This window comes from Solwaraspora sp. WMMA2056, from assembly GCF_030345095.1.
In the GTDB taxonomy this organism is placed as follows: Bacteria; Actinomycetota; Actinomycetes; order Mycobacteriales; family Micromonosporaceae; genus Micromonospora_E.
This window is the reverse complement of the sequence record NZ_CP128360.1, coordinates 2,933,560-3,048,094: the sequence shown is the minus strand read 5'-3', so window position 1 is coordinate 3,048,094 and position 114,535 is coordinate 2,933,560. Positions and strand designations below refer to the sequence as shown.

Here is a 114,535-nt window from a genome sequence, read left to right as displayed (position 1 = left end):
CCCCACACCGAAGCTGAGCACCGTCAACAGCGGCAGCAGGAACGACGAGAAGACCGACGACCGCCAGGTCCGCCGGTAGGCGGTCAGGTTGGCTTCCAGGACGCTCGACGCCGGCCCGAACAAGCTCCGGGCCCGCGCCCCGGCCGATGTTGTACCGCCCGGGTACGACATCGTGGAAACGACGCCCCGGAACGACCGCCCGAGACCTACCGGCCCGGCGTACTCTACGGCGACGGCGGGACATCCTCACCGGTATTTCCGTCTCCCGGGTCCGCCGCCCGGGATGGTCGCCAGGTTCTCGACGGTGGTCAGCAACAGCACCCGTTGCAGCGCCTGCCCAGCGGCCAACCACTACCGCTCGGTGTCGCCCGTGGTGGAAGGCACGAGAATGGCGGGGTACGGCTCGAAGCGTGCGGTGGACCGGGTCAGACGCGGCGCCGCCAGGCCGAAGTCACGGATCGGCAGGGCTTCCAGGGCGTCACACGGACCGATCGCCGACCGGGACTCCCGCCGTCAGTGTAGGCGGTTACGCTCGATCGCCGGCGCCGCGGCGCGCTCCGCCCAGTCGATCCGGCGCACCTCGTATTCGACCTCGCCGTGCTCGACGCCCTCGATCGGATCGTCCCACTGCAGGTGGAAGCAGCGGGCCAGGCGCAATCCGGCCGCTTCCATCACCCGCCGCGAGGCGACGTTGACCGCCATCGTCTCGGCGAATACCCGGTCGACGGTCGGGTGATCGAACGCCATCCGCAGCAGTGCTCGGGCACCCTCCGAGGCGTACCCCCGGCCCCAGGAGGCGCGTCGCAGTCGGTACCCGAGCTCCACCTCGGTGATCGCCAGCCGACCACTGCGGCCGTTGACCACACCGTCGGCGGGACCGGTGACAGCCGGACCGGCGACGGCCGGCTTCAGCGCGAACCAGCCGATGAAGGCACCGCTGGAGCGCTCGATGGCGGCCCACTTGCCGAAGCCCGGAAAGCGCAGATAGTCACGCAGGATCGCGGGCAGGACCTCGCGGCGTACGGTTTCGGCCGGGGTCGGTCTGCCTCCGGTAAGGTACCGCATCACCTCGGGGTCACTGTCCAGCTCGACGAGCAGTGGCAGGTCGTCGATGGTGAAGCGGCGTAGTGACAGCCGGTCGGTCTGCGCGATCATGCCCGGCCGATTCTAGTCGATCAGGGTCCGGCCGGTGAGATGCAGGAAGACGTCCTCCAGACTACTGCGCCGGATCAACGCGCTGTTCGGTGCCAGCCCACGGCGGTACACCTCGTTGAGCGCCCCGTCGCCGTCGCCGGTGTAGGTCAGGATCCGGTCCGGCAGCACCTCGGTCCGTTCGGCGATTCCGCCCAGTTTGCCGGCGAAGCTGTCCTGGTCGTCGGTCGGGAACCGGAGTTCGACCACCTCACGGTTGGAGTAGCGGGTGATCAGGTCCCGCGGCGAGCCCTCGGCGACAATCCGACCGCCGTCCATCACCACCAGTCGGTCGCAGAGCTGCTCGGCCTCGTCCATGTAGTGCGTGGTCAGCACCAGCGTGACGCCCCGTTGCTTGAGCTGGAACAGTCGCTCCCACACCAGGTGCCGGGCCTGTGGGTCCAGCCCGGTGGTCGGCTCGTCGAGCAGCACGATGTCCGGCTCGTTGACCAGGGCACGGGCGATGGTGAGTCGGCGTTTCATGCCGCCGGACAGCGGCTCGACCTTGCTACCCGACCGGTCGCGCAACTGCACGAAGTCGAGCAGTTCGTCGGCGCGGCGCCGGGCGACCGGTCGCGGGATCTGGAAGTAGCGGGCGTAACTGACCAGGTTCTCCCGTACCGTCAGTTCCTGGTCGAGGTTGTCCAGCTGCGGGCAGACGCCGAGCCGGGCCCGGATCGCCAGGCCGTCCTGCTGCGGATCCATCCCGAGGATTCGCAAAATGCCGCCGCTGGGCGGGGAGACGCAGCCCACCATCCGCATGGTGGAGCTCTTGCCGGCGCCGTTCGGCCCCAGAAAGCCGAACGCCTCGCCGGGCGCGACGTCGACGTCAATGCCGGCGACTGCGGTGAACGTCCCGAACCGCTTGACCAGACCGCGTGCGTGGATGAGTGGCCCGTTACCCCGTTCAGTCACGGCCACGACGCTACCGCGCGGCCCCGACAGGGACGCCAGCGAGTTTCGCGAGCAAGGCGCCTTTCGTCAGATTGAGGACAAAGTATAGTACGAACGTCTTGAAGATTGCGCTTCAATGCACTAAGTTTGCCATCCTGACTCGCTACTCCCGGGTCAGCGGGCGAGTTCGTCACCTTGCCCGGTCCCTGCCCACGCCGGTCCGCTTCGCCCGCGTGTCCACCGGCCCTCCACGCGGACGACGCCACGTGCCGGACCCAGGTAAAGGACAATGACCAACGTGCTGGGAGTGTGGCCGGAGAACACGCACCAGGCGCAGATCCTGCGCCTGCTCCGCGACGGCCCGTGCTCGCGCGCCGAACTTGGCGACGCGGTCGGCCTGTCCAGGTCGAAGGTGGCCACCGAGCTCGACCGGATGATCGACCGGGGTCTGGTGGAGACCGCCGGTCCGGCCGCGTCCCGGGGCGGTCGTCCGTCGTCGATCGTCCGGATCGCCGCCGCCACCCGCTTCCTCAGCATCGACATCGGCGCGAGCACCCTGGACGTGGCGCTCACCGACGGAGAGCTGCAGGTCGTGACCCGGATGACCGAGCGCACCGAGCTGCACCAGGGGCCGACGACGGTGATCGCGCAGGCTCTCGAACTGGTCACCAAACTGGCCGCCGACTCGGGAACCACGCGGTTCACCGGCGCCGGCATCGGGGTGCCCGGTCCGGTCAGTGTCCACGAAGGCGTGCCGGTCTCGCCACCGTTCATGCCGGGTTGGCACCGCTTCCCGGTACGGGAGATGTTCAGCACCGAACTCGGCTGCCCGGTGCTGGTCGACAACGACGTCAACATCATGGCGCTCGGTGAGAAACACGCCGGCATCGCCCGTTCGTTCGAGGACTTCCTGTTCGTCAAGATCGGCGCCGGGATCGGCGCCGGGATAGTGGTCGACGGAGACGTCTACCGGGGAGCGAACGGTTGCGCCGGCGACATCGGCCACACCGCTGTCGACGAGAACGGGCCGCAGTGCCTCTGCGGCAACGTCGGCTGCCTGGAGGCGTACTTCGGTGGTGCGGCGCTGACCCGCGACGCGGTCGCCGCCGCCCGAGCCGGGCGTTCCGACCAGCTCGCCGAGCAACTCGCCCGGATCGGCACGCTCACCGCGCTGGACGTCACCCGGGCGGCCGCCGCCGGCGACCCGGTCGCGGTCGGCATGGTCCGCGACGGTGGACGACGCGTCGGCCAGGTGCTGGCCCGGCTGGTGAGCTTCTTCAACCCGGGGATGGTGGTGATCGGCGGCGGACTCGCCGGGATGGGCCACGCGTTGCTGGCCGAGATCCGCAGCGTCGTCTACCGCAGCTCACTGCCGCTGGCCACCGGCGACATGCCGATCGTCCTGTCCGAGCTGGGCGACCAGGCCGGTCTGATCGGCGCCACCAGGATGATCAGCGACCACGTCTTCACCGCCGGCTGAGCCGACGTACCGGCCCGGGCGCATCCGCTACCGGACGGCCGCACCGCGGCAGGTGGTCACGGCTGCTGCTCGACCGACGCCCTGGCCGCGGCCACCAGATCGGCGGTCTCGGCGGACAGGGCGTCGGGGTCGGCGCCGGGGTCGTACCGGACGGTCCAGGTCAAACCGTCGACACCAGGCACCCGCCGGGCCACCACCCGCAGCCCGCCACCGTCGAGCCGCTGGTGCGCGGTGTAGCCGACCGAGCGGGTCACCCGGGCGCGCACCTGGTTCGGCACCTCCCCGGGGTCGGGCAGGTCGACGGTGACGGTCGGCTGGTCGGCGACGATCTCGTACCCGTCCCGCTCGCCGGTGACCTCGGCCGGGGTGACGGCCAGGGTCCGCCCCGACCAGGCCGCCTTGTGCACCTGATGCCAACCGAGCCGATGGTCCCGACCCGGCAGCCACATCCCCAGGTTGGTGACCACCAGCGCCCCGTCGTCGGCGGTGGCCGCCCAGGCGACGATCCGCTCGTCGCGGGCCATCGTCGGACGCAGCGCGGCCGGCAGCCGCGCCGACCGGCGGAACATGCCCCAGCCCACTACAGTCCCCCCACCGCTCGTTCGCGCAGCGCCCGCGCCTGCTGCTCCAGGGAGAACAGTTCCCCGGCGAGGCTCAGGTACTCGTCCTTGTTCGCCACCGGGTTGATCCGCTGCACCTTCGACTTCAGCTCCCGGATCCGGGCGGTGACCGCGCCCCACTGCAGCCGGGCGAGGGTCACCGAGACGTAGTGCGGGTCCGGCTCCCGGTCGACGTGCGGCGGCTCGACGGCGAGTTCGCCGACCAGTGCCCGGGCGGCCAGGTCCGGGCAGGCGTCACGGACCTGTTCGATCCAGACCGCGCCGGTCACCGCGACGGCCGCGCCCCCGGCCGTGGCCATCGCCGCGCGGACCCCGGCGTGGACGGGATGCAGGTACACCTCCGGGCCGAGGGTGTCGAACATCGGCCCGGCCAACACCGGCACCTGCAGGCCGAGTTTCAGGGCCTCCCGCTCGACCAGCACCTGCGGGTCGTCGGGTTCGGTGGCCGGCCGGGACGGCGTCGACGCTGCCGACGCCGACCGGTTGCCGGCCGTACGGGGGGGCGGTACCGCGCCGGCGGCGAGCACAGCCCGCTGCACCGGCTCGATCTCCATGCCGAGATCGCCAGCGAGCTTGCGGACGTACTCCGGACGTTTGTCCCGGTCCTTCAGCTTGGCCACCAGCGGCGCCGCCCGGCGCATCGCCTCCACCCGGCCGTCGACGGTGTCCAGGTCGAAACGGCGCAGCACCTGGCGCAGCGCGAAGTCGACCAACGGCTCCCGGCGGGCGACCAGGTCCCGTACGGCGAGGTCGCCCTTTGCCAGCCGCAGGTCACACGGATCCATGTTGTCGGGGCTGACCGCGATGAAGGTCCGCCCGACGAACCGCTGGTCCTCCTCGAATGCACGCAACGCGGCCTTCTGCCCGGCCGCGTCCCCGTCGAAGGTGAAGATGATCTCGCCGGCGACGGCGTCGGTGTCCATCAGCAGCCGACGCAGCACCCCGATGTGATCGGCGCCGAACGCGGTGCCACAGGTCGCCACCGCCGTCGGCACCCCGGCCAGGTGACACGCCATCACGTCGGTGTAGCCCTCGACGATGACCGCCCGACCCTGCCGGGCGATCTCCCGTTTCGCCTGGTCGATGCCGTAGAGGACGTGGGACTTCTTGTAGATCGGGGTTTCCGGGGTGTTCAGGTACTTGGGGCCGTCGTCGTCGTCGAACAACTTGCGGGCACCGAAGCCGATGACGTCGCCGGCGAGGTCGCGGATGGGCCAGAGCAGCCGGCGACGGAACCGGTCGATCAGTGACCCGGACCGGGCCTGGCGGGCCAGCCCGGCGGTGATCAGCTCCTGGGCGGTGTAGCCCTGCTGGCGCAGGTGACGGGTCAGCTCGTCCCAGGCGTCCGGGGCGAAGCCGCAGCCGTACCGTTGCGCGGCGGCCCGGTCGAAGCCGCGGTGGGCGAGAAACTCCCGGGCCGCTCGGGCCCCCGGGCCGGCCAACTGACCGGCGTAGAACTCGGCGGCGGCGGCGTGCGCCGCGATCAGCCGCTGCCGCTGGCCGGACTGCTGGCGGACCGGCGCGGGCCCGGCCTCGATGTAGCGCAGCTGGATGCCGGCGCGGGCCGCCAGGCGCTCCACCGATTCGACGAAGCTGAGGTGTTCGGCCTCCATCAGGAAGGTGATCGCGTCGCCGCCCTTGCCGCACCCGTGGCAGAAGTACACGTTACGGGCCGGTGCGACGGTGAACGACGGGGTCTTCTCGTCGTGGAAGGGGCAGAGCCCTTTGAGGTTGCCGCCGCCGGCCGACTTGAGCGTGACGCTTTCCGAGATGATGTCGGCGATCGACGTCCGCTCGCGTACGAGCGTGATGTCCTCGTCCCGGATCCGACCAGCCATGCCGCCGCGCCACCCCCTTCCCGGTACATCCTGCCCTGCCCCGCCGATCACGGGCCGTGCGGGTGCCCGAGGAGGCACGACGCCCATGCCCGGACCCGCCGTACGCCGACGAACCCCACCCTGACCAGGCAGGCTTCTGTCAATACGCATTTTCCACGCCTCGCCGCAGAACAGACCTTGTCCTTCCCTGTGACCACAGCAATACTGTCTGTGTCGTACCTAGTGGGCCGTTCGCTGGCTTGTTTCTCTTTCTTCACGGTTCACTGTGTCTTGTCTACATTGCCGGTTCCCAGCCCGAAGGAGGAGGCACCCCCATGCCCCAGCTGCTGCCCGAGACGAACGCGCTCGACCACCTGGACGTGATCGCCCTCGACGACGCGCCCCGCCTGTGCGCCCTCTACCGCAGCCGGGACGCCGATCTGGCCCCCGAGGAGGAGCTGCCGCACATCGCCGGGTGGGTGCTCGCCTGGCCGGACGGCTCCGCGCTGACCCTGCTGACCGAGGGCGAACAGCCACGGATCATCTCCGGATCGCTGTCCAACGTCGAGAACTGGTGGTCGGCACTGTTGGCCGCCGACCTCGTCGCGGTCCGGCCGCCGACCGGCAGCTGAGCAGGCCGGCCACGGACCGGCAGCCGGCCGGGCCGACGGGCCGACCGGCCCGGGTGCGTCGCAGCGCTACCCTCCTTGGCCGAGGAGGCGATCCGCATGGCCGACGAGCAGACCCGTCCACCGGAGACCGCGCTGACCATCGCCCTGGCCGAGTACACGCAGTTGCAGGAGGCCAGACGGGCGGTGCACACGGAATCCAACGCCCGCTTCACGTTCTTCCTCGGCGTCGCCTCGGCCGCCACCGCGGTCTCCGCAGGTCTGGTCTCCGCCGGCGGCGCGACGGTGACCACCGGGCGGGCCGCCGCCGCAGGCGCACTCGGCGGCCTCGTCCTGCTGCTCGGGCTGGCGGTCTTCGCCCGGCAGTTGGAGTTCAACGACCGGGCCCGGCGGTACGCGGTCGCCGCCACCGCGATCCGCACCTATCTCGTCCGGCAGGCTCCCGACCTGGCCCCGTACGTCATGATGCCCACCCTTGACGACTCGGGTCCGTTCGCCGCGCAACCGTACCGCCGGGGCTGGCCACGTGACCTGGTCAGCCTCGCGGGCACGGTCGGGCTGCTCAACAGCGCGCTGCTCGCGGCCACCGTCGGACTGCTGGTCGCCCGGGCGGTCCCGGCGTGGGCCGCCGCGACGCTCGGTGCGCTGGTCCTCGTCAGCTGCCTCGCCGCGCACGTGGCGGTGTTCCGCCGCCGGTTGGCGCGCTCGGCCCGCGAGGTGGGTCAGGTCATCGACCGGCGCCCGGCGCTGGCCGCCCGGCCCGCTCCGGTCGACCCGGTCGCCACGCCCGATCCGGTCAGTCCGGTCGTCACGCCCGCTCCGGTCAGTCCGGAGCCGGCCGGCCGGTGAGCCGCCGGTGCCAGGAGACCGCCGCCGGGTCGGTCAACGACGCCACCTGGTCGATGATCACCCGGGCCCGGGCCCGGTCGTCCGGCGCGGCGACCCACAGCGGCGCGAACACCGGGTCCAGCCCGGCCGGTGCCCGGTCGGTCAACGCCTCGACGAGTTCGGCCAGGATCTCCCGCTGCCGGCGGTACCCCGCCTCGGCGCCGGGCCGGCGCATCACGTACCGCAGCGCCAGTCCTTTGAGCAGGGCGCACCGGGCCCGCACCACCCGGGGCACCACCAGGTCCGCCGCGTACCGCCGCACCGGCAGGCCGCCGGCCTGCTGCCGGGTCGCCGACACCGCCGCCGCGACGAACGCTCCGGTGAGAATGCTGGTCATCCCCTTCAACGCCGCCTGCGCCGGATGGCTGCCGTCGTAGCCCGCGATCGGCCGCAGCGCCGGATGGGCCAGCAGCTCGGCGAGGATCCCGGCCAGGTCGTCGACGGATTCGGTGGAGTAGACCGCAGCCACGTCGGCGGCGAGAGCGTGCTGTTCGTCGCGGTCGGCGATGAGCAGGCCGAGGTCGATGTAGCCGCCGTGGATGCCGTCCTCCAGGTCGTGCACCGAGTAGGCGACGTCGTCGGCCCAGTCCATCACCTGGGCCTCCAGGCAGCGCCGCGTCGGCTCCGGGGCACCGGCGCGCAGCCAGGCGAAGACCGGCTCGTCGTCGGCGTACAGTCCGAACTTGCGCTGATCGGCCTGACGCGGCCAGGGGTACTTGCAGGTCGCGTCGAGCGAGGCGCGGGTGAGGTTCAGCCCGGCCGAGGAGCCGTCCGGCCCCAGCACCTTGGCCTCCAGCCGGGTCAGCACCCGCAACGTCTGCGCGTTGCCCTCGAATCCGCCGATGTCGACGGCCAGGTCGTGCAGTGCCCATTCCCCGTTGTGCCCGAACGGCGGGTGGCCGAGGTCGTGGGCGAGGCCGGCGACGTCGACCACGTCGGGCTCGCAACCGAGCCGCGCACCCATCTCGCGGGCGATCTGCGCGACCTCCAGGGAGTGGGTGAGCCGGGTCCGCGGGACGTCGTCGGCACCGCCGGTCTCGGCGGTGTGCACCTGGGTCCGGGCGGCCAGCCGACGAAATCCCGCGCTGTGCAGCACCCGGGCCCGGTCCCGTTCGTACGGGCTGCGTCCGTACCCGGTGTCCTTCACCGGCTCGGGCACCCATCGGTCGGTGTCGTCGAGGCCGCCGGGTGCCGGACGGACGGGTGAGGGGGTCACCTTCCGGAGCCTATCGGCCCGGTACCGACCGGAACGGGCAGGTAAATATTTCCGGATGATTACGTATTTGTGTCGCAATGTTGACGTCGGCCCCTCGGCGCCTACCCCATCGGTTCACAATCGCAGAGTGGTCGACCAGGGGTGGACGGCCCGTACCAGCCGGCTCGTGCACATCACCGAGGTCCCGACGCCGATGCGGTACGCCGTCGAGGAGCACTGCGCCGGTCAGCTCATGGGCGAGCTGGCCGGCGCGAGTGCCTGCTGCCTGACCGCCATCACCGAGCCCGGCGGGTCGACCGGCACGGTACGGCACCGCCTCGACATCCTGCTCGGTCGGCATCTGCTCAGCGCCGGCGACGGCCCGCACCGGGGGTACGCCCGGTCGGCGCGCCTCACCGCGGTGACGCTCGCCGCACCGACGCCGTACGGAGTGCTGATCACCGCCCGCTGGCAGGCCCATGGCCGTGCCGAGTCGTGCTGGCTCGGCTTCGGCGACAGCCCGGACGGCCGGACGTTCCTGCTGCTGCTGCGCACGGCGGTGGAGCGGGCCAGTGGGCAGGTTCCGGCGGGAGCCTGCGGGCGAAGCGCACACCGGACCGGCCGGTTCAGCCGCGTCCGTTGAGTACGCAGAACTCGTTGCCCTCCGGATCGGTCAGCACGATCCAGGAGACGTCACCCTGGTCGATGTCGACCCGTCGGGCCCCCATGTCCACCAGCCGCTCCACTTCGGCCGCCTGATCGGCCGCGCGCAGGTCGATGTGCAACCGGTTCTTCAGTTGCTTGCGCTCCGGCACCGGGACGAACACCACACCGGGCAACTGGTCGGGCGACTGTCGAATCTCCACCTCGTCCGCTGCCTCGTGCACGATCTGGTAGCCGAGTGCCTGCGCCCACCACCGGGCGAGCCGGGGCGGGTCGTCGGCATCGACCACCAGGTTCTCCCACTGACTGACCACCTCGGCCACCTCCTGATCTCGGGCGTCGCGCCGCAGCTCACGCCGTTACGGTACGGCGAGTGACGCGGCCGCACGCGGTGACGGCACAAACACCAGGAGCGAGCCGAAGATCGTTCGCAATGGCCGATCAGGTATCAGTTGCTGTCCGATTGCCGATGGTTATGGGCCTGCGCAGTTACATCGCGTGCGGTAGCGTGCCAGGAGCACAACGTCACCGCCACCTCGACCGGACGATGGGATCACGAACGAGTGTCGATGTTCGACCGACCGAGGTGCACCGGCATCCCGCTGACGAACGTGGCGCGACCCCGCGCCCGCCGTCGCGAGGCACGCGATCGACGCCGACTGCCGTGCCGACCGCGGTCGCTGTCCGCCCGACCCGCCGCGCATCCGCCGGTCCGGGCCCACTCCGGTCAGCGACCAGCCACCCGGACGATCGAGTGAAGGAGACGCCGGTGGATACCGACACCGCCATTCTCGCCGAGCTACGCGGACTGCGCCGCCGGTTGCCGCAGGTCACCGGCTCCGTACTGGCCGGCGCGGACGGCCTGCTGATCACCCGTGACCTCAACGGTGCCGACGCCGACAGCATCGCGGCGCTCGCCGCGGCGACCCTCGGGCTCGGCCGCCGGTTCGCCGACACCGCCGGGCACGGCGACCTGCAGGAAACCCTCATCCACGGTAGTCACGGCCAGGTCGGGCTGTACGCCGTCGGCACCCGGGCACTGCTCGCGGTGCTCGCCGCCGCCCAGGTCGAACGGGACCTGCTGCACCGGCACGCCCGCCAGGTCGCCGACCAGGTCGGCGAGCTGCTGCGCGCCCGCCCGGTGACCAACGTCCCGGACCCGGCCCCCCACTTCCTGGACAACCGGGCCCCCTTGGCGGTACGCACCCCGATGGCGACCCTGCCGTACAACCCCGCGTTGCCGCGCCGCCGGTTCTGACCCGCCTCGCTCGCCCGACGACGACGGAGGCGCAGGCCGGCGCAGAGCGCCAACGCGACGGCCGGGTGCTCCCTGCGGATCGGCGACGACCACCCGGCCACCGTCGTCGGTCAGCGGCTGTCCGAACCGGTCGACTCCACTGTCGCCCGACCGGCCTCCAGCCGGGCGACCGGCACCCGGAACGGTGAGCAGGAGACGTAGTCCAGGCCGGCCGCGTGGAAGAAGTGCACCGAGTCGGGATCCCCGCCGTGCTCGCCGCACACCCCGATCTTCAGTCCGGGCCGGGCCGCCCGACCCTCCTCGACGGCGATCCGTACCAGCCGCCCCACCCCGTCGCGGTCGATCGACTCGAACGGGGAGATACCGAAGATGCCCAGCTCCAGGTAGCGCCAGAAGAAGGCACCCTCGACGTCGTCGCGGGAGAAGCCCCATGCCATCTGGGTCAGGTCGTTGGTGCCGAAGGAGAAGAACTGTGCGGCGCCAGCGAGCTGCCCGGCGGTCAACGCCGCCCGGGGCACCTCGATCATCGTCCCGATCAGGATCTCGACCGACCGCTCCCCCAGTACCTCGGCGATGATCCGGTCGGCCTCCGCCCGTACCGTCTCCAGCTCCTGCACCGCACCGACCAGCGGCACCATGATCTCCGGACGGGGATCGTGCCCGGCGGCGGCCAATTGGGCCGCGGCCTCGGCGATCGCGCGGACCTGCATCGCGAACAGGCCCGGGATGACCAGGCCGAGGCGTACGCCACGCAGACCGAGCATCGGGTTCTGCTCGTGCATCCGCCGGACCGCCGTCAGCAACGCCTCGTCGCGGCCGGCGTCCTGACCCCGCGCGTGCGCCACCGCCACCGATACCGCGAGGTCCTCCAGCGACGGCAGGAACTCGTGCAGCGGCGGATCGATCAGCCGGACGGTCACCGGCAGACCGTCCATCTGGCGGAAGATCTCCGCGAAGTCGGCCCGCTGCCGGGGCAGCAGCTCGGCCAGGGCCGCCGACCGGGCCGCCTCGTCCCGGGCCAGGATCAGCCGTTCCACGAGTTCGCGCCGGTCGCCGAGGAACATGTGTTCGGTGCGGCACAGCCCGATCCCCTCGGCGCCGAACCGCCGGGCGCGGGCCGCGTCGGCACCGGTGTCGGCGTTCGTGCGGACCGCCAGCCGCCGTCGGGTGTCGGCATGCGACAGGATCCGGTGTACGGCGAGCACCAACGGATCGTCGGTGGTCGCCGGGTCGACGGTCCCTTCGAAGTACTGCACCACTTCGGAGGGGCGTACCGGCACCGCACCGAGGTAGAGGCAGCCGCTGGTGCCGTCGATCGACACCAGGTCACCTTCGACCACGGTGTGGTCACCGACGGTGAACCGTCGGGCGGCCTGGTCCACGTCGAGGGTGTCGGCACCACACAGACAGGTCTTGCCCATCCCCCGGGCCACCACGGCGGCGTGGCTGGTCTTGCCGCCCCGGCTGGTCAGAATGCCCTGGGCGGCGATCATGCCGGGCAGGTCGTCCGGGTTGGTCTCCCGCCGCACCAGGATCACCTGCGCACCCTGCCCGGCCAGCTCGACCGCGCGGGCGGAGTCGAAGACGACGGTGCCGACGGCGGCGCCCGGGGAGGCGCCGACCCCGGTGGCGATCGGCTCCGGCGCGCCGGACAGGTCGAAGCAGGGGAACATCAGCTGCGCCAGCTGCGCGCCGTTGACCCGGTGCAGCGCCTCGTCCAGGTCGATGATCCCTTCGTCGACGAGCTGGCTGGCGATGACGAACGCGGCCGCCGCGGTCCGTTTGCCGACCCGGGTCTGCAGCATCCACAGGGTGCCGCGTTCGATGGTGAACTCGATGTCGCACAGGTCCCGGTAGTGGTTCTCCAGCTGGGCCATGATGGCGAGCAGTTCGTCGTACGACCGGGGATCGAGCCGGGCCAGCTCCTGCAGCGGCAGGGTGTTGCGGATGCCGGCGACCACGTCCTCGCCCTGGGCGTTGGCCAGGTAGTCGCCGTAGACGCCCTGGCTGCCGGTGGCCGGGTCCCGGGTGAAGGCCACGCCGGTGCCCGAGTCCGGGCCGAGGTTGCCGAAGACCATCGCCACCACGTTGACGGCGGTGCCCAGATCGGCGGGGATCCGCTCCTGCCGCCGGTAGACGACCGCCCGCTCGGCGTGCCAGGAGTCGAAGACCGCTTGGACCGCCAGGTCGAGCTGCTCGCGCGGGTCCTGCGGGAAGTCACGGCCGGTGTGCGCGAAGAAGATCTTCTGGTACTCGCGGACCAGCCCGCGTAGGTCCTCGGCGGTCAGGCCGAGGTCGTCGTCGGTGCCGACGGCCCGCTTCGCCGCCGACAGCGCCTGGTCGAACTCCTCGGCCGGCACGTGGCAGACCGTACGGCCGAACATCTGGATCAGCCGCCGGTAGGAGTCCCAGGCGAACCGCTCGTCGCCGGCCTGGGCGGCGAGCCCGGCCACGCACGCGTCGTTGAGCCCGACGTTGAGCACCGTCTCCATCATCCCCGGCATGGAGAACTTCGCGCCCGAACGCACCGACACCAGCAGCGGATCGGCCGGGTCACCGAGGCGCTTGCCACGGCGCTGCTCCAGCCGGAGCAGCGCGGCCGAGACCTGCCCCGGCAGGTCCGCCGGGACGGCACCGCGATCGAGGTAGGCCCGGCACGCCTCGGTGGTGATGGTGAACCCGGGCGGGACCGGTAGGCCGAGCCGGGTCATCTCGGCCAGGTTCGCCCCCTTTCCGCCGAGGAGGTCCCGCTGTTGCCGGTCGCCCTCGGTGAAGTCGTAGACGTACCTGGGCTGTGCGGGTGCGCCTGGGCGCGCGCCACCCGTTTCCTCTGCTGCCGCCATCCTGGCCTCCATGAGCCGTTCGACACTGAACGATGGTTCACCAATGGCCATTGGTGGGCGAAGGTTAAGCGACCAGATCGGTTGGCCGACAGTAGTCGGTGACCAGCCGCACAGCACCCGCCAACGGTGCTGCGCGCGGCCCTGCCTGGGAACGTTTCCATGCGCAACACTGCGCACGACGTGGTGTCCCGGGCCACCACAGGTGTGCTCCGGACCACACCTGGCAAGCCCCTCGAACTCGGCGCGGGACGGGCTGCGCGGGAACGGCTGTGCGGGACGGGCGGCTCAGCCGCCGGAGTCAGCCAGCTCCGCGCCGGCCGGCACGGTGTCGTCGTCGCGGCTGGCCAGCCAGCCCGCCGGCAGGAAGACCTTTCCCGGGGAGTTCGTCCGCCCCCTCGGTTGCCCGAGGGCATGGGTCGGAAACGGCTCCGCCGGGTCGAGTTCGCCGAGCAGGTCGTCCAACTCCGCCAGGCCCGACACCATCGCCAGGGCGCGACGCAGCTCACCGCCGACCGGGAAACCCTTCAGATACCAGGCGACGTGCTTGCGGAAATCGGTGCAGCCGTCGCGCTCGGCGACCGCACGGTCGGTCCGCCCGGTGGCGAACCAGTCGACCAGCAGCTCGGCATGCCGACGCATGGTGACGGCCACCGTACCGAGGGTCGGCAGCACCCGGTCGTTCCGGCCGTCGAACGCGGCCGACAGGTCGGCGAACAGCCAGGGCCGGCCCAGGCAGCCGCGACCGACCACGACCCCGTCGGCACCGGTGTGCGCCACCATCCGCAGGGCATCGTCGGCCTCCCAAATGTCGCCGTTGCCCAGCACCGGCACCTGCAGCTCCTGCTTGAGCCGGCCGATCGCGTCCCAGTCGGCGGTGCCCGAGTAGCGCTGTGCGGCGGTCCGCCCGTGCAGCGCCACCGCCGCCACCCCGGCCTCCTGAGCGGCCAGCCCCGCCTCGACGTACGTCAGGTGGTCGTCGTCGATGCCCTTGCGCATCTTGACCGTCACCGGCACCCCGGCCGGGGCCGCCGCCCGCACCGCGCCGGTGACGATCCGGCTGAACAGCCGGTGCCGCCAGGGCAGCGCCGCCCCGCCGCCGCGGCGGGTCACCTTCGGCACCGGGCAGCCGAAGTTCAGGTCGATGTGATCGGCCAGGTCACGCTCCACGACGATCCGTACGGCGGCCGCCGTCACCTGCGGGTCGACCCCGTACAGCTGGATGCTGCGGGGACGCTCCGACGGCGCGAACGCGATCATGCGCAGGGTCTTGGGGTTGCGCTCCACCAGCGCCTGCGTGGTGATCATCTCGCAGACGTACAGCCCGCCGCCCTGCTCGCGGCACAGCCGCCGGAACGCGACGTTGGTGATGCCGGCCATCGGGGCCAGCACCACCGGCGGCCACACCTGGTACGGGCCGAGCGGCAACGGCGCTCGGACGGGGGCGGCGGCCTGCGGCAGGGTGACGGACACGCCGTCCAGGATTCCACGCGGGCCGGGGCAGCACGCCGGCACCCGGCCGGTCGGCACGCCGGTGGACCGACCCGCCCACCGGTCAGCCGGTGGGCAGCCGCTCCAGCAGGTAGCGCTCGACCTGGTCCAACGCGACCCGTTGCTGGGCCATGGTGTCCCGGTCCCGGACGGTCACCGCGTCGTCGGCGAGCGTGCCGAAATCGACGGTGACGCAGTACGGCGTACCGATCTCGTCCTGCCGGCGGTACCGGCGGCCGATCGCCTGCGAGTCGTCGAACTCCACCACCCAACGGCGGCGCAGCGCGACGCTCAGATCACGGGCCTTCGGCGACAGGTCGGAGTTGCGTGACAACGGCAGCACCGCCACCTTCACCGGGGCGAGCCGGGGATCGAAGCGCAACACGGTCCGCTTGTCGACGCCACCCTTCGTGTTCGGTGCCTCGTCCTCGTCGTAGGCCGCCAGTAGGAACGCGAAGACGGCTACCGTCAGGTTGGCCGCCGGTTCGATCGCGTACGGCACCCACCGCTCACCACGGTCCTGATCGAAGTAGGACAGATCCGCCCCGGAGTGCTTGGCGTGGACGGTGAGGTCGTGATCGGCGCGGTTGGTCACGCCTTCCAGCGCGACGAACTCCGGTCCGGCACCGCCGAACCGGTACTCGATCTCCACGAGGCGCTTGGCATGCTGCGGCAGGGCACTCGTCGAGGGTTCGCGGCGGCGCAACCGGTCCGGCGCGAGACCCAGATCGACGTACCAGTCCCAGCGCTGCTGGACCCAGTACTCGAGCCATTCGTCGTCGGCACCCGGCTCGACGAAGTACTCCAGCTCCATCCGTTCCAGCTCGCGGCTGGCCAGCAGGAACTCCCCCGGCCCGGCGAAGTGGCGGAAGGAGCGGCCGGCCTGGGCGATGCCGAACGGCGGCTTCTTGCGCGCGGCGATCATCACGTTGGCGAAGTTGACGAAAGTCCCGGTGGCGGCCTCCGGCCGCAGGTAGTACGGGTACTCGGCGGCGGTCCGACGCGCGTTCGAGGCACCGAGCAGCCCGCTGACCTGATCCGGGTCGGTGAAGCTGCCCCGGCTGGCACAGTTCGGACAGGTGAGTTCGGTCAACGCCGCTGGCGGTCGGCCCGCCTGCCGGGTGTACGCCCCGACCATGCCGTCGAGCGGCTGCGCCGAGTCACAGGACCGGCACCGCGCACTGGTGCGGGTGTGGGCGTCGAGCATTCCGGACGCGGCGATCACCGCACGGGCCTGCAACACCGCCGAGTCGAGCCCGACGACGTCGTCGCGGTGCTGGACCATGGTCCGCCACCACTGCCGACGCAGATGCTCCTTGAGCTCGACGCCGAGTGGCCCGTAGTCCCAGGCGAACGGTTCACCACCGTAGATCTCGCCGGACGGGAAGACGAAGCCCCGCCGGTGGGCGAGACTCACCACGGCGTCGAAACGGTCGGCTGACATGCGCTGCTCCTACGCCGGCTGGCTGCCAGCGGGGACGTGCGGGTGGACGGTCACGGCAGATGTTCGGCAGGCTACTCCTCGATGCCGCAGACCTCTAGCTCACCGGTGCCGGTGTCCTGGTTCAACGACACCCGCAGGGTGTCCGCTCCGCCCTGGCGGTAGGTCACCTCCACCGGTACGACGATCCGGCTGGTGACCGAGACCTGGCCGACCTCGTAGGCGGCGATCTCGGGCTCGGCGGCGAGCCGGTCGGTGAACTCGTCGAGGCTCTCCCGGCGTTGCGCCTCGGCACAGAGCATCCCGTACGCGGCACCGAACTGCTGTTGGCTGACCGCGTCGAAGTAGTCGTCCACCGCGACCTGGGCCTGCTCGTTGATCGCCTCCCCGCCGGTAATGATCAGTCCGACCAGGGCGATCGTGCCACCACCGCAGCAGATCAGTACGGCGAGCGCCGCAACGCTGAGGCCGATCCAGAGTCGGGCGCTGCGGCCCTCCACCGGCGGTGCCGCGAACGGCGGGGCCGCTCCAGGACCGGCGGGCACCTGGTACGGGGCACCCGGGTCAGCCGGCGGGGTCGGGGCCGGCGGGTCGGTGGCGGCCGCCACCGGGGCCTGCACCGGGGCCGGATCGACGCTGACGGTCGGATCGGCGCTGGCGGCCGGGGCCGGGGACACCGGCGACTGGCGGTCCGGCGGCTCCCACGGTGAGGGTGCCGCCCACGGCGACCCAGCGGGTACGGCGGACGGCGGGAGGGGGCGCTCCGGTCCGGGATCGGTCATGCCGACAGGGTAGTTGCCCGGCCAATCACCGACCGGGCTCCATGGCCCGATCGCTGGCGTACGCCACGGGTTCCCCGCCCGGTGCCGCGTCGACCAGCACCTCGAACGCCGACGGCTCGTCGAGCGATTCGGCCAGCAACGGCGTGGCGTCGACCTTCACCGTGAAGCTGCCCAGGGCACGTCGGTAGGCGCCGACCGACTCCCACTCGGTCATCAGGCACCAGCTCTGTGGATCCTCCAGCGCGCAGGTCAACGCGCCGCGCTGGTAGCCGGTGCAGGCCGCCAACGCCCGCAGCGCCACCTGTGCGCGATCGACGAAACTCGTCGCGTCGGTCTGCGGCACGGTGAACCGGTTGACCACCAGCACGCGGGTCTCCTCACTGGCTCGAGTCTGTCGGGAACTGACTACAGTTTGTCGGATGCAGCCTACGCAGTCGTCGGGTTCGGCCCGGCTCGGGCGGATCAACCCGACCGGGGCGTTCCTGGTCGCGCTCGGACTCGTCCTGGTGGGCCTGTTCGCACCTGGGGTGATCGGCGGGGCGGCGCTGCTGGTGCTGGCCGGCGGGCTGGCCTGGCTGCTGCGGTCGACCTGGGCGGCGGTGCCACCGGCGGGGCGGCTGCTGCGGCTGCTGACCGTGACGCTGCTGGTCGCGGTCGCCCTGGCCAAGATCTTCTAGCCGATCGCTGGAGTACGTCGCTCAGGCCGCCGAGCAGGGGCAACCCATGCAACCATGCGTTTTTGACAATCATTGTCACCCTCGCGGAGAGTTGCCTGATGCACAACCACCCCTTGCGCCGTACCCTCGCGCTGTCCGCCGGTGCGTTGCTCGCTCTGGGCGGCACGGTGGCCTGCGCGCAGGGCGATGCCGATACCTCTGCCACCACGACCGGCGACACGGTCGGCGTGGTCGCCGCCTTCTATCCGCTGCAGTTCCTGGCCGAACGCATCGGCGGGGACGCCGTGACGGTCACCGGCCTGGCCCCGCCCGGTGCCGAACCGCACGACCTGGAGCTCAACCCGCAGCAGGTCGGCCAGATCAGCGACGCCGACCTCGTCGTCTACCTGAGCGGTTTCCAACCGGCCGTCGACGCCGCCGTCGAGCAGGAGGCCGGCGACGCCGCGTTCGACGTGGTCACGGTCGAACCGCTGCTCGACGCCACCGACGGCGGGCACAGCCACGAGCACGGCGAGGACGAGCACGCCGAGGACGAGCACGGTCACGAAGAGGAGGAGCCGGGTCACGACGACGAGCCCACGCCGGGCGGCGAAGCCGTCGACGAGCACGCCGACTCCGACGCGGCCAAGGACCCGCACCTGTGGCTGGACCCGACCCGGTTCGCCACGGTCGCCGACGAGCTCGCCGCCCGTCTCGGCAAGGCCGACCCGGACCGGGCGGACGACTTCACCGCCCGCGCCGCCGCCCTGCGCACCGAGCTGGAAGCCCTCGACACCGAGTACGCCGAAGGGCTGGCCACCTGTGAACGTCGGGAGATCATCACCAGCCACGCCGCCTTCGGCTACCTGGCAGTGCGCTACGAGCTGGAGCAGATCGGCATCACCGGGCTGAGCCCCGAGGACGAGCCGGCGCCGCAGCGCCTCGCCGAAGTGATCGAGGAGGCCCGGGAGCACCAGGCCACCACGATCTTCTTCGAGACCCTGGTCAGCCCGGCCGTCGCCGAGACCATCGCCAGCGAGGTCGGTGCCCAGACCGCGGTCCTGGATCCGATCGAGGGGCTGCAGCCGGACGCCGACGGCGACTATTTTTCGGTGATGCGCGACAACCTCGATTCCCTCACCACCGCCCTGGGTTGTTCGTGAGCACACCTGTCGTCCAGGTGGAGCACGGGGTGGCCGGCTACGACGGCCGCCCCGTGCTCCGCGCCATCGACCTCACCGTGAACAGCGGTGAGGTCGTCGCGTTGCTCGGCGCGAACGGCTCCGGCAAGTCCACCCTGATCCGCACCGCGCTCGGTCTGGTGCCGCTGCGCGGCGGTACCGTCCGGCTCTTCGACGTGCCGTTGGGGCGGTTCCGCCAATGGCACCGGGTCGGCTACGTACCGCAACGGCTCGGGGCCGGCAGCGGCGTACCGGCCACCGTCGGGGAGGTCGTCGCCTCCGGCCGGCTCGCCCGTCGCGGCGTACTGCGCCCGGCCGGGGCCGCCGACCGGGCCGCCGTCGCGGCGGCGCTGGCCGCCGTCGGCCTCGCCGACCGGGTACGCGACCCGGTCGCCGCCCTCTCCGGTGGCCAGCAGCAGCGGACGCTGATCGCCCGCGCGCTGGCCGGCGAACCGGAACTGCTGGTCCTCGACGAGCCCACCGCCGGGGTCGACGCCGCCAGCCAGGAGGCGTTCGCCACGGCGCTCGGCACGTTCGTCACCGGCGGCGGTACGGTGCTGCTGGTCGCCCACGAGCTCGGGCCGTTGCAGCCGCTGATCGACCGCGCGGTGGTGCTGCACCACGGCGAGGTGGTCCACGACGGCGCGGTGCCACCACCGGCCGGGCACCACGCCGACCCCGGTCACGACCACGTCCACCCGCACGCGCCGGTCGAACCGTCCCGGATATTGAACGCATGAGCATCTTCCAGTACGAATTCATGATCCGGGCGCTGATCGGCGCCCTGGTCATCGGGCTGGCCGCCCCGGCCCTGGGCATCTACCTGGTGCAGCGGCGGATGTCGTTGATCGGCGACGGGGTGGGCCACGTGGCCCTCACCGGGGTCGGCGTCGGCCTGCTGCTGGACCGCTCCCCCGTGCTCACCGCGGTGATCGTCGCCGCGATCGGCGCGATCGCCATCGAACTGTTGCGCGAACGCGGCCGCACCTCCGGCGACATGGCGCTCGCGCTGCTGTTCTACGGCGGTATCGCCGGCGGGGTGATGCTGGTCGGGCTGGCCGGCGACCGCAGCAACGCCAACCTGATGTCCTACCTGTTCGGGTCGCTGAGCACCACCCGCCCGGAGGACCTGCGGGTGATCGTGGTGCTCGCCGCGGTCGTGCTCGCCGCGATGCTGCTGCTGCGCCCGGCACTGTTCGCCATCTGCCACGACGAGGAGTACGCCAAGGTCTCCGGCCTGCCGGTGCGCACGCTCAACCTGCTGATCGCGGTCACCACCGCGGTGACCGTCACCATCGCCATGCGGGCGGTCGGCCTGCTGCTGGTCAGCGCACTGATGGTGGTGCCGGTGGCGACCGCGCAGCAGCTCACCCGGGGGTTCCGCACCACCATGGCGGCGGCGATGGCGATCGGCCTGGTCTCGGCCGGCGGCGGCGTGTGGCTGGCCGGCACCGTCAACACCGCGCTCGGCGCGACGATCGTCATCCTGGCGATCGGCGCGTTCGCCGCCACCGCGATCGGTGCCGGCCTCTGGCGCCTGCTGCGCCGACGGGGTGCCCGCCTGCGCGTACCGCAGCGGCCGGCCCGCGAGGTGGAGCCACCGGAGGTCGTCCTGGAGTCCTGATCCGGTCCCCCACCCTCCCGGTCCGGCGGTCCGGCGGCTTTCCAGATGCCGCCGGTTCCTCCGCCGGTGGCCGCCTGCCTGCCGGTCCGGCCCCGCTATTGGTTACCGTTGCGGGGTGACGATGGCCAACGGCTACGAGGGGTACGAGAGCGCGGGCGAACTGCTGCGCGCCCTCTCCGCTCCGATCCGGGTCGCCATCGTGACCGAGCTCGCCCAGGGCGAACGCTGCGTCCACGAGCTCGTGGAGAAGCTCGGCGCACCGCAGCCGCTGGTGTCGCAGCACCTTCGTGTGCTGCGTGGGGCCGGTGTGGTGCACGGCTCCCGGCGGGGCCGGGAGATCGCGTACGCGCTGGTCGACGAACACGTCGCGCACATCGTCGCCGACGCGGTCAGCCATGCCCGGGAGGTACGGTGACCCGCCACCGGCAGGATTCGGCAGCAGGACTTTGCCCCGGAGGCCCCAGATGAAGACTGGAGACACCACCACCACCGAGCAGGCGGCGGTCCGCAACACCCGGCAACGCAGCGCGGTGAGCGCCATCCTCGACGAGTTGGCGGGGTTCCACAGCGCCCAGGAACTGCACGCCATGTTGCGGGAACGCGGCGACCGGGTCGGCCTGACCACCGTCTACCGGACGTTGCAGGGGCTCGCCGACTCGGGCGAGGTCGACGTGATGCGTCCGCCCGGCGGCGAGCATCTGTACCGGCGGTGCAGCCAGGGCCACCACCACCATCTCGTCTGCCGATCCTGCGGCAGCACCGTCGAGGTCGAGGGGCCGGCGGTCGAGGCGTGGGCGGAACGGGTCGCGGCCCAGCACGGGTACGTCGGGGTGAGCCACACGATGGAGATCTTCGGCACCTGCCCGCAGTGCGCCAGCCGCAAGACCGGCAAGAAGTCCTAGCGGGATCACCCCAGACCATGCCGGTCGGTCGCGGCCGGCACCGGCCAGGACGGCGTGGTCGACACGGGTACGGCACGCTGTGCGCATGCAGATCTACGCCGACCGTTTCCCCGCCGCCGCCCGGCAGTTCGCCACCGATCTGATCGTCGTCGCCTGGGTCTACCTGTGGATCCGTGCCGCGCTCTGGCTGCACGAGCAGGTCGCTCGGCTCGCCGGCCCCGGCCGGACCCTGCAGGACGCCGGTGCCGGGCTGGCCGACAACCTCGCCGACGTCGGCGGCCGGGTCGGTCGGGTACCGCTCGTCGGTGACGAGTTGACCGCCCCGTTCACCCAGGCCGCCGGTGCCGCCAGATCGGTCGCGCAGGCCGGACGTGAGCAGCAGGACCTGGTCGCCGACCTGGCCGTGGCGCTCGCCGTCACCATGCTGATCTTCCCGGTGGGGCTGGTGCTGTTCGGTTGGCTGCCGCTACGCATCCGGTGGATCCGGCGGGCCAGCGCCGCCGTGGCCCTGCGTGACCTGCCGGCCGGTCAGGACCTGCTGGCGCTGCGGGCGCTGGCCGGTCGTCCGCTGGCCGCGATCACCGCGATCGACCCGGACGTGGCGGCCCGCTGGCGCGACGGTGATCCGCAGGTCACCGCCGCGCTCGCCGCGCTGGAGCTGCGATCCCTCGGGCTACGGGTGCCGCGCTGACGTCTGGTGACCGGCGGCATCGCCGCTGGCCGTCCCCTCGTCGTCGTCCTCGTCGTCGTCGCGCAGCCAGCCGCGGTGCACAAACGGCAGAGCGGCCCAGAAGGTCAGGAACCAGAGCCCGGTGATGCCGCTGAGGACGAACCCGACCGTCCGCGGCAGGATGAAGTCGGTGACCAGCAGAACCGAGCTGACCATCGCCACCAGCATGAAGCCGAGGCCGCCGCTGGCCATCCGGTGGGCGAACCGGACCAGTTCGGGCTTACGGCCCTGGCGGAACAGCACCCGGTGGAACGCCACCGGCGAAATGATCATCGCGGCGGCGGCCGCCGCCGCGAGCAGCGCGACCACGTAGATGTCGCGCTGGAACGCGGTCGTGTCCGGGAAGCCGCTGCTGAACGGCAGCGTCAGCAGGAACGCGAAGAGAATCTGGACGCCGGTCTGGGCGACTCGAAGCTCCTGCAACAGGTCGGCGAAATTCCGTTGCCACCGTTCCCGCTCGGTCTCCCGGCTCATCCGTCTGGTCCCTCCCGCCACGTCCGTCACGTTGAAACGGCGGACGGGAAGATGCCCCGGACCGGCAGAAGTGAAACCTCTACTCGTACTGCTGCGCCGGCGGCTCGATCTCCTGCCAGGATTCGACCCCCAGGTACGGGATGCTCGCCCCGTTCACCGGGTCGGTGCCGATCCGGTCGCTGTACCGGCCGACCACCGCGATCCAGGTGTCCACCGGCAGCCCGGTGGGGGCGCTGCCGTCCATCCCGACCTTGATCGGTCGGCCGTCGGCGGCGCAGCAGGACAGCACGATACGGGCCAGCATCGGCTCGCCGTCCGGCCCTTCGGCGACGAAGCCGGTGAGCCGTACGGTCCGACCGTCCAGTGACCGACCCTCGTCGAAGATCGCCCGGGAGGCGTAGTCGAGGACGCTGATCTGGGCCGGGTCGCCGTCGGGCAGCGGTGGATAGTCCGAGGATGCCTGCTCGGCGCTGAGCGCGGTACCGGCCTGCGCGGCGGCGTACGAACCCAGCGCGGGCGGGGCGACCAGCAGCAGGCCGAGCACCGGCAGGATCAGCAGCCAGCCGACCCGCGGCTCGTGGTGGGCGTGGCCGTGACCGTCGTCGTGGTGGTCGTGGCCGTCGTCGGCCGGGGCGGGTGCGTTGCGCCGCCGCAGGTCGTGCCAGAGCGTCATGATGCCGGCGGCGACCAGCAGCAGGCCCGCGACGATCAGGAACGGCTGCAGCACCTCCTTGACGTAGCGCAGGTACATCTCGGTGACGCTGGCCTTGACGACCGCGCCGCCGAGCAGCAGCAGCACCACACCTTGAGCCTGCTTGTTCACAACAGCACCGTCCCCACCGCGACCGCCACCACTATGGCGATCAGAAAGGTCGCCGGAGCGAACCGGTACGCGAACCGGCGCCCGAACGTACCGGCTTGCATCGAGATCAGCTTCAGGTCGACCATCGGGCCGACGACCAGGAACACCAGTCGCGAGGTGAGCGAGAACTGCGACAGCGACGCGGCGACGAACGCGTCGGCCTCGGAGCAGATCGACAGCAGTACGGCGAGCACCGCCAGGGCCAGGATGGACAGCACCGGGTTGTCGGCGAGGGTCTGCAGCCAGCGCTCCGGCACCAGAACGTTGATGCTGGCGGCGGCCATCGCACCGATCACCAGGAAACCGCCGGCGTGCATGATGTCGTGCCGGACGGCCGCCCAGAAGGCCCGGGCGCGGGACAGGTCGTCCAGATCCGGCCGGTGCGGCAACCGGATCCAGTCGGTGCGGCCCAGCCGCAGCCACAGCCAGCCCATCACCATCGCGACGATCAGGCTGGCGACACCCCGGCCGAGCACCATCTCCGGGTTGTTCGGGAAGGCGACGGCCGTGGCGACCAGCACGATCGGGTTGATCGCCGGCGCGGCCAGCAGGAACGCCAGGGCGGCGGCCGGCGCGACGCCCCGGCGGATCAACGACCCGGCGATCGGCACCGAGCCGCACTCGCAGCCGGGCAGCACCACGCCGGCCGCGCTGGCCACCGGCACCGCCAGCGCCGGATGCTTCGGCAGCGCCTTCGCCCAGAACGACCGGGGCACGAAGACCGCGATGACCGCGGAGAGCACCACGCCGAAGACAAGGAACGGCATGGCCTGGACCATCACCGAGACGAAGACGGTGGTCCAGGTCTGCAGCCGGGGGTCGGAGATCAGGCCGGCCAACGGCTCGCGGAAGATCACCAACCCGATCAGTAGGAAGGCGAGCACCTCGACCGAGCCGACCCGGTCGCCGAACAGTCGCCGCCGGGGCGGCCGCAGGGCACCGGGCGACCCGCCGGAAGCGCCCGAGGCCGACAGGTCGTCGGCGTCCGACGTACCCCAGTCGACCTCGTCACCGGGGCGCGCCCGACGCGTCGCGGTGCGATCGGCAGCGGTCACGGAAGGTCGGTCCCCTCGCTGGACGGGTCGATGCGGGCACCCCACGATAACGCGTCCGGGGGTGCCCGCCGCCACACCCGGACGTCGCCTCTGTTCGCACCGGTCGCCCGGTGCTAGCGTCGACGGAACAACCTCATGTCCGACAGGGGAGCGCAGACAGCGCTGAGAGTGCGGGGAGCCCGCAGACCCTCGAACCTGATCTGGGTAATGCCAGCGCAGGGAGTTGGAGCGACGATGACGCTACGCAGTACCTCCGTCGACCGCCGTTGGCGGACCGTCGACATCGTGGTCGCCTCGGTGATCGCGGTCGCCTTCGGGGTGATCTTCTGGGCGTGGGGGCTGGTCTGGGCAGCCACCGAGGCCGCGTTCACCTTCTTCCCGCCCGCCCAGGCGGTGCTGTACGGGGTGTGGCTGGTGCCGGCTGTGCTCGGTGCCCTGGTGATCCGCAAGCCGGGGGCCGCGCTCTTCTGCGAACTGGTCGCCGCGTTGGTGTCGGCGGCGCTGGGCAGCCAGTGGGGCGCCGTGGTGGTGCTCCAGGGCCTGGCCCAGGGCGTCGGCGCCGAGCTGGTGTTCCTCGCGGTGGCGTACCGCTCGTTCCGGCTGCCGGTGGTGCTGGCCGCCGGGGCGGCCGCCGGGCTCGGCGCGGCGATCTTCGACCAGGTCCGGTACTACGCGCCGTACGATCTGGTCACCTTCCGGATCCCGATCTTCGTCGTGACCGTGGTCAGCGCGATCGTGCTGGCCGGTGCCGGCAGCGTCGCGCTGACCCGGGCACTGGCCCGGACCGGGGTGCTCGACCGGTTCCCGGCCGGCCGCGACCGCACCATGGTGTGAGCCGGGCCGAGCCGGGCCGTCGGCTGAGCCGGGCCGCGCGGTGAGCCGGCTGGAGCTGCGGGGCTTCGGCTGGCGGCACGCCGGCCGCCGGGCCTGGGCGGTGCGCGACGTCGACCTGCGGATCGGCGCCGGCGAACGGGTCCTGCTGCTCGGGCCGTCCGGCGCGGGCAAGAGCACCCTGCTGGCGGCGATGGCCGGGCTGCTGCCGGCCGACTCGGGCGAACAGGCCGGCACGGTCGGCGTCGACGGGCTCGACCCGCGCAAGGCCCGCGACCGGGTCGGCATCGTCTTCCAGGATCCGCAGACCCAGCTGGTGATGGCGCGCAGCGGTGACGACGTGGCGTTCGGGCTGGAGAACCGGGGCGTACCGGCTCCGGAGATCTGGCCACGGGTCGACGCCGCGCTGGCCCGGGTCGGTTTCCGGTACGGCCGGGACCGGCCGACCGCCGCGTTGTCCGGTGGCGAGCAGCAGCGACTCGCCCTGGCCGGGGCGCTCGCGCTGCGCCCGGACCTGCTGCTGCTCGACGAGCCGACCGCGAACCTGGATCCGGCCGGCGCCGACCTGGTCCGCGACGCGATCGCCGGCGCGCTGGCCGACGATGACGACACCACCCTGGTGATCGTCGAGCACCGGGTGGCGCAGGCGCTGCCGCTGGTCGACCGGGTGGTGGTGCTGGAACCCGGTGGCGGGGTGCGGGCCGACGGCCCGCCGACGGAGGTCTTCGACCGGTACGGCGGACAACTGGCCGCCGACGGTGTGTGGGTGCCCGACCAGCCACTTCCGGTACGGCGGTCCGGTCGACCCGCCGGTGCGCCGCTGCTGCACGCCGACCGGGTCGGGTTGCCGCCCCGGCTGGCCGTGCGCGCCGACGAGGTGCCGGTGCACGCCGGGGAGGCGCTGGCCGTACTCGGGCCCAACGGGGCCGGCAAGACCACCCTGGCGTTGCTGCTCGGCGGGCTGGTCGCCCCCGGTGCGGGCGCGGTACGGGCGACCGCAGCGCTGACCGGTGGGCGGGTCGGGGCGGTGCCGCACCGCTGGCGGGCGCCGGAGCTGGTCCGCCGGATCGGTTCGGTGTTCCAGAACCCGGAGCACCAGTTCGTCACCACGACCGTGGCCGACGAGTTGGCGCTCGGCCCGCGCCGCTGCGGTCTGCCGGAGCCGGCGGTCGGTCGGGTCGTCGACGAGCTGCTCACCCGGTTGCGGCTGGACCGGCTGGCGCGGGCGAACCCGTACACGTTGTCCGGTGGTGAGGCGCGGCGGCTGAGTGTGGCGACCGCTCTGGCCACCGCGCCGCAGCTGCTGGTGCTCGACGAACCGACCTTCGGCCAGGACCGCCGGACCTGGATCGAGCTGGTGGAGCTGCTGGCCGGGTTACGCGACGAGGGGCACGCCGTCGTCGCGGTCACCCATGACGCGGATTTCGTCGACGCGCTGGCCGACCGGCGGCTGGCCCTGTGACCGGCACCGTGGACGTGACGGCGGGCGCGGTGACCGGTGCGGCGCGGCCGGCGGTGCTGGCCCGGCGCAACCCGGTGGCGAAGCTCGTCGCGGCGTTGATCTTCTCGGTGGCGCTGCTGGCCACTCTGGATCCGCTCACCCCGGCGATCGCGCTCGCCGTCGAGGTCGCGGTGATCCCGCTGTTCGGCCTGCGCTACCGCACCGTGGCCCGGCGGATGCTGCCGGTGCTGATCAGCGCGGCCGGTCTGCTGGTGACCCTGCTGCTGTTCGCCGCCGAGCGGTCCGGGACCGTACTGCTGGCCGCCGGGCCGCTACTGCTGACCACCGGAGTCCTGATCACCGCGCTCGGCCTGGCATTGCGGCTGCTCGCCGTCGCGCTGCCCGGGGTGCTGGTCTTCGCCACCACCGACCCCACCGATCTGGCCGACGCGCTGATCCAGAATGCCAAGGCACCGCCCCGGTTCGCCATCGGTGCGCTCGCCGCCTTCCGGATGGTGCCGATGCTCAGCGCCGAGTGGCAGCTGCTGACGATGGCCCGGCGGGCACGTGGGGTGGACCCGGGCCGCAACCCGCTGCGCCGGTTGCGGCTGTTCGCCGCCACCGGCTTCGGCCTGCTGGTGCTGGCGATCCGCCGGGGAACGCGGCTGGCCACCGCGATGGACGCGCGGGGTTTCGACTCCGAGGTCGCGCGCACGAGCGCCCGTCGGCAGCGGTTCGGCGTGGCCGACGTCGGCCTGGTCGTCGGCGCGGCCGCTGTGGCCGCGTTGTCGTTGGCGACCGGGTTGGCCGCAGCGGCCGGCTGACCGGGCTGCCCGGCCGATGTCCGTGACGGCCGATGTCCGTGACGGCCGGACCGCACGGCCGGGTCCGTTCGGTGGATCCGCAGGTCACTACCGGTCGAACTGATGCACACATGGCAACGCTTTCACGCCCCGTGTGCCGCCGGGTCGACAACGTGTCGCCTGCTGTTTCCCCACCTGCATGAGATTGACCGCGACAACGTTGATCGACGAGGCGGAGCAGGAATGGGACACCACCACCACGATCACAGCCACGATCACGCCGCGACCGGTGCCGACGTACCGGCCGCTCTCGACCTGTCGGTGCCGGACGCCGAGCTCTCCGGACCCGAGGCGTCCCGGCGCAGTTTCCTGCGCAACGCCGGCCTGCTCGGCGCCGGTGCCGCCGCGTCGGTGCTCGCCGGTGGGCACGCCGCGCACGCCGCCCCGGCCGCCGACGACGAGACCTCGGCCGGCGGCGCGTCGACCGGCGACGGCGAGTTCGTCTGGCTGGCCGGCGACCACCACATCCACACCCAGTACAGCTCCGACGCCATGTACCGGGTGGTCGACCAGGCCAAGCACGCCCGCGCGTACGGTCTGGACTGGATCGTCATCACCGACCACGGCGGCGCGACCCACGCCCGCATCGGGGTGGAGAAGGTGAACCCGGACATCGTCGCCACCCGGCAGGAGATCAAGGACCTGCTGGTCTACCAGGGCCTGGAGTGGAACATCCCGTCCGCCGAGCACGGCACGGTGTTCGTCCAGCCCGGGCCGAACGAGGTCGCCGTACTCAAGCAGTTCGAGACCGACTACGACGGCTCGGTGACCGGCACCAGCGGCCCGAGCCCGGCCAACGAGGCGCTCGCCATCGCCGGCATCAAGTTCCTCGGCGACGAGGTCCGTAACCGCCGGATCGGTGGCGCCCTGTTCCTGGCCAACCACCCGTCGCGGCGCGGCGTGGACTCGCCGCACGAGATCCGCGCCTGGCGCGACGCCGACCCGACGGTGGCCGTCGGCATGGAGGGCGCGCCCGGACACCAGGCGTCCAGCCTGCCCGCGCCCGCCGGACCGGGTCGCGGTCGCGGCTACTACGAGGGCAGCCCGTCGGCGGCGTCGTTCCCCGGTTACCCGCTGGAGAGCTACCGCACCTGGGGCGGGTTCGACTGGATGACCGCCACCGTGGGCGGGCTCTGGGACAGCCTGCTCGCCGAGGGCAAGCCGTGGTGGATCAGCGCCAACTCCGACTCGCACGTCAACTACCTGGGTACGTCGATGCGCGGGCCGAACAGCGACTTCAACGCCAACGGCAGGTACGACGACCCGGTGTACGGACCGCTGATCACCACCGCCGGCGACTTCTGGCCGGGCCAGTACAGCCGTACCCACGTCGGCGCCAAGGCGTTCGGCTACCGGGCGGTGATGGACGCCATCCGGGCCGGCCGGGTCTGGGTCGACCACGGTGGTCTGATCCGGGGCCTGGACATGCGGGTCCGCCGCACCAACGACCAGCGGCCGGGCGCCGGTGCCACGCTGGGCGGAACGTTGAAGGTCAAGAGCGGTACCTCGGTCACGGTGACGCTCGACATCGACCTGGCCACCACACCGAACTGGGCGCAGTTCCTGCCGCAACTGGCCCGGGTGGACCTGATCGTCGGCGACGTGACCGGCCCGGTGACCGACGCGGACACCTTCACCGCGCCGACCGCCCGGGTGGCCGCCTCGTTCGAGGTGCAGCCCGGCCGTAAGCGGGTGTCGTTCAGCTACCCGCTGGGACGGGTGGACCGGCCGATGTACATCCGGGTACGGGGTACCGACGGCAACCGCGGCGCGCCCGGTCTGATGGGGGCGGCGGTCGACCCGCACGGCCCGGCGATGGACGTGATGGGAGACGCCGACCCGTGGCTGGACCTGTGGTTCTACGGCAACCCGATCTGGGTCCTGCCGTCCTGACCGCCACCGCCATGATCGTCACTGGAGTGAGCCTCGGGCACGCCGACGACCGCGCCGCCGAACACTGGCTGCACGAGGTGGTCGGCCCGGCCGGCGTACCCGGGCTCGTCGCCTGCACCCATCTGGTCCGTACGCCGCGCCCGCACGTGGCGGTCAGCCTGGCCGCCCCGGACGGACTGCCGGACGGTCTGCCCGCTTCCGTCGCCGGGTTCGACTCGGCGGCGGAGGTGGCGGCGGCCGAGCACCGGGAGCGTCGTTCGGGCCGGGCGGTCCTCTACCCCGGCGTCGAGTCGCTGGTCGGCGAGCTGAGTGTCGCCGAGGTGCTGGAGCGCAGCGCGATCGAGCAGGTCACCCTGCTCGGCGGCGCGCAACCGGACGGCGACACCCGGCTGGTGACCCGGGACTTCGTCCGACCGGTGTGGATCAACGGCGTACTGACGTTGATCGCCGCGCCGGTCGGGGCCGGTCGGATCGCCCCGTTCGAGTTGCCCGATCCGACCCCGTGCTGCGCCGACAAGCACTGACCGCGCACCTGCCTGTCCAGCCTCCGGTGCTGGTCACATCCAGTGGCCGGCACCGGAGGCACCCGTTGGCGGGCAGTTCCCGGTCAGCGACGGCCGGTGACGATGTACTGCAGTTTGAGCTCGTGGTCGGGTGCCACGCCGAACTGTCGGTCCAGTTCGTAGACCGAGTTCAGCGGTGCGGCCGTGACATCGCGTAGGCCGGCCTGTTCCAGCACCGCCACGGTCTGGTCAATGGTTTTCGCGGTGGCCAGCGGCAGCGCGGCGCGCACCGCGTCGTCGTAGTGGTCGGCGAAGTTCTCCGAGGCGTTGTCGAGTCCGTCGGGGAACCAGGTGCTGTCGACCACGGCGACCGTGCCGCCGGGGCGCAGCAGGCGCACCCAGTTGGCCACGGCGACCTGCGGCTCGCGCAGGGTCCACATCAGGTAGCGGCTGGTCACCGCGTCGAAGCTGGCGGCCGGGAAGTCCGGGGCGACGGCGTCGCCGTACGCGATGACGGGTCCGTCGGTCATCGCGGCCGCGTGCCGGCGGGCCTGCTCCAACATCCCCTCGGACAGGTCGATGCCGGTGACCCGGTGGCCGAGCCCGGCCAGCACGATGGCCGCCTGCCCGGTGCCGGTGCCGACGTCGAGCACGTCCAGCGGGGCCGGCGGCAGCGCCGCCGCCCAGACCTGCGACCAGGCCTGCTGGTCGGCGGCGAACCGCTCCGGGCGCTGCACGTACGCGTCGTAGCCGGGTGCCCGGCCGGTCCAGTACTCATTGATGCGATCCTGTACGGCCGTCATGCCGCGATCCTCTCCTCGGTGGCGGTGGTCTGGTCGAACGGCTGGAACAGCAGGTGGATGGCACCGTCGATGTCCAGACGCTGGATGCCGATGCCGTAGACCGGTTCGAGCACGGCCGGGTCGAGCACCTCGTCGGTGGTGCCGGCGGCCGCCACCCCGCCCTGGCCGAGCAGCACCAGGTCGTCGCAGTAGCGGGCGGCCAGGTTGAGGTCGTGCAGCACGACGATCGAACAGGTGCCGAGATTGCGGACCAGTTGCAGGATCTCGTGCTGGTAGCGGATGTCCAGATGGTTGGTCGGCTCGTCGAGCAGCAGGTGGGTGGCCTGTTGGGCCAACGCGCGGGCGATCAGCACCCGCTGGCGTTCACCGCCGGACAGGCCGGCGACGGCGCGGGCCGCCAGGTGCGCGGCACCGACCCGGGCCAGACACGCCGCCGCGATCTCATGGTCGGCGCGACTCGTGCGCTGGAACGTCGACAGGTGCGGCCCCCGGCCCAGCAGCACCAGTTCGGCGACGGTCAGGGCGATCTCGCTGCCACCGGCCTCCTGCACCACCACCGCCAGCCGACGGGCGACCTCCCGGGCCGGCAGGGCGGACAGTTCGTCGCCGTCGACCAGGACCTGACCCGAGTCGCCACTGGCGCCGCGCCCGCCACCGACGGTACGTAGGCCGCCACCGCTGCGCAGCGCGCCGTAGAGCAGCCGCAGCAGCGTGGTCTTGCCGCTGCCGTTCGGGCCGATCAGGCCCAGCACCCGGCCCGGCCCGGCGGTCACGCTCACCCCGTCGATGACCGGATGGGCTCCGTAACGCCAGGAGACCCCGGTCGCGGTGATCATGTGCCGTCCCCGAAGCGCTGCACGATGCGCTCCAACCCGTCGATCGACAGCGGGCTCGGCGGTTCGGTGAAGTTGAACAGCTGGGTCATCACCTCGCCGGTGCGGACCGCCGTCAGGTTCTCGGCGCCGGGCAGCCCGGTCAGGCCCTGCTCCACCGCCGCCGGGTCACCGTCGGAGTAGAGCAGGATCAGTACGTCGGGGTCGCGTCCGAGCAGTTCCTCCACGGTGACCTCGAAGACCCGCTCCGGTACGTCGTCGAAGACGTTACGGAAGCCGGCCGCCTCCAGCTGCGGGTGCGCCATGCTGGCCGTGCCGTAGGCGTAGGTCACCCCACCGCCGACGGTCGGATAGAGCACCGCCGCCGTCCGCCCGGACGCCACGCCGGCCTGCTGCTGGACCTGGGCCATCCGCTCCTGCAACGCGGTGACCGCCTCCTGCGCCTGCGGCTGGCGGTCGAACACCTCGCCGTACGTCCGCATCTGGGCGTAGATGTCGTCGAAGCTCGGCACCGCCGTGCTGTCGGGGCACATCGCCGGCTCCTCCAACAGTGGGATGTCCACCGCCGACAAGGTGTCGCGGGAGAGGTTGTCGACCTCACCGAGCACCAGGTCCGGCTGCTGGCTGATCACCACCTCCTTGGAGATCTGCAGGTGGCCGCTGGTGTCGGTCTTGTCGGTCAGCAACGGGATGGCGTCGAGCTCGGCCAGGGTCGCCGCGTCGTAGTACTCGGCCGGGTACTGGCCGGCGCGGGCGGTCACCCGGTCGAGCACCCCGAGCGCGTGCAGGTACGGCACGGCCGCGCTCTTGAGCAGCACGACCCGGGTCGGCGCGGCGTCGAAGGTGACGTCGACGCCGCAGTTGGTGACGGTCACCGGGTAGCCCTCGCCGGCGGCCGTGGTGGCGTTGTCGCCGGCTGCGCCAGCACCGCCGCAGCCGGCGACGAGCAGCGCTGTCGCGGACACCACCGCGAGGGCGGCGGTACGGGTCGTCTTCACGGGCTTCTCCTCGAACGTTCGTGCAGGTGGTCAGGCGGCGGTGGCGTGCAGACGGCGGATGAGTACGAGCAGGAACGGCGCACCGAGCAGGGCGGTGATGATCCCGATCGGGATCTCCTGCGGGGCGAGCAGGACCCGGGCGAGGACGTCGGCCCAGACCAGCAGGATCGCGCCGAGCAGCGCGGCGACCGGGACGACGCGGACATGCGGTGCGCCGACGATCCGGCGGGCCAGGTGCGGTACGACGAGCCCGACGAAGCCGATGCTGCCGGCGGCGGAGACCAGCACGCCGACACTGAGCGAGACGAGGACCAGCAGGCGCAGCCGGAACCGGTCCGGCGATACCCCGAGGGTCTGCGCGGTCTCGTCGCCGATGGCCAGTACGTCGAGCCGCCGCCCGACGATCGTCAGGTAGCCGGTCGTGCCGATCAGCACCACCGCGGCCACCGCCAGCAGGGCGTCCCAGCGGGCCAGGCCCAGCGAGCCGAGCAGCCAGAACATCACCGACCGGGCGCCTTCGGCCGAGCCGGAGGCGAAGATCAGGAAGCTGGTGGTGGCGTAGAGCGCGTAGCCGACGGCGACGCCGGACAGCAGCAGCCGCAGCGAGGTCACCCGGCCGCCGCTGCGGGCGATCAGGAACACCAGCAACGACGCGGCGAGCGCGCCCAGGAAAGCGCTGCCGGAGAGGGCGTACTGGCCGAAGCCGGCGCCCACGCCGAACAGGATCGCCGCGGCGGCGCCGCTGGAGGCGCCGGAGTTGATGCCGAGCAGGTACGGGTCGGCCAGTACGTTGCGGACCATCGCCTGCAACGCCACGCCGCACACCGCCAGTCCGGCACCGACGAGCATGCCGAGCAGCACCCGGGGCAGCCGTACCTGCCAGACGATGGACTGCTCCGGGAGGCTCCAGGTCACCTCGGCGGGCAGCCCGACGAGCTGGTGTCCGATGATCCTGGCGACGGTCGTCGGGGCGATCCCGATGGCACCGGAGCCGACCGCGACCAGCGCGGTGGCCACCAGCCCGACGGTCAGGACGGCCAGCCAGAGCCCGGTCCGGCGTCGCTGGGCGGCGACGCCGAGCAGATCCGCCCGGGTCGCCAGCAGGGTGGCTGCCACCGTCGGACCCCCAAGCGCCTCAAACTTGCTGTTGCAAACATCTGGCAAAAAGCTAGCAGCAAGATCAAGCGATCGGAAGGCGGTGAGTCACTGTTCACCTCGACGTCGGCCGGTGCCGACACCCGTTCACCGGGGCTCCTCCCCGGCGGACTCCCCCGGCGGGCGGCGTACCCGCCGGGGAAGCACCTCCGCCGCTGGTCGGCAGAAGGGTCCGATCCAGCTGGTCAGCTGCGCCGGAACTGGTAGTTGCGTCCCTTGCCGGAGCGCTGACCCCGACCGGAGAGCCGGGCCGGGCGGGCGTCCCTGGCCTGCGGGCCGGAGCCCGGGGCGGCGGGCCGTCGAACGTCGACGGGCAACTCGACCTCGGGCAGCGGGACCTCAGGCAGGGCGACCTCGGGCAGGGCGAGTTCGCCCGCCGAGGCCTCGGGCACGGTGAACCCGGGCATCGTCGTGTCTCGTTCTGGTCGTTGCGCCATATGAGAAGACCTCCTGGCTGCGAACCGCCACGCGAACCCGCGGCGGTGACGGGTTAGATGCGGTGGGCGGGCGCCGCAGCCACCGACGAGGTCCACGACGGCGGGACCAGACAGCCGGAGAACACCGTGACGCCCGCAGTGCCGATCGGCGGCGGGAGCCCGCACGGCACGGATCGACGGCGACCGCCGAGCGGTCGCGGCACTGCGAAAAATGGGCGTCAGAAGCGCATGACCGTCACGCTAACCGGTGTGTTCCCCCGGCGCACCCGGTTTTCCCCGACGGCAGGGTCACTCAGCCCTGGGGCGCGACCGGGTTGGGCAGCGCTCCGCCGAACCGGCGGTCCCGCTGTGCGTACAGCTCGCAGGCGTACCACAGGTGCCGGCGGTCGAAGTCCGGCCAGAGCGTGTCCAGGAAGACCAGCTCGGCGTAGGCCGACTGCCAGAGCATGAAGTTCGATGTCCGCTGCTCCCCCGACGGCCGCAGGAACAGATCCACCTCCGGCACCTCAGGGTGGTAGAGGTAGCGGGCCAGCATCTTCTCGTTGACCCGGTCCGGGTCGACCTTGCCGGCCGCCACGTCCCGGGCGATCGCGGCGGCCGCGTCGGCGATCTCGGCCTGCCCGCCGTAGTTCACGCAGAACTGCAGCGTGAGCGTGCTGTTGTGGCGGGACATCTCCTCGGCGGTCTGCAGCTCGGAGATCACGCTCTTCCACAACCGGCCGGCCCGGCCCGACCACACCACCCGTACGCCCAGGTCGACCAGCTGGTCGCGGCGACGGCGGATGACGTCACGGTTGAAGCCCATCAGGAAACGGACCTCGTCCGGCGAGCGCCGCCAGTTCTCCGTCGAGAAGGCGTACGCCGACAGGTACGGGATCCCCAGCTCGATCGCGCCCTCGACGGTGTCGAACAGCGAGAACTCGCCCTGCTCATGACCCTTGGTCCGGGGCAGACCCCGGTCCTTGGCCCACCGGCCGTTGCCGTCCATGACGATCGCCACGTGGTCGGGCAGCGCCTGCTTCGGCAGCGTCGGCGGCCGGGCACCGGACGGGTGCGGAGTGGGTGCCACCGGCGGGCGCAGGCCCCTGCCCTTGGTCATGATCAGTCTCCTGGGGAACGGTCGACCAGCGGCAGCGAGCGTAACCCGCGCTCCAGATGCCACTGCAGGTGCGCCGCCACCAGCCCGCTGCACTCCCGGCGGGCGGCCGGCTCCGAAGCGTCGGCCACCTGCCAGTCGCCGGTGGCCAGGGCCGCCATCAGGTCGATGGTGGCCGGCGCCGGATGGGCCGCGCCGGGTGGTCGGCAGTCCGGGCAGACACACCCCCCGGCCGGTACGGAGAACGCCCGGTGCCGCCCCCGGTTGCCGCACACGGCGCACTCGACCAGCGCCGGCGCCCAACCGGCGAACGCCATCCCGCGCAGCAGGTACGCGTCGAGCACCAGGGTGCCGGCGTGGCTGCCGTCGGCGAGGGCCCGCAGCGCGCCGAGGGTCAGCTGGAACAGTTGCAGGGACGGTTCGCGTTCCACCGGGGTGAGCCGCTCGGCGGTCTCGGCGATCGCGCTGGCCGCCGTGTAGCGCGGATAGTCGCCGAGGAACCGCTTGCCGTACAGGTGCAGTCCCTCGACCTGGCTGACCGTGTGCAGCGAACTGCCGCCGCCGTCCGGGTTGCCGGCGATCTGCAGGTCGACGTGACCGAACGGCTCCAGCCGGGCGCCGAACCGGGAGGTGGTCCGGCGTACCCCCCGGGCCACTGCCCGCAGTCGGCCGTGCCGGCGGGTCAGCAGGGTGATGATCCGGTCGGACTCGCCCAGTTTCTGCACTCGCAGCACCACCGCGTCGTCGCGGTAGAGCTGGCGGCGGTATCCGGGCACCGGACGATTCTCCCGGACCGGCGACCCTGACCCGATCTCAGGGTCGGGATCCGGGGCCGGTCGGTGACCATGCCGGATGTGTTCGGCGCGACGGCGGCCGTACCGTCTGGCGCATGGTTCGCCCTCGTAACGCCCGCAGTCGTACCGCCGCCGCCGTGTTCGCGGCGACGCTGATCGTCGCCGTGGCCGGCTGCGCCCCGGTCGGCGAGCGGCGGCTGGACTTCCGCCACACGGAAACCGCCGAGATCGCCGAGATCGCCATCGTCTCCGCCGGCGCCGGCGACGTGGTCGTGCGGACCCGGCCCGGGGACACCGTGGAGATTCGTCGGACGGTGCGCTACCAGCGCACCGAGCCGGAGACGACCTACCGGATCAACGGCACCGTGTTGGAGCTCGACACCGGCTGCGGCTGGCGGTGCGGGGTCTCGTACGACATCGACGCCCCACCCGGCGTGTCGGTGCGCGGCGAGAACGGCTCCGGCCAGGTGATGCTCTTCGACGTGGCGTCGGTGTCGGTGTCGGTGGGCTCCGGTGCGGTCACGGTCGACGGAGCCACCGGTGACGTGACCGCGCAGAGCGGCTCCGGTGGCATCACGGTGAGCCGGGCCGCCGGTCCGGTGACGGTGACCACGGGTTCCGGCTCCGTCGAGGGCCGTGACCTCGGCGGCGGCGGGGTGATGGCGACAGCCGGATCAGGCAGTGTGACCCTGTCGCTGACCGACCCGGGACCGGTCCGGGCCGAGGCCGCCAGTGGGTCGGTGCACGTCACCGTCCCGCCCGGCAGCTACCGGGTGCGCACCGAGACCGGCTCCGGCACCGCCAACGTGGAGATCCCGGACACCGCCGACGGCGAACATCTGATCGACGCCCGCACCGGCAGCGGAAGCATCACCATCGACCAACGGTGACCTGGTCAGAATCCCAGCTTGCGCAGCTGCCGGGGGTCGCGCTGCCAGTCTTTGGCGACCCGTACGTGCAGGTCGAGGTAGACCCGGCTGTCGAGCAGCTGCTCGATCTCCCGCCGTGACCGGGTGCCGACGTCACGTAGCCGGCTACCTCCGGCACCGATCACGATGGCCTTCTGACTCGGTCGTTCGACGTAGATGTCGGCGAAGATCCGGATCAGTGACTCCTCGGGGATCATCTCCTCGACGATGACGGCGATCGAGTGCGGCAGCTCGTCGCGGACCCCTTCCAGGGCCGCCTCCCGGATCAGCTCACCGATCAGCACCTGCTCGGGCTCGTCGGTGAGCATGTCGTCCGGGTAGAGCCGGGGCGACGGCGGCAGGTAGCGGGTCATCACGTCGACCAACGTCTGCACCTGGTGGCCGGTGGCGGCGCTGACCGGCACCACCTCGGCGAAGTCGCCCAGCTCGCTGACGGCCAGCAGTTGCTCGGCGAGCCGGCCCCGGTCGACCAGGTCGGTCTTGGTCACCACGGCCAGCACGGTCGCCTTGAGCTCGGCGATCTCGGCGGTGATGAACCGGTCGCCCCGACCGGGCACCTCGTCGGCGGGAATGCACAGGCCGATCACGTCGACCTCGCTCCAGGTCTGCCGGACCAGGTCGTTGAGCCGCTCGCCGAGCAGCGTGCGGGGCCGGTGCAGGCCGGGCGTGTCCACCAGGACCAGTTGGGACTGCGGCTGGTGCAGCACACCCCGGATCACGTGCCGGGTGGTCTGCGGCTTGTTGGACGTGATCGCGATCTTCTGGCCGACGATCGCGTTGGTCAGTGTCGATTTGCCGGCGTTGGGCCGGCCGACGAAACAGGCGAAGCCGGCCCGGAACGCCGCTGCCGGATCAGCGGACGCCGACCGACGGGAGGTCACTGCAGCACCGTACCGAGCAGCGACCCGTCCGGTGCGGCGACATGCACAGGGGCGTCGGTGGCCAGGTCACGCACGACCGCGTGCCCGGCACCGTCCAACGTCGACGCCTCGGTGACCACGGCGGCGGCCTCCAACCGGGTCGCGCCGGACGCCACCGCCGAGGCGACCGCCAGCTGCAACGCGGTGAGGGTCAACGACGGCAGCGCGACGTTCGCCCCGGCGTACGTCCGACCGTCCTGGTCGCGTACCGCCGCGCCTTCGGCGGCGCCGATCCGGGCCCGCGCACTGCGGGCCAGGACGACGAGCTTGGCGTCCTCGTCGCTGATCGGCGGCGCGGCCTGCGACCCGTTCGGGGCGCTCGGCGACTCAGGCATCGGCATGCTGCCTCTCCTCGGTACGGATCGATTCGTCGGTACGGTGGTCGTCGCGCCCGGCCGCCGGCTCGCCGCCGGCCCGCCGGCCGGCCGGCGGATCGTCGTCGGCGCTGGCGACCCGGGTCACCAGGACCGTGTCGACCCGGTTGCGGCGGCCGGTGGTGCCCTCGGCGATCAGCTGCAGTCCGGCGACGGTGATCTGCGCACCGGGGATCGGCACCCGGCCGAGCACGTGGGCCATCAACCCGCCGACCGTCTCCACCTCGTCGTCGGTGACGTCGGCGTCGAACAGCTCACCGAGATCCTCGACCGGCAGCCGGGCGGTCACCCGGACCCGGCCGTCGTCGAGCCGCTCGACCGGCGGCCGCTCGTCGTCGTACTCGTCGGTGATCTCACCGACGATCTCCTCCAGGATGTCCTCGATGGTCACCAGCCCGCCGGTGCCGCCGTACTCGTCGACCACCACGACCATGTGGGTCCGCGCGGCCTGCATCTCGGAGAGCAGGTCGTCGACGGGTTTCGACTCGGGGACGAAGGTCGCCGGTCGCATCAGCTCGACCACCGGCAGTTCGTCGCCGTCGGGGCCGCCGGACTGGGCCCGACGCACGACGTCCTTGAGATAGATGATGCCGAGTACGTCGTCGACGTTGTCACCGATGACCGGGATCCGGGAGAAGCCGGAGCGAAGGAACAGCGCCAGCGCCTGCCGCAGCGTCTTGTGCCGCTCGATCCACACCATCTCGGTCCGCGGCACCATCACCTCGCGGGCGATGGTGTCGCCGAGCGCGAAGACGGAGTGGATCATCTGCCGCTCGCCGTGCTCGACGACGCCGCGCTGCTCGGCCAGGTCGACCAGCTCCCGCAGCTCGATCTGGGTGGCGAACGGTCCCTCCCGGAAGCCCTTGCCCGGGGTCACCGCGTTGCCGATCAGGATCAGCAGCGACGCCAGCGGGTTCAACGCCCGCCCCAGCCCGCGCACCAGCGGGGCGGTGGCCCGGGCCACCGCGAACGCGTGCTGGCGGCCGATCGTACGCGGGCCGACCCCGACGACGACGAAACTGACCACGGTCATCGCGCCCGCGGTCACCAGTGCGGCCGTCCAGCCGGCGCCGAAGGTGTCGACGGCGACGAGGGCGACCAGGGTGGTGGCGGTCAGCTCACAGAGCAGCCGCAGCAGCAACAGCAGGTTGACGTGACGGACGGCGTCGGCCGCGACCAGTTGCAGGGCGCGGGCGCTGCGGCTGCCGTCCCGGGCCATCTCGGCCGCCCGGGCCGGCGAGACGACGACCAGCGCCGCCTCGGTCATCGCGATGATCCCGGCCAGTACCACCAGGCCGGCAGCGAAGATCAGCAGTTGCAGGTCCGGCAGCCCCGCGGCGCCGGCCGTGGCGGCCAGCGGGGTGCCGGACAGATGGCCTGGGTTCACTTGGCCCGGGCTTCCTTCCAGCTGTAGAGCAGGCGGGCCTGCAGGTCGAACATCTCGCGTTCCTCGTCCGGCTCGGCATGGTCGTAGCCGAGCAGGTGCAGTACGCCGTGCACGGTGAGCAGGTGCAGCTCGGCGGCGGCGGCGTGGCCGGCGGCGGCAGCCTGCTTGGCGGCCACCTCGGGGCAGAGCACGATGTCGCCGAGCAGGCCGGGCTCACCCGGGCTGGACTCGCCCGGCCCATGGTCGACGCTGCCCTCGTCCATCGGGAACGCCAACACGTCGGTCGGCCCGTCGCCACCCATCCAGCGGTGGTTGAGCTCGGCCATGTAGTCGTGGTCGACGAGCAGCAACGACAGCTCCGCGAGCGGGTTGACGCCCATTTCGTCCAGCGCGTGGCGGGCCACGGCGAGCACCGCGTCGGTGTCGACCTCGACCCCGGACTCGTTGGCGATCTCGATGGACATGTCTCTCCCGAAGCTCTATCGGCGCCGGTTCGCCCGGCCGCCGTGGGCGGTCCGGCCCTGGACCGCGTGGACGCCCTGATTCTGCTGTGCCTCGCGGTCGGCGTCCCAGCGGGCGTAGGCGTCCACGATGTCGCTGACCAGGCGGTGGCGTACCACGTCGGTGCTGGACAGCTGGGCGAAGTGCACGTCGTCGAGGCCGGTGAGGATCTCCCGTACCGTCCGCAGCCCGCTGGTCGTGCCGCCGGGCAGGTCGACCTGGGTGATGTCACCGGTGACCACGATCCGGGAGCCGAAGCCGAGCCGGGTCAGGAACATCTTCATCTGCTCGGCGGTGGTGTTCTGCGCCTCGTCGAGAATGATGAAGGCGTCGTTGAGCGTGCGCCCCCGCATGTACGCCAGCGGCGCGACCTCGATGGTGCCGGCCGCCATCAGCTTCGGGATGGAGTCGGGGTCGAGCATGTCGTGCAGCGCGTCGTAGAGCGGACGCAGGTACGGGTCGATTTTCTCGAACAGCGTGCCCGGCAGGAACCCGAGCCGCTCCCCCGCTTCGACCGCCGGCCGGGTCAGGATGATCCGGTTGACCTGCTTGGCCTGCAGTGCCTGCACCGCCTTGGCCATCGCCAGGTAGGTCTTGCCGGTGCCGGCGGGGCCGATGCCGAAGACGATGGTGTGCGCGTCGATCGCGTCGACGTACCGTTTCTGGCCGAGCGTCTTCGGCCGGATGGTCCGGCCGCGACGGGACAGGATGTTGAGGGTGAGGACGTCCGCCGGGCGCTCGGTGCCGCCCTGGGCGAGCATGCCGACGGTACGGCGGACCGCGTCGGTGCTCAACGTCTCGCCCTTGGCGATGAGCTCGAGCAGTTCGCTGAAGAGCCGCTCGGCCACGGCGTTGTCCGCCGGTACGCCCGTGATGGTGATCTCGTTGCCGCGCACGTGCACGTCGCTGGCGACGGACTGCTCGACCAACCGCAGGATCTCGTCGCCTGCACCGAGCAGGTTGACCATGATCTGCGGATCCGGGACGGTGATCCTGGTCTGCACCCGGGCCTGCCCGGGAGGTGGAGTGCCGGTCATGGGTCGGCCTGAGGGCCTTTCGCACCTGCTTCCATCTCAGCGCCCCGGCCCTGAGCGGCCGTGGCGAGCGGATTGTTCCCTATCGTATCCGCTCAACGTCGGACGCACCGTGTCCATTTCCACGCCGTCGTCCTCCACGCTGTCGTCGCCGGGTTCCACGCCGTCGTCGCCGGGTCGGTCACCGCGACACCATCGGGCCCAGCGGGGCACCGCCGAGCACGTGGGCGTGCACGTGGAAGACCTCCTGGCCGGCGTACCGCCCGGTGTTGAAGATCAGCCGGAAGCCGTCCGCGAGCAGCCCTTCGGCCTCGGCCACGGCGGCGGCGGTGGCCAGCACCTCGCCCGCCACCGCCGGGTCGGCGGCCGCCAACGCGGCGACATCCGGGTGGTGCTGCTTCGGGATGACCAGCAGGTGGCTGGGTGCCTGCGGGTGCAGGTCGCGGAACGCGACGGTGTTACGGCCGGCGTACACCAGCGGCGTCGGCAGTTCACCGGCGGCGATCCGACAGAAGACACAGTTGTCACTCACGTCACGGATGGTAGCGGCTCTACCAGCGGCCGAGCCGCGCGGACAGGACGGCCAACGCCGCGACGCCCGCCGTGGAGGTCCGCAGCACCTGCGGGCCCAACCGCACCGCCTCGGCACCGCACGCGGCGAAAGCGGCCAACTCGGCGTCGTCCACCCCGCCCTCGGGACCCACCACGAGCACGACGGTGCCGGTGGCCGGCAGGTCGACCCCGGTCAACGGGCGTCGCGCCGACTCGTGCAGCACGAACGCGGCGTCGGCCCCCGCCAGCCGGTCGACGACCGCGCCGGTGGACTCCGCCGGCCGGTCGTCCGTACCGCCGATGTCGGGCAGCCAGGGCCGACGGGCCTGTTTCGCCGCTTCCCGGGCGGTACTCACCCACCGCTGCCGGGACCGCGCCCCCCGCTCGTCGCGCCAACGGGTCACCGAACGGGCCGCCGCCCACGGGACGACCTCGTCCACCCCGACCTCGGTCATCGCCTGCACCGCCAACTCGCCACGGTCACCCTTGGCGATGCCCTGCACGACCACCAGCCGGGGATCGGCGGGGGGCGTCAGGTCGGTGTCGGTCACCCGCAGGTCCAGGCTGTGCCGGCCGACCGCCGTCACCTCGGCGGACGCGGTGCCGCCGCGCCCGTCGGTGAGCAGCAGCCGCTGCCCGACCTGCAGCCGGGTGACGGTCGCGGCGTGCCGGCCCTCGGCCCCGTCGAGGGTGTACGTCGGGCCGTCCGGCAGCCGGTCGACGAGGAACAGTGGTGCGCTCACCTCGCGCCCGGCCCCGGCCAGCCGTCAGCCGTGGCCGTTGAACGCGTCGCGCATCCGGGAGAAGAAGCCGCCCTGCTTGGTCAGCTCGGCGACCTCCTCGCCCCGCGCCTTGGCGAACTCGCGCAGCGTCCGCTCCTGCTCGGCGTCGAGCTTGGTCGGGGTCCGCACGTCGAGGTGGACGTACAGGTCACCGCGCCCGGTGCCGCGCAGGTGGGGCACCCCCCGACCGCGCAACCGCAGGGTCGCGCCGGGCTGGGTGCCGGGCTTGACGTCCACCGGTTCGTCGCTGTCCAGGGTCCGGATGGTCAGCCGGGTGCCCAGCGCGGCGGCGGTCATCGGTACGGTGACCCGGCAGTGCAGGTCGTCGCCCTTGCGCGAGTAGACGTCGTGCGGCCGCTCGTGGATCTCGACGTAGAGGTCGCCGGCGGTGCCGCCGCCCGGACCGACCTCGCCCTGCTGAGCGAGGCGGATCCGCATGCCGTCCTCCACCCCGGCCGGGATCTTGACGGTGAGCGACCGCCGGGTCCGGACCCGGCCGTCGCCGGCGCAGGTCGGGCAGGGGTGCGGGATCACCGTGCCGTAGCCCTGGCAGGCCACGCAGGGCTTGGAGGAGACCACCTGGCCGAGGAAGGTGCGCTGGACGGACTGGACCTCGCCGCGCCCACCGCAGGCCTCGCAGGTCGCCAGGTGGGTGCCGGCCGCCGTACCGGCCCCGGTGCAGGTGGTGCAGATCACCGCCGTGTCGACGGTGATCGGTGCCTCCACCCCGAAGGCGGTCTCGGTCAGGTCCAGCTCCAGACGCAGGATCGCGTCGGCACCGGGCCGGGTCCGCGAACGCGGCCCCCGGGAGCCGGCGGCGGCCCCGAAGAAGGCGTCCATGATGTCCTGGAAGCCGACGAACGGTCCGGCACCGCCCGGGCCGCCACCAGGGCCGCCGCCGGGCGCGAGCGGGTCACCGCCGAGGTCGACGATCTGCCGTTTCTGGTCGTCGGAGAGCACCTCGTACGCGGCGTTGATGTCCTTGAACTTGTCAGCCGCCGCCGGGTCCGGATTGACGTCCGGGTGGTACTGCCGGGCCAGCTTGCGGTAGGCCCGTTTGATGTCGTCAGCGGAGGCGTCCCGGCTCACGCCGAGAATCCCGTAATAGTCCTTGGCCACTGCGTTCGGTGTCCTCATGTGTCAGTCTCGCGTGTCCAGTTCGCCGGGTCAGTTGTGATCCTGCTCGCCGGTCAGTTCTGCGCCAGCAGATCGCCGACGTAGCGTGCCACGGCGCGGACCGTGGCGATCGTGCCGGGGTAGTCCATCCGGGTCGGGCCGAGTACGCCGAGGCCACCGACGATGGTGGCACCCGGGCCGTAGCCGGTGCTGACCACTGACGCGGCCCGCAGGTTGTCGATCTCGTTCTCGTCACCGATGCGTACCCGAAGCGTGCTCGGCTCGACCTCGCCGATCAGCTTGAGCAGCACGACCTCCTCCTCCAGTGCCTCTAGTATCGGGCGCAGGGAGCCCTGGAAGTCGAGCAGTCCCCCTCTGGTCAGGTTAGCCGTCCCGGCGAGCGCCAGCCGCTCCTCGTGCCGTTCGACCAGCGTCTCCAGCAGCACGGTCGACAGCGTCGTCATCGCCGGTCGCAGCGTCGGGGACGCCTCGTCGACGAGCGCCTGGACCAACGGCGGGGTGTCGGACAGCCGACACCCACCGAGTTTCTCGTTGACCAGCCGACGCAGGTCGGTCACGTCGTCGGCGCTGATCGGCGCCGGCAGCTCGACGAGGCGTTGCTCGACCCGGCCGGTGTCGACGATCAGGACGAGCATCAGCCGGGTCGTCGAGATCGGCACCAGCTCCAGGTGCCGCACGGCGGAGCGGGACAGGCTCGGGTACTGCACCACCGCCACCTGCCGGGTCAACTGGGCCAGCAACCGTACGGTCCGGTGCACGACGTCGTCGAGGTCGACCGCGCCGACCAGGAACCGCTCGATCGCCCGCCGCTCGGCGGGGCTCAGCGGCTTCACCCGGGACAACCGGTCAACGAACAGGCGGTAACCGCGATCGGTCGGCACCCGGCCCGCGCTGGTGTGCGGCTGGCGGATGTAGCCCTCCTCCTCCAGCACGGCCATGTCGTTGCGGACGGTGGCCGGCGACACACCCAGCTGGTGTCGCTCGACGAGGGCCTTGCTGCCGACCGGCTCCTGGGTGGCGACGTAGTCCTCCACGATCGCCCGGAGCACGTCGAGTTTGCGATCGTCCAGACCCATTCCCCACCTCCTGGCGACACGTCGGCGGTACGCCGACCGGGTGTGGTCCCGACCGGGTACCGCACGGGGCGGACCGAATCACCTGTGGTGCTGGCACTCGCCGATTGTGAGTGCCAGCATACGTCCCCGCGGCCGGGGTGGCGACGATCAGTTCGCCGGGCCATAGCGAACGGGGACAGTGTTTCCGATACCCGACATTTCATCGTTGTGGGCGGTCCCACTGCCCCGGGCGGGCAGTCAAGTCGAGCTGTCCGGTGGACAAATTCGTCGGCAGGGCTAGCTGGCATGACTTGATCCGCCCCCCTACCGTGACGGGCATGACTGAACCACCTCGCCCACCAGGAGAGAGCGGCTTCGGCGGCACGCCGCCGGACCCGACCTCTCCGCCACCACCCCCCGCGTCCTACTCGATGCCGGGCGAGGCCTCCTCTCCCGGATACGTCCCGCCGCCCGGCGGCGAGAACCCGCCGGGCGGCTACCCACCTCCGGGCGGCTACCCGCCCGGCGGTCCGGCGTATGGAGGTCCACCCCCGGCTGGCTACGCCAACAACGACGAGAAGACCTGGGCGCTGATCGCCCACTTCGGTGGCGCGCTCGGCGCGTTCATCAGCTTCGGTCCGCTCGGCTTCGTCGGCCCGCTGATCGCCTACCTGGCCAAGGGTCAGCAGTCCCCGGCCGTGCGGGCGCACGCGCTCGCCGCGCTGAACTTCCAGATCCTCTGGTCGGGCATCGCCTTCGTGCTGTTGTTCATCAGCTGGTGCCTGCTGTTCATCCCGAGCATCGTGGCCTTCGCGATCCAGATCATCTTCGGCGTCATCGCCGGGGTGAAGGCCAACGAAGGTGCGCTGTACAAGTACCCGATGTCGGCGAACTTCATCAAGTGACACCGGCGCCCCCGGGTTCCGACGGAATCCGGGGGCGGCCTCTTCCCGACAGGATCCGGGCGCGGCCATTTCCGGTCGGGATCCGGTGCGGGCCGGGGACGCGGTGGAGGCGACCGGGTCGGGGCACCGGAGCTGAACCGCCGGTCAGCCGAGCAGGTCCCGCACGACCCCGTCAGCCAGCAGCCGTCCACGCAGGGTGAGCACCGCCTGCCCGGCAGCGAAGACGACGGGGTCGACCAGCCCGGCGGCGGCGGCCCGCCCGGCCGCGACACGACCGGCCGCCGACAGCCGGGCCAGCGGCAGCCCGTCGGCCAGCCGCAGCCGCAGCATCACCTCTTCCATGTGCCGCTCGGCGTCGGTGAGCAGCTCCCGACCCTGCCCCGGCGACTGACCGTCGGCGAGCCGCCGCGCGTACGCCGTCGGATGCTTGACGTTCCACCAGCGGACCCCGCCCACGTGGCTGTGCGCCCCCGGGCCGAGCCCCCACCAGTCGCCGCCGGTCCAGTAGAGCAGATTGTGCCGGCACCGGGCGTCGGCCGAGTTCGCCCAGTTGGAGACCTCGTACCAGGCGAACCCGGCCGCGTCGAGGGTCTCGTCGGCGGCGAGGTAGCGGTCGGCGGCCACGTCGTCGTCGGGGTAGGGCAGCTCGCCGCGACGCATCCGGGCGGCGAGCCGGGTGCCGTCCTCCACGATCAGCGCGTACGCGCTGACGTGGTCGGCACCGGCGGCCAGCACGGCGGCCAGCGAGTCGGCGAAGTCCTCGGGGCGCTCCCCCGGCGTACCGTAGATCAGATCCAGATTGACCCGGTCGAACCCGGCCGCGCGGGCCTCCTGGGCGGCGGCCACCGCCCGCCCCGGCGCGTGCGTGCGGTCCAGGACGGCGAGGACGGCCGGTGCCGTCGACTGCATCCCGAGGGAGATCCGGGTGTAGCCGGCCCGGCGCAGCGCCCGCAGCGACGCCGGGGTGACCGACTCGGGGTTGGCCTCGGTGGTGACCTCGGCGTCGGCCGCCAGCCCCCAGGTGGTGTCGATCGCGTCGAGCAGCCGGGCCAGGTCGTCGGCGGGCAGCAGGCTGGGCGTACCGCCGCCGACGAAGACCGTGTCGACCTGCCGGGGCGGTCGGTCGGCCAGGACCCGGCCGGCCAGGTCGAGTTCGGCCAGTACGGCGTCGAGGTAGCTGTCGGCCGGTACGCCGCCACCGAGCTCCGTCGGGGTGTAGGTGTTGAAGTCGCAGTAGCCGCACCGGACAGCGCAGAACGGGACGTGCACGTACACCCCGAACCCGTGGTCGCCGGTGGTGGCGAGGGCGGACGCCGGCAGCACGCCGTCGGCGGGCACCGGCTCGCCGGCGGGGAGGGCTCCAGGCATACGGCTAGTCTGCCCGGCATGGACGAGCCCCGACCCACCAGGTCCGCGCAGCCGATGATCCGGACGGCCACCGCCGCCGGGATCGCCACCATCACCCTGGACAGCCCGGCCAACCGCAACGCGTTGTCCACCCCGTTGATGACCCAGCTCCTCGCCGCGCTGGCGGCGGCCGTCGACGATCCACAGGTCCGGGTCGTGGTGCTCAGCCACGAGGGCCCGGTCTTCTGCTCCGGGGCCGACCTGGCCGAGACCCAACGGGCGTACGAGTCCCGCCAGGTCCCGGTGGCGATGCTCGGCGACGTGCTGGCCGCCGTCTGGGAGTGCCCGAAGCCGGTGGTCGCCCGGGTCGGCGGCCCGGCCCGGGCCGGTGGGCTGGGCCTGCTGGCCGCCGCCGACATCGCCGTCTGCGACGCCGCCGCGACCTTCGCATTCACCGAGGTACGCCTCGGGGTGGTGCCTGCGGTGATCTCCGCGAGCGTGCTGCGCAGGCTGGACCGCCGGGCGGCGGCGCAGCTGTACCTGACCGGGGAGGTCTTCGACGGGCGACGGGCGCAGCAGGTCGGCCTGGTCAGCGCAGCGGTCCCCGCCGAGGCGCTGGACGCCACGGTGGCCGCCGTCTGCGCCGACCTGGTGCGGGGCGCGCCGACGGCGCTCGCCGGAACCAAACAGCTGCTACGCCGTACGGCACCGGACGACTTCCGCGACGACGTGGCCGCGTTGCGGGAGATCTCCACCGACTACTTCCTGTCCGACGAGGGCCGCGAGGGCGTCCGGGCCTTCCGGGAAAAGCGTGCCCCGTGGTGGGTACCGGGCGGCGCGACGTGGTAACCGCGTAGTGCCGCCGCCGGCACCGGCTCCGCCGTGGCTGGACGGCACATTGCTCACTGGTGTACCAAAGGTCCCAGCAGTTTCAACTGGGGGTGACGGTGCGGGCTCGGACGTTGCTGGTCGTGGTCGCGGTGCTGGCGGTGGTCGTTCTGCTCGGTGGCGTGGGTCTGGGCCGGTGGATCGGTGACCTGTCGCTTCCCGGGGCGGCGCGGGGTTGCGTCGTCGAACTGCCCGACTCCATGCCCGGGGCCGGCGCGGAGCAGTTGCGCCGGGTGACGCTGGACCCGGAGCAGATGGCGCACGCGGCGACGATCGCGGCGATCGGCGTACAGCGGGGGTTGCCGCCACGGGCGGTGGTCGTCGCACTGGCGACCGGGTTCCAGGAGTCGAAGCTGCGCAACCTGACCGGCGGCGACCGGGATTCGGTGGGGCTGTTCCAGCAGCGCCCCAGCCAGGGCTGGGGCACCGTGGAGCAGATCATGGACACCCGGTACGCCACGAACGCCTTCTACACGGGCCTGGAACGGGTCCGTGGCTGGCAGGACATGCGGGTGACCGATGCGGCGCAGGCGGTCCAGCGGTCGGCGTTTCCCGAGGCGTACGAGAAGTGGGCCGACGAGTCGCAGGTGCTGACCGCCGCGCTGCTGGGTGAGGCGACAGGGGCGGTGTCCTGCTCGGTCGACCGGGATCCGGTGTTGCGCGGCGTCGCGGCCACGGCGGCGCTCACCGACGGCCTGCGGCTGGACTGGGGTGATCTGGAGACCGTCCTGTCCGCGCTGGAGGCCCCCGGGCTGAGTGTCGCGGCGGACGACCAGCAGGCCGGTTGGCGGTACGCCCATTGGCTCGTTTCGCACGCCACAGATCACGGCGTCAAAAGGGTCACCTTCGCTGATCAGGAATGGACTGCCGAAGAGGGTGGTTGGTCGTCGATTTCCGACGGTGACGGGCAGACGGGACAGGTCGTAGCGGAGGTCTTCGCCTGACGGGCCGACCCCCGAACAGGTTGCATTCCTTAACAGACGGTTAGCGCAAAATCCGGCATAAAGCTTGTAAAGCAACAATCTTCAGCATCAAGATGGCGTTAAGTAATCGCCGAATCACAATTGGTGGATGTCCCGCCCGATGATGGGGCGCCTCGGAGATTTGCCAGCAAGCGACGCGCACAGCGCGGAGGTCTGCGGGCTACGATCACCGTTCGCCGGGCCCATTACGGGCTGAATCAACTCGACGGGACGGGACAGCTGTGTTCGATTACGGTGGGCGAACCGGTTACGAAGCAATCAGTGACATCGACCGGAAAGAATTCCGCGAGCAAGGTTTCCTGCTGCTGCGCAACGTGCTCACCGAGGACCACCGGGCGGCGCTCGAGGCGGCGGTGGACCGGGTGTACGCCGAGGAGAAGGCGGCCGGCAACACCACCGCCGACGGCACCCTGCACCTGCTCGGCTTCCTGGAGCGTGACGAGCTCTTCGGCGACCTGCTCACCCACCCGATCGCCTTCCCCTACATGTGGGGGCTGGCCGGCTGGAACATCTACACCCATCACAACCACCTGGACGTCACGCCGCCGGCGCTGGAGCCGGAGAAGCCCTACTGGGGGTGGCACCAGGACGGCTACCGGCAGAACTCGGACCCCGAGACGATGGACCCGAACCTGCCCCGGCCGATGTTCTCGCTGAAGGTGGCCTACGTCCTGTCCGACCTGTCGGAGAACGGCCGGGGCGCGACCAAGGTCATCCCCGGCAGCCACCTGTGGAACTCGCTGCCCCGGCCGGACGACCTGACGGTGCAGAACCCGGACCCGGAAGGGACCGTGGAGATCACCGCGAACCCGGGTGACGCGTTCATCTTCGACCGCCGCCAGTGGCACTCCCGGTCGACGAACCTGTCGACGGTCACCCGCAAGATGCTCTTTATCGGGTACACGTACCGCTGGATCCGGCCGCTGGACGACATGCCGCTGGACAAGGACGGACCCTGGTGGGCCAACCGCACCCCGGTGCAGCGCCAGCTGCTCGGCGAGGGCACGCACACCGCCAACTACTGGGGCATCAACTGGAACGGCTACATCGACGACGAGATCCCGCTGCGCAAGGAGCTCAAGGAGCGCGGCCTGCTCGACCGCAGCATCCCCTGGCTGCGCTGACCGGCACCGCTGACAGCTGACCGGCACCGCTGATCACACCGGACGACCCGGGGCGCTGGTCAGACCGAACGAAGCGGGCCTGTCGGCGGCGACCGTACCGGAAGATCCGGTTCGGGTGCCGCCGACAGGCCCGCTGCCTGTCCGTCGGACGGTTCGTCGGCACGTCTCGGCCGTTACCGCCCGGGTCAGTACCGGCTCACGCTGCGCCGGCCGCTGACGCCGACCACCAGCGCGACACCCACCGCGGCGAGCAGGACCTGGAGGAAGAACTCCCGCCAGTCGAACCCGGCGGTGGTGGCGAACCCGGCGGCCCGGGCGATCACGGTGCCCAGCAGCGCGGCGCCGACACCGATCAGCATGGTCAGCCAGATCGGAATGTTCTGCTTCCCGGGGACCACCAGGCGCCCGAGCGCGCCGATGATCAGGCCGATGATGAGCGCGGAGAGAATGCCGGCAACGGTCATTTTCCTGCCTCCTTGTCGGAGATGTCGTGTTGTCCTTGGTGACCGTCAAGTTCCCAGCCATCCCGACAACCAAACCGGTTCATCGTCCGCAGGTGTGCATCTTCGCGCCCATCCGTGCGCCACCGGCCTCATCGCCGCAGCGACGCCGCCACGTCCCGGACCGCCGCGTCCATGGTGGCGAAGGCCAACGGTGGCGGCGCGTCCAGCGGAAACCAGGCGGTGGCGCTCGCCTCGGCCGCGTCCGGCCGCAGCTGCCCGCCGACGAGCGTGGCGAGGTAGAAACACTCGAGTACGGTCAGCACCTCGTCCTGGAACTCGTACTCGCCGGGGTAGAGCCCGACCAGTTCGCCCAGCTCGACCTCGGCGCCGAGCTCCTCACGGCACTCCCGCACGGCCGCCGCCGCCGGATGCTCCGCGCCGTCGCAGAACCCGCCCGGGGTCTCCCACCAGCCCGCCCGTGGCGGCCGGGCCCGCCGGATGGCCAGGAACCGGGTGCCCGTCGCGTCCAGCACGATCACGTTGGTCGCCGGCCGCGCGTTGTGGAACAGCTGGTACGCGCAGCGCCCACAGCGTGTCGGCGGCGGGCCGGCCAGCCGGTTGCCGCACCGCGGGCAGTACGCGGCGGCCGGACCGTACCCCCGGGCCTCGCCGGAGCCGGTCACCGCCGGCGAGGGCCCCGTCCGGCTCACCGCTTACCGCCGGACTTCCCGTCCGAGGTCGGGCCGTCGGAGGTCGACAGCGCGGCGATGAAGGCCTCCTGCGGCACCTCCACCCGACCGACCATCTTCATCCGCTTCTTGCCTTCCTTCTGCTTCTCCAGCAGCTTGCGCTTGCGGCTGATGTCACCGCCGTAGCACTTGGCGAGCACGTCCTTGCGGATCGCCCGGATCGTCTCGCGGGCGATCACCCGGCTGCCGATCGCCGCCTGGATCGGCACCTCGAACTGCTGGCGCGGGATCAGGCTCCGCAACTTGGCCGCGATGGTCGTGCCGTACCCGTAGGCCTTGTCCTTGTGCACGATGGCGCTGAAGGCGTCCACCGGCTCGCCGTGCAGCAGGATGTCCACCTTGACCAGGTCCGCCGGCTGCTCCCCGGACGGCTCGTAGTCCAGCGAGGCGTAGCCCTTGGTCCGGCTCTTGAGCTGGTCGAAGAAGTCGAAGATGATCTCGGCGAGCGGCAGTGTGTAGCGCAGCTCCACCCGGTCGGCGGAGAGGTAGTCCATGCCCTGCAGCGAGCCACGTCGCCCCTGGCACAGCTCCATCACCGCGCCGACGAAGTCGTTCGGGGTGAGTACGGTGGCCCGGACCACCGGCTCGTGCACCTCGGCGATCTTGCCGACCGGGTACTCGCTGGGGTTGGTGACGGTGATCGTCTCCCCGTCCTCCAGCACCACCCGGTAGACCACGTTCGGTGCGGTGGAGATGAGGTCGAGGTTGAACTCGCGCTCCAGCCGCTCCCGGATGATCTCCAGGTGCAGCAGCCCGAGAAAGCCGCAGCGGAAACCGAAGCCGAGCGCACCGGAGGTCTCCGGCTCGTAGGCCAGTGCCGCGTCGTTGAGCTTGAGCTTGTCCAGCGCCTCCCGCAACGCCGGATAGTCCGACCCGTCGATCGGGTACAGGCCGGAGTAGACCATCGGCTTGGGGTCCTTGTAACCGCCGAGCGCCTCGCTGGCCGGCCGGCTGTTGATGGTGACCGTGTCGCCCACCCGGGACTGCCGGACGTCCTTGACGCCGGTGATGAGGTACCCCACCTCGCCGACGCCGAGGGCCTGCGCCTTGATCATCTCAGGCGAGATGACGCCGATCTCCAGCAGCTCGTGCACCGCTGCGGTGGACATCATCTTGATCCGGTCCCGAGCCTCGATCCGCCCGTCGATCACCCGGACGTAGGTGACCACGCCCCGGTAGACGTCGTACACCGAGTCGAAGATCATCGCGCGGGCCGGCGCGTCCGCGTCGCCGACCGGCGGGGTGAACTGGCGGACGATCTCGTCGAGCAGGTGCGCGACGCCCTCCCCGGTCTTGCCGGAGACCCGGATGCAGTCGGCCGGATCTCCGCCGATCAGGTGGGCCAGCTCCTCGGCGTACTTGTCCGGCTGCGCCGCCGGCAGGTCGATCTTGTTGAGTACCGGGATGACGTGCAGGTCGTTCTCGAGCGCGAGGTAGAGGTTGGCCAGCGTCTGCGCCTCGATGCCCTGCGCCGCGTCAACCAGCAGCACCGCGCCTTCGCAGGCGGCCAACGACCGGGACACCTCGTAGGTGAAGTCCACGTGCCCCGGGGTGTCGATCATGTTCAACACCGCCGACTCGCCCTGGCGCTCACCCTCGCGGATGGTCCAGGGCATCCGTACCGCCTGGCTCTTGATCGTGATGCCGCGTTCCCGCTCGATGTCCATCCGGTCCAGATACTGCGCGCGCATCTGCCGGGGATCGACGACCTCGGTGAGCTGCAACATCCGGTCGGCCAGGGTCGACTTACCGTGGTCGATGTGCGCGATGATGCAGAAGTTGCGGATACGGCCGGGATCGGTGGCGCCAGGGGCGTTCACGCCGGAGTCGGGCGTCGGTGGCACGGTGGTCCGTTCTGCTCGGCTGGAGAGTACGTCGTCTGCACCGACGTCACCGCCGGTCGACTCCTATGTTCCCACGCCCCGATCGACCCGGTGGCGGCCATGCCCACCAGTGGCCCGTGCGCCGCTGCCGGGCAGGCGCCGGGCGAGGAGGCAGGATTGAGGGGTGGCTACAGTGCGGTTGCCCGCGATCAACTACGACGCGACAGCGGTCCGACCCACCTGGGCGGACCTACCCGCCGACCTCCGGGCGGCGATCTCCGGCCGGCTCGGCAGCCCGGTGGCCTGGGCCACCAGCGCCGGCGGCGGATTCACCCGCGGCTTCGCTGCGGTCTGCACCACGGCGGCCGGCGAGCGCGTGTTCGTCAAGGCGGCGTCGCTGGTGCAGCAGCGCCATCTGAGCGACTGGTACGCCCGCGAGGCGGCGCTGACCGCCGAACTGCCGCCGGCCGTACCCGCCGCCCGGCCCCGGTGGACGTTGACCACCGCCGGCCACTTCGTGCTCTGCCTCGACGCGGTCGACGGGCGGATGCCCGCGCTGCCGTGGGTGCCGGAGGAGCTCAACGCCGCGCTGAGCGCCTGGGCGGGTGCCGCTGCGGCGCTGCGGCGCCCGCCGGAGGGACTCGTCCGGGTCGGCCTGCCCCGGCTGGCCGATCTTGCCCGCGCCGACCTGGCCTGGTGGCAGGAGATCGCGGCGGGCCGGGAGGTGGTCCCGTTGCCGGCCGACGGCGGCGACACCCACCGACTGGTCCGGCGGTACCTGGCGGAGCTGGCCGCGATCGAGGCTCGCCTGCCCGATCTGGTCGTCGACGACGCAGTGATCCACGGCGACCTGCGGCTGGACAACATTCTCATCGACCGGGCCGGGACGGCCTGGATCTGTGACTGGACGTGGCTGTGTCACGGCCCGGCCTGGTTCGACACGGCGAGCCTGCTGGTCACCGCGTACGCCAGCGGCCTGGACGCGGACGCGGTCTTCGCCGCGCATCCCACCTCGGCCGACGCGCCACCGGGCGGCCTGGACGCCGCACTGGCCGCGTTGGCCGGCTACTGGCTGACCCGCTCCGCCGCCGGGCCGACCGGTGCGTCGCCGCACGCGCGCACCCATCAACGGTTCAGCGGCGAGACCGCGCTCAGCTGGTTGGCGCACCGGCAGGGCTGGTCGGCACCCTGACCCGTGGGCCGTTTTGGCCGCCGGCCAGGTCAACTGGTAGCCTGGCTTTTCGCGCGTGGCGACACGCGCCGCCAGTATGCATCGCCGTCGTCTGCGGCAGGGCCCAGTCGCCCTCCCCCACGCCAGCGGGTGCGTCGGCGGCGACGTACGCCACAGGCGGATTGTCATTTGGTCGTTTTCGATTTCGGATGAGCAGGGCGAGGCTGTCGCGTGGCGAACATCAAGTCCCAGATCAAGCGCAACCGGCAGAACGAGAAGCGTCGGCTGCGCAACAAGTCGGTCAAGTCGGCGCTGAAGACCGCCGTCCGCAAGTTCAACGAGGCCAGCACGAGCGGTGACTCCGAGCAGGCCGCAGCGCTGATGCGGGAAGCGAGCCGCAAGCTCGACAAGGCGGTCAGCAAGGGCGTGATCCACAAGAACCAGGCGGCGAACCGCAAGTCGGCGATCGCCAAGCGTCTGCAGTCGCTCGCCTCCTGACAGGCGCGGACGCTCCGACGTTTCCGCAGCGCGCGGTGCCGGTCAGCTGACCGGCACCGCGCGCTGTCGTCATGGACGGGCGTGCCGGTCGCCGCCGCCCACGTCGATCCCGGAGCGGCTGTCACGCCACGCGGCTGTGGTCGTGGCCTGACACCACTCGCGGTCAGTCGCCGCCCTGGGTGCCGGACCGTGGCGCACCTGCGGCGCCCGGCACCACGTCGAGCAGGACCGTCGGCCCAGCCAGCGCGGCGCACCCCGCCGGGTCGGTCGTCGGCACCGTCTCCAGGTAGGTCGGCACCGTCTCCAGGTAGACGGTGGGTGCCGCCAACGCGGCGCGGGTCGACGCCGACGTCGCCCCGGTGTGGGCTCCGGCGAGCCGGCGGATCCGGATACCCGGTCCGACGACCGGCCGCACTCCGTCGTCGTGGCCCGGCAGGACAGGCCGGTCGCCGATCACCGGTCGGGGCGTACGGCCGACCGCCGGTGTCATGTCCCAGCGGAACCGTTCCTGCTCCCGCTCGGGGACCAGTTCGGCACTGCGGTGAACGGCGGCGGCGACCACGTCGTTGACCTTGACCATGGCAGCCACCGCCACCGCCAGCACGAACATGCCCCACCACGGGATCAGTTCAGCCAGGGCCAGCAGGCCACCGACGACCAGACTGCCCTCGAAGAACAGCAGGCAGGTCAGGCCGTTGGGGCGAAGGTGGCGCAGCCGCAGCACCCGGGCGTAGAGCGGCGGGAAGTCGTCGACGTCGTCCAGGTCCGCATCGATCCCGGTGAGGTCCGCGTCGACGCCGACGAGATCCGCTTCCACGTCGACGTTGTTGGCCGGCGTCGGGGCGAACGCCGCCGGTCCGGGATGCGCCGACCGCTGCTGGATCCGGGCCGACCTCATCGGCGGTCACCGCCGCGCCGCGCCTGTGCGACCGCGACCACGGCCCGTTCCAGGGCGTACCCGCGGTCGTCGGAGCCGCCCTTGACGTCGGCGTTGCACCGGGCGGCCGCGTGCATCGCGTCGACCAACGCCTCCGGGCTCCACCCTCGACTCTGTCGCTGTGCCCGCTCGATCTTCCAGGCGGGCATGCCGAGGCTGCTCGCCAGTTGGTACGGACTCCCCCGGCCGGCCGAGGCGACCCGGGCGACGGTACGGACACCGTCGGCCAGCGCGTCGGCGATCGGCACCGGATCCACTCCGACGTGCAGCGCCCACCGCAGGGCCTCCAACGCGCCGGGCACATCGCCGATGATCGCCGCGTCCGCGACGGTGAAGCCGCTGACCTCGGCACGCCCCCGGTAGTACCGCCCCACTGTCGACGCGTCGATCCGCCCGGTGGTGTCCGCCATCAGCTGGGCACACGCCGCCGACAGCTCACGCAGGTCGTTGCCGACGGCGGCGAGCAGCGCCTCGGCGGCGTCGTCGGTGCACCGGCCGCCGGCACGCCGGAACTCGTCACGGACGAAGGCGACCCGTTCGCGATGGCCCTTGAGTTTGGCCGCCGGCACCACGGTGGCTCCGGCGGCGCGCAGCCCGTCGGCGAACGCCTTTCCCTTGGCCCCGCCAGCGTGGGTGACCACCAGGGTCACCTCAGGGTCGGGCTGTTTCGCGTATGCCAGCAGGGCGGTGACGAGGTCCTTGCGGGCGTCCTGCCCGCTGCGCAGCACGAGCAGCCGGCGTCCGCCGAACAGCGACGGGCTGAGCATCTCGGCGACTTCGCCGGCGGCGACCGTACCGGCCTCGTACTCGCGCACGTCGGCGTCGGGGTCAGCGGCCCGGGCGACCTGGACGGCGTCGGACACCGCCCGGGTGGACAGCAGTTCCTCGTCGCCCAGCACGAGCAGGACGGCGGGCGGTGCGGCAAGATTCACGCCCGCCATGTTCGCACGGCCCGTAGCGGCCACAACAACCCCCACTTTGGCTCTGCGTAGCGGTTCGATCACTCTTCGATAATAGGGACATTTATTGTCGAGTTACGACCAACCGCCACGGACCGATCGGCGAGTCGGCCATGCTGCCGTCCACGGACGTCGCGGCTAGCGGCCCGGACCGCCGTCGGTGGCGTCCAGGGGGCGGGTCGACACCGCCAGCCGGCCGTCGCGGCGCACCACCGCAAGGTCGCCGTCCAGATCGGTCCGCAGCACCCGCGCGCCGCCGGCCACCAGCCGGGTGAGCACCCCCGGATCCGGATGGCCGTACCGGTTGCCCGCCCCGACCGGCACCACCGCGACGGCCGGATCGACGGCGTCCAGGAATGCCACCTCCTGCAGCGCCGACCCATGATGGGCCACCTTGAGTACGTCGGCCCGCAGCCCCGCCGGACCGAACCGCTCCAGCAACGCGCGCTGCGACTCGTGTTCGGCGTCCCCGGTGAGCAGGATCCGCACCCCACGAACCGTCGCGAGGAGCATCAACGAATTGTTGTTCGGATCGGACCGGGTTCCGACGAACGGCTCGACCGGCCCGAGGACCACCAGCTCGACCGGCCCGTACCGGTAGGTCCAGCCGGCCGGCACCGCACCGACCGCGACCCCGGCACGTGCCGCGGCCAGTCGCACGGCGTCCCGCCCGGCCGCCGGCTCCAACCAGCCGGTCGTGGCCACCGCACCCACCTGCCGGTGCCGCAGCACACCCGCGACGCCGGCCACATGGTCGGCGTGAAAGTGGCTGACGACCAGCAACGACACCGACCGGACACGCAGTCGGCGCAGGCACCGGTCGGCCGCCGCCGGGTTCGGACCGGCGTCGACCACGACGGCGGTACGCGGACCCGCCGGCAGCACCACGACATCGCCCTGACCGACCGCGCAGACCGCCACCACCCAGCCGGCCGGTGGCCAACCCGGCGCGACGAGCCGCACCGGCAGCGCCCCGATCACCGACCCGACGGCGACGACCGCCAGCAACCGACGGGTGAGCCCATGCCGCGCGAGCAGCAGTACGGCGACCGACAACGCCGCCAGTGACAAGGCTCCGGCCACCCCGTCGGGCCACGGCAGTGCGCCCGCTGGTGTCGCCGCGCCGTGCCGTGCGACCAGCACCAACCACCACGCCGGCCAGTGACCGACCCACGCCACGAACTCGGCTCCGGCCGGCCAGACGACGGAGGCGACGGCGGCGGCGACGCCACAGACCGTCGCCGGCGCGATCGCCGGCACCGCCAGCAGATTCGCCGGTACGGCGACGAGGCTCACCGTGCCGGAGAGTCCCGCCACCACCGGCGTGCAGGCGAACTGGGCGGCGGCCGGGATCACCAGGGCATCGGCCACTCCCTGCGGCATGCCACGCGCCACCAGCGCGTCCCGCCACCGGGGGGCGAGCAGCAACAACCCTCCCGTCGCCAGGACGGACAGGGCGAAGCCCGCGTCGACCGCCAACTGTGGATCGATCATGACCAGCACCGCCACGGTGGTCGCCAGCGCGGGCAGTGCCGCCCGTTGCCGACCGGTCGCCAACGCGAGCAACGCTATGGCACCCATCAGACCGGCGCGCACGACGCTCGGCGACGGACGGGCCAGGATCACGAAGCCGACCAGCGCGACGGCGCAGGCCGCAGCCGCCAGCCCGGGACCGGCCCGACACCATCTCACCAGCAGCAGCACGAACCCCACGATGATCGCGACGTTGGAACCGCTCACCGCTACCAGATGGGTCAGCCCGGTGGCCCGGAAATCCTCCTCGACGCCGGCGTCGAGTCGGCTGGTGTCGCCCACCACGAGGCCCGGCAACAGGCCACCCGGCTCATCGGCCAGCTCGGCGCAGGCGTCCTGCAGGCCGGCTCGAAGCGCTCCGGCGGCCCGCTGCGCCAGGCTCGGCCGGCCGTGTGGCACCGGCTCGGCATCGGTCGAGAGCACCGCCGCCGTGAGGTCGCCGCCTCGGGGTGGCATCAACCGGCCGTCGACCCGGATCTGCTGACCGGGCAGCAGGCCGGCCCAGCCTCCGCTGGTGCCCAGCACCAGCAGCCGGACCCCGATGGCGAACCGGCCGCTGACGACGGACCCCTGCGCCGCGTCGATTCCCTGGTCCGCAGCGGTGGCCGGCTGCCGCGACCCGACGTCGGCCGGTCGCACCACGACCAGCCGGGTCGTGACGAGCCAGAGCGCCGGGCCGGCGACCGCAGACCGGATCTGCCGTGGGTCGTCGCGGACGACCAGGTCGACGGTGACCGCCGCGTGCGCGTCGACCAGGTCGGCGAGCGCGCGAGCATCCCGGACCGCGACCTGGGCGGTCGCCGCCGCGCTCCCGCAGACGACGCCGATCGCCAGGGCCACCCCGATCCAGCCGAACCTACGGGACCGGTGCCACCACGCCCGACCCGACCAGCGGCCATCTTCCCGACCGGGTGGGCGGCACCGCGCCCGGCGGATGATCGACATCCCGGCGACCAGCCCGACCGCGACCACCAGGCCTCCGACGATCAGTGCCACACCACGGCTGACGGATCCGTACACGACCACGAGTGCGGCCAGCCAGCAGGCCGTCGCGAACCCGGCCAACCGCAGGTCGGGCAGATCGGTGGGGCCACCCCGGCCGCTGCTCACACGATCACCAGGTCACGCAACTGCTCGAACCGGGCATCGCCGATCCCACTGACCTCGCGCAGATCGGCGACCGTCCCGAACCCGCCGACCCGCTCGCGGTGGTCGATGATGCGCTGGGCGAGCACCGGCCCGACCCCGGGCAGGGTCTCCAGCTGCTGCAGGGTGGCGCTGTTCAGGTTGACCTTGCCCCCACCGACGGCACTGCCCGCGCCGCTGTGCCCGCCGCCACTGTGCCCGCCGGGGTCGAGCACCACACCGGGCGGCGGGGTGACGCCGACCGCGACCAGCTCACCGTCGGTGACCTGTCGGGCCAGGTTGAGCCAGGCGAGGTCGGTGCCGGGCAGCGCGCCGCCCGCCGCAGCCAGCGCGTCGGCGACCCGCGCCCCGGCGGGCAGGGTCACCAGGCCGGGCCGGTGGACCCGACCGGTCACGGCGACGACCACCTCGGCTGACGCGGTGCCTGCGGCGGGGTCGGCTGTCGCCGCTCCGGTCGGCGGACCGCCGCTGACCGGGGCGGCGCTGCCCGGGGCGGCGCTGCCCGGGGCGGCGCTGCCAGCCGTCGCCGCAGGCGGCGACACCGGGTCGACCGGTGGCCGGGACCGCCAGGCCAGGAACGCGGCGACGGCCACCACCACGACAGCGACGGCCGCGAGGGCCCTGACTCCCCGGTGACCGGGATCGAAGGCCGCCAGCCGACCCGGCCCGCCGGTCGCGCGCCCGTCGTCGAGAGGCTGCTCCCACTCGGCGGGATCGTCGTCGGACTCGCCGTCGACACCGTCGGTGGAGCCGAGGCGGTCCACCGGATCGGTCGGCCCGCCGGGGCCACCCAGGTCCACGAATGACGAGGGGGACGGCGAGCGGTCCACCGGCTGGCGGAGTCGGGCCAGCCGGCGCCGGACTGTGTCGTGGTCGGTCACGCCCCGAAGCTAGGCAACCCGCTCGGCGTACGCGCATCGCCCGGATGCCACCTGTGGACAACCGCTGCCCCTGTGGACGGGGCGACACGTCGAGCCGCAGTGTGCTAATGCGCAGGCCGCCGCCCCGGCCCGACCAGGCCGCCCCGGGCCTTGTCCGGGCCGCCTAACCGGCGCGCCGGTGCACCACGATCGACACCAGGCCGGGTCCGGCGTGCGCGGTCACCACCGCGCCGATCGGCGCCACGTAGCTGTCCCGCAACCGGTCGCCGAGGCGCTCGGCCAGTTGGGCGAGCAGCATCGTGGCGCGGTCCGGATCGCCCAGATGGTGTACGGCGACGTCGACCGCCACCGCGTCCCCGGCTTCCGCCCAGGCCAGATCCACCAGCTTCGCCAGCGCCCTGGTGGCGGTACGGACCTTGTCGCGCAGCACGATCCGCCCGTCCTGCATGTGCAGGATCGGCTTCACCGACAGCGCGGTACCCAGTAGCGCGGAGGCGGCGGTGATCCGCCCGCCCCGCCGCAGGTGCTCCAACGTGTCGACGTAGAACAAGGTCCGGGTCCGGGCCGCTGTCTCGACCGCCGCAGACCGTACCTCGTGCAGGTCACCACCGGCGGCCGCGACGGCGGCCGCGGCCAGGGCGGGAAAGCCGAGGCCCATCCCGGTCGAGCCGCTGTCCACCACGGCGACCCGGTCCGGCCCGACCTCGCGGGCCGCCAGTTCGGCGGCCTCCACGGTGCCGGAGAGTTCGGCGGACAGGTGCACCGACACGATCGCCGACGCCCGGCCCGCCGGACCGTCCGAACCTCCCTGGGTACGCGGGCCGTCCCGGTCGTCGGTGGCCTGCGGGCCGTCGGTGGCGAGCAGCCGCCGGTACGTCTCGACGAACTGCTCCGGTGCGGGTCGGGAGGTGCTGACCGCCGGTCGACGGACCGACAGCGCCCGGGCCACGTCGGCCGGGGTGAGGTCGAGGCCTTCCTGGTGAGCGACGCCGTCGACGACCACGGTCAACGGCACCACCGTGAGGCTGGGCCGGTCTGCCAGCGTACCGGGCAGGTAGGCGGTGGAGTCGGTGACGACCGCGACGGGCATTCCGGCACGGTAGCCGATGATCACCCTGACCGCCGGGACGGACCGACGCGCGGCCCGCGCCTGGTCACACCGGTGCCGGAATGTCCCGGGTGCTGGTGACCCCGACGTTGTGTGCCCGCAACTGCCAGCCACGCGCCGGATCGTGCCGCAACTCGGTCCAGTGGCAGTTCTGCAGCGGGGCGACCGTGCGCAGCACGTCGGTGCCCCAGCCGAGCAGGTGGCCGCAGCCCTGCCGGGCGGCGCCGCCGTGGGTGGCGACGACGACCGTGCCACCGGGGGCGGTGTCAGCGGCGTCCTGCAGCGCTTCGCCGACTCGTTTGCCGAGGTCGTCGAGGCTTTCCACCTCGCAGCCGGGTGCCTGGTCGCCGGAGCGCCAGCGGGCGTGCTCGGTGGGGAACCGTTCGGCGATGGTCGTCATGGTGAGCCCTTGCCAGAGGCCGTAGTAGCGCTCGCGTAGCCGGCGGTCGGTGCGCACCGGCAGGCCGGTGAGGGCCACCAGCGCCGCCGCGGTGTCGGCGGCGCGCTGCAGGTCGCTGGCGACGATCGCGTCCGGTCGCAGTGCCGCCAGCAGCGGCGCGGCGGCGACGGCCTGCGACCGACCGAGGTCGTTGAGGGCGGTGTCGGTCTGGCCCTGCACCCGGTCGCCGGCGTTCCAGTCGGTGTTGCCGTGCCGCCAGACGATCAGCCGGGTCATTCGGCAGCGCCGGCCTCGGCGTCGACCAGGTCCCGGTCGACGAACGGAATCACCGGGCAGTCCTTCCAGAGCCGGTCGAGCGCGTAGAACTCGCGCTCCTCGGTGTGCTGGACGTGCACGACGATGTCGTTGAAGTCGAGCAGCACCCACCGGCCGGCGCGGTCACCTTCGCGGCGGATCGGCTTGGCCTTCTCCGGCAGCCCGACCAGGCTCTCCTCGATGGCGTCGACGATCGCCAGCACCTGGCGCTCGTTGGGTGCCGAGGCGAGCACGAAGGCGTCGGTGATCGCCATCCGGTCGGCCACGTCGATGACGACGATGTCCTGCGCCTTCTTGTCGGCAGCGGCCTGGGCGGCCGTGAGGGCCAGCTCCCGCGCGCGCTCTGAGGCGCTCATCGGATCACCTCGACAACACTCCTTCAGCTAGGCGACTTTCGCTGCTCTAGCCTCTCACACTCGGCCGAGGCGGTAATCGGTATGAAGCGCCCAAACTACTAGAAAGGCGTATCATTCACTCGAAGATTCCGGCTCGTACAGCCGGCGTTTGGCGATGTACTGCACCACACCGTCCGGCACGAGGTACCACAGCGGCTTGCCGGCGGCGACCCGCGCCCGGCACTCGGTCGACGAGATCGCCATCGCCGGCACCTCGACCAGGGTCACCGTGTCGGCCGGCAGGTGCGCGTCGGACAACTCGAAGCCCGGCCGGGTCACCCCGATGAAGTGCGCCAGCTCGAACATCGCGTCGGTGTCTTTCCAGGACAGGATCTTCTCCAGGGCGTCCGCGCCGGTGATGAAGAACAGCTGCGCCTTCGGTCCGTACACCGCCTGCAGGTCGCGCAGCGTGTCGACGGTGTACGTCGGCCCCGGCCGGTCGATGTCCGCCCGGCTGACCTGGAAACGCGGGTTGGATGCCGTCGCGATCACCGTCATCAGATACCGGTCCTCGGCCGAGCTGACCGTCAACCCGGCCTTCTCCCACGGATCCCCGGTCGGGACGAAGACCACCTCGTCGAGCGCGAACCGCTCCGCCACCTCGCTGGCCGCCACCAGATGCCCCTGGTGGATCGGATCGAAAGTGCCGCCCATGATGCCGACCCGACGGGTGCCAACGTCCATCGAAGAATCGTATGCCGATGATCTCCATGAACAGGCCGTCGCGTGGCGTAGGCAACACTAACGGGTGCCTGCTCCCGCTTTGTACCGACGGCGGGCAGCCAGCGCCCGGTCCAGATCATCGGCGGCGTCGGTCACCACCCGCCGCAGCCCAGGGGTGAGGTCGTCGCGGGCGAGCAGCGCGGCGGCCGCCGTACGGGTCTGCTCGCTCACCGCGTACTGCGGGAAGGCCAACTGCGCCACCTGGTCGGCCAGCCACGCCGAACGCCGCCGGGTCGCGGCCGGCATGTCGGCGACATACCGATCGACGTACGGGGCGGTCAACTCGGCCTGCTCCGGCTGCCAGAACCCTTCGGCGTACGCCTCGACGATCCGGTTCGACAGGCTGACGTCGGCGACGATCGACTGCCAGACCCGCTCCTTGCCCGCGACGTCCGGCAGCGCCGCCCGGCACTTCGCCGCCCACTGCTCACCGGCCGCGCTGCGGTCGCGCCCCAGCTCGGCGTCGATGTCGGCCGCCTCGACCCCACCGAGCACCGCCAACCGGTACAGCAGCAGCCAGCGCAGTTCGGCGTCGACGGCGACCCCGTCCGGCACCGCCCGCCCCACCAGCCACCCCCGCAACAGGTCGACGTCCGCGCTCGCGGCGATCGCGCCCCGCGCGGCCGCCAACCGCACCGAACCGTCCTGCGGCGCGGCCGACCGCGCTGAACCGTCCTGCGGCGCGGCGGCCAGCAGTCGCGCACAGGCGGCGGCGAGCCGGGACCGCAGCGCCGGCCGGTCCACGGAGTGCGCGTACCTGTCGATGATCGACCGGCTCAGCCGGAGCACGTCCTCGACGACGACCACTGCGGTCTCGGCCGGCAGGGCCTGCTCGATCAGCTCGGCCAGCGCGGCCACCGGCTGCTGTGCGTCGCGGACCGCGTCCAGGGTGGCGGTCCACGACAGCGCCCGGGCCAGCGGGTCGGTGATACCGGGCAGCAGCGCCGGCAGCGCGGCCGCCGATCCCGGGTCGAGCCGCACCTTGGCGTACGCCAGATCGCCGTCGTTGAGCAGCAGCAGGTCGGCTGCCGGCTCGCCGACCAGCGCCGGCACCAGGGTACGGCCACCGTCGACGTCCGGGTCCAGGTCGACCGTCAGCGCGGCCCGCCGCGTCACCGGCCGGTCGGCGGTCGCAGCGGCGTCGAACAGACCGAGGCCGATCCGGTGCGGCCGCAGCACCGGGTGGCTGTCCGGGGCGGTCTGTACCAGGGCGACCTGCTGGTAGCGGCCAGCCTCGTCGACGGTCACCTCGGCACGGATCGTGTTCACCTGCGCCTGGCGTAGCCACCGCGCCGCCCAGTCGGACAGGTCCCGACCACTGGACCTGGTCAGCGCGTCGAGCAGGTCGGCCAGGGTGGCGTTGCCGAACCGGTGGGCGGCGAAATGGGCCCGCAGCCCGGCCAGGAACGGCTCGTCGCCCAGCCAGGCCACCAGCTGGCGCAGCACCGACGCCCCCTTGGCGTACGAGATGCCGTCGAAGTTCAGCAGCGCCTGAGCCGCGTCGGCGACCTCCTGCGGCGCGACCGGGTGGGTGGACGGACGCTGGTCCGCCGCGTACCCCGACGACTTGTAGAGAATGCCGAAGGTGGCCCAGGCGTCGGTGAACCGGGTCGCCTCGGCGGTCACCCGCACCCCGAGGTACTCGGCGAACGACTCGTTCAGCCACAGGTCGTCCCACCAGCGCATGGTGACCAGGTCACCGAACCACATGTGGGCCATCTCGTGGGCGATCGTGGTGGCCCGCCGTTCCCGTTCCCGGTCGGTGACCGCAGACCGGAAGACGTAGTCGTCGCGGAAGGTCACCAGGCCCGGGTTCTCCATCGCGCCGGCGTTGAACTCGGGCACGAACGCCTGCCCGTACCCGCCGAACGGATAGCGCACGCCGAACAGCTCGTGGAACCGGTCCAGGCACTGCCGGGTGACCGTGAAGATCTCCTCGACGTCGGCGTCCAGATGTTCGGCGAGGGACCGCCGGCAGTAGACCGCCAGCGGGACACCGTCGTGCTCAGCGTGGCGGGCGTGGTACGGCCCGGCGATCAGGGCCACGAAGTACGTCGCCAGCGGCGCCGTCGGCGCGAACTCCCAGCGCCCGTCGACCGGTTGCCCGGTCGGTTGGCCGTTGGCCGCGACCGTCCACTGCGGCGGCGCGGTGACCCGCAGCCGTACCGGCGCCTTCAGGTCGGGCTGGTCGAAGCAGGCGAAGATGCGCGGCGCGTCGTCCAGGAACGACATGGCGTACAGGTAGGTCTCGCCGTCTGCGGGGTCCACGAAGCGGTGCAGCCCCTGCCCTGAGTTCGAGTACGCCATCCGCGCCTGCACGGTCAGCGTGTTGTGCCCGGCCAGCCCGGTCAGCGGGATCCGGTTGTCGTCGAGCGTCGCAGGGTCGAGATCGACGTCGTTGAGCCGTACCCGGGTCAGCGTCACGGGAGCGACCTCGACGAACGTCGCCGCTCCCGGCGTGGCCTGGAACTCGATCACGCTGGTCGACCCGAACTCGGTGTCGCCGGTGGTCAGGTCGAGGTCGATGGTGTACGACTCGACGGTGATCGTCGCGGCGCGCTCGACGGCCTCGGCGCGGGTCAGGCTCGGCATCCGACCATCCTGCCGCACGCCCGGGCAGCGGCGGCGGCTAGCCTGTGCCGGTAACCGGGCGTGTACCGCCCGACATCACCCGCGTGTGTTCCCGTGCAGAAGGAGTCGACGATGGCGCAGCACCCCAAGGGCGATTTCGACCTGTCCCGTGCGGTGTGGCAGCGGGCCGAAGGTGACGACTCCGAGGGCGCGGTCGAGATCGCGTTCGTCGACGACCTGATCGGGATGCGTAACTCGGCCGAGCCGGACGGCCCGATCCTGGTCTTCACTCAGGCCGAGTGGGACGCGTTCGTCGCCGGCGCCCAGGACGGCGAGTTCGACCTGGAGTGACCCCGTGGTCGCGGCGGCCCCGGGACGCACGGTCTACCCCGGGTCGCCGCCACCCCAGCTCAGCCCGTTGATCCCGGCCGCGCGGTGGAAGCCGGGATGTTCGGGTACGTCGACACAGGTCTCGCCGTCCGGCCCGACCGCCCCGCAGAACAGCGGCTCGGCCAGGTGCCAGGCGTCCGCGTAGGACAGCCGGGCCACGCCGAGGACCACCTCGGGCCGCAGGATCGCCAGCCCTTCCACGTACCGCACCGCCTGCTCGCGGGCGTCGGCCAGGGTCTGCGTGCCGAAGGCGACGTGCATGGTGAAGCCGAGCGGTAACGCCGCCGGCCGCCCCGGTCCAGCCGTCGATCTCGACGTCGGTGGCGGCCAGCTCGTCGGGCGTACGGTCGACGAGGTCCCCGCCGCGGTCTTCGCCCTGCCCAGCTCGGCACCGCACCTGTTCGGCGGTCGGCTGATTCGTCGTCGAGCTTGAAGATCAGTTGATGTAGAACCGGGATGCTGCCGGCGTGTCGTACGGTTCTACATCAACTGATCTTGACTGCCGACCGCACCGAGGCGAGCCAGGTCAGGCGGTGGGCATCTGGACGATCCGGAAGTTGTTGCCGAACGGGTCCCGGCCACCGAAGTCGGTGCCGTACGGCCGCTCGTTCGGCCCATCGGTCAGCTCGACGCCCTTGGCCTTGAGCTCGTCGAAGGTCTTGCGGGCGTCGTCGGTGGTGAAGCCGACCGAGAATCCACTCGCCCCCTTGGCGATCAGCTCGCGGACCTGCGCGGCGGTGGCGGCGTCCATCGCCGGCGGGCCGGGCTTCTCCAGCAGGATGATCCGGTCCGGGTCGTCGCCGGGCACCCGCACGGTCAGCCAGCGCATGAAGCCCATGTCGATGTCGTCGGCCACCTCCAGGCCGAGCTTGCCGACGTAGAACTCGAGCGCTTCGTCCTGGTCGAAGACGAAAATATGCGAAATACGCGTCTTGTTCAGCATGGAATCACGCTAACCCGCGCCGGCACCCTCGGGCTTATCCAAAAGTGACGCGGGTCGGCAGTAGGCCATCGCGAAGCAGCCCGGCGCGCTCAGCGGGACGGCCCGGCGCCGGTACGCCGTCGGCGACTCGCCAACGATGTCGTGGAACGTACGGCTGAAGGTGCCGAGGCTGGTGAACCCGACCGCCATGCAGATCTCGGTCACGCTGCGCTCGCTGTCGCGCAACAGGAACATCGCCCGCTCCACCCGGCGCCGCTGCAGGTAGCGGTGCGGCGTCTCGCCGAACGTGGCCCGGAAGGTGCGGATGAAGTGTGCCGGGGACACGAACGCGATGCGGGCCAGCGTCGGGATGTCCAGCGGTTCGGCGTACGCCCGGTCCATGGCGTCGCGGGCGCGCAGCATCCGACGGTTGGACTCCTCGACCGCACGGCTCACAGCGCCATTACACCAGCCCACCCGGACAGGATTCGCGCTCGCCGACTCCACCACTGGTGCACGTACGCGCACAGCCCGACGAATGAGCACGTACGCGCACAGAAGAAATGCTGGGTACGTACGCGCACAACAGCTAACCTGGGTACGTACGCGCACACGATCGGAACAGGATGCGAATCAGCGACGCACGAGACCTCGGGCTCTTCGTCCGGCAGAGCCGACAGGACAAGGGCTGGACGCAGGCCCGTCTCGCCCAGCAAGCGGGGGTGAGTCGACGGTGGCTTTCCGACCTGGAGGCGGGAAAGACGTCAGCCGAGGTCGGCCTGGCCCTGCGGACCCTGAGCGCGCTGGGTGCCACCGTGAACGTCTCGTTCCCTCCTCCCGGCGCAAACGGCATCGACCTGGACGAGCTGTTGAAGGACTTTGAGGGTGGCCGTGGCCGAGCAGACTGAGACGAGCGCCGCGACGACGTTGACCGCAATCATGGCCGGCTCCGTGGTCGGGGTGATCACCCAACAGCGTGATGGCCGGTTCATGTTCTCGTACGAGAACGACTGGCAGGCCAGACAGGATGCGACACCGATATCCCTGTCGATGCCGCTGGCACACCGTACCCACGATGATCCAGCGGTGCGGACGATGATGTGGGGCCTGTTACCGGACAACGAGCGGGTCCTGGAGCGTTGGGCACGTGACTACCAGGTCTCGGCCGGCAACCCGTTCGCCCTTCTTCGACACGTCGGCGAGGACTGCGCGGGCGCGGCCCAACTCGTCACCCAGGAACGCGTGCAGGCGGCCGTCGACGGTGCTGGCGGCGTCCACTGGCTGACCGTTGACGACCTGGAGCTCCGACTCCGCACGCTCAGAAACGACCCGACATCGTGGCACATCAACAACAGTGGACAGTTCAGTCTTGCCGGCGCCCAGGCCAAGACGGCGCTGTATCTCGACGAGGCGAGCCAACGGTGGGGCGAGCCCTGGGGCGCCGTTCCGACCACACACATTCTCAAGCCAGCGGTGACCGGCCTGGACGAGCACGACCTGAACGAACACCTCTGCCTGGCGGCCGCTGGGCTTGCCGGGCTGCCGACTGCCCGGTCGAACATCGTCAGTTTCCACGGCGAACGAGCGATTGCCGTCGAACGGTACGACCGCAGGCACAGTCGCGGGGCGTTGCACCGGATCCACCAGGAAGACACGTGCCAGGCACTCGCGATAGCGCCGATGCGGAAGTACCAGAACGAAGGCGGGCCGTCACCCGAGCAGATCATCGAGCTACTTCGGCGAGAAGTCAGACCGGCAGGGGTCGCCGCCGAACATATTTCCCGATTCGTCGATGCCCTGGCGTTCAACTGGATCATCGCTGGCACCGATGCGCACGCGAAGAACTACTCTCTCCTACTTGCCGGGTCGCAGGTGCGGCTGGCACCGCTCTACGACGTGGCCAGCGCGCTACCTTACGACGACATGTATCTGCCGAAACTGCGGATGGCGATGCGGATCGGTGGTGAATACCGGGTCGATGCTGTCCGGGGTCGTCACTGGCGTCGGTTCGCCGAACAGAACGGACTCGACGCACAGGAAATACTGACGCAGGTGGACGCTCTGGCAGCCCGTACCCCGGATTGTTTCGCGGCCGCTGCCGACGACGACGCGGTCCGCTCACTCGGCAGCACACTGCCGGTCCGCCTGGTCCAGCGGGTGACCAGTCGCGCGGCGCGGTGCCGTCAGGTGCTGACCGAGGTGTGACCGGTGGTCAGCCGGCGCAGCGCAGTACGGCCTGGCCGCGTACCTCGCCGGCGGTGACGTAGCGGATCGCCTCGGCCGCCTGCGCCAGCGGGAACGTGCGGTCCAGCACCGGTCGGACCGCCCCTGACTCGATCATCGCGGTGATGGTGACCAGGTCGTCGCGGCTGTCGGAGTGGATCACCGGTCGGGTGCGGAGCCGGCGCAGCGGTGCCAGCGCCATGCCCCGCAGCCACCGGTCGACGCCCATGAACCACCGGCCACCGGTGCCGCCGACGTAGACGATGGTGCCGCCGGGGACCAGCACCCGGGCGACCTCGGCCAGCGACGGATTGCCGTACAGGTCGATCAGCACGTCGAATCGGCGGCCGAGGTCGCGCAGCGGGGTGGTGGTGTAGTCGACCACCTCGTCGGCGCCAAGCCCGGCGACCAGGTCCATCTTGCTGGTCCGGCACATGCCGGTGACCTGGGCGCCGTACGCCTTGGCGAACTGAACGGCGTAGGTCCCGACACCGCCGGACGCCCCGGTGATCAGCACCCGGCGGCCCGGGCCGCCGGCAGACGGCGAGTCCCCGGTGCCGACGGGCCGCAGACCGGCGCCGTCGCGGACCGCCTGCAGCGCGGTGAAGGCCGCGATCGGGACCGCCGCCGCCTGCTCCAGGGTGAGGGCGGTCGGAATCGGCACCAACTGCTTCTCCGGCACCGCCGCGTACTCGGCGAAGGTGCCGGCCGCCCAGCCGTACACCTGGTCACCGGGGCGCAGGGTGGTCACCGCCGGGCCAGCTTCGACGACGGTGCCGGCCAGGTCGTAGCCGGGGATCCGGGACTTCGGTCGACGCCAGCCGGTGATCGGCCGGGCGACGTACGGCAGCCCCCGGGCCAGGTGCCAGTCGGTGCCGCTGACCGGCGTGGCGTGCACGCGGACCAGTACGTCACGCTCGCCCGGCACCGGGCGGGGAACGTCGCGCAGGACCATCACGTCCTGCGGCGGGCCGTACGCGTCCTGGGTGATCGCTTGCATGGCGGGCCCTCCCGGAAACAGGGTGGTGGACGGGGTGGCGGAGAAACCGGCGGTCAGGCCGGTTCGTCGTCGGCGTACTGGAAGACGGCGTCGAGCGGGACCGCGAAGACGCGGGCGATCTGGAACGCCATCTCCAGCGACGGCGAGTACCTGCCCTGCTCGATCGCGATCACCGTCTGCCGGGTGACGCCGAGTCGTTTGGCCAGCTCGGCCTGGGTCATCTCACCGTTGGCGAAGCGCAGTGCCCGGATCGAGTTGGTCACCCTGGTCGGTTTGCCCACGCGTCACCACCCCCGCCGGTACGCGACGATCTTGACGATCGCGCCGATGGAGGTGGAGACCACGAACACCGCGTAGATGGCGTTGGCGATCCAGAAGTGGTCCAGCTCGGCCAGGGTGAGCCCGAGCGGCAGCACCATCCCGACCGACAGGATCAGCCCGGAGACGTAGTCACCTTGCCGGTTGATGTCCTTGTCGCGCACGTCGATCTGGTAGGTCTCGCTGGGCGCGGCCATCTCGACCACGATCCGCACGACCATGGACGCGACGACGGCGATGCCGACCGCCCACAACATCGTCGACACGTACGGCGCCTCGGTCAGCGGCTGATCACCGGCCCGGCGGGCGACAGCGACGACGTAGCCCACGAACGTGCCCAGGGTGGTCACCAGGAACACCCAGGTGCCCTTCTCCTCGTACGACACCGCACGCCCCTCATGTAAAGGAAGTTTGACATCTCCAAGGTAAAGAAGACCTGACGAGATGTCAATAATCTTTTACACGACCGGGCCGATTCAGAGTGCGTCGTCGAGCAGGATCGGCCGCCGGTCCGTCGGCGTCACCAGGTGGACTCCGAGCAGCCGCACCCCGACTCTGCCGCAGGTGTCGTACGCGGCGTGGAACCAGACCCGGTCAGGATCACTGACCGCACTCGACCCGGGCCGGGTCAGCACCACCAACATCGATCCGCCCCTGGCGCGCTCGGCGAGCGCGGTCGCGAAGATCTCGACCGCCCGGCGACAGACAGCCGGGTCCGGGTTCGTCGGCAGATCGTCCACCGGGCAGTGAATCTGCACCCGGTCATCGCCATCGCAGAGCACGAACCGGACCCCTCGGCATTTGCGTTCCCACCGCTCGATGGCGACCGCCAGATGCGCGTCAATGGCCTCGATGCTGTTCAGAACCGGCGAATCGCTCATGGCCTGACATCGTCCACCATTGCCCCGACATCGGCCACCCCGTCGCCCGGACCCGGCGTCACGCGGCAGCAGCGGGAAGCCGCTTTTCGAAACAGACGCGGTACGGACCGGCGGGGTCGTCACCGGACGCCGGGATCTGCGCGTACCCCGCCGAGGCGTACAGGCGCAGCGCGACCGCGAGGTTGCTGCCCGTCTCCAGCCGGAACACCGTGTGGCCCAGCGCGTACGCCGACTCCTCCAACGCGGTCAGCAGATGCCGAGCGATCCCTCGGCCCCGGTACGCCGGCCGCACGTACATCCGGGTGATCTCGGCGGTCTGCCCGTCGACCGACCGGACGGCGCCGCAGGCCACCGCACGCCCGTCGACCACACAGACCAGGTACCGGGCATCGTCGTGGCCCGGTCGGCCGATCGCAACGACCGGCCGACCACCACGGGGCGCCTCGGTTGACTCGGCCAGCTCGCGCTGCTGGGTCGCGACCAGCGCGGCGACCTCCGGATCGATGGACGGGCGACGCTCAATTAACACTCTGTCACGATAGGCGCGGCGCGTTTCCTGGAGGTTTCGTCCAGTTGGCCAGGATCAGGCCCAACTTCGACAACTCGCCGATCAGCCGACCACACCACTACCGTAACGTTCAGTTACTTTCGGGTACGTCCACTCGTGGGCCTGCCGGGTCGCCCGCAGCAGCCCCGGCGGTCTCGCCAACGCCACCGGTCGACGCACCCGCGACGTCCTCGAAGCGCTGCCGCCGCGCCTTGCGGTCGGCGAGCCGCTGGGCGGCACCCACCCGCGTCGACGGCTCCTCCAGCCGCACGTCGGTGCCCCGCGAACCCGGCACGTACTCCACCTCGGCGAAGTGCTCCGGCCGCCAGTCGAACTCCCACGAGCCGATCCGGACCAGCGCACCCGGCTGGGCCCCCGCCTTGGCCAGCGCCTCCTCCACCCCGAGGCGGGCCAACCGGTCGGCCAGGTAACCGACAGCCTCGTCGTTGTCGAAGTTGGTCTGCCGTACCCACCGCTCCGGCCGGGTGCCGCGGATCCGGAACTCGCCGTCGGCCAGCGGCTCCACGGTGAACCCGGCGTCGTCGACCGCGGCGGGGCGCAGCACGATCCTCGTCGGCTCCAGCTCCGGTGCGTCCGCCCGAGCTTGCGCGACCATGTCCGCCAGGGCGTACGTCAGCTCCCGCAGTCCTTCCCGGGTGGCCGTGGAGACCTCGAAGACCGGCAGCCCCCGGGCGGCCAGGTCGGCGCGGACCAGCTCGGCCATCGCACGACCGTCCGGCACGTCGATCTTGTTCAGGATCACCAACCGGGGACGGTCGGCCAGGCCGCCGTACGCCGCCAGCTCGGCCTCGATCGCGTCGATGTCGGCCATCGGGTCCCGCCCCGGCTCGAGCGTGGCGGTGTCCACCACGTGCGCCAGCACCGCGCACCGCTCGATGTGGCGCAGGAACTCCAGACCGAGTCCCTTGCCGGTCGCCGCGCCGGGGATCAGGCCGGGTACGTCGGCGACGGTGAAGGTGTGCTCGTCGGCGCGGACCACGCCGAGGTTCGGCACCAGGGTGGTGAACGGATAATCCGCGATCTTGGGTTTGGCCGCCGAGATCACCGAGATCAGCGACGACTTGCCGGCCGACGGAAACCCGACCAGTCCGACGTCGGCGACGCTCTTGAGCTCCAGTACGACGTCGAGCTGTTCGCCCGGCTCACCGAGCTCGGCGAAGCCGGGTGCCTTGCGTCGGGCGCTGGCCAGTGCGGCGTTGCCCCGACCGCCCCGGCCACCCCGGGCGATCTCCAGGCTGGTGCCCACCCCGACGAGGTCGGCCAGCACCTCACCGTCGAGGGTCAGCACGTTCGTCCCGTTCGGCACCTTGAGCACCAGGTCGGCGCCCTTGGCGCCGTCTCGGTTGCCGCCGGCACCGCCCTTGCCGTTCTCGGCCTTGGCGTGCTGCCGGAAATGGAAGTCCAGCAAGGTGTGCACCTGCGGGTCGACGACGAGGGTGACGCTTCCGCCGTGCCCGCCGTTACCGCCGTCCGGACCACCGAACGGCTTGAACTTCTCCCGGTGGATCGAGACGCAACCGTGCCCGCCGTTGCCGGCCAGTACGTGCAGCACAACCCGGTCGACGAAGGTCGTCACAGCCTTATCCTCTCCTCGATCGCGCGGTCTGCGGGTGCAGATCCGCCACCCACCCCACGCGTCAGCATGACCGGACGTCGTCGCCGACCGCCGACGTACACGACAAAGCGGGCCGGGACACCAGGTCCACAGCCCGCTCGTCGCGTTCTACTCGACACGTCGCCGTCGCGACGCCCAGCGGCCGCCGTGGCGGCGCTGTCGGCAGTCGCTACTGTGCCGCCGGCACGATGTTGACCGTCTTGCGGCCACGCTTCGTGCCGAACTGCACCGACCCGGCGGCCAGCGCGAACAGCGTGTCGTCGCCGCCCCGGCCGACCAGGTCGCCGGGGTGGAACTTGGTGCCACGCTGGCGGATCAGGATCTCACCGGCGCTGACGACCTGACCGCCGAAGCGCTTGACACCGAGGCGCTTGGCTTCCGAGTCGCGACCGTTACGCGAGCTGGATGCACCCTTTTTGTGTGCCATGTCTGGTGCCTACTTCCCGTTCGAGATGCCGGTCACCTTGACCTGGGTCAGCGGCTGGCGGTGACCCTGGCGCTTGTGGTAGCCGGTCTTGTTCTTGAACTTGTGGATCCGGATCTTCGGACCCTTGGTGTGCGCGGCGATCTCGCCGGTCACCGCGACCTGGGCAAGCGCGGTCGCGTCGGTCACCAGGTCGTCGCCATCGACGAGGAGCACTGCGGGAAGCGCCACCGCGTCGCCGGGGGCACCGGTGAGCTTCTCGACCTCGATCACGTCGCCCTCAGCGACCTTGTACTGCTTGCCGCCGGTCTTGACGATCGCGTACATCGGACGCGGACTCCTGTCGTTTGTCGCTGGCGGATGGTGTTCGTGACGGTTCGTCACCCTCGCGGCGATCCGTACGGACACGGCACCGGGGGTGGCGGACCTTGAGGGTCACGGGCACACGGGAACCTGGCGCACCGGGTACGCCACCGGCAAGACTACGCCATGCCGGTGGCGTCCCTCAAATCGGTGCCCCGGTCAGGGGCGGGTACGACGCCGGGTACCGGTCCGGCGCACCCGCCGCCGACCGCCGGAGGCATGCTCCCCGCCCGAGACGTCCGATTCCGGGTCGTCCTCGTCCGGATCGCCGGCCAGATCCGGGTCGCCGTCCCCGGCGAGGCGGGTCGACCCCGCCCCGTTGCTGACCGGCTCGACCTCGTCCACCTCGTACCGGGACAGGTCGTAGCCCATGGTCTCGTCCTCGTCCTCCGTCGCGGCCACGACCGGCTGCGGGCTGACGACGCCCGAACCACCGATGACCCCGGTGATCACCCCGGAGACGACCGGCCCGGTCGACGGGCCGGCCGGTGTTGCGGCAGCCGTCGGCTCCGGTGCCACGACCGGCACCGACGCCGCGTTGGCCGGCGGCGTCACAGCCGGCTCCGGCGCGGTGCCCGCTGCGTCGACGCCCGGCAACCCGGTCATGTCACCCGCCGCCTCGACCACGTCCGGCGCGACCTCGACCACGTCCTCGACGATGTCAGCTGCCACCTCGGCGACCTCGGGTGCGGTCTCGGCGGCCTTGCGGGCGCGCCGTCGACCAGCGGCCGTCGTCGGCGCGGCCGGGGCAGCTGGGGCGGCCGGGGCTGCGGCGGCGACCGCCTTGACCTTCTCCCCCGCGCCGCCGCCGGCCGAGCGGGCCTTCTCCGGCACCGGCTCGGTGTGGATGATCAGTCCGCGGCCCTTGCAGCAGTCACAGGTCTCACTGAACGCCTCCAGCAGCCCGGCACCGATGCGCTTGCGGGTCATCTGCACCAGCCCGAGTGAGGTGATCTCGGTCACCTGGTGCTTGGTCCGGTCCCGGCCCAGGCATTCGGTCAGCCGACGCAGCACCAACTCACGGTTGGACTCCAGCACCATGTCGATGAAGTCGATCACCACGATGCCACCGATGTCGCGCAGCCGCAGCTGACGGACGATCTCCTCGGCGGCCTCCAGGTTGTTGCGGGTGACCGTCTCCTCCAGGTTGCCGCCGGCACCGGTGTACTTGCCGGTGTTGACGTCGATCACGGTCATCGCCTCGGTCCGGTCGATCACCAGGTGGCCGCCGGAAGGCAGGAAGACCTTGCGGTCCAGACCCTTGAGAATCTGCTCGTCGATCCGCCGGTCGGCGAACACGTCCGCCACGCCGGCGTGCCGGCGCAACCGGGGCAGCAGGTCCGGCGACACGTGCGCGAGATACGACTCGACCAGCCCGTACGCGGTGTCGCCCTGCACGACCAGCTCGCGGAAATCCTCGTTGAACAGGTCCCGGACCACCCGGATGACCAGATCCGGCTCCTCGTACAGCAGCGTCGGCGCGCCGCCGGAACCGGCCTTGGCCTGGATGTCGTCCCACTGCGCCTGCAACCGCTTGACGTCGCGGGCCAGCTCGTCCTCACTGGCCCCCTCGGCGGCGGTCCGCACGATCACGCCGGCGCCGTCGGGCACCAGCTTCTTCAGGATGTCCCGCAGCCGCTTGCGCTCGGTGTCGGGCAGCTTACGGCTGATCCCCGAGGCGTTGCCGTTCGGTACGTACACCAGGTGCCGCCCGGACAGCGCGATGTGACTGGTGAGCCGGGCCCCCTTGTGGCCGATCGGGTCCTTGGTGACCTGCACGAGCACCGAGTCACCGGAGCGCAGCGCCTGCTCGATCGAGCGGGCCCGCCCTTCCAACCCGGTGGCGTCCCAGTTGACCTCGCCGGCGTACAGCACGGCGTTGCGGCCCCGCCCCACGTCGACGAAGGCGGCCTCCATGCTCGGCAGCACGTTCTGCACCCTGCCGAGATAGACGTTGCCGGCCATCGTGCCGGACGAGGCCCGGGTCACGTAGTGCTCGACGAGGATGCCGTCCTCCAGCACCGCGATCTGGGTACGGTCCCCACGCTGGCGGACCACCATGTCCCGGTCGACCGCCTCCCGACGGGCCAGGAACTCCGACTCACTCAGGATCGGGGGCCGGGTCCGGCGCTGCTCGCGGCCGTCCCGGCGGCGCTGCCGCTTGGCCTCCAGCCGGGTCGAGCCGGTGACACCCTGCACCTCGTCGACGTTCTTACGCGGCTCACGGATCTTCACCACCGTCGGTACGCCGTCCTCGGCACCCGACTCCGCGTCGCCGGATCCGCGTCGACGCCGACGGCGGCGCCGACGGGTCAGCGAGTCACCGTCGGCGGTGTCGCCGTCGTCGGCCGCCTCCGCTTCGGCATCCGCCGACGCCGACTCCTCGTCGACGTCGGTGTCGTCGTCCGTGCCGCCCTTGCCCCGGCCACGGCCGCGCCGGCCCCGGCGACGCCGCCGACGGCCCGCAGGGGTGTCGTCGTCGGAGTCGTCGGCCTCGTCGGCCTCATCGGTCGCGTCATCGGCCTCGTCGACCGGCACGGCGGCGGCCTCGTCGGGCACCGGCGACGCCGCCGGTTCCTCGCTGTCGGCGCCACGGCGGCCCCGCCGACGGCGCCGTACCGGCTCCTCGGTCTCGGTGTCACCCTCGGTTGGGACGGCGCTGGCCGTCGGCGCGGCGGCGGCAGGTGCGGCAGTGGTCGCGGCGGTCGCCACCGCTGCGGCCCGCCCGACCACGGGCGGTGCGGTCTGCGGGTCCGGTGCCATGAACAGCACGGCGGGCGGGGTGGCGGCGCTGCGCCGCCGGCCACGGGTGGTCGGTGCCGCGACCTGGTCGGCAGCCGGCTCCTCGACAGCCGCCTCGCCGTCGGTCGCCTCCGTCGCCGGGCCGGTCGTCAACGGCTCGCTGGCCGGGGTGGGCGGCCCGGCCGGCTCCACCGCCGACGGTGCCGTCATCCGGGGGGCCGCCGCGCCGGGGGCCGGCTCGCTGGCCTCGACCGGTACCACGACCGCCGGCTCGGCGGTCTTCTTGCGCCGGGTCCGGGTCGCCTTCTTCACCGGCTCCACCGGCTCGGCCGGCGCTGGTGTGACGGCCTCCCCGGTCGGTTCCACCGCGACGGCCTCGCCGACCGGCTCGGCCGCGACCGCGCGGCGTCGGCGGGTCCGTGGCGCGACAGCCGGTTCCGGCGGTGTCTGCCCGCCGGCCTCGGCGGCAGCGGCGGCCGGATCCGGGCTGGCGGCCGCAGCGGCCCCCGTCGCGGCGGCCGGCTCGGCCGCAGCGGCGGCCGCAGCCTTGCTGGTCCGCCGCCGGGTGGTCCGGGCAGGTGCGGATCGGGTCACATCGGCGGTGTCGTCGCCCGGTTCCCCACCGGTACGCTTCCCGCCCTCGGGCTCGTTGTCGAGCATTGGACGTTCTCCAGTTCTGGCTGCCCCGGGCGCGGGTGAGCGCTGCCACGCAGGGTTGCCGCAAAAGGTGTTCCGGCGGTCACACCGCTGGGCTCCCGACCCGGGTGGGCCAAAGACCTGGAGGCAGACCGCCGAAGTCTGGCTTACTGAGCGCCGGCCGGAACACGGCTGGCGTTCACCGATGGCTGTCCGACGCGATCCGCCTCCAACGGATCGACGATCTCCCCCTGCGCGGTCAGTGTTCCCTGTGCTAGCCGGGTCACGCGGGGCGGCACCGGCGGCTCCAGGTCGGCCATGACGCGCAGGCCGGAAAGGACGTCATCGGGTCGTACCGACGGGGTGACCTGCCGGACGACTAGGTCGAGTATCGCACACGGCACCGAGCTGACCTCGGAAGGTAGGCCGTCCGGGGGTCGGACACCTGGTCCGGCGGGGGTGGCGGCCCCGGCCGCGACCGTCATACGCAGTACCGCGGCGCGGGCGTCGAAGGTGCGCCGCCCCTGCTTGGTGAGGCGCTCGACGAGCACCTCACCGGCGGAGAGGAAGGCTGCGACCGCTGTTTCGGCCTGCGCCGACCCGACGCCGGCGAGTTCGATCCGCCAGTGCGAGGCGTCGATCCGGTCGGCAAGGCTGCCGCCGGCCGACTCCACCGCGGCCAACACGTCGAGCCCGGGTGACAGGGCGGCGTCGAGCGCCACCCTCAGTTCGTCCGGGTCGACGGCCCGCTGCAGGCCGATCTCCAGGTACTCGGCCTCGCTGGCGACGCCGGTCGGCGCGGCGCTGGCGTACGAGATCTTCGGGTGCGGGGTGAACCCCTGGGAGAAGGCGACCGGCGCGTTGGCCCGGCGCAACGCCCGCTCGAACGCGCGGGCGAAGTCACGGTGCGACGTGAACCGCAGCGGCCCGCGTTTGGCGTACCGGATCCGGATCCGCTGGACGACCGGTGCCTGACCGCCCTCCGGCTGTGGCTTCCTGCTGATTGTGACGCTCCTCGGAAAGGGACAAGGGATGTCCGTCATCCTCGCCCAGCCGGGCGAGGTCCGCCAGTCAGCCCGCCGCCGGAGCCCGCAGACCGGTGTTCACCGGCGTCAGGGGCAGCAGTTTCTGCCCGGTCGGGCCGATCTGGATCTCGGTGTCCATCGACGGGCACACCCCGCAGTCGAAACAGGGTGTCCACCGGCAGTCGTCCTGCTCGTACTCGCTCGTCGCGTCCTGCCAGTCCTGCCAGAGCCAGTCCTTGTCCAGCCCGGAGTCCAGGTGGTCCCAGGCCAGCACCTCGGTGGCGTCCCGCTCCCGGACCGTGTACCAGTCGAGGTCGACCCCGTACGCCGGCAGCGTCTCGGCGGCCGCGTCGACCCACCGCTGGTACGAGAAGTGCTCGCTCCAGCCGTCGAACCGGCCACCGGACTCCCAGACCCGGCGGATCACCGCGCCGACCCGCCGGTCGCCCCGCGACAGCAGGCCCTCGATCAGCGACGGTTCGCCGTCGTGGTAGCGCAGACCGATCGCCCGGCCGAGCGAGCGGTCGGTGTTGATCGCCTGCTTGAGCAGACGCAGCCGGTTGTCGATGACCTCCGGTGGCTGCATCGACGCCCACTGGAACGGGGTGTGCGGTTTGGGCACGAACCCGCCGATCGACACGGTGCAGCGAATGTCCTTCGACCCGGTCGCCGCCCGTCCGGCCTTGATCACCTCGTGGGCGAGGCGGGCGATCTGCAGCACGTCCTCGTCGGTCTCGGTGGGTAGCCCGCACATGAAATACAGCTTCACCTGACGCCAGCCGTTGGTGTACGCGGTGACCACCGTGCGGATCAGGTCCTCCTCGGAGACCATCTTGTTGATGACCCGCCGGATCCGCTCCGAGCCGCCCTCCGGCGCGAAGGTGAGCCCGGTGCGGCGCCCGTTGCGCGACAACTCCTGGGCCAGGTCGATGTTGAACGCGTCGACCCGGGTCGACGGCAGCGACAGCGACACGTTCGTGCCGGCGTACTGCTCGGCCAGACCGGAGCACATGTCGCCGATCTCCGAGTGGTCGGCCGAGGAGAGCGAGAGCAGGCCGACCTCGTGGAAACCGGAGTACGCCAGCCCGTCGGCGACCATCTGGCCGACCGTGGTGATCGAGCGTTCCCGCACCGGACGCGTGATCATGCCGGCCTGGCAGAACCGGCAGCCGCGCGTACAGCCGCGGAAGATCTCCACCGCGTAGCGTTCGTGGACGGTCTCGGCCAGCGGCACGATCGGCTTCTTCGGGTACGGCCACGCGTCAAGGTCCATCGTGGTGCGCTTGTGCACCCGGAACGGCACGTCCGCCCGGTTCGGCACGACCCGCTGGATCCGCCCGTCCGGCAGGTAGTCCACGTCGTAGAAGCGCGGCACGTAGACGCTCTCGGTCCGGGCCAGTCGCAGCAGCAGTTCGTCGCGCCCGCCGGGCGACCCGTCGGCCTTCCACTGCCGGACGATCGCGGTGATCTCCAGGACGGCTTCCTCGCCGTCGCCGAGCACCGCCGCGTCGATGAAGTCGGCGATCGGCTCCGGGTTGAACGCCGCGTGTCCGCCGGCCAGCACCACCGGGTGCGCGTCGTCTCGGTCGGCGGCCAGCAGCGGGATGCCGGCCAGGTCGATCGCGGTCAGCAGGTTCGTGTAGCCCAACTCGGTGGCGAAGGAGACGCCGAACACGTCGAAGTCGACGACCGGCCGGTGCGCGTCGACGGTGAACTGCGGCACCCCGTGCTCACGCATCAGCCGTTCCAGGTCCGGCCAGACCGCGTACGTCCGCTCGGCCAACACGTCCGGCTGCTCGTTGAGCACCTCGTAGAGGATCTGCACACCCTGGTTGGGCAGGCCCACCTCGTAGGCGTCGGGGTACATCAGCGCCCAGCGCACCACCGCGGCGTCCCAGTCCTTGGTCACCGCGCCCAGTTCGCCGCCGACGTACTGGATCGGCTTGCTGACCTGAGGCAGCAACGGCTCCAACCGGGGCCAGACCGACCGGGCAGGCGTCGGGGCCGCACCCGTGGTCGCCGTCGGGGCGGGAACCGCCGTGACACCCATCAAACCTCCTCCAAACCGCACCGGACGCCGGATCAACCACCCAGGGTACGCGTACCCACGACGGCACCGGCGGGGCAACCGCAGGGCGGGGTCCGGCGGTACGCCGGTGACGCTGTTCGCCACGCGGTACTAACCTCGGACGGGTCCGAGAGGAGATGCAACTGCGATGCGGCCGCCGCAACCGGACGAGGATCCCCGTACGGACCAGACGCCCGAGGTCGGCAGTCCACCGACCGCGCCGTTGCCCGACAGCGTCCGCGCCGACGGCACCACCGGCGACGGCACCATCGATCGTCCGAACGACGATCGGACCACCTTCGACGACCGCACCGCCGTCGATCGGACCGCTGTCGACCGCGCCCCGGGCGACGAACCGCCGACGTCGCCCGCGCCGTGGCGCGGCGCGGCGCAGGTCCCGCCGCCCCGGCCGAAGCAGCGCTGGTGGCAGCGCGACCAGGGCCCGGCCGGCCCGCCACCGCCTCGGGATCCCACGCTGCTCCTGCCGGCGGGCGACCTGCCGTCCGACGACCCGGAGACCCGGACGCCGGTGGACCCGTGGGCCGGCGCCGACCCGTGGCCGGTCGCCCATCCCGGCGGTACGCACGACGACTGGGCCGCGACCGACCACCCCGGCTACCCGCCGCCGGCCCACCCGCAGCCGCCGAGCCAACCGCAGGCCGAGCAGCAGCAGCCCCGCCCGCCGCAGGCACCACCGCCGCAGGTCCACCAGGCACCACCGCCGCCACCGCAGGTGGCAGCCCCTGCGCCCTTCACCATGCCGCCGCACGGGCAACCGGCACGTCGCGCGCCGCGCCCGGCCCCGGCCGCCCGGCCGGCTCCACCAGCCCCGCCTCCGCCTCCGGCACCGAAGGGTCCGCCACCGGCCGCCCGTCGGCCCCGGCGCCGGCGCCGCTGGCCGACGACGATGTCACTGTTGACGCTGCTGACGGTGGCCTGCTGCTGCGGCTGCCCCGCCTACTACGGCAAACCGCTGTGGGACCAGTATCCGGCCAGTCCCGCTCTGCCCGGGCAGTTCGCCGACCTGCGGCTGAGCGACGACGGCAACAGCCAGGAGACGGTGGCCCGGCTGGAAGGCGAGATGCGCAGCACCCACCTGCTGGCCGAGGAGACCTTCGCCGGGGTCTACCGGGACGGCAACGGAAAACAGGTGGTGCTCTACGGCATCACCGGGTTCCGGATGACGCCGGGCAGTGACCTCGACGACGAGCTCGGCCGGATCGCCGACGAGTACCAGCTGGGCACGGTCACCGCGTTCGACACCGACGACCGGGGCAGCCATCTCAACTGCGGCACCGGGCAGGCCGACGGCACCGACGTGGTGGTCTGTGTGTGGGCGGACCACGGCAGCCTCGGCACGGCACTGTTCACCCGCCGCTCCGTCGAGGAGAGCGCCGAACTGACCTACCGGCTGCGCGGCGACGCGATCAGCCGGCAGTGATCAGCCGGCAGTGATCAGCCGGCGGTGGTCATTCGGCCGCCGCCGCACCGCCGGGAGCGGCCCGTGGCGGTGCATAACGGGGTACGTACTCCTGGCCGGTGAGCCGCTGGATCTCGCTCATCACCTCGTCGGTGATCCGGCGCATCTCGGACCGGCCGTCGCCCCGGCCGATGAAGTCCAGCGGCTTACCGAACCGGAAGGTGATCCGGCCCGGCTTGAGCTTCGGCCAGAGCCGCCCGATCGGCTGAATCTCGTCGGTGCCGGAGATCCCGACCGGCACCACCGGCACCCCGGCGGCCAGGGCCAGCCGGGCCACCCCGGTACGGCCCCGGTAGAGCCGGCCGTCGGGTGAGCGGGTCCCCTCCGGGAAGACCGCCACCTGCCGGCCGGCCCGCAGCAACGGAATCGCACCGTCGAACGCGCTCAACGCCGCCCGGCCGCCGCCACGCTCCACCCGGATCGCCCCCAGGCCGGTCACCAGACCCTTGGTCAACAGCCCCCGCACCCCGGTGCCGTCGAAGTACTCGGCCTTCGCCCAGAACGCCACGTGCCGGGGCAGCACCGCCCCGAGGAAGTACTCGTCGGCGACGGACAGGTGGTTGGCGGCCAGGATCACCCCACCGGTCTTCGGGACGTTCTCCCAGCCTTCCACCTTGGGCCGCCAGCCCAGCAGCAGCGCGGGTCCGACAGTGAGCTTGCCGATCGAATACAGCGGCGGCACGGATCCTCCGGCGACGGGACAGGCGTGGGGTGGGTCGGACAGACACGGTAGCGGACGGGGTCACCCCCCGCCCGGTCAGACCCGCTCGACCCGCACCGACACCGGCTCGCCGTCGCCGACCTCGCCGGCGAACCCCACCGCCGACGCGGCACCCTCGGCAGCCACCGCAACGACCGTGACCTCGTCGGCGAGCACCTCACCGGTGACGAAGTCGCGGTACGCCCGGACCGCCTCGGCGACGCCGTCGCTGGCCGCGACCGTGACCCGGATCCGGTCGGTGATCCGCAGGTCGGCGTCGCGCCGGGCCTGCTGGATCACCCGGACCAGGTCCCGGGCCAGGCCTTCGGCCGCCAACTCCGGGGTGACCGTGGTGTCCAGCACCACCACCCCCTGCCCGGCGGGCAGCGGCGCCGAACTGTCCGGGTCGGCGGCGACCAGCTTCAGCTCGTACTCCCCCTCGGCCAGCCGGACCCCGGCGGCGAGCGGCGCACCGTCGTCGCCCAGCTCCCAGTCACCGGCCTTCACCGCCCTGATCACCGTCTGGACCTGGCCACCCACCCGGGGCCCGAGCACCCGGGGCACCACGGTCAACACCTGCTGGCAGTACGTCTGCACGTCGTCGGTGAACTCGACCGCCTTGACGTTGACCTCGTCGGCGACCAGGTCGGCGAACGGCCGCAGCCGGTCCGCCGCCGAGGTGGCCACGGTCAACGCCGGCAACGGCAGCCGCACCCGCAGGCCACGGGCCTTGCGCAGCGACAGGCCGGCCGAGCAGACCTCGCGGACCGCGTCCATCGCTGCCACCAGGTCGTGGTCGGCGGGGAACTCGGCCGCCGTCGGCCAGTCGGTCAGGTGCACCGACCGTTGCCCGGTCAGCCCACGCCAGATCTCCTCGCTGGTCAGCGGCGCCAGCGGCGCCACCACCCGGGCCAGGGTCTCCAGCACCGTGTAGAGCGTGTCGAAGGCGTCGGCGTCGCCGGACCAGAACCGGTCCCGGGACCGGCGTACGTACCAGTTGGTCAACGCGTCCAGGTAGGTCCGCACACTGGCGCAGGCGCCGGCGATGTCGTAGCCGTCCATCTGCCGGGTGACCTCGTCGACCAGTTCACCGGTCTTGGCCAGCACGTACCGGTCGAGCAGGTGGGTGCTGTCGGTCCGCCGGGTCGCGGTGTGGTCCTCCGCGTTGGCGTACAACGCGAAGAAGTACCAGACGTTCCACAGCGGCAGCAGCACCTGCCGGACCGCGTCGCGCACGCCGCTCTCCACCACCGCCATGTCACCGCCACGCAGCACCGGCGAGGACATCAGCATCCAGCGCATCGCGTCCGAGCCGTAGGTGTCGAACACCTCGTACACGTCCGGGTAGTTGCGCAGGCTCTTGCTCATCTTGCGCCCGTCGGCGCCGAGCAGGATGCCGTGGCTGACGCAGGTACGGAACGCCGGCCGGTCGAACAGCGCCGTCGCCAGCACGTGCATGGTGTAGAACCAGCCCCGGGTCTGCCCGATGTACTCGACGATGAAGTCCCCCGGGTAGTGGTGCTCGAACCAGTCCCGGTTCTCGAACGGGTAGTGCACCTGGGCGAACGGCATCGACCCGGACTCGAACCAGCAGTCCAGCACCTCCGGCACCCGGCGCATCGTCGACCGGCCGGTCGGGTCGTCCGGGTTGGGCCGGGTCAGCTCGTCGATGGTGGGCCGGTGCAGGTCGGCCGGGCGCACCCCGAAGTCACGCTCCAGCTCCTCCAGCGAGCCGTACACGTCGACCCTCGGGTAGGCCGGGTCATCGGACCGCCACACCGGGATCGGTGAGCCCCAGAACCGGTTACGGCTGATCGACCAGTCCCGGGCACCGGCCAGCCACTTGCCGAACGAGCCGTCCTTGACGTGCGCCGGCGACCACTCGATCTGCTGGTTCAGCTCCACCATCCGGTCCCGGAAGCTGGACACGGCCACGAACCACGACGACACCGCCTTGTAGACCAGCGGCGTGTCACAGCGCCAGCAGTGCGGGTACGAGTGGGTGTAGGTGTCGTGGCGCACCAGCACACCCCGCTCCCGCAGCTCGCGGATGATCGGCTTGTTGGTGTCGAACACCTGCTCGCCGGCGTACGGCGGGACCAGTGCGGTGAACCGGGTGTGGTCGTCGACGGTGACGATCGTCGGGATGCCGGCGGCGGTGCAGGCGTTCTGGTCGTCCTCGCCGAACGCCGGGGCCATGTGCACCACCCCGGTACCGTCCTCGGTGGTGACGAAGTCCGCGCCGAGCACCTGGTAGGCGTTCGGGCCGGCCCGGTCGACCAGGAAGTCGAACAGCGGGGTGTAACGGCGGCCGACCAGGTCGGCGCCGCGTACCGTGCCGACCCGCTCGAACCCCTCCAGCTCCTTGGCGTACGCCTCGACCCGCGCCGCCCCGAGCAGGTGACGCTGCCCGTCGCGCTGCAGCACCGCGTACTCGATGTCCGGGCCGACGGCGAGGGCCAGGTTCGACGGCAGCGTCCACGGCGTGGTGGTCCACACCCCGATCCGCTCCGTCGGCCCGCCGGGCTGCGCCGGGGCCAGCTCGAACCAGACGGTGACGCTCGGATCCTGGCGGTCGCGGTAGACGTCGTCCATCCGGGTCTCGGTGTTGCTCAGCGGCGTCTCGCACCGCCAGCAGTACGCCAGCACCCGGAAGCCCTCGTAGATCAGGCCCTTGTCGTGCAGGGCCTTGAAGGCCCACATGACGCTCTCCATGTAGTCCAGGTCGAGCGTCTTGTAGTCGTTGGCGAAGTCGACCCAGCGGGCCTGGCGGGTGACGTAACGCTCCCAGTCCTGGGTGTAGGTCAGCACCGAGCTGCGGCACACCTCGTTGAAGCGCTCCATGCCCAGCTCGACGATCTCCGCCTTGGTGGAGATACCGAGCTGGCGTTCGGCTTCGACCTCGGCGGGCAGCCCGTGACAGTCCCATCCGAACCGTCGTTCGACCCGCCGGCCCCGCATCGTCTGGTAGCGCGGCACCACGTCCTTGACGTAGCCGGTGAACAGGTGGCCGTAGTGCGGCAGCCCGTTGGCGAACGGCGGGCCGTCGTAGAAGACGTACTCGTTGGCGCCGTCCGGGCCGGGGTCGCGCTGGTCGACGCTGGCCTCGAAGGTCTTGTCCGCCGCCCAGTACTCCAGGACCCGGCGCTCCACCGCCGGCAGGTCCGGGCTGGCCGGCACGCCGGTCGCGGCCGGGCCGCCGCTGCCGTCGGACGCCCCGGTGACGGGGCCGGTCATCGGGTACGCCATGGTGGTCGTTCTCCTCGCGCAGCTCACTGTCGTCGTGGTCTGCGAGGACGAACCCGCCGGGAAGGCAACCGGCCGCCGGCCGGGTGCCGCCCACGATGGGCCGCGGTACCACCTCGCTTGACGGTCGAGTGATCGACCGCCCGCTCGTCGGCCGGCTGTGACGGGCCGGACCCGCCCGGTTCTACTGCGGCCGTCGGGTCGACGGCCGGTTCTTCCGGGGGCTCGCCGGTGATGGCCGGGTCGTCGCCTGGTGACACCAAGCGTAGCGGACCGCGCCAGCCGTTTCCGCCGCCCCCGCCCTCCGTGCCCCCGCCCCCCGTGGCGGGGGCACGGGTCAGCGCTCGGCCGCCGGCAGGGTGGTCGACCAGAGCGAGTCGCCGTCGCGGTCACGCAGGTGCACGGTCAGCGCCCGCGACGCCCCGTCGATGTGCACCTCACCGAAGTGTTGGAAGCCCTCCGCCGGGGAGGTGTTGGCGCGCGGCGGGGCGTGCACGAACACCGCCTGCGGGCCGAAGGTGCCGTCCAGCGCGTTGGGCCCGAACCCACCGGCGTGCGCCGGCCCGGAGACGAACTCCCAGAACGGGGTGAAGTCGCCGACCGCGGCCCGCGCCGGGTCGTAGTGGTGCGCGGCCGTGTAGTGCACGTCGGCGGTGAGGAACACGATGCCGGTGACCCCGGCCCGGTGTGCCGCGCCGAGGATCTCGGCGAACTCCAGTTCCCTTCCGGCCGGCGCGCCGTCGTCGCCCTGCGCGATCCCTTCCTGGGCGGCGCCGTCCGGCACGATCAGCCCCAGCGGCAGATCGTTGGCGATGACCTTCCAGGTCGCGGTGGACCGCTTCAGTTCCCGGACCAGCCAGGCCCGCTGCTGCGCGCCGAGCAGCCCACGGCGCGGGTCGGCGTACGTGTTGCCGTCGTTGGGGTCCTTGTAGGTACGCATGTCCAGCAGGAACACGTCCAGCAGCGGCCCGTGCGGCACCACCCGGTACAGCGGACCGTCGCCCGGGGTGGGCAGCCACTCGTGGAACGCCTGTGCGGCGCGGGCGGCGAGCACGTCGACCCGGGTCTCGGTGTACCGGTCGTCGGTGAGGACCTCCCCCGGGTACCAGTTGTTGGTGACCTCGTGGTCGTCCCACTGGTTGAGCTGCGGCACCTGCGCGGCGAACGCCCGCAGATGCCGGTCCAGCAGGTTGTACGCGAACTGGCCGCGGAACTCGGTGAGCGTCTCGGCGACCTTGGTCTTCTCCGGGGTGACCAGGTTGCGCCACACCCGCCCGTCGGGCAGGGTCACCGACTCGGCGAGCGGGTTGTCGGCGTACACGGTGTCGCCGCTGCACAGGAAGAAGTCCGGCGCGCGGCGGCGCATCGCCTCGAAGATCCGCATGCCGCCGAACTCGTCGCTGATCCCCCAGCCCTGGCCGGCGATGTCACCGGTCCACACGAACCGCACATCGGCGCAGTGACGCCGGCCCGGCCGGGCAGGTGGGCCGGTCACCAGCGAGCCGGTCAGTGGTTCGCTGGCCAGTCCGGGCCGGTCCAGACTCGTGACCCGCACCCGGTAGTGCAGTCGCTCGCCCGCCGGCAGCCCGCGCAGCCGCAGTTTGCCGGTGAAGTCCCGACCGGCGTCCAGCACCGGGCCGGGCACCAGCCGGGCGTCGCGCAGGTCGGGTCGGCGGCCGATCTCCACGACGAGCCGGCCCGGCCGGTCCGCCCGGGTCCAGACGACCGCCCGGCCGGGGCCGACGAGGCCGCTCTGCACGCCGTGGGTCAGCACCGGTCGGCCACTGGGCCGCCAGGCCGGGGCGCCCGGTCGGCCGGCACCGGCGGCCGCGCCGGGCCCGCCGAGCAGCGCGCCGCCGGCGAGTCCGGCGCCGGCGGCCAGGCCGGCCCGCAGCGCGGTACGGCGATCAACGAAATCCATCGAAGCTCCTCCTGGGCGAACTGATGTGGCCCCTGAGGTCTATCGATGGAACACAACGGCAGCCACCGGATGAGGTGACCGCCGGGCGACGCCGACACGAACGCCCGACCCGACCGGTCAGGCGTCGTCGGACCCGCCCGACCCGGCCGCGACCGGTCAGGCCAGGTCGGCGAACCAGAGTTTGATCTCCCGGGCCGCGCTCTCCGGAGAGTCCGAGGCGTGCACCAGGTTCTCCCGGTTGGACAGCGCCAGGTCACCACGGATCGTGCCGGCCGCCGCCTTCCGGCCGTCGGTCGACCCGATGAGCCCCCGGACGACGTCGATCGCCTGGTCCCCGGCGAGCACCAGCGCGACCAGCGGACCCCCGGTCATGAACTCCTTCAGCGGCGGGTAGAACGGCTTGTCCACATGGTCGGCGTAGTGGGCGTCCGCCAGCTCCGCGTCCATTTCCCGCAGCGTCAGGGTCACCACCCGCAGACCCTTGCGCTCGAACCGGCCGAGGATCTCACCGACCAGGCCACGGCGGACCGCGTCCGGCTTGATCAGGACAAGGGTACGTTGCACCTCGGTGGGGCTGGACACGCTGACTCCTCCTCAACGGACCGCGACGGCGGGCCACGGCGACGCCGCCCGGTACGGGACCTGGCGCTGTCAGCCTAGTGGGTGGCGGGTACGCCCCGACCGGCTTGCCCACAATGCCGCCGACCCGGGGCCCTGCGGCACGGCCGACACCGGCGGTACGCCGCTGACGGCGCGCCACGACGCAGGCGGATCGGGCGGGTCGACGGACGGCGCGGCATGATGGAGACTCTTCCATCCGCGCCGTGCCCGGCCTAGCCTGGCCATAACGCAGGGAGGTCTACTGTGGCGAACGGCCGTCGACCGGTTTCCACCGCCCGCAAACTCGTCGCGGCGGTGCTCGGCACCCTCGCCACGTTCATCATCCTGTTCGGCGCCGGCATGACGAGCTGGGCGATCGCCGCGCTCGGCGTGGCGCTGCTGGTGCTCGCCATCAGCCTGGTGCTGATCACCGCCTTCCCGGGCGCGGAACGGGCCTGGGTCGCCGGGATCGCCCACGTCCGCAGCGTCTCCGAACCACCGGCGTCGTCCACCTACGGCCGCTGCGAGCTGCAGATCCTGGTCGACGCCCCCGGGGTGCCGCCGCGTTCGGTCAAGATCCGCGATCCACGGGTACCGGTGGCCAAGTGGCCCGACCCCGGCGCCACCTTGCCGATCATGGTGGCGATCGACGACCAACGGCACGTACGGATCATGTGGGACGACGTCCTCACCCACGCGGAGGCCGCCGCCCAACCCACCGAGCTGCCGCCGGAGTTCGACGAGCCCGAGTTCGACCTCGCCGGCGACGACCTGGTGACCGACGACGACCTGCTCGACGGCGACGACCAGCCGCCCTGGGCCCGGCCAGGTCACGACGACGACGATGACCGTTTCGCCGACTCCGACGACCTACCCGTCGCCGAGGCACCGCGCGGGGACGCCGACGACCGCAGGCCGCCCGAGAGCAGGCGGGACCCGGCGGAGAACCCGCGCCCGGACTTCACCCGACCCGACTTCGACCCGGACATCGAGGCACCCACCCCCCGGTCCGCAGACGACCGCCCCGGTGACACCGTCGTGGTGAGCCAGACACCCGGCGGCCCGATCGTCCTGGAAGGCACCCTGGTCGACCCACCACCGGTGCCGCTGCCCCGACGCCCCCGGCCCACCCCGCACGGCACGGCCGGCCCGGAGCAGACACCGACGGCGGGCAGCGGCACCACCGCGGCCACCGACCCGGCACGCGCCGACACCCGGCCGGAAACCACCGTCGGCACGGCCGCCACCGGCACCGCCCTGGCCGATCCGCCGGCCGGCGCGGACCTGACCGGCGACCCGTCGCCCCCTGTCGACATCGACATCGACGTCGACGGGCCCGACACGCCGGCAGACCCCGACGACGACCCCGGTCCGATCCACGGCGTCGGACTCACCCTGCTCGTCGCCGACCTCGACCGCTCGGTCGCCTTCTACCGCGACATGCTCGGCTTCTTCGAGATCGACGGCGGCGACGGCAACGCGGTGCTCGCCTCCGGGCAGACCCGACTCGTGCTGCGGTCGATCCCCGAGGTCGCCCCGGTCAACCGCCGACTCATGCACCTCAACCTCGAAGTCGACGACCTGCAGCGGGTCCACGACGAGCTCAAGTCCAAAGGCGTGCGGTTCACCTACGCACCACGTGCGGTCAACCGTGGTGCCCGGCTGGAGCTGTGGGCCGCCGCGTTCCGTGACCCGGACGGCCACGGCATCGCCATCATCGAATGGCGGGAACGCCAGCGCGGGTCAGCTGAGGATGACCCGACGGACGTGCCAGACGTACGCCCAGACGGCGGCGAACACCAGGCCCACCCCCAGCAGTGACCAGTGCAGCAGGCCGGCCAGCAGCACCGCCGCCTGCAGCACGGTCCCGGCATGCCAGGCCCACCCGTACCGCAGCAGGCCGGCGACGACGACCGCCGCCACCGCCAGGGCCGCGCTGACCGACATCGCCGCCACGCCGACACCGTCGCCCAGCATCCGGATCGGTTGGATCGCGAGCACCAGGACCAGCGCCTCCAGCCCGAGGGTCGCCGCCCCCAGCCCCCGGGCGGCCGCCGCCGGGTTGCGCAGCCCGGACCGGCGCGTCATCGGGTCAGCAGCCGGCGGGCGTCGGCGACGGTCACCACCGAGCCGGTGATCAGTACGCCGACCCCGCTGAGCTCACCGTCGACATCCTCCTCGGCGAGCACCACCGCCGCCTCGATCGCGTCGGGCATGTCCGCCGCCACCCGCACCCGGTCCACCCCGAACGCCTCCACGGCGAGCCCGGCCAACTGCCCCACCGGCATCGCCCTCGGTGACGAGTTACCGGTCACCACCACCGCGTCGGCGACCGGCTCCAGCAGGTCGAGCAGGGCCTCGGCGTCCTTGTCGGCGAGCACGGCGAGCACCACGACAAGCCGCCGGAACGCGAACTCCTCCTGCAGGGCGGTGACCGTCGCCGCCATTCCGTGCGGGTTGTGCGCCCCGTCGAGCAGGATCGTCGGCGCACTGCGGACCCGTTCCAGCCGCCCCGGCGACGACACCGCCGCGAAACCCTGCCGGACCGGCTCCGTGTCGAGCATCCGGCCCGGACCGGCACCGAGGAACGCCTCGACGGCCGCCAACGCCAGCGCCGCGTTCTGGGCCTGGTGGGCACCGTGCAGCGGCAGGAAGATCTCGTCGTAGCGGCCACCGAGCCCCTGCAGTGACAGCATCTGCCCGCCGACGGCGACCGCCCGCTGCGCGACGCCGAACTCGCCACCTTCCCGGGCGATGGTGGCCCCCACCTCGGCGCACCGCTGCAGGATCGGCTCCGCCGCCTCCGCCGGCTGCACCGCCGTCACCACCGTCGCCCCGGCGTGCACGATGCCGGACTTCGCCAACGCGATGTCGGTCACGGTGTCGCCGAGCCACTCGGTGTGGTCCAGTCCGATCGGGGTGATCACGCAGACGCCGGCGGAGAGCACGTTGGTGGCGTCCTCGGCACCGCCGAGACCGACCTCGACGACGGCGACGTCGACCGGGGCGTCGGCGAACGTCGCGAACGCCACCGCGGTCGTCATGTCGAAGTAGGTCAACGGCTCCGCCGCCTGCTTGTCGACCAGCTCGGCCAGCGGGGCGACCTCCCGGTACACGGCGGCGAACCGCTCCTCGCTGACCGGCTCACCGTCCAGGCTGATCCGCTCCCGCACCGTCTCCAGGTGCGGGCTGGTGTACCGGCCGGTGTGCAGCCCGAACGCCCGCAGCAGCGAATCGATCATCCGGGCGGTCGAGGTCTTGCCGTTGGTCCCGGTCAGGTGGATCGACGGGTACGCCCGCTGCGGGCTGCCCAGCAGGTCCAGCAACTGCCCGATCCGGTCCAGGTCGAACACCATCCGGGTGAACCCCCGGCCGTCGAGGGCCTGCTCGACGGCCGCGAACTCGCTGCCCGTACGCCCCGGGCGGGCCGCACCGTCGCCGGAGCGCTCCGGTCGCCGCGCCGTCACGACTGCCCGCCGTCACCGGCCGGCAGCGCCGCGAGCGCGCCCGCGATCCGGGCCAGCTCCGCCTCGGCCACCGCCAACCGGGCCCGGATCTTCTCCACCACCGGGGCCGGTGCCTTGTCCACGAACGCGCTGTTGCCCAGCTTGCCCCGGCACTGCTGGGCCTCACGCTCGGCGGCGGCACGGTCCTTCTCCAGCCGGGCCCGTTCGGCGGCCACGTCGATCGCCCCCCGGGTGTCGAACTCGACGGTGATCTGTGCGGTGACAGCCAGCTTCGCGGTCGCCGAGAAGTCCGCCGCCGGGGTGTCCAACCGGGTCAACGACCGGATCAGCGGCTCGTGCCCACCGACGCCGGCGTCGGCCAGACCGGTCAGCCGGGCGCTGACCCGCTGGGTCGGCCGCAGCCCCTGGTCGGAGCGGAACCGGCGCACCTCGGTCACCACCCGTTGCACCGCAGCCAGCTCTGCCTCGGCCGCCGGGTCGTGCCAGGACCGGTCAGCGACCGGCCAGCTGGCGACCATCACGCTGCCGGCCTGGTCCGCGCCGGCCCGCGACAACGCCAGCCACAGTTCGTCGGTCACGAACGGAATGACCGGGTGGAGCAGCCGCAGCAGCTGGTCCAGCACGTGGCCCAGGACGCGGCGGGTCCGCTCGGCGGCCTCGCCACCCGCCGCCAGCACCGGCTTGCTCAACTCGAGGTACCAGTCGCAGACGTCGTCCCACGCGAAGTGGTACAGCGTGTCGCAGACCTTCGCCAACTCGTACGCCTCGAACTGCTCGTCGACCTGGGTGACCACCTGCTGCAACCGGGACAGGATCCACCGGTCGGTCATCCCCAGGTCGGCTGCGGCCGGCAGCTGCCCGGTCAGATGCGCGCCGTTGAGCAGCGCGAACCTGGTGGCGTTCCACAGCTTGTTGCAGAAGTTCCGGGAACCCTGGCACCACTCCTCGCTGACCGGCACGTCGGCGCCCGGGTTCGCGCCCCGGACCAGGGTGAACCGGGTGGCGTCGGCGCCGAAGCGCTCGATCCAGTCCAGCGGGTCGACCACGTTGCCGTACGACTTCGACATCTTCTTGCCGTACTGGTCCCGGACCATGCCGTGCAACGCGACCACGTCGAACGGCTGACGGCCGTCCATCGCGTACAGCCCGAACATCATCATCCGGGCCACCCAGAAGAAGAGGATGTCGTAGCCGGTCACCAGGACACTGGTCGGGTAGAAGGTCCGCAGGTCGTCGGTCTGCTCCGGCCAGCCCAGCGTGGAGAACGGCCACAGCGCGCTGGAGAACCAGGTGTCGAGCACGTCCTCGTCCTGCCGCCAGCCCTCGCCGGTGGGCGGCTGCTCGTCCGGGCCGACACAGACGACCTCGCCGGCCGGGCCGTACCAGACCGGGATCCGGTGGCCCCACCACAGCTGGCGGGAGATGCACCAGTCGTGCATGTTGTCGACCCAGGCGAAATAGCGCCGGGCAAGCTCCGGCGGCTCCACCCGGGTCCGGCCGTCACGCACCGCGTCGCCGGCCGCCTTGGCCAGCGGACCGGTGTCGACGAACCACTGCAGCGACAGCCTCGGCTCGACCGTGGTCCGGCACCGCGAGCAGTGCCCCACCGCGTGCACGTACGGCCGCTTCTCTGCCACGATGCGCCCGTCGGCGCGCAACGCCGCGACGATCGCCGGCCGCGCCTCGAAGCGGTCCAGACCCTGGAACGGCCCCGCCGCCGTGACCACACCCCGCTCGTCGAGGATCGTCAGGCTGGGCAGTTGGTGACGCTGGCCGATCTCGAAGTCGTTCGGGTCGTGCGCCGGGGTGACCTTCACCGCGCCGGTGCCGAACGCCGGGTCGACGTGCGCGTCGGCGACGATCGGAATCCGTCGGCCGGTCAACGGCAGCTCGACCTCGGTGCCGACCAGATGCCGGTAACGCTCGTCGTCCGGGTGCACCGCGACCGCGGTGTCGCCGAGCATCGTCTCGACCCGGGTGGTGGCCACCACGATCGACGCGTCGCCGTCGCCGTACCGGATGGAGACCAGCTCGCCCTCGTCGTCGCTGTGCTCGACCTCGATGTCGGACAACGCGGTGAGGCAGCGGGGGCACCAGTTGATGATGCGTTCCGCCCGATAGATCAGCCCGTCGTCGTAGAGCCGCTTGAAGATCGTCTGCACCGCACGGGACAGGCCCTCGTCCATGGTGAACCGCTCACGGCTCCAGTCGACCGAGTCACCGAGCCGACGCATCTGCCCGAGGATCGCCCCGCCGGACTCCGCCTTCCACTGCCAGACCCGCTCCACGAAGCGTTCCCGGCCCAGATCGTGCCGGGACAGCCCGTCGGCGGCCAGTTGACGCTCGACGACGTTCTGCGTGGCGATCCCGGCGTGGTCCATGCCGGGCAGCCAGAGCACCTCGAAACCCTGCATCCGCTTACGGCGGGTCAGGGTGTCCTGGATCGAATGGTCCAAGGCGTGGCCGACATGCAGCGAACCGGTGACGTTCGGCGGCGGAAGCACGATCGTGAACGGCGGTCTACCGCTGGTCGCGTCGGCCGTGAAATAGCCCTCGGCTACCCACCGCGCGTACCGTCGCTGTTCCACCTCACCGGGCTGGTACTGCGCCGGCAGGTCGGAGGCGTCGCTGGGGCGGGTCTGCGGATTCTCGGTCACCCATCGAGTTTACGGAGCCGCCACACCCGAATTGACCCAGGCCCGGACAGGCCGCCCCGGTGACGTACGGTGGCGCAATGGTCGACGACATCTTCGGCGGCCGGCGGGCCCACCAGGACCCCGAGCCAGTGGACGTCACCCCACCGGCCCGTGACGCCGCCGGCCAGGATCCCGGCGACGGCTCCGACCGCGAGCCTCGGACCCGCCGTACCCGGCGGATCGTGATCGGTGCGGTGGTCGCCACCGGTCTGCTCGGCGCGGGACTGTTCGGCTCCGCCACGCTGCGCATCCTGCAGCAGAAGGACGCCACCCTGCTGCCGACGCCGGAGGCCGCCGGACTGGTCCGCGACAACAGCGCGTCGGCCCGCGACACCGCCGAGTACCTGCACAGCGCGTTCGCTGCCGGCATCGATCTTGACCACAGCTCCGCCGTCGTCTACCGCGACCCGGCCGACCCGGACCGCAGTGTGCTGTTCTTTGGCGGCACCACGATGCTCTGGTCACCGGAACGGGACCTGGACACACTGATCGGCCTGGTCGGCGACGAGGAGGGCGCCGTCTCCGGGCTGCACAGTGTGCCGGCCGGCCGGTACGGCGGGGTGATGAAATGCGGCAGCACGCCGGCCGATGCCGAGGAGATGCCGGTCTGCGGTTGGGCCGACCACGGCAGCATCGCGGTGGCGCTGTTCCCTGGCCGGACCGTGGACGAGGCCGCTGACCTGCTGGCGCAGCTACGCGACGACATTCAGCAACGAGACTGAGGAACGGTGTCGTTGGGGCGCGCGGAGCGCCCTCCCCTGCCGGAAAACACTTCAGGCCAGAAACACTTCAGGGCCACCCGAAACGGGTGGCCCTGAAGTATAAAGATGTCCGGCGGTGACCTACTCTCCCACACCCTCACGAGTGCAGTACCATCGGCGCTGGAGAGCTTAGCTACCGGGTTCGGAATGTAACCGGGCGTTTCCCCTCCGCCATAACCGCCGTAACCCTAACAACAAACCAAACACACCCACAGGAATGTTCGTTTGCCCAGAATCACACAGTGGACGCGTACACCTTCGAAGTCAAGTCCTCGGCCTATTAGTACCGGTCAACTGAACCAGTTACCTGGCTTACATCTCCGGCCTATCAACCCAGTCATCTACTGGGAGCCTTACCCCATCAAGTGGGTGGGACACCTCATCTTGAAGCGAGCTTCCCGCTTAGATGCTTTCAGCGGTTATCCCTTCCGAACGTAGCCAACCAGCCGTGCCCCTGGCGGGACAACTGGCACACCAGAGGTTCGTCCGTCCCGGTCCTCTCGTACTAGGGACAGCCCTTCTCAAGTATCCTACGCGCGCGGCGGATAGGGACCGAACTGTCTCACGACGTTCTAAACCCAGCTCGCGTACCGCTTTAATGGGCGAACAGCCCAACCCTTGGGACCTGCTACAGCCCCAGGATGCGACGAGCCGACATCGAGGTGCCAAACCATCCCGTCGATATGGACTCTTGGGGAAGATCAGCCTGTTATCCCCGGGGTACCTTTTATCCGTTGAGCGACACCGCTTCCACACGCAAGTGCCGGATCACTAGTCCCGACTTTCGTCCCTGCTCGACCTGTCAGTCTCACAGTCAAGCTCCCTTGTGCACTTACACTCAACACCTGATTGCCAACCAGGATGAGGGAACCTTTGGGCGCCTCCGTTACTCTTTAGGAGGCAACCGCCCCAGTTAAACTACCCACCAGACACTGTCCCTGAACCGGATCACGGTCCGAAGTTAGAAACCCAAATCAACCAGAGTGGTATTTCAACAATGACTCCACCGATACTGGCGTACCAGCTTCACAGTCTCCCACCTATCCTACACAAGCTAATTCGAGTGCCAATGTCAAGCTATAGTAAAGGTCCCGGGGTCTTTCCGTCCTGCCGCGCGTAACGAGCATCTTTACTCGTACTGCAATTTCGCCGGGCCTGTGGTTGAGACAGTAGGAAAGTCGTTACGCCATTCGTGCAGGTCGGAACTTACCCGACAAGGAATTTCGCTACCTTAGGATGGTTATAGTTACCACCGCCGTTTACTGGCGCTTAAGTTCTCAGCTTCGCCCCGAAGAGCTAACCGGTCCCCTTAACGTTCCAGCACCGGGCAGGCGTCAGTCCATATACATCGAATTACTTCTTCGCATGGACCTGTGTTTTTAGTAAACAGTCGCTTTCCCCTGGTCTCTGCGGCCATACAACGCTCCACCCGCAAGGGGCTTCACGTCTCCGGCCCCCCTTCTCCCTAAGTTACGGGGGCAATTTGCCGAGTTCCTTAACCACAGTTCGCCCGATCGCCTCGGTATTCTCTACCTGACCACCTGTGTCGGTTTGGGGTACGGGCCGCTAGAAGCTCGCTAGAGGCTTTTCTCGGCAGCATAGGATCACTGACTTCACCTGAATCGGCTCGGCATCACGTCTCAGCCTCATGCACCACGGATTTACCTATGGTACGGCCTACACGCTTACCCCGGCACAACCACCGGCCGGGATCAGCTACCTTCCTGCGTCACCCCATCGCTTGACTACTACCCGCCAGGTTCCCGCGCTCCCTCAGATCAGTCCGAAAACCTCACCAAGTTCGGGCAGTTAGCACAACGAGGTTCATCATGGGCGCTCCTTCGCGGGTACGGGAATATCAACCCGTTGTCCATCGACTACGCCTCTCGGCCTCGCCTTAGGTCCCGACTCACCCAGGGCGGATTAGCCTGGCCCTGGAACCCTTGGTCATCCGGCGGAAGGGTTTCTCACCCTTCTTTCGCTACTCATGCCTGCATTCTCACTCGTGCCGCGTCCACAGCTGGGTCACCCCGCTGCTTCACCCCCGGCACGACGCTCCCCTACCCATCCACACACCTGCACCAACCCTCCGAAGAGAATCAGCGAAGTACACGCGTGAATGCCACAGCTTCGGCGGTGTGCTTGAGCCCCGCTACATTGTCGGCGCGGAACCACTTGACCAGTGAGCTATTACGCACTCTTTAAAGGGTGGCTGCTTCTAAGCCAACCTCCTGGTTGTCTAAGCGACCCCACATCCTTTTCCACTTAGCACACGCTTAGGGGCCTTAGCTGGCGATCTGGGCTGTTTCCCTCTCGACTACGAAGCTTATCCCCCGCAGTCTCACTGCCGCGCTCTCACTTACCGGCATTCGGAGTTTAGCTGATTTCGGTAAGCTTGTAGGCCCCCTAGACCATCCAGTGCTCTACCTCCGGCAAGAAACACGCGACGCTGCACCTAAATGCATTTCGGGGAGAACCAGCTATCACGGAGTTTGATTGGCCTTTCACCCCTAACCACAGGTCATCCCCCAACTTTTCAACGTTGGTGGGTTCGGCCCTCCACGCGGTCTTACCCGCGCTTCAGCCTGCCCATGGCTAGATCACTCCGCTTCGGGTCTAGAACATGCGACTCAACGCCCTATTAAGACTCGCTTTCGCTACGGCTACCCCACACGGGTTAACCTCGCCACATGCCACTAACTCGCAGGCTCATTCTTCAAAAGGCACGCCGTCACCCCTAAAGGCTCCGACGGATTGTAGGCGAACGGTTTCAGGTACTATTTCACTCCCCTCCCGGGGTACTTTTCACCATTCCCTCACGGTACTCGTCCGCTATCGGTCACTAGGAAGTATTTAGGCTTACCAGGTGGTCCTGGCAGATTCACGGCAGATTTCAGGGGTCCGCCGCTACTCGGGAACATCCACAGAAGACCAGCCACTTTCACCTACCGGACTATCACCGCCTACGGTTGGCTTTTCCACACCATTCGGCTAGCAACTGGCTTTGTAACTTCTCGACCGGATGTCAGTCCGATCAGCAGAGTCCCACAACCCCGACCACGCAACCCCTGACAGGTATCACACGCAGCCGGTTTAGCCTCATCCGCTTTCGCTCGCCACTACTCACGGAATCACTGTTGTTTTCTCTTCCTGCGGGTACTGAGATGTTTCACTTCCCCGCGTTCCCTCCACACACCCTATGAGTTCAGGTGCAGGTGACACCACATGACTGATGCCAGGTTTCCCCATTCGGACACCCTGGGATCACAGCTTGGTTGACAGCTCCCCCAGGCCTATCGCGGCCTCCCACGTCCTTCATCGGCTCCTAGTGCCAAGGCATCCACCGTTCGCCCTTGACAACTTGACCACAAAGATGCTCGCGTCCACTGTGTAATTCTCAACAAACGACCAACCCACAACCCCAAGCCCCACACCAGCACCACCAACCGGCAGCCGGTATGCGAGACCAGGCCATGCCTGGCACACCAAGACAACAACCCACACGTGGCTTGTTCCCTCAGGACCCAACAGGATGCTCTACATTCACACCAGCCGCACCAACACCACTCTCCACACCCCCACCCGAAAGCAGAAGCAGTACCAGCAGCATCAGCCGTTGCCGACACGAACTCACCAGTGTCTCCGCCAAATGAGCACCCCCACCCCACACTCGGAGGCGGCAGGCTCCCTACCCGACCTTCGCCGGGAGAGCGCTCCTTAGAAAGGAGGTGATCCAGCCGCACCTTCCGGTACGGCTACCTTGTTACGACTTCGTCCCAATCGCCAGCCCCACCTTCGACAGCTCCCTCCCACAAGGGGTTGGGCCACCGGCTTCGGGTGTTGCCGACTTTCGTGACGTGACGGGCGGTGTGTACAAGGCCCGGGAACGTATTCACCGCAGCGTTGCTGATCTGCGATTACTAGCGACTCCGACTTCACGGGGTCGAGTTGCAGACCCCGATCCGAACTGAGACCGGCTTTTTGGGATTCGCTCCACCTCACGGTATCGCAGCCCATTGTACCGGCCATTGTAGCATGCGTGAAGCCCTGGACATAAGGGGCATGATGACTTGACGTCATCCCCACCTTCCTCCGAGTTGACCCCGGCAGTCTTCGATGAGTCCCCGCCATAACGCGCTGGCAACATCGAACGAGGGTTGCGCTCGTTGCGGGACTTAACCCAACATCTCACGACACGAGCTGACGACAGCCATGCACCACCTGTGACCGCCCCCGAAGGACCCCACATCTCTGCAGGTTTTGCGGCCATGTCAAACCCAGGTAAGGTTCTTCGCGTTGCATCGAATTAATCCGCATGCTCCGCCGCTTGTGCGGGCCCCCGTCAATTCCTTTGAGTTTTAGCCTTGCGGCCGTACTCCCCAGGCGGGGCGCTTAATGCGTTAGCTGCGGCACAGAGAACCGGAGAGGCCCCCCACACCTAGCGCCCAACGTTTACAGCGTGGACTACCAGGGTATCTAATCCTGTTCGCTCCCCACGCTTTCGCTCCTCAGCGTCAGTATCGGCCCAGAGACCCGCCTTCGCCACCGGTGTTCCTCCTGATATCTGCGCATTTCACCGCTACACCAGGAATTCCAGTCTCCCCTACCGAACTCTAGCCTGCCCGTATCGACTGCAAGCCCACAGTTGAGCTGTGGGTTTTCACAGTCGACGCGACAAGCCGCCTACGAGCTCTTTACGCCCAATAAATCCGGACAACGCTCGCGCCCTACGTCTTACCGCGGCTGCTGGCACGTAGTTGGCCGGCGCTTCTTCTGCAGGTACCGTCACTTGCGCTTCGTCCCTGCTGAAAGAGGTTTACAACCCGAAGGCCGTCATCCCTCACGCGGCGTCGCTGCATCAGGCTTCCGCCCATTGTGCAATATTCCCCACTGCTGCCTCCCGTAGGAGTCTGGGCCGTGTCTCAGTCCCAGTGTGGCCGGTCGCCCTCTCAGGCCGGCTACCCGTCGTCGCCTTGGTAGGCCATTACCCCACCAACAAGCTGATAGGCCGCGAGCCCATCCCAAGCCGAAAAACTTTCCACACACCACCATGCGGCAGCATGTAATATTCGGTATTAGCCCCGGTTTCCCGGGGTTATCCCAAAGCCTGGGGCAGATTGCTCACGTGTTACTCACCCGTTCGCCGCTCGAGTACCCCGAAGGGCCTTTCCGCTCGACTTGCATGTGTTAAGCACGCCGCCAGCGTTCGTCCTGAGCCAGGATCAAACTCTCCAACAAAAATTTAGAGAATCAAACCCGGCATATAAAATGCCAAGGAATCACCAACCAGAAAACCACCACCAAAGCAGCAGTCAACCAGCCGGGAACCAAACAAACTTTGGCACTGGCTTATCAAGCACCCTGTTGAGTTCTCAAAGAACAAACACACACCAGCAGAACCACCCACACCAAGCAGGCAACCCCACCAGGGCCATCCGTCCCACCCGACTTCCGCCGGGCAACTTCTCTACCTTACCCGGTTGGCTTCGCGGTGTCAAGAACCAGTTTCGGCTCCTGCCGCACCACCCGGAAGTCCCCGCGCTTCGCTCAGCCGCTGAACGGCTGTTCGTGGTCGGGGTGTCCGGCAGACCGGCCCTCCTCGATCCCGAGGCTCGGCCCGGCTCCCTGCCGGCTTCCTACCTTACCCGGTTGGTTTCGCAATCTCAAGTCCGGTGTCCCGGCGAGTCGCACCACCCGGTGCAGTATGGTTCGGCGGTCTCCCGCCCCATCCTGCTGTCAGCGTTTCGGCCGTTTTGTCCGTGTCGCGCTGACAGAGAGAAAGTTACGCGGCTCGGCGCAGGAACGCAAATCGATCATGACAGATATCTTTGCTCGCCGAGTTTGCACAGGTCAGAGCCGGTCGGGCCGAGGTACTCGACGTACGGGGACGCGCCGCCGCCGACGCCGGGCACCATGTCGACGACCCCGTTCGGGTTGCCGCTGACGCACCAACATGACCGTGCCGGGGTCACCCGCCGAGGTCACCCACGTGTCAGAGTGAGTCCATGCCAGTCGAAGGACCACTCGCCATCGACGCCATCTCCGCTCTGCTGTTGCCCTTCTGGCAACTCGTGATCGGGACAGTGGTGGTGCTCGCGGTAGTCGTGTCGGTCCGTCGACTCGCCCGACGGGGACGATCCCGCATGACCAACGCCATGTTGATCATCGCCGGCGCGATCCTCGGGCTCGCGGTGCTCGGCGTACTGACCGCCGGCCGCTGACCCGCCGGCGAGCCGACTCCCCCCAAGCTCAGAGTCGACGGTTTGCCAGGCTGGGCAGCTCGGCACGGATGGTCGCCAGCCGGTCGGGGTCGACGTCGGCGAGGACGACTGTGACCATGTCCGGTGCCTGGGCCAGCACCGTCCCCCACGGGTCGACGACCATGCTGCGTCCGAAGCAGGTACGCCCGGGATCATGGCTGCCGATCTGCCCGGCGGCCAGGACGTAGCACTGGTTCTCGATGGCCCTGGCCCGCAGCAGGACCTCCCAGTGGTCCCGGCCGGTGTGCACCATGAAGGCCGCCGGCACCACCAGCACCTGGGCGCCCTCGACAGCGGCCAACCGTCGGTACAGCTCGGGAAACCGCAGGTCGTAACAGATGGACAGGCCCAGCCGTACGCCTTCGCAGTCGACCACGACGAGATCGCTTCCGGGAGCGACGTTGCGCGACTCGTGGTACGACACGCGGCCGGGGATCTCCACGTCGTACAGATGGATCTTGCGGTAGGTCGCGACCAGCCCGCCGCTGCGGTCGAATACCAGGCAGGTGTTGTACGTGTGAGTGGGGTCCGGCCCGCGCTCGTGAAACGAGCCGACAACCACCCAGATGCCGAGCGCACGAGCGGCGTCGGCGAAGAATCGGCCGACGGTGCCGTCGACCGGCTCCGGATCGGGCAGACCGGCGGCGGTGCCCAGGTAGTCGACGTACTCGGGGAGGACGGCGAGGTCTGCGCCGCCGGCGGCGGCCGACTCCAACGCGGCGCGCGCGGCGGCCAGGTTCGCCGCCTGGTCGGCACCGCTGTTGAGCTGACAGACGGCGACGCGCACCGCGATTCCCCCTGCCCGTCCCCGCAGGCCGCCGCTAGGCCGACTTCTCCTCGCGGTCGCGGCGACGCCGGCCGGTGAACTCCCGCGGCACGATGGTCGGGTTGACGTTCTCCAGGACGGCCTCGCGGGTGATGAGCACCCGGGCTGCGTCCGGGTTGCTGGGCACCTCGTACATCACGGAGAGCAGCACCTCCTCCATGATCGCGCGCAGCCCACGGGCGCCGGTGCCGCGCAGCATCGCCTGGTCGGCGATCGCCTCCAACGCACCGGGATCGAACTCCAACTCGACGTTGTCCAGCTCGAACAGCCGCTGGTACTGGCGCACAAGCGCGTTGCGCGGCTGAGTCAGGATGCTGACCAGTGCCTCGCGGTCGAGACTCCGCACGTTCGTGATCACCGGGAGTCGGCCGATGAACTCCGGGATCAGCCCGAACTTGAGCATGTCTTCGGGCATGACCTGGGTCAGGATGTCGTCAGTGGAGCGTTCGGACACCGCTCGCAGCCGGGCACCGAAGCCGGTCCCGCCCTGGCCGGTCCGTGACTCGATGATCCGGTCCAGCCCGGCGAAGGCGCCGCCGCAGATGAACAGCACGTTGGTGGTGTCGATCTGGATGAACTCCTGGTGGGGGTGCTTACGCCCGCCCTGCGGCGGAACGTTGGCGACGGTCCCCTCGAGGATCTTCAACAGCGCCTGCTGGACACCTTCACCGGAGACGTCCCGGGTGATCGACGGGTTCTCGGACTTGCGGGCGATCTTGTCGACCTCGTCGATGTAGATGATCCCCGTCTCGGCCCGTTTGATGTCGTAGTCGGCCGCCTGGATCAGCTTGAGCAGGATGTTCTCGACGTCCTCGCCGACGTAGCCGGCCTCGGTGAGGGCGGTCGCGTCAGCGATGGCGAACGGCACGTTGAGCATCCGGGCCAACGTCTGCGCCAGGTGCGTCTTGCCGCACCCGGTCGGGCCGATCAGCAGGATGTTGGACTTGGCGACCTCGACGGCGTCGTTGGCACCCGGCGCGCCGGCGGCGTCTGCCTGGATGCGCTTGTAGTGGTTGTAGACCGCAACCGCGAGGGCCTTCTTCGCGTGGTCCTGGCCGACCACGTACGAGTCGAGGAACTGGCAGATCTCCATCGGCTTGGGAAGCTCTTCCCACTTCACCTCGCCGGACTCGGCCAGCTCCTCCTCGATGATCTCGTTACAGAGGTCGATGCACTCGTCGCAGATGTAGACCCCTGGGCCCGCGATGAGTTTCTTGACCTGCTTCTGCGACTTGCCGCAGAAGGAGCACTTGAGTAGGTCGCCGCCGTCGCCGATCCGTGCCACCTACGTTCTCCCTGCGCTCTCGGCCGGTCACGCCGGCCCTGGCCTTGGACGGGTCTGCCTCGTCAGTGTCGAACACCTGCCGCCGGTCAACTCCGTCAGACGGTGCATCTCGACGTTACCCGCTGGCGGGGCAAACTCCGACCCCCAAAATCGGGTGTGTCAGAGGTCGGCCAGTCTACTCACCGACCGGCCGACCTCTGACCGTACGTCATCAGCTGGCCGCGCTGGCGGCCAGCAGACCCTTCTTGCGGCTGGTCAGGATGGTGTCGACCAGCCCGTACTCGCGGGACTCCTCCGCCGTCATGATCTTGTCACGGTCGATGTCCTTGCGGACCAGATCGACCGGCCGGTTGCAGTGCCGGGAGAGCATGTCCTCCAGCTGGGTCCGCATCCGCAGGATCTCCCGGGCCTGGATCTCGATGTCCGAGCCCTGCCCGTACCCACCCTCGGTGGCCGGCTGGTGGATGATGATCCGCGAGTTCGGCAACGCCATCCGCTTACCCGGCGTACCGGCGGCGAGCAGCACCGCGGCGGCGCTGGCCGCCTGCCCCAGGCAGACCGTCATGATGTCCGGCCGGACGTACTGCATCGTGTCGTAGATCGCCGTCATCGCGGTGAACGACCCGCCCGGCGAGTTGATGTACATGATGATGTCCCGGTCCGGGTCGGTGCCCTCCAGGGTCAGCAGCTGGGCCATCACGTCGTTGGCCGACGCGTCGTCCACCTGTACGCCGAGGAAGATGATCCGGTCCTCGAAGAGCTTGTTGTACGGGTTCGACTCCTTGATCCCGTACGAGGTGCGCTCCACGAACGACGGCAGGACGTACCGGTTGTGCACCGGCCCGAACCCGGGCGGCATGGTCAAGTCAGTCATCGTCGCCTTCCTCAGTTGCGGGTGCCGGCGCCGGTCGGGACCTGCGTGGCTCCTGTGATCACCCGGTCGATGAAACCGTAGTCGAGCGCCTCGGCGGCGGTGAACCACCGGTCACGGTCCGAGTCGGCCTCGATCTGCTCGGGGTCCTGGCCGGTGTGGAACGCCACCCGCTCCTGGAACATCCGCTTGGTGTAGAGCATCTGCTCCGCCTGGATGGCGATGTCCGACGCCGTCCCGCCCATCCCACCGGACGGCTGGTGCATCATGATCCGGGCGTGCGGCAGGGCGTACCGCTTGCCCGGCGCGCCCGCGCAGAGCAGCAGCTGGCCCATGGACGCGGCCATGCCCATCGCGATGGTCGCGACATCGTTGGTGATGTACTGCATGGTGTCGTAGATCGCCATGCCGGAGTAGACCGACCCGCCCGGCGAGTTGATGTAGAGGTTGATGTCCCGCTCCGGGTCCTCCGCCGCCAGCAGCAGCAGCTGGGCGCAGATGCGGTTCGCCACCTGGTCGGTCACCTCGCTGCCGAGGAAGATGATCCGCTCCTTGAGCAGCCGGTTGAAGACCGTGTCGTCGAGGTTGCCACTGAGTGAGTCACCGCCGCGGGCCTCGCTCACCCGGATGGGCATAGCTGGGATGTGCAGATCGGTCATGGCAGCCCTTCGCTCTCCGTGCGTCGTTAGGCCCGACATTAACCGTTCCGAACGGGCCGGGCGCCGTTCTCAGGGTGCTGTTCGCTTACAGCGCAGGGGGTACGGCGACACGCCGTCGCAGGGAATACCGGCGCTGGACGCCAGCCACCGGACGGACCACCAAACAGCTGTCACCCGGCACCGACGTACCGGGTGACAGCAAGATGGGTCACCGTCAGTGGTCGTGCCCGTGGTCGTGCTCGGCCTCGTTGGCCTCCCGGATGGCGTCCATGCTGATCGGGTTGCCGGCAGAGTCCTTCATCGTGATCCGCTCCATCACCAGACCGAGGGCCTTGCCCCGGCGGACATCGCCGTAGACCGCGCCTGCCGCACCGGAGCGGGCCAACTGGTCGTAGTACTGCTGCGGCGCCATCCCGGCCCGCTGGGCGCGGTGCACGATCTCGTGACCGAACTCGTCGTCGGAGACCTGCACGTCCTCGGCGTCGGCGAGGGTGTCCAGCAGCAGCTGGATCTTCACCGCCTTGCCGGCCGCCTCGGTCAGCTCGGCGTCGATGTCGGCCTCGGACTTCTCCTCGGAGGCCAGGTAATCGTCCCAGGAGGCGCCGATGCGCTCCAGCTGGTCGGTCATCGCCTGCTTGCGGTGCTCGACCTCCTCGCTGACCACGCCGTCCGGTGCCGGGACCTCGGCCGCCTCGACCAACTGGTCGAGCGCCTTGTCCCGGGCGGCGTAGATCTGCTCGACCCGCTTGACCCGCTCGACCCGCTGACGCAGGTCGCCGCGCAGCTCCTCGATGGTGTCGAACTCGCTGGCCATCTGGGCGAACGCGTCGTCAAGCTCCGGCAGCTGCTTCTCCTTGACCGTCCGCACGGTCACCGCGACGTCGGCGTCACGGCCGGCGAAGTCACCGCCCACGAGCTGGGTGACGAAGCTGGTGGCCGCACCGGCCGACATCCCGACGAGCACCTCGTCCAGACCCGGCAACAGCTGCTTGCTGCCGACCTCGTGCGACAGGTTGGTGGCCGAACCGCCCGGCACCTCCTCGCCGTCGACCGTCGCTGCCAGGTCGATCTGGACGTAGTCGCCCTCCTGGGCCGGACGCTCCACGGTCTTCAGCGTGGCGAACCGCTCCCGCAGGTTGCCGATCTGGTCCTCGATCTCACTGTCGTCGATCTGCAGCTCGTCGACGGTGACCTCGACGGCGCTCAGGTCCGGCAGGGTCAGCTGCGGACGCACGTCCACCTCGGCGGTGAACTTCAATGCCTCACCATCGGTGAAATCGGTGATCTCCACCGCCGGTCGGCCAAGGGTCTTGACCTCGTGCTCACGGATGGCGGCCAGGATGTTCTGCGGGATCGCCTCCTGCACGGCCTCGTTCAGCACGGTGCCCCGACCGACCCGCTGGTCGATGATCGCGGCGGGCACCTTCCCCTTGCGGAAGCCGGGGATGGTGACCTGCTGGGAGATCTCCCGGTACGCCTTCCGCAGGCTCGGTTCGAGCTCGACGAACGGCACCTCGATGGCGAGCCGGACCCGAGTCGGGCTCAAGGTCTCGACGGTGCTCTTCACAGGCGTACTCCTTGATGCATGTCAGTCTTGTCCGGTCATCGCTGTCGGCTCCGGGCGCTACCCGGGGCGGGCCGCCCCGGCGCGTGGCATGGCGCAGCCCATCGAGTGTAGGCATGCCGACATGCCGGACTACCCGCACCCGGCACCCGTGCCGGCGGCTGACAGTCGGGGTGGCGGGATTTGAACCCACGGCCCCTCGCTCCCAAAGCGAGTGCGCTACCAAGCTGCGCCACACCCCGTGGCGACGATCAGTCTATGCCGTCGGCAAACCACCACGCTGCCCGGTATCCGCCGGGCGGGACGTCGACGCCGGATCGGCCCCCGCCGCGCCTGCCGGCGACACCCCCTGTGCGGCGATCCGGGCAGAACTTGTACGCTGGACCTTGCACCTCGCCTGCCGAGGTGCGTGCGGGCGTAGCTCAATGGTAGAGCCTCAGTCTTCCAAACTGATTACGCGAGTTCGATTCTCGTCGCCCGCTCCATCGGCTCCACCGCAGGTCAGCGGCGGTTTCCGCGACCGGTGACCACTCCCCCGGTCAGCCCTTGTCGATCTTGCGTGCCATCCGCGTGCCATTGGCCCCGGCCGGGCCGTCAGCCGTGCCGTTCCGGAGCGCTCCCCTGACGGCCAGCGGGACGCGGCAGCCCGGCGGCGATCACCCGATCCATGCCGGCCGCGATCTCCCGGTCCCGCTCGCTGTTGGCGTGCTGGTAGATCAGTGCCGCCCGCATGCTGGCGTGCCCCATCCGGGACATCAGGTCACGGGTACTCGCACCCGTCGCCGCCGCCAGGTTGTTGCCGGTGTGCCGCAGGTCGTGAAAGTGGAAGTCGACCGGCAGACCGGCCGCCGCCAGTGCCGCCGACCACCGGACCGCGCGGCGGAAGTTGCCGGAACGCAGCACCGCGCCCTTGTCGCCGGTGAACACCAGCGCTTCCGGGTCGTCGTCGACGAACGCGGCCAGGTGGTCGACGAGCGCCGACCGGGCAGCCGCCGGCAGCGCCACGACCCGGTTGCCGGCTTGCGACTTTGGCGGACCGAACGCCAACCCGCCGCTACGCAGCACGGCGAGCTTGCGCGGTACGCGGATCGTGCCCGCGTCGGTGTCGACGTCGCACCGGCGCAACGCGGCCAGCTCGCCCCAACGCAGCCCCGAGAACGCGGCGACGATGATCAACGCCGAGAACCGGGCCGGCATCGCTTCCGCGAGCGCGACGACCTGGGCGACGGTAGCCACCGGCCGCTCAGGCGTGTGATAGCGGTCATAGCCGGGGATGCGGCAGGGGTTCTGCCGGATCAGCTCGTCTTCCTTCATGGCCGTGTTGAGCACGGCCCGCAGCAGTGAGTACGCCTTGACCGCTTGCGGCTCGGAGACGCCGTTGCCGAGCAGCCGGGCACGCCAGTCCCGGATGGTCGCCGGCTTGATCGTGCCGAGTACGAGAGTGCCGAGGTACGGCCGGACGTACAGCCGGAACAGGTCCTCGTAGTTCTCCCGCGTACGCGGCTGGAGTCGACGTTGCGCGATCCAGCGCGAGCCGTACTCGCTGAGGGTGATTTGACCTGCTTCCGGCGCGTTCCACTCGCCACGGATGATCTCCGACTCGACGACGGTCAGCCACTTCGCCGCCTGCGGCTCGGTCGGGAACGTGTCGGGCGCCTTCCGCTCGACGCCGTCCGGGCCGAAGTACCGGGCCTGGTACCGCCCGGACGGCAATTTGCGGATGCTGCCGAACCGACGCCGGCCAGGCTTGTTCGCCATCAGGCCACCTCACCAAGGTAGTGACGCAGGTTCGCGCGGGTCAGCGGCGCGATCCGGTTCCGTTCGACGTACGCGGCCACCGCGGATTCCTCGAAGCGGACCAGGCGGCCGACCTTCACGTACTCGATCCGGCGGTCAGCGACCAGCCGGCGCACGAATCGCGGCGTTGCCCGGAGGCGAGCGGCGACCTCATCAGGGGTCAACAGCCCGTCTGCCATCCATGTCCTCCTGTTCACGATCAGGCTGCGAGGGTCAGGGGTCGGGTCGTTGCCGAGACAGCGCCGGAGGCGCGTTGTCGGGCGTTGGTGAGGGTGGTGCGCCAGCGGATGCGTTCGGAGACGGCGCGCAGGATGCGGTGTTGCAGGGGTGGGACGTCGGGGTCGTCTGGTCGGGCGAGTTCGAACCGGTAGCGGTCCGGGTTGTCGACCTGCGTGTCTGATTGCCCGCCCGACTGGCCGTCGTTGTTGTCGGTGGCGGCCTGGTCGTCGGTGTCGGCGAGGTTCCCGGCGAGGATCGCGCGGACCCAGGCCCGGTTGTCGGCGCGGTGGTCGGCCAGGGTCTTGCCGGACCATTGCCGGGAGACGAGCACCCGCCGGCCGGTGAAGCCGAGCGTCGCCCGTTGGTGGACCTTGCCGGTGCAGCGACCGGGGGTGAGGCCGGGTTTGGCCTTGTCCGGTTGGACGCCGTAGAGCAGCCAGTTCGCGCAGGTCGGCGAGCACGGCAGCACGGAGAGTTCGGCGTGGAGCCGGTCGAAGTGCGCCTTCTGTGGGTCGGAGCGTGGCCGGGCCTGGTCGGTCAGGTCCTTGGTGACGTACTTCGTGACGTAGCGGATGGAGCGTTCCGCGTCGCGGGTGCCCTGGTCGATGCCACGTGCGTCGATCCGGCCCAGCCGTGCGACGTAGGCGGGTGGGGTGCCGGGTTCCTCCAGCTCGTCGAGCGCTTCGCCCCAGGTGGGGAGCGGCTCGCGGGTTGTGGGGTCGACGTACGCCTGCCGGTCGGTATCCCACACCGGTGGTTTGTCGACCCGGTAGACGGGGTGGTCGAAGCGTGGCCACCACACCTGGTGGTAGGTCGCGGCTGCGATCTGCTTCAACAGCTTGCGCGGCAGGGTGCCCCTGATCGCGAAGTGCGCGTGTGGGGCGAGACGGCGTTGCAGCTCGACGGCCCCGGCGTACTGGACGTTCCAGCCCGCCGCCCGCCGCAGGTTCTGCCACCACCGGTCCAGGACGCGGGCGAAGTGGATCGAATCCAGCGCCGCACGCCGGTAGTCGTAGCTGTCCGGATCCACCGGCGTGCTCAGCACCGGGTCGTGCGGTTGGTGGCGTTGCCCGCACTCGCACGGCACGACGTAGCCGCCGCGCCGAAAGTGCGAGTGCACCGGGCCGTGACTGTCGAGGGTGAGCGTGAGCAGCATCGACGGCCGGTACGTTTTGCCCTGCCGGCCGGTGTAGGCGCGGCCGACGGTACGCGGGTCGACCGGCAGCCGGGGCAGGTCCGGGGTGTCCTGGCGTCGGCGGGTCGACCGGCGACGCCGAGGCCGATCATCCCGCTCGACCGGGGTCAACCGGCCACGCAGGTTCGATTCCGCCAACGCCTCATCAACCTCGACGATCGCGTCATCCAGGTCGGCGACCTGCGCGGCCCGTGCATCCGGGTGCATCGGTTCGTACGCCAGCGCGTGGCGTTCGAACTCGAGGTGTGCCCGCAGCCGGACCAGCGACAGGACGTCCTCACCCGGCTTGTCGGGGCGGACGGCCGGTTCGTCGGCCAGGTGCCAGCCCTCCCGGATCTGCTGAATCCGCAACCGTCGACCGCGTTCCGCGCACGGCTTGCACTTCGCCGCGAGGGTCGCGCCGCAGGGGACTTCGAGGACATCGGTACGGCCGGTCATGGTGTCGGTGCGGCGCAGTACCACCGGCCGCACGCACACCTGATGCTGCTCCGCCAACTGCCGCAGGGCGTCCTTCGCGAGGGGTTGACGCATGCGGGCCGCCCGCGACCCCGGACGCGGCACCACCGACAGCGGCGATGCGTTGTCCGGGATCGGAGCGCCCACGTTCGCCGCAGTGGCTACGGGTTCGGGGTGAGTCACTGGTCAGCCTCCACACCAGCCATCGCAGAGCCGTTGCGGGTCGGGAACCCCGCCACCGGTACGGGCACCACGCCCCGCCGCGCACCAGATGCCGGGCGGACCTGTTGGACCATCGGCGCCTGGTCGACGCCCGCGAACTGGTCGACGGGCCGGGCAGTCGGGACGGGCACGACCGGCGCAGGGCGGTCGGTGTCGACCTGGTCGACGGCAGCCGCCGGCCGCTGGTTGCCCGGCTGGTCGACACCGGCCGGGGCGGGGGTGGCGGGTTTGGTGGACAGGACGAGCTTCGACAGGCCCAGGAACGCCAACGCCGGCACCGCCGACAGCAGCCAGCCCGAGATGCCCGGCTTGGCAACGGCGAGCTGTGCGGCCAGGGACAGGCAGACCGCGCAGACCAGCAGGAACATCGGATAGCCGACCGGCCCACCGGTGCGACGCCGCCGCCGGATCGTCAGCAACGCGGCGAGGGGGATGAGTTCGGAGATAGCGGCGTTGGCCCAGCCGAACCACTCCCCCGTACCCGCCGGGGAGTTGTCCATCGTCCAGTCGTGCACGTGGGTGAACGACGCCGCCCCCGCCAGACCACCGACGACGAGCAGGATCAGCACCAGGACGACGCCTTCCACCCGCTCCGCGCGGGTCGGCCCACCAGTCGCGGCCATCACGCCACCACCCCCGGCACGCCACCGGTGTCGGTGTCGGTATCGGTGTCGGTGTCGTCGAGGTGCCGGTACGTGCGGCCCAGGCCGCGAATGTCGTCGTCGGACAGGTAGGCGAACCGGACCCGGACGGGTTCCCGGACACCGTCGAGGACGACGTAGCCGACCCCCGGCAGCGTCTCCGGAATCCGGTCACAGGCCGCACCCCGATCGCGGGCACCGTCGCCGAGGACCATGTCAGCCTGCTCCGGCTCGGTCATCCGCAACGCGATCCGGGTCGGGAACAGGTCCCGGAACGGCAGCACGTCCTTACGCGGGTCCTGCAACGCCGCCACCACATGCACACCCACCGCCCGGCCCTGCGACAACAGCAAGCCCAACGCTTCCTTGATGCGGTCACGGACCTTGCGGTCAGTCAGGTACGCGGTCAACGCCGCCAACTCGTCGACGACCACCACGATCAACGGCTCATCCCGGCTCGGCGTGTGCTGACGGGTCACCCCGCGAAGCCGGTCCGCACGCACCCGCATCCGCTTCACGGCCTCTTCCAGGACGCCGGCCATCGTGTCCGGGTCCTGGTAGCAGAACCGGGCGAACAACGGCAGCCCCGCCGCCAACTCCATGCCGCCCTTCGCGTCGAACACCCACAGCTCCACCAGGCCGGAACGGACGCCGCCGGCCAACGCCGAGATCAGCGACCAGATCACCGACCCCTTACCGGAGTTCGTCGCCCCCGCCACCAGCACATGCGACCCCGCCAGCCGCAGCCGATACACCTCGCCGCCCTCCTGCACACCCAGGGGCAGGCCGGTCAGGTCGGGTACGGCCGGGACCGGCAGCGGCGCCACCACCCCGGCGAGGGGATCCCGGCGGGTGAACCGCACCGCCACCAGATCCGGCCGCACACAGGCGGACGCTCGTGCTTCGCGTTGGTGGAAGCCGTGCGCCAACCGGTCCGCGTTACGCGCCCAGTCATCCGGCACCTGACCCGGCAGCATCCGCACCATCACCGTGTCCCCGAACCGATCCGAGGACACCCGGACCAGACGCGGCACGTACCGGACCCCGTCGAAGATCACCGCCAACCCGCAGGTAGCGGTGACCGCGACCCAACGACGCCGGTACACCCACAACCGACGCCACCGCCCAACGAGCGGGTACCAGCCGAACCGCCGCCACGACCCCGGATGCAGCCGACACCACACCGTGCACACCGTGGCGAGGCCGGCGACGGCGGCGGCCAGAACGAGCGGCCCCCACTCCGCATAGACCCACGCCACCGCGACGGTCGGGCCGGAGATCCACCAGTAGCGGACCGCGAGGACTGTCAGCCGGACCAGGCCACGGGCCAGCCACCACAGCAGGAGCAGCCAGCCCGGCATCCGCCACGACGGCAGCCGCACGTTCATCGGCGCGACCGGGACCTTCTCCCCCGGAATGATGTTGATCAACGGCATGACGTCGTCACCGCCCCGACCAACGGACCGGACGGCCCAGGGTCGCCATACAGGTACGGCACGCCATGTGCAGCAGATCGAACCGACGCGGACGCACCCACCGCCCACAACGCGGACACCGGATCTCATCCACCAACGCCGGCAGATCCCGCAACCCCACGACCCGGCGGGCCACCGCCAGCCAGGACCACAACACACCAGCGAGCAGACGACGACGCCACCTCACGCCGACCACCCCCGCCGAACCCGGCTGGCCTGCTCACGGGCGATCTCCGCCAGGTCGGACGCCTCACCAGCGACATCCGGCGAGGACGTCTCAGCGGCAGCCCGGCCGAACAGGTCGGCTTTCCGGTCGTACCAGGCAGCCCGCTCCTCAGCGGACGCCCGCCAGGTCGGCCGGCTGTTCAGCAGCGCCGCCAGCTCAGCGGCGAACGACAGCGTTCCGTCAGCCACGGTCATCACCACCCGCCGGCTGGTCGAGGAAGACGACGAGCGCGCAGGCGTCGCAGATGAACACGTGCGGCGGCATTGCGGCCAGGTCGTCGCAGATCTCGCAGTGCCGCCAGACTTCACGGCGGCGCGGTGTGTCCGGGTCGAGGTTCATTAGCATGGGCGTCACAGCCCGGCCCCCTTTCACGAGGGGTTGAAGGGTTGGGAGCGCGGGACGGGCCGGGACTCTTGGCGGGGAATCGGCCCGCCCCGCGTGAGATGGAGCGGTCAGGCAGCGGCAGGAGCGTGGGCCGAGGCCGGCTGCATGCCGGTGGCCCGCAGGGAGTACGCCATCCGCGCGCGGCACTGACCCGACGCCCGACACCGGTGCGAATCCACGTACGGGGTCAGGGTCAGACCGTCGAACTCCACCGCCGGCGGATACCCCGGCACGGTCGACGGCGGCGGCACCGGACGCTGCCCGGCAACGATCTTCACCTTGACCTCAGTGGACCGGCCGAACTTGCCCGCCTCAGCGTCAAGATCCAGCACCCGGACCACCCAGACCCGCTCACCGGTCTCCTTATCCCGCGCCTGGTTGTCCGCCTCGCCACGCCGGTCGAAGTCGATCTGAGCATCGACGCCCAGGAACAGCGCACCGGCGGGGAACACGTACTCGAACGGGACGGGGACCTTGATCGACGCAGGAACCACAGCAAATACCTCCGAGGGGAAGAGA

The 114,535-nt window shown here is 70.9% G+C and carries 110 protein-coding genes, 2 tRNA genes, 3 rRNA genes and 1 riboswitch (1 of these 116 cut by a window edge); of the genes, 33 read left to right on the top strand and 82 right to left on the bottom strand.

The features are described from left to right. From O7608_RS13985 to O7608_RS13975, 3 genes are all read right to left on the bottom strand, one after another. Positions 1-171: the start of an ABC transporter permease gene (locus O7608_RS13985; RefSeq protein ID WP_421360021.1), read on the bottom strand. Its footprint begins 639 nt before the window's first position; only the first 171 of its 810 coding nucleotides appear in the window; its start codon is at positions 169-171; its stop codon lies off the left edge, out of view. A 342-nt stretch (positions 172-513) separates the two neighbouring features. Beyond that, positions 514-1,155, bottom strand: coding sequence for a GNAT family N-acetyltransferase (locus O7608_RS13980; RefSeq protein WP_289210378.1), 642 nt, complete (start codon positions 1,153-1,155; stop codon positions 514-516). Between the two features lie 12 nt (positions 1,156-1,167). Then, positions 1,168-2,106: an ABC transporter ATP-binding protein gene (locus tag O7608_RS13975; protein WP_289210377.1), complete on the bottom strand. Its 939-nt coding sequence runs from the start codon at positions 2,104-2,106 to the stop codon at positions 1,168-1,170. 268 nt (positions 2,107-2,374) lie between these two features. Between O7608_RS13975 and O7608_RS13970 the strand changes: the two genes are divergently transcribed. Next, positions 2,375-3,565, top strand: coding sequence for an ROK family transcriptional regulator (locus O7608_RS13970; protein ID WP_289210376.1), 1,191 nt, complete (start codon positions 2,375-2,377; stop codon positions 3,563-3,565). Positions 3,566-3,621: 56 nt separating this feature from the next. On the opposite strand, the gene O7608_RS13965 is transcribed toward O7608_RS13970, so the two are convergent. Beyond that, complete coding sequence (locus O7608_RS13965) at positions 3,622-4,134, bottom strand: hypothetical protein (RefSeq protein WP_289210375.1); 513 nt, start codon at positions 4,132-4,134, stop codon at positions 3,622-3,624. Between the two features lie 11 nt (positions 4,135-4,145). Then, entirely contained in the window at positions 4,146-6,023 is a 1,878-nt protein-coding gene (gene dnaG / locus O7608_RS13960) for a DNA primase (RefSeq protein ID WP_289210374.1), read from the bottom strand. A gap of 314 nt (positions 6,024-6,337) precedes the next feature. On the opposite strand from dnaG, the gene O7608_RS13955 reads away from it, so the two are divergent. After that, positions 6,338-6,634, top strand: a complete 297-nt coding sequence (locus O7608_RS13955; protein WP_289210373.1) for a hypothetical protein — start codon at positions 6,338-6,340, stop codon at positions 6,632-6,634. A gap of 96 nt (positions 6,635-6,730) precedes the next feature. Further along, the gene (locus O7608_RS13950) at positions 6,731-7,480 is read left to right on the top strand and encodes a hypothetical protein (protein ID WP_289210372.1); all 750 of its coding nucleotides are present in this window, start codon (positions 6,731-6,733) and stop codon (positions 7,478-7,480) included. On the opposite strand, the gene O7608_RS13945 is transcribed toward O7608_RS13950, so the two are convergent. Continuing rightward, on the bottom strand, positions 7,455-8,735 hold the full coding sequence (locus tag O7608_RS13945; protein ID WP_353850535.1) for a deoxyguanosinetriphosphate triphosphohydrolase: 1,281 nt from the start codon (positions 8,733-8,735) through the stop codon (positions 7,455-7,457). The genes O7608_RS13950 and O7608_RS13945 overlap by 26 nt on opposite strands. Positions 8,736-8,862: 127 nt before the next feature. Here O7608_RS13945 and O7608_RS13940 point away from each other — a divergent pair, with 127 nt between their 5' ends. Beyond that, positions 8,863-9,357 carry a hypothetical protein gene (locus O7608_RS13940; RefSeq protein ID WP_289210371.1) on the top strand — a complete coding sequence of 165 codons (495 nt, stop codon included), beginning with the start codon at positions 8,863-8,865 and terminating at the stop codon, positions 9,355-9,357. On the opposite strand, the gene O7608_RS13935 is transcribed toward O7608_RS13940, so the two are convergent. Beyond that, positions 9,341-9,691, bottom strand: coding sequence for a VOC family protein (locus O7608_RS13935; RefSeq protein ID WP_289210370.1), 351 nt, complete (start codon positions 9,689-9,691; stop codon positions 9,341-9,343). The two genes, O7608_RS13940 and O7608_RS13935, sit on opposite strands and share 17 nt — an antisense overlap. Before the next feature lie 455 nt (positions 9,692-10,146). Between O7608_RS13935 and O7608_RS13930 the strand changes: the two genes are divergently transcribed. Continuing rightward, on the top strand, positions 10,147-10,635 hold the full coding sequence (locus O7608_RS13930) for a roadblock/LC7 domain-containing protein (protein ID WP_289210369.1): 489 nt from the start codon (positions 10,147-10,149) through the stop codon (positions 10,633-10,635). 110 nt (positions 10,636-10,745) lie between these two features. Here O7608_RS13930 and ppdK read toward each other — a convergent pair whose 3' ends face one another. The 5 genes from ppdK to O7608_RS13905 form a co-directional block, all read right to left on the bottom strand. After that, on the bottom strand, positions 10,746-13,478 hold the full coding sequence (gene ppdK / locus O7608_RS13925) for a pyruvate, phosphate dikinase (protein WP_289210368.1): 2,733 nt from the start codon (positions 13,476-13,478) through the stop codon (positions 10,746-10,748). Positions 13,479-13,763: 285 nt separating this feature from the next. Then, entirely contained in the window at positions 13,764-14,936 is a 1,173-nt protein-coding gene (gene dusB, locus O7608_RS13920) for a tRNA dihydrouridine synthase DusB (protein ID WP_289210887.1), read from the bottom strand. 94 nt (positions 14,937-15,030) lie between these two features. Continuing rightward, the gene (locus O7608_RS13915) at positions 15,031-16,410 is read right to left on the bottom strand and encodes a glycine--tRNA ligase (protein ID WP_289210367.1); all 1,380 of its coding nucleotides are present in this window, start codon (positions 16,408-16,410) and stop codon (positions 15,031-15,033) included. A 71-nt stretch (positions 16,411-16,481) separates the two neighbouring features. Continuing rightward, positions 16,482-17,189: a hypothetical protein gene (locus tag O7608_RS13910; RefSeq protein WP_289210366.1), complete on the bottom strand. Its 708-nt coding sequence runs from the start codon at positions 17,187-17,189 to the stop codon at positions 16,482-16,484. Between the two features lie 25 nt (positions 17,190-17,214). Beyond that, entirely contained in the window at positions 17,215-17,556 is a 342-nt protein-coding gene (locus tag O7608_RS13905; RefSeq protein WP_289210365.1) for an antibiotic biosynthesis monooxygenase family protein, read from the bottom strand. A gap of 52 nt (positions 17,557-17,608) precedes the next feature. Between O7608_RS13905 and O7608_RS13900 the strand changes: the two genes are divergently transcribed. From O7608_RS13900 to O7608_RS13870, 7 genes are all read left to right on the top strand, one after another. After that, positions 17,609-17,866 (top strand): DUF6703 family protein, encoded by a 258-nt coding sequence (locus O7608_RS13900; protein ID WP_289210364.1) that lies wholly within the window; start codon positions 17,609-17,611, stop codon positions 17,864-17,866. A 98-nt stretch (positions 17,867-17,964) separates the two neighbouring features. Further along, positions 17,965-19,008: a metal ABC transporter substrate-binding protein gene (locus O7608_RS13895; RefSeq protein ID WP_289210363.1), complete on the top strand. Its 1,044-nt coding sequence runs from the start codon at positions 17,965-17,967 to the stop codon at positions 19,006-19,008. Further along, entirely contained in the window at positions 19,005-19,766 is a 762-nt protein-coding gene (locus O7608_RS13890) for a metal ABC transporter ATP-binding protein (RefSeq protein WP_289210362.1), read from the top strand. The genes O7608_RS13895 and O7608_RS13890 overlap by 4 nt, the downstream gene beginning before the upstream one ends. Beyond that, complete coding sequence (locus tag O7608_RS13885; protein ID WP_289210361.1) at positions 19,763-20,650, top strand: metal ABC transporter permease; 888 nt, start codon at positions 19,763-19,765, stop codon at positions 20,648-20,650. Before O7608_RS13890 ends, O7608_RS13885 begins: the two co-directional genes overlap by 4 nt. Before the next feature lie 121 nt (positions 20,651-20,771). Continuing rightward, positions 20,772-21,065, top strand: a complete 294-nt coding sequence (locus tag O7608_RS13880; RefSeq protein ID WP_421361505.1) for an ArsR/SmtB family transcription factor — start codon at positions 20,772-20,774, stop codon at positions 21,063-21,065. A 49-nt stretch (positions 21,066-21,114) separates the two neighbouring features. Continuing rightward, positions 21,115-21,552 carry a Fur family transcriptional regulator gene (locus tag O7608_RS13875; RefSeq protein ID WP_289210360.1) on the top strand — a complete coding sequence of 146 codons (438 nt, stop codon included), beginning with the start codon at positions 21,115-21,117 and terminating at the stop codon, positions 21,550-21,552. 85 nt (positions 21,553-21,637) lie between these two features. Further along, complete coding sequence (locus tag O7608_RS13870) at positions 21,638-22,243, top strand: hypothetical protein (RefSeq protein WP_289210359.1); 606 nt, start codon at positions 21,638-21,640, stop codon at positions 22,241-22,243. On the opposite strand, the gene O7608_RS13865 is transcribed toward O7608_RS13870, so the two are convergent. From O7608_RS13865 to O7608_RS13855, 3 genes are all read right to left on the bottom strand, one after another. Continuing rightward, positions 22,226-22,756, bottom strand: a complete 531-nt coding sequence (locus O7608_RS13865) for a DUF6328 family protein (RefSeq protein WP_289210358.1) — start codon at positions 22,754-22,756, stop codon at positions 22,226-22,228. The two genes, O7608_RS13870 and O7608_RS13865, sit on opposite strands and share 18 nt — an antisense overlap. Before the next feature lie 79 nt (positions 22,757-22,835). Next, complete coding sequence (locus O7608_RS13860) at positions 22,836-23,579, bottom strand: TIGR03943 family putative permease subunit (protein ID WP_289210357.1); 744 nt, start codon at positions 23,577-23,579, stop codon at positions 22,836-22,838. Further along, positions 23,576-24,553 (bottom strand): permease, encoded by a 978-nt coding sequence (locus O7608_RS13855; RefSeq protein ID WP_289210886.1) that lies wholly within the window; start codon positions 24,551-24,553, stop codon positions 23,576-23,578. The genes O7608_RS13860 and O7608_RS13855 overlap by 4 nt, the downstream gene beginning before the upstream one ends. A gap of 254 nt (positions 24,554-24,807) precedes the next feature. Continuing rightward, positions 24,808-24,912, top strand: a riboswitch (TPP riboswitch). Here O7608_RS13855 and O7608_RS13850 point away from each other — a divergent pair. From O7608_RS13850 to O7608_RS13830, 5 genes are all read left to right on the top strand, one after another. Then, positions 24,908-25,507: an ECF transporter S component gene (locus O7608_RS13850; RefSeq protein ID WP_289210356.1), complete on the top strand. Its 600-nt coding sequence runs from the start codon at positions 24,908-24,910 to the stop codon at positions 25,505-25,507. (Overlaps the previous riboswitch by 5 nt.) A 40-nt stretch (positions 25,508-25,547) precedes the next feature. After that, positions 25,548-26,966, top strand: coding sequence for an ABC transporter ATP-binding protein (locus O7608_RS13845; RefSeq protein WP_289210355.1), 1,419 nt, complete (start codon positions 25,548-25,550; stop codon positions 26,964-26,966). A 29-nt stretch (positions 26,967-26,995) separates the two neighbouring features. Then, the gene (locus O7608_RS13840; RefSeq protein WP_289210885.1) at positions 26,996-27,769 is read left to right on the top strand and encodes an energy-coupling factor transporter transmembrane component T family protein; all 774 of its coding nucleotides are present in this window, start codon (positions 26,996-26,998) and stop codon (positions 27,767-27,769) included. A gap of 222 nt (positions 27,770-27,991) precedes the next feature. After that, positions 27,992-29,701: a PHP domain-containing protein gene (locus O7608_RS13835; protein ID WP_289210354.1), complete on the top strand. Its 1,710-nt coding sequence runs from the start codon at positions 27,992-27,994 to the stop codon at positions 29,699-29,701. An 11-nt stretch (positions 29,702-29,712) separates the two neighbouring features. Continuing rightward, positions 29,713-30,225: a hypothetical protein gene (locus tag O7608_RS13830; RefSeq protein ID WP_289210353.1), complete on the top strand. Its 513-nt coding sequence runs from the start codon at positions 29,713-29,715 to the stop codon at positions 30,223-30,225. An 83-nt stretch (positions 30,226-30,308) separates the two neighbouring features. Here O7608_RS13830 and O7608_RS13825 read toward each other — a convergent pair whose 3' ends face one another. The 7 genes from O7608_RS13825 to recO all read right to left on the bottom strand — a co-directional run bounded on the left by O7608_RS13825 (position 30,309) and on the right by recO (position 36,302). Further along, entirely contained in the window at positions 30,309-31,007 is a 699-nt protein-coding gene (locus O7608_RS13825) for a class I SAM-dependent methyltransferase (protein ID WP_289210352.1), read from the bottom strand. Next, a complete protein-coding gene (locus O7608_RS13820) occupies positions 31,004-31,843 on the bottom strand; it encodes an ABC transporter ATP-binding protein (RefSeq protein ID WP_289210351.1) in 840 nt (279 codons plus the stop codon). The genes O7608_RS13825 and O7608_RS13820 overlap by 4 nt, the downstream gene beginning before the upstream one ends. Next, a complete protein-coding gene (locus tag O7608_RS13815) occupies positions 31,840-32,838 on the bottom strand; it encodes an ABC transporter substrate-binding protein (RefSeq protein ID WP_289210350.1) in 999 nt (332 codons plus the stop codon). The genes O7608_RS13820 and O7608_RS13815 overlap by 4 nt, the downstream gene beginning before the upstream one ends. A 30-nt stretch (positions 32,839-32,868) precedes the next feature. Continuing rightward, entirely contained in the window at positions 32,869-33,954 is a 1,086-nt protein-coding gene (locus O7608_RS13810; protein ID WP_289210349.1) for a FecCD family ABC transporter permease, read from the bottom strand. A gap of 224 nt (positions 33,955-34,178) precedes the next feature. Beyond that, positions 34,179-34,400: a hypothetical protein gene (locus tag O7608_RS13805; protein ID WP_289210348.1), complete on the bottom strand. Its 222-nt coding sequence runs from the start codon at positions 34,398-34,400 to the stop codon at positions 34,179-34,181. A 322-nt stretch (positions 34,401-34,722) separates the two neighbouring features. Next, the gene (locus tag O7608_RS13800; protein WP_289210347.1) at positions 34,723-35,529 is read right to left on the bottom strand and encodes an isoprenyl transferase; all 807 of its coding nucleotides are present in this window, start codon (positions 35,527-35,529) and stop codon (positions 34,723-34,725) included. Positions 35,530-35,531: 2 nt separating this feature from the next. After that, positions 35,532-36,302: a DNA repair protein RecO gene (gene recO / locus O7608_RS13795; protein ID WP_289210346.1), complete on the bottom strand. Its 771-nt coding sequence runs from the start codon at positions 36,300-36,302 to the stop codon at positions 35,532-35,534. A gap of 113 nt (positions 36,303-36,415) precedes the next feature. On the opposite strand from recO, the gene O7608_RS13790 reads away from it, so the two are divergent. Then, positions 36,416-37,210 (top strand): DUF4097 family beta strand repeat-containing protein, encoded by a 795-nt coding sequence (locus tag O7608_RS13790; RefSeq protein ID WP_289210345.1) that lies wholly within the window; start codon positions 36,416-36,418, stop codon positions 37,208-37,210. A gap of 5 nt (positions 37,211-37,215) precedes the next feature. Here the strand turns inward: O7608_RS13790 and era are convergent, their stop codons facing one another. The 9 genes from era to hrcA all read right to left on the bottom strand — a co-directional run bounded on the left by era (position 37,216) and on the right by hrcA (position 45,012). Further along, a complete protein-coding gene (era, locus tag O7608_RS13785) occupies positions 37,216-38,130 on the bottom strand; it encodes a GTPase Era (protein WP_289210344.1) in 915 nt (304 codons plus the stop codon). Then, positions 38,127-38,504, bottom strand: coding sequence for a cytidine deaminase-like protein (locus O7608_RS13780; RefSeq protein WP_289210884.1), 378 nt, complete (start codon positions 38,502-38,504; stop codon positions 38,127-38,129). The genes era and O7608_RS13780 overlap by 4 nt, the downstream gene beginning before the upstream one ends. Continuing rightward, on the bottom strand, positions 38,497-39,930 hold the full coding sequence (locus O7608_RS13775) for a hemolysin family protein (protein WP_421359992.1): 1,434 nt from the start codon (positions 39,928-39,930) through the stop codon (positions 38,497-38,499). The genes O7608_RS13780 and O7608_RS13775 overlap by 8 nt, the downstream gene beginning before the upstream one ends. After that, positions 39,927-40,394: an rRNA maturation RNase YbeY gene (gene ybeY / locus O7608_RS13770; protein WP_289210343.1), complete on the bottom strand. Its 468-nt coding sequence runs from the start codon at positions 40,392-40,394 to the stop codon at positions 39,927-39,929. The genes O7608_RS13775 and ybeY overlap by 4 nt, the downstream gene beginning before the upstream one ends. A 15-nt stretch (positions 40,395-40,409) precedes the next feature. Beyond that, positions 40,410-41,468: a PhoH family protein gene (locus tag O7608_RS13765; protein ID WP_289210342.1), complete on the bottom strand. Its 1,059-nt coding sequence runs from the start codon at positions 41,466-41,468 to the stop codon at positions 40,410-40,412. Between the two features lie 178 nt (positions 41,469-41,646). Then, positions 41,647-41,997, bottom strand: a complete 351-nt coding sequence (locus O7608_RS13760; protein ID WP_289210341.1) for an HIT domain-containing protein — start codon at positions 41,995-41,997, stop codon at positions 41,647-41,649. Between the two features lie 19 nt (positions 41,998-42,016). Next, positions 42,017-42,760 carry a 16S rRNA (uracil(1498)-N(3))-methyltransferase gene (locus tag O7608_RS13755; RefSeq protein ID WP_289210340.1) on the bottom strand — a complete coding sequence of 248 codons (744 nt, stop codon included), beginning with the start codon at positions 42,758-42,760 and terminating at the stop codon, positions 42,017-42,019. Positions 42,761-42,784: 24 nt separating this feature from the next. Then, a complete protein-coding gene (gene dnaJ, locus O7608_RS13750) occupies positions 42,785-43,918 on the bottom strand; it encodes a molecular chaperone DnaJ (RefSeq protein WP_282229387.1) in 1,134 nt (377 codons plus the stop codon). 71 nt (positions 43,919-43,989) lie between these two features. Continuing rightward, positions 43,990-45,012 (bottom strand): heat-inducible transcriptional repressor HrcA, encoded by a 1,023-nt coding sequence (gene hrcA, locus O7608_RS13745; RefSeq protein ID WP_289210339.1) that lies wholly within the window; start codon positions 45,010-45,012, stop codon positions 43,990-43,992. Positions 45,013-45,329: 317 nt separating this feature from the next. On the opposite strand from hrcA, the gene O7608_RS13740 reads away from it, so the two are divergent. Next, a complete protein-coding gene (locus tag O7608_RS13740; RefSeq protein WP_289210338.1) occupies positions 45,330-45,896 on the top strand; it encodes a DUF4870 domain-containing protein in 567 nt (188 codons plus the stop codon). 144 nt (positions 45,897-46,040) lie between these two features. On the opposite strand, the gene hemW is transcribed toward O7608_RS13740, so the two are convergent. Further along, positions 46,041-47,264 (bottom strand): radical SAM family heme chaperone HemW, encoded by a 1,224-nt coding sequence (gene hemW / locus O7608_RS13735; RefSeq protein ID WP_289210337.1) that lies wholly within the window; start codon positions 47,262-47,264, stop codon positions 46,041-46,043. An 18-nt stretch (positions 47,265-47,282) separates the two neighbouring features. Between hemW and O7608_RS13730 the strand changes: the two genes are divergently transcribed. The 3 genes from O7608_RS13730 to O7608_RS13720 all read left to right on the top strand — a co-directional run bounded on the left by O7608_RS13730 (position 47,283) and on the right by O7608_RS13720 (position 50,238). Next, positions 47,283-48,092 carry an enoyl-CoA hydratase-related protein gene (locus tag O7608_RS13730; protein ID WP_289210336.1) on the top strand — a complete coding sequence of 270 codons (810 nt, stop codon included), beginning with the start codon at positions 47,283-47,285 and terminating at the stop codon, positions 48,090-48,092. Positions 48,093-48,184: 92 nt separating this feature from the next. Continuing rightward, positions 48,185-49,075: a hypothetical protein gene (locus O7608_RS13725; RefSeq protein WP_421361499.1), complete on the top strand. Its 891-nt coding sequence runs from the start codon at positions 48,185-48,187 to the stop codon at positions 49,073-49,075. A gap of 260 nt (positions 49,076-49,335) precedes the next feature. Beyond that, complete coding sequence (locus tag O7608_RS13720; protein ID WP_289210335.1) at positions 49,336-50,238, top strand: phytanoyl-CoA dioxygenase family protein; 903 nt, start codon at positions 49,336-49,338, stop codon at positions 50,236-50,238. A gap of 185 nt (positions 50,239-50,423) precedes the next feature. On the opposite strand, the gene O7608_RS13715 is transcribed toward O7608_RS13720, so the two are convergent. The 3 genes from O7608_RS13715 to lepA form a co-directional block, all read right to left on the bottom strand. Next, on the bottom strand, positions 50,424-50,702 hold the full coding sequence (locus O7608_RS13715) for a GlsB/YeaQ/YmgE family stress response membrane protein (protein WP_289210334.1): 279 nt from the start codon (positions 50,700-50,702) through the stop codon (positions 50,424-50,426). A 128-nt stretch (positions 50,703-50,830) separates the two neighbouring features. Continuing rightward, the gene (locus tag O7608_RS13710; protein WP_289210333.1) at positions 50,831-51,391 is read right to left on the bottom strand and encodes an NUDIX hydrolase; all 561 of its coding nucleotides are present in this window, start codon (positions 51,389-51,391) and stop codon (positions 50,831-50,833) included. Continuing rightward, on the bottom strand, positions 51,388-53,274 hold the full coding sequence (gene lepA, locus O7608_RS13705; RefSeq protein ID WP_289210332.1) for a translation elongation factor 4: 1,887 nt from the start codon (positions 53,272-53,274) through the stop codon (positions 51,388-51,390). The genes O7608_RS13710 and lepA overlap by 4 nt, the downstream gene beginning before the upstream one ends. Positions 53,275-53,437: 163 nt before the next feature. On the opposite strand from lepA, the gene O7608_RS13700 reads away from it, so the two are divergent. Together O7608_RS13700 and rpsT are read left to right on the top strand one after the other, a co-directional pair. After that, positions 53,438-54,445 carry a phosphotransferase gene (locus O7608_RS13700; protein WP_289210331.1) on the top strand — a complete coding sequence of 336 codons (1,008 nt, stop codon included), beginning with the start codon at positions 53,438-53,440 and terminating at the stop codon, positions 54,443-54,445. Between the two features lie 210 nt (positions 54,446-54,655). Further along, positions 54,656-54,922 (top strand): 30S ribosomal protein S20, encoded by a 267-nt coding sequence (gene rpsT, locus O7608_RS13695; RefSeq protein WP_289210330.1) that lies wholly within the window; start codon positions 54,656-54,658, stop codon positions 54,920-54,922. 163 nt (positions 54,923-55,085) lie between these two features. Here the strand turns inward: rpsT and O7608_RS13690 are convergent, their stop codons facing one another. The 9 genes from O7608_RS13690 to pepN all read right to left on the bottom strand — a co-directional run bounded on the left by O7608_RS13690 (position 55,086) and on the right by pepN (position 65,911). Then, complete coding sequence (locus tag O7608_RS13690; protein WP_289210329.1) at positions 55,086-55,820, bottom strand: hypothetical protein; 735 nt, start codon at positions 55,818-55,820, stop codon at positions 55,086-55,088. Then, complete coding sequence (gene holA / locus O7608_RS13685) at positions 55,817-56,800, bottom strand: DNA polymerase III subunit delta (RefSeq protein ID WP_289210328.1); 984 nt, start codon at positions 56,798-56,800, stop codon at positions 55,817-55,819. The genes O7608_RS13690 and holA overlap by 4 nt, the downstream gene beginning before the upstream one ends. Before the next feature lie 156 nt (positions 56,801-56,956). Then, on the bottom strand, positions 56,957-59,461 hold the full coding sequence (locus O7608_RS13680) for a ComEC/Rec2 family competence protein (RefSeq protein ID WP_289210327.1): 2,505 nt from the start codon (positions 59,459-59,461) through the stop codon (positions 56,957-56,959). Beyond that, the gene (locus tag O7608_RS13675; RefSeq protein ID WP_289210326.1) at positions 59,458-60,378 is read right to left on the bottom strand and encodes a ComEA family DNA-binding protein; all 921 of its coding nucleotides are present in this window, start codon (positions 60,376-60,378) and stop codon (positions 59,458-59,460) included. The genes O7608_RS13680 and O7608_RS13675 overlap by 4 nt, the downstream gene beginning before the upstream one ends. Before the next feature lie 163 nt (positions 60,379-60,541). Beyond that, complete coding sequence (locus O7608_RS13670; protein WP_289210325.1) at positions 60,542-61,468, bottom strand: DegV family protein; 927 nt, start codon at positions 61,466-61,468, stop codon at positions 60,542-60,544. A gap of 64 nt (positions 61,469-61,532) precedes the next feature. After that, positions 61,533-62,162 carry a histidine phosphatase family protein gene (locus O7608_RS13665; protein WP_289210324.1) on the bottom strand — a complete coding sequence of 210 codons (630 nt, stop codon included), beginning with the start codon at positions 62,160-62,162 and terminating at the stop codon, positions 61,533-61,535. Beyond that, positions 62,159-62,557: a ribosome silencing factor gene (gene rsfS / locus O7608_RS13660; RefSeq protein ID WP_289210323.1), complete on the bottom strand. Its 399-nt coding sequence runs from the start codon at positions 62,555-62,557 to the stop codon at positions 62,159-62,161. Before rsfS ends, O7608_RS13665 begins: the two co-directional genes overlap by 4 nt. 111 nt (positions 62,558-62,668) lie before the next feature. Beyond that, positions 62,669-63,280, bottom strand: a complete 612-nt coding sequence (gene nadD, locus O7608_RS13655) for a nicotinate-nucleotide adenylyltransferase (RefSeq protein ID WP_289210322.1) — start codon at positions 63,278-63,280, stop codon at positions 62,669-62,671. Between the two features lie 57 nt (positions 63,281-63,337). After that, positions 63,338-65,911, bottom strand: a complete 2,574-nt coding sequence (pepN, locus tag O7608_RS13650) for an aminopeptidase N (RefSeq protein ID WP_289210321.1) — start codon at positions 65,909-65,911, stop codon at positions 63,338-63,340. A gap of 111 nt (positions 65,912-66,022) precedes the next feature. Here pepN and O7608_RS13645 point away from each other — a divergent pair, with 111 nt between their 5' ends. Then, entirely contained in the window at positions 66,023-66,241 is a 219-nt protein-coding gene (locus tag O7608_RS13645; RefSeq protein WP_281551022.1) for a DUF397 domain-containing protein, read from the top strand. A gap of 33 nt (positions 66,242-66,274) precedes the next feature. On the opposite strand, the gene O7608_RS13640 is transcribed toward O7608_RS13645, so the two are convergent. Then, positions 66,275-66,541, bottom strand: coding sequence for a hypothetical protein (locus tag O7608_RS13640; protein ID WP_289210320.1), 267 nt, complete (start codon positions 66,539-66,541; stop codon positions 66,275-66,277). On the opposite strand from O7608_RS13640, the gene O7608_RS13635 reads away from it, so the two are divergent. Next, positions 66,540-66,713: a hypothetical protein gene (locus tag O7608_RS13635; protein ID WP_289210319.1), complete on the top strand. Its 174-nt coding sequence runs from the start codon at positions 66,540-66,542 to the stop codon at positions 66,711-66,713. The two genes, O7608_RS13640 and O7608_RS13635, sit on opposite strands and share 2 nt — an antisense overlap. Positions 66,714-66,806: 93 nt before the next feature. Here the strand turns inward: O7608_RS13635 and O7608_RS13630 are convergent, their stop codons facing one another. Then, complete coding sequence (locus O7608_RS13630) at positions 66,807-67,223, bottom strand: VOC family protein (protein ID WP_289210318.1); 417 nt, start codon at positions 67,221-67,223, stop codon at positions 66,807-66,809. Between the two features lie 9 nt (positions 67,224-67,232). Beyond that, entirely contained in the window at positions 67,233-67,658 is a 426-nt protein-coding gene (locus tag O7608_RS13625) for a helix-turn-helix domain-containing protein (protein ID WP_289210317.1), read from the bottom strand. A gap of 170 nt (positions 67,659-67,828) precedes the next feature. Between O7608_RS13625 and O7608_RS13620 the strand changes: the two genes are divergently transcribed. Together O7608_RS13620 and O7608_RS13615 are read left to right on the top strand one after the other, a co-directional pair. Then, the gene (locus O7608_RS13620) at positions 67,829-68,110 is read left to right on the top strand and encodes a helix-turn-helix domain-containing protein (RefSeq protein ID WP_289210316.1); all 282 of its coding nucleotides are present in this window, start codon (positions 67,829-67,831) and stop codon (positions 68,108-68,110) included. Further along, entirely contained in the window at positions 68,088-69,407 is a 1,320-nt protein-coding gene (locus tag O7608_RS13615) for a type II toxin-antitoxin system HipA family toxin (protein ID WP_289210315.1), read from the top strand. Before O7608_RS13620 ends, O7608_RS13615 begins: the two co-directional genes overlap by 23 nt. 7 nt (positions 69,408-69,414) lie before the next feature. On the opposite strand, the gene O7608_RS13610 is transcribed toward O7608_RS13615, so the two are convergent. The 11 genes from O7608_RS13610 to O7608_RS13560 all read right to left on the bottom strand — a co-directional run bounded on the left by O7608_RS13610 (position 69,415) and on the right by O7608_RS13560 (position 81,047). Further along, positions 69,415-70,425, bottom strand: a complete 1,011-nt coding sequence (locus O7608_RS13610; protein WP_289210314.1) for an NAD(P)-dependent alcohol dehydrogenase — start codon at positions 70,423-70,425, stop codon at positions 69,415-69,417. A 53-nt stretch (positions 70,426-70,478) separates the two neighbouring features. Beyond that, on the bottom strand, positions 70,479-70,706 hold the full coding sequence (locus tag O7608_RS13605) for a helix-turn-helix transcriptional regulator (RefSeq protein ID WP_353850534.1): 228 nt from the start codon (positions 70,704-70,706) through the stop codon (positions 70,479-70,481). A 3-nt stretch (positions 70,707-70,709) separates the two neighbouring features. Next, a complete protein-coding gene (locus O7608_RS13600; protein WP_289210313.1) occupies positions 70,710-71,129 on the bottom strand; it encodes a hypothetical protein in 420 nt (139 codons plus the stop codon). A 90-nt stretch (positions 71,130-71,219) separates the two neighbouring features. Next, positions 71,220-71,624, bottom strand: coding sequence for a hypothetical protein (locus O7608_RS13595; protein WP_289210312.1), 405 nt, complete (start codon positions 71,622-71,624; stop codon positions 71,220-71,222). A 58-nt stretch (positions 71,625-71,682) separates the two neighbouring features. Next, the gene (locus O7608_RS13590; RefSeq protein WP_289210311.1) at positions 71,683-72,153 is read right to left on the bottom strand and encodes a GNAT family N-acetyltransferase; all 471 of its coding nucleotides are present in this window, start codon (positions 72,151-72,153) and stop codon (positions 71,683-71,685) included. A 109-nt stretch (positions 72,154-72,262) separates the two neighbouring features. Continuing rightward, a complete protein-coding gene (obgE, locus tag O7608_RS13585; protein ID WP_289210310.1) occupies positions 72,263-73,768 on the bottom strand; it encodes a GTPase ObgE in 1,506 nt (501 codons plus the stop codon). A 208-nt stretch (positions 73,769-73,976) separates the two neighbouring features. After that, positions 73,977-74,234: a 50S ribosomal protein L27 gene (gene rpmA / locus O7608_RS13580; protein ID WP_278114042.1), complete on the bottom strand. Its 258-nt coding sequence runs from the start codon at positions 74,232-74,234 to the stop codon at positions 73,977-73,979. Between the two features lie 9 nt (positions 74,235-74,243). Further along, a complete protein-coding gene (rplU, locus tag O7608_RS13575; RefSeq protein WP_282228659.1) occupies positions 74,244-74,558 on the bottom strand; it encodes a 50S ribosomal protein L21 in 315 nt (104 codons plus the stop codon). A 195-nt stretch (positions 74,559-74,753) separates the two neighbouring features. Continuing rightward, positions 74,754-77,996 (bottom strand): Rne/Rng family ribonuclease, encoded by a 3,243-nt coding sequence (locus O7608_RS13570; RefSeq protein WP_289210309.1) that lies wholly within the window; start codon positions 77,994-77,996, stop codon positions 74,754-74,756. Positions 77,997-78,139: 143 nt separating this feature from the next. Then, the gene (locus O7608_RS13565) at positions 78,140-78,895 is read right to left on the bottom strand and encodes a TIGR03936 family radical SAM-associated protein (RefSeq protein ID WP_421361497.1); all 756 of its coding nucleotides are present in this window, start codon (positions 78,893-78,895) and stop codon (positions 78,140-78,142) included. A gap of 148 nt (positions 78,896-79,043) precedes the next feature. After that, complete coding sequence (locus O7608_RS13560) at positions 79,044-81,047, bottom strand: TIGR03960 family B12-binding radical SAM protein (RefSeq protein ID WP_289210307.1); 2,004 nt, start codon at positions 81,045-81,047, stop codon at positions 79,044-79,046. 166 nt (positions 81,048-81,213) lie between these two features. On the opposite strand from O7608_RS13560, the gene O7608_RS13555 reads away from it, so the two are divergent. Continuing rightward, positions 81,214-82,506, top strand: coding sequence for a hypothetical protein (locus O7608_RS13555; protein WP_289210306.1), 1,293 nt, complete (start codon positions 81,214-81,216; stop codon positions 82,504-82,506). 28 nt (positions 82,507-82,534) lie between these two features. Here the strand turns inward: O7608_RS13555 and O7608_RS13550 are convergent, their stop codons facing one another. The 4 genes from O7608_RS13550 to ndk form a co-directional block, all read right to left on the bottom strand. Next, positions 82,535-83,227, bottom strand: coding sequence for a lysophospholipid acyltransferase family protein (locus O7608_RS13550; RefSeq protein WP_289210305.1), 693 nt, complete (start codon positions 83,225-83,227; stop codon positions 82,535-82,537). A gap of 75 nt (positions 83,228-83,302) precedes the next feature. Then, on the bottom strand, positions 83,303-86,494 hold the full coding sequence (gene ileS / locus O7608_RS13545; protein WP_421359962.1) for an isoleucine--tRNA ligase: 3,192 nt from the start codon (positions 86,492-86,494) through the stop codon (positions 83,303-83,305). Between the two features lie 334 nt (positions 86,495-86,828). Beyond that, the gene (locus tag O7608_RS13540) at positions 86,829-88,412 is read right to left on the bottom strand and encodes an alkaline phosphatase D family protein (RefSeq protein WP_289210304.1); all 1,584 of its coding nucleotides are present in this window, start codon (positions 88,410-88,412) and stop codon (positions 86,829-86,831) included. Positions 88,413-88,568: 156 nt separating this feature from the next. After that, positions 88,569-88,994 carry a nucleoside-diphosphate kinase gene (gene ndk / locus O7608_RS13535; RefSeq protein WP_289210303.1) on the bottom strand — a complete coding sequence of 142 codons (426 nt, stop codon included), beginning with the start codon at positions 88,992-88,994 and terminating at the stop codon, positions 88,569-88,571. 282 nt (positions 88,995-89,276) lie between these two features. On the opposite strand from ndk, the gene O7608_RS13530 reads away from it, so the two are divergent. Then, positions 89,277-90,833 carry a VOC family protein gene (locus tag O7608_RS13530; RefSeq protein ID WP_289210302.1) on the top strand — a complete coding sequence of 519 codons (1,557 nt, stop codon included), beginning with the start codon at positions 89,277-89,279 and terminating at the stop codon, positions 90,831-90,833. On the opposite strand, the gene O7608_RS13525 is transcribed toward O7608_RS13530, so the two are convergent. The 3 genes from O7608_RS13525 to O7608_RS13515 form a co-directional block, all read right to left on the bottom strand. Beyond that, entirely contained in the window at positions 90,756-91,100 is a 345-nt protein-coding gene (locus O7608_RS13525; RefSeq protein WP_289210301.1) for a DUF4233 domain-containing protein, read from the bottom strand. The genes O7608_RS13530 and O7608_RS13525 overlap by 78 nt on opposite strands. Then, positions 91,097-92,368: a bifunctional folylpolyglutamate synthase/dihydrofolate synthase gene (locus O7608_RS13520; protein ID WP_289210879.1), complete on the bottom strand. Its 1,272-nt coding sequence runs from the start codon at positions 92,366-92,368 to the stop codon at positions 91,097-91,099. The genes O7608_RS13525 and O7608_RS13520 overlap by 4 nt, the downstream gene beginning before the upstream one ends. Before the next feature lie 107 nt (positions 92,369-92,475). Next, positions 92,476-95,136 (bottom strand): valine--tRNA ligase, encoded by a 2,661-nt coding sequence (locus O7608_RS13515; RefSeq protein ID WP_289210300.1) that lies wholly within the window; start codon positions 95,134-95,136, stop codon positions 92,476-92,478. 77 nt (positions 95,137-95,213) lie between these two features. Between O7608_RS13515 and O7608_RS13510 the strand changes: the two genes are divergently transcribed. Continuing rightward, positions 95,214-95,897 (top strand): hypothetical protein, encoded by a 684-nt coding sequence (locus O7608_RS13510; RefSeq protein ID WP_289210299.1) that lies wholly within the window; start codon positions 95,214-95,216, stop codon positions 95,895-95,897. A 107-nt stretch (positions 95,898-96,004) separates the two neighbouring features. On the opposite strand, the gene rrf is transcribed toward O7608_RS13510, so the two are convergent. The 3 genes from rrf to O7608_RS13495 all read right to left on the bottom strand — a co-directional run bounded on the left by rrf (position 96,005) and on the right by O7608_RS13495 (position 101,174). After that, positions 96,005-96,121: ribosomal RNA gene (gene rrf / locus O7608_RS13505) — 5S ribosomal RNA — on the bottom strand. Positions 96,122-96,196: 75 nt separating this feature from the next. After that, positions 96,197-99,303: ribosomal RNA gene (locus tag O7608_RS13500) — 23S ribosomal RNA — on the bottom strand. 354 nt (positions 99,304-99,657) lie between these two features. Next, a 16S ribosomal RNA gene (locus O7608_RS13495) occupies positions 99,658-101,174 on the bottom strand. Together the 16S, 23S and 5S rRNA genes form the textbook arrangement of a ribosomal RNA operon. A 767-nt stretch (positions 101,175-101,941) precedes the next feature. On the opposite strand from O7608_RS13495, the gene O7608_RS13490 reads away from it, so the two are divergent. Continuing rightward, entirely contained in the window at positions 101,942-102,157 is a 216-nt protein-coding gene (locus O7608_RS13490) for a hypothetical protein (protein ID WP_289210298.1), read from the top strand. A 28-nt stretch (positions 102,158-102,185) separates the two neighbouring features. Here O7608_RS13490 and O7608_RS13485 read toward each other — a convergent pair whose 3' ends face one another. The 6 genes from O7608_RS13485 to O7608_RS13460 form a co-directional block, all read right to left on the bottom strand. Continuing rightward, on the bottom strand, positions 102,186-102,983 hold the full coding sequence (locus tag O7608_RS13485) for a carbon-nitrogen hydrolase family protein (protein WP_289210297.1): 798 nt from the start codon (positions 102,981-102,983) through the stop codon (positions 102,186-102,188). Between the two features lie 34 nt (positions 102,984-103,017). After that, positions 103,018-104,307, bottom strand: a complete 1,290-nt coding sequence (gene clpX / locus O7608_RS13480) for an ATP-dependent Clp protease ATP-binding subunit ClpX (RefSeq protein ID WP_282228674.1) — start codon at positions 104,305-104,307, stop codon at positions 103,018-103,020. Between the two features lie 211 nt (positions 104,308-104,518). Then, complete coding sequence (locus O7608_RS13475) at positions 104,519-105,181, bottom strand: ATP-dependent Clp protease proteolytic subunit (protein WP_289210296.1); 663 nt, start codon at positions 105,179-105,181, stop codon at positions 104,519-104,521. Between the two features lie 11 nt (positions 105,182-105,192). Next, positions 105,193-105,837 carry an ATP-dependent Clp protease proteolytic subunit gene (locus tag O7608_RS13470; RefSeq protein ID WP_289210295.1) on the bottom strand — a complete coding sequence of 215 codons (645 nt, stop codon included), beginning with the start codon at positions 105,835-105,837 and terminating at the stop codon, positions 105,193-105,195. A 214-nt stretch (positions 105,838-106,051) separates the two neighbouring features. Beyond that, positions 106,052-107,404 (bottom strand): trigger factor, encoded by a 1,353-nt coding sequence (tig, locus tag O7608_RS13465; RefSeq protein ID WP_289210294.1) that lies wholly within the window; start codon positions 107,402-107,404, stop codon positions 106,052-106,054. Between the two features lie 165 nt (positions 107,405-107,569). Next, positions 107,570-107,643: transfer RNA gene (locus O7608_RS13460), tRNA-Pro, on the bottom strand. A 169-nt stretch (positions 107,644-107,812) separates the two neighbouring features. Here O7608_RS13460 and O7608_RS13455 point away from each other — a divergent pair. Further along, positions 107,813-107,886 (top strand) — tRNA-Gly (locus O7608_RS13455). A gap of 109 nt (positions 107,887-107,995) precedes the next feature. Here O7608_RS13455 and O7608_RS13450 read toward each other — a convergent pair. The 8 genes from O7608_RS13450 to O7608_RS13415 form a co-directional block, all read right to left on the bottom strand. Next, a complete protein-coding gene (locus O7608_RS13450) occupies positions 107,996-109,159 on the bottom strand; it encodes a tyrosine-type recombinase/integrase (protein ID WP_289210293.1) in 1,164 nt (387 codons plus the stop codon). After that, positions 109,159-109,377 carry a helix-turn-helix domain-containing protein gene (locus tag O7608_RS13445; RefSeq protein ID WP_123603018.1) on the bottom strand — a complete coding sequence of 73 codons (219 nt, stop codon included), beginning with the start codon at positions 109,375-109,377 and terminating at the stop codon, positions 109,159-109,161. Before O7608_RS13445 ends, O7608_RS13450 begins: the two co-directional genes overlap by 1 nt. Positions 109,378-109,397: 20 nt before the next feature. Continuing rightward, positions 109,398-111,143 (bottom strand): replication initiator, encoded by a 1,746-nt coding sequence (locus tag O7608_RS13440; protein ID WP_289210292.1) that lies wholly within the window; start codon positions 111,141-111,143, stop codon positions 109,398-109,400. Between the two features lie 104 nt (positions 111,144-111,247). Beyond that, positions 111,248-111,913 carry a DUF2637 domain-containing protein gene (locus O7608_RS13435; protein WP_289210291.1) on the bottom strand — a complete coding sequence of 222 codons (666 nt, stop codon included), beginning with the start codon at positions 111,911-111,913 and terminating at the stop codon, positions 111,248-111,250. Continuing rightward, the gene (locus tag O7608_RS13430) at positions 111,913-113,367 is read right to left on the bottom strand and encodes an FtsK/SpoIIIE domain-containing protein (RefSeq protein WP_289210290.1); all 1,455 of its coding nucleotides are present in this window, start codon (positions 113,365-113,367) and stop codon (positions 111,913-111,915) included. The genes O7608_RS13435 and O7608_RS13430 overlap by 1 nt, the downstream gene beginning before the upstream one ends. Before the next feature lie 222 nt (positions 113,368-113,589). Then, on the bottom strand, positions 113,590-113,820 hold the full coding sequence (locus tag O7608_RS13425; protein WP_289210289.1) for a hypothetical protein: 231 nt from the start codon (positions 113,818-113,820) through the stop codon (positions 113,590-113,592). Then, positions 113,813-113,986 (bottom strand): hypothetical protein, encoded by a 174-nt coding sequence (locus tag O7608_RS13420; RefSeq protein WP_289210288.1) that lies wholly within the window; start codon positions 113,984-113,986, stop codon positions 113,813-113,815. The genes O7608_RS13425 and O7608_RS13420 overlap by 8 nt, the downstream gene beginning before the upstream one ends. A gap of 98 nt (positions 113,987-114,084) precedes the next feature. Continuing rightward, positions 114,085-114,510: a hypothetical protein gene (locus O7608_RS13415; RefSeq protein WP_289210287.1), complete on the bottom strand. Its 426-nt coding sequence runs from the start codon at positions 114,508-114,510 to the stop codon at positions 114,085-114,087. Positions 114,511-114,535 lie beyond the last annotated feature (25 nt).

Bases quoted from the DNA above. Each gene is read 5' to 3' on its own strand.
- O7608_RS13980 (WP_289210378.1), bottom strand. From the start codon at position 1,155: ATGATCGCGCAGACCGACCGGCTGTCACTACGCCGCTTCACCATCGAC.
- O7608_RS13970 (WP_289210376.1), top strand. From the start codon at position 2,375: ATGACCAACGTGCTGGGAGTGTGGCCGGAGAACACGCACCAGGCGCAG.
- O7608_RS13965 (WP_289210375.1), bottom strand. From the start codon at position 4,134: ATGTTCCGCCGGTCGGCGCGGCTGCCGGCCGCGCTGCGTCCGACGATG.
- dnaG (WP_289210374.1), bottom strand. From the start codon at position 6,023: ATGGCTGGTCGGATCCGGGACGAGGACATCACGCTCGTACGCGAGCGG.
- O7608_RS13955 (WP_289210373.1), top strand. From the start codon at position 6,338: ATGCCCCAGCTGCTGCCCGAGACGAACGCGCTCGACCACCTGGACGTG.
- O7608_RS13950 (WP_289210372.1), top strand. From the start codon at position 6,731: ATGGCCGACGAGCAGACCCGTCCACCGGAGACCGCGCTGACCATCGCC.
- ppdK (WP_289210368.1), bottom strand. From the start codon at position 13,478: ATGGCGGCAGCAGAGGAAACGGGTGGCGCGCGCCCAGGCGCACCCGCA.
- O7608_RS13915 (WP_289210367.1), bottom strand. From the start codon at position 16,410: ATGTCAGCCGACCGTTTCGACGCCGTGGTGAGTCTCGCCCACCGGCGG.
- O7608_RS13910 (WP_289210366.1), bottom strand. From the start codon at position 17,189: ATGACCGATCCCGGACCGGAGCGCCCCCTCCCGCCGTCCGCCGTACCC.
- O7608_RS13900 (WP_289210364.1), top strand. From the start codon at position 17,609: ATGCAGCCTACGCAGTCGTCGGGTTCGGCCCGGCTCGGGCGGATCAAC.
- O7608_RS13895 (WP_289210363.1), top strand. From the start codon at position 17,965: ATGCACAACCACCCCTTGCGCCGTACCCTCGCGCTGTCCGCCGGTGCG.
- O7608_RS13885 (WP_289210361.1), top strand. From the start codon at position 19,763: ATGAGCATCTTCCAGTACGAATTCATGATCCGGGCGCTGATCGGCGCC.
- O7608_RS13880 (WP_421361505.1), top strand. From the start codon at position 20,772: ATGGCCAACGGCTACGAGGGGTACGAGAGCGCGGGCGAACTGCTGCGC.
- O7608_RS13875 (WP_289210360.1), top strand. From the start codon at position 21,115: ATGAAGACTGGAGACACCACCACCACCGAGCAGGCGGCGGTCCGCAAC.
- O7608_RS13870 (WP_289210359.1), top strand. From the start codon at position 21,638: ATGCAGATCTACGCCGACCGTTTCCCCGCCGCCGCCCGGCAGTTCGCC.
- O7608_RS13865 (WP_289210358.1), bottom strand. From the start codon at position 22,756: ATGAGCCGGGAGACCGAGCGGGAACGGTGGCAACGGAATTTCGCCGAC.
- O7608_RS13850 (WP_289210356.1), top strand. From the start codon at position 24,908: ATGACGCTACGCAGTACCTCCGTCGACCGCCGTTGGCGGACCGTCGAC.
- O7608_RS13835 (WP_289210354.1), top strand. From the start codon at position 27,992: ATGGGACACCACCACCACGATCACAGCCACGATCACGCCGCGACCGGT.
- O7608_RS13830 (WP_289210353.1), top strand. From the start codon at position 29,713: ATGATCGTCACTGGAGTGAGCCTCGGGCACGCCGACGACCGCGCCGCC.
- O7608_RS13825 (WP_289210352.1), bottom strand. From the start codon at position 31,007: ATGACGGCCGTACAGGATCGCATCAATGAGTACTGGACCGGCCGGGCA.
- O7608_RS13820 (WP_289210351.1), bottom strand. From the start codon at position 31,843: ATGATCACCGCGACCGGGGTCTCCTGGCGTTACGGAGCCCATCCGGTC.
- O7608_RS13805 (WP_289210348.1), bottom strand. From the start codon at position 34,400: ATGCCCGGGTTCACCGTGCCCGAGGCCTCGGCGGGCGAACTCGCCCTG.
- O7608_RS13800 (WP_289210347.1), bottom strand. From the start codon at position 35,529: ATGACCAAGGGCAGGGGCCTGCGCCCGCCGGTGGCACCCACTCCGCAC.
- O7608_RS13790 (WP_289210345.1), top strand. From the start codon at position 36,416: ATGGTTCGCCCTCGTAACGCCCGCAGTCGTACCGCCGCCGCCGTGTTC.
- O7608_RS13780 (WP_289210884.1), bottom strand. From the start codon at position 38,504: ATGCCTGAGTCGCCGAGCGCCCCGAACGGGTCGCAGGCCGCGCCGCCG.
- ybeY (WP_289210343.1), bottom strand. From the start codon at position 40,394: ATGTCCATCGAGATCGCCAACGAGTCCGGGGTCGAGGTCGACACCGAC.
- O7608_RS13765 (WP_289210342.1), bottom strand. From the start codon at position 41,468: ATGACCGGCACTCCACCTCCCGGGCAGGCCCGGGTGCAGACCAGGATC.
- hrcA (WP_289210339.1), bottom strand. From the start codon at position 45,012: ATGGGTCTGGACGATCGCAAACTCGACGTGCTCCGGGCGATCGTGGAG.
- O7608_RS13740 (WP_289210338.1), top strand. From the start codon at position 45,330: ATGACTGAACCACCTCGCCCACCAGGAGAGAGCGGCTTCGGCGGCACG.
- hemW (WP_289210337.1), bottom strand. From the start codon at position 47,264: ATGCCTGGAGCCCTCCCCGCCGGCGAGCCGGTGCCCGCCGACGGCGTG.
- O7608_RS13730 (WP_289210336.1), top strand. From the start codon at position 47,283: ATGGACGAGCCCCGACCCACCAGGTCCGCGCAGCCGATGATCCGGACG.
- O7608_RS13715 (WP_289210334.1), bottom strand. From the start codon at position 50,702: ATGACCGTTGCCGGCATTCTCTCCGCGCTCATCATCGGCCTGATCATC.
- O7608_RS13690 (WP_289210329.1), bottom strand. From the start codon at position 55,820: ATGAGGTCGGCCCGGATCCAGCAGCGGTCGGCGCATCCCGGACCGGCG.
- holA (WP_289210328.1), bottom strand. From the start codon at position 56,800: ATGGCGGGCGTGAATCTTGCCGCACCGCCCGCCGTCCTGCTCGTGCTG.
- O7608_RS13670 (WP_289210325.1), bottom strand. From the start codon at position 61,468: ATGCCCGTCGCGGTCGTCACCGACTCCACCGCCTACCTGCCCGGTACG.
- O7608_RS13665 (WP_289210324.1), bottom strand. From the start codon at position 62,162: ATGACCCGGCTGATCGTCTGGCGGCACGGCAACACCGACTGGAACGCC.
- rsfS (WP_289210323.1), bottom strand. From the start codon at position 62,557: ATGAGCGCCTCAGAGCGCGCGCGGGAGCTGGCCCTCACGGCCGCCCAG.
- nadD (WP_289210322.1), bottom strand. From the start codon at position 63,280: ATGGACGTTGGCACCCGTCGGGTCGGCATCATGGGCGGCACTTTCGAT.
- pepN (WP_289210321.1), bottom strand. From the start codon at position 65,911: ATGCCGAGCCTGACCCGCGCCGAGGCCGTCGAGCGCGCCGCGACGATC.
- O7608_RS13645 (WP_281551022.1), top strand. From the start codon at position 66,023: ATGGCGCAGCACCCCAAGGGCGATTTCGACCTGTCCCGTGCGGTGTGG.
- O7608_RS13635 (WP_289210319.1), top strand. From the start codon at position 66,540: ATGGTGAAGCCGAGCGGTAACGCCGCCGGCCGCCCCGGTCCAGCCGTC.
- O7608_RS13640 (WP_289210320.1), bottom strand. From the start codon at position 66,541: ATGCACGTCGCCTTCGGCACGCAGACCCTGGCCGACGCCCGCGAGCAG.
- O7608_RS13630 (WP_289210318.1), bottom strand. From the start codon at position 67,223: ATGCTGAACAAGACGCGTATTTCGCATATTTTCGTCTTCGACCAGGAC.
- O7608_RS13620 (WP_289210316.1), top strand. From the start codon at position 67,829: ATGCGAATCAGCGACGCACGAGACCTCGGGCTCTTCGTCCGGCAGAGC.
- O7608_RS13610 (WP_289210314.1), bottom strand. From the start codon at position 70,425: ATGCAAGCGATCACCCAGGACGCGTACGGCCCGCCGCAGGACGTGATG.
- O7608_RS13595 (WP_289210312.1), bottom strand. From the start codon at position 71,624: ATGAGCGATTCGCCGGTTCTGAACAGCATCGAGGCCATTGACGCGCAT.
- rpmA (WP_278114042.1), bottom strand. From the start codon at position 74,234: ATGGCACACAAAAAGGGTGCATCCAGCTCGCGTAACGGTCGCGACTCG.
- rplU (WP_282228659.1), bottom strand. From the start codon at position 74,558: ATGTACGCGATCGTCAAGACCGGCGGCAAGCAGTACAAGGTCGCTGAG.
- O7608_RS13570 (WP_289210309.1), bottom strand. From the start codon at position 77,996: ATGCTCGACAACGAGCCCGAGGGCGGGAAGCGTACCGGTGGGGAACCG.
- O7608_RS13560 (WP_289210307.1), bottom strand. From the start codon at position 81,047: ATGGGTGTCACGGCGGTTCCCGCCCCGACGGCGACCACGGGTGCGGCC.
- O7608_RS13555 (WP_289210306.1), top strand. From the start codon at position 81,214: ATGCGGCCGCCGCAACCGGACGAGGATCCCCGTACGGACCAGACGCCC.
- ileS (WP_421359962.1), bottom strand. From the start codon at position 86,494: ATGGCGTACCCGATGACCGGCCCCGTCACCGGGGCGTCCGACGGCAGC.
- O7608_RS13540 (WP_289210304.1), bottom strand. From the start codon at position 88,412: ATGGATTTCGTTGATCGCCGTACCGCGCTGCGGGCCGGCCTGGCCGCC.
- O7608_RS13525 (WP_289210301.1), bottom strand. From the start codon at position 91,100: ATGACGCGCCGGTCCGGGCTGCGCAACCCGGCGGCGGCCGCCCGGGGG.
- O7608_RS13520 (WP_289210879.1), bottom strand. From the start codon at position 92,368: ATGGTGTTCGACCTGGACCGGATCGGGCAGTTGCTGGACCTGCTGGGC.
- O7608_RS13510 (WP_289210299.1), top strand. From the start codon at position 95,214: ATGGTCGACGACATCTTCGGCGGCCGGCGGGCCCACCAGGACCCCGAG.
- O7608_RS13490 (WP_289210298.1), top strand. From the start codon at position 101,942: ATGCCAGTCGAAGGACCACTCGCCATCGACGCCATCTCCGCTCTGCTG.
- O7608_RS13475 (WP_289210296.1), bottom strand. From the start codon at position 105,181: ATGACTGACTTGACCATGCCGCCCGGGTTCGGGCCGGTGCACAACCGG.
- O7608_RS13470 (WP_289210295.1), bottom strand. From the start codon at position 105,837: ATGACCGATCTGCACATCCCAGCTATGCCCATCCGGGTGAGCGAGGCC.
- O7608_RS13450 (WP_289210293.1), bottom strand. From the start codon at position 109,159: ATGGCGAACAAGCCTGGCCGGCGTCGGTTCGGCAGCATCCGCAAATTG.
- O7608_RS13445 (WP_123603018.1), bottom strand. From the start codon at position 109,377: ATGGCAGACGGGCTGTTGACCCCTGATGAGGTCGCCGCTCGCCTCCGG.
- O7608_RS13440 (WP_289210292.1), bottom strand. From the start codon at position 111,143: ATGCGTCAACCCCTCGCGAAGGACGCCCTGCGGCAGTTGGCGGAGCAG.
- O7608_RS13435 (WP_289210291.1), bottom strand. From the start codon at position 111,913: ATGGCCGCGACTGGTGGGCCGACCCGCGCGGAGCGGGTGGAAGGCGTC.
- O7608_RS13430 (WP_289210290.1), bottom strand. From the start codon at position 113,367: ATGCCGTTGATCAACATCATTCCGGGGGAGAAGGTCCCGGTCGCGCCG.